Consider the following 115,343-nt stretch of genomic DNA (forward strand, 5'->3'; position numbering starts at 1 on the left):
ACGGATAGGAGTGTAGCCTAGTTTTTCAATAAGGTAATCGGAATTTTTTTCGAATATCTCCAGTTGTTTCAAAGTGAATTCTTTTTCTTCAGGCATATCAGAAGATGATAAATGACTGAACATACTCTGAACCTTTACATTTTTGTGGCTTAAAGTTTCGCTTAACTGATCCAGCTCAAAATCTTTAAAACCAAGACGGTGCATTCCCGTTTCCAGCTTGATATGGATCGGGTATTTTTTATCATATCCGGATTTCTGAACGGCTTCATAAAATAATTCCAAAACTCTGAAACTGTAAATTTCCGGCTCCAGGTTATATTCTATAATCGTCTGATAACTGTGCTGCTCGGGATTCATCACAATAATAGGAGTGGTGATCCCTTTTTTACGAAGTTCTACCCCTTCATCTGCATAGGCTACCCCAAGATAATCTATATGATGATGCTGAAGAAATTCTGATACTTCAAAGCTTCCCAGCCCGTAAGCGTTGGCTTTCACCATTGCCATCATTTTAGTTCCCGGTTTCAGCAATGATTTATGATAGTTGATATTGTGAAGAATTGCATTAAGGTTTACTTCCAATACCGTATCATGCTTTCTGAGTTCAAGAATATCTTTCAGTTTTTCGATCTCAAATTTTCTGGCTCCTTTGAGCAGAATAATCTGATTTTCTATTTCAGTAAGATGTTTGCTTTCAATGAGCTCTTTAGTATCAATAAAAGTATATGTTTTAGTTTTAAATAATTCACTAAAGTTTGATATTTCATCACCAATTAAGAAGACAGAGTCAAAATTTTGCTCATTCACCAGTTCAGAAACTTCTTCATATAATTCTTTGGCGTTGGAGTTTACTCCTACAATATCTGTTAAGACCAGTGATTTTTTAGATTTGTTGTATTCATTCAAAAACTGCAGGGCAGTCTTCAAAGAGTCGAGGTCAAGATTAAAAGAATCGTTGATGACAATATTGCCCTTAACTCCTTCAATCGCTTCAAGCCTCATTTCAACGGCTTTTAAAAGGTTGATTTTTTCAACGATCTTTTTATTTTCGATATTCAGTTCCTTGAGTACCGAGATAAGCGCCATAGCATTGGTTAATGTCGCTTCGTCTCTCTGATGAACCGGAAAACTGATTTCTTCACCCAAATATTCAACAATGATGTTTTCATCTTTGGAAATATTGTTTTTGATGAAAACCTGATTCTCTTTTTTAAAACCGTAAGAAATTAATTTTTTATCAGAGTAGGATTTTTTAATTTTTTGATCAACCAAAAAATTATCTCCATTATAAATGATCACTTCAGAATTTTTGAAAAGAATAATTTTTTCATTAATCAATTCTTCCTCGGAAGAAAAGTTGGCCGCGTGAGCAGTTCCGATATGCGTGAGCAGTCCGATCTGAGGGTGGAAAATATTTTCAAGTTTTTCCATTTCATGCGGTTTTGAAATTCCTACCTCAAAAATCCCAAGCTGATGGGAACTGTTGATCTGAAGAAGAGACAAAGGAAGACCAATCTGGGAATTAAAACTTTTAGGGCTTTTTACCGTAGGAAACTCGTTCCATAAGCACTGATATAACCATTCTTTTAAAATAGTCTTACCATTACTTCCTGTAATTCCGATCGATTGTAAATGAGAATTTTCGAAATGATACTTTGCTAATTTTTGAAGAAACTCTACGGAATTTTCAACAATGATCCAGGTTATATTGTCAAACTCCGGATAGTAATGTTCAGAAATAATGACATTGATACCCCTGTCCATTGCAGATTCAATAAATTTTTCACCGGAATTTTTGTGAGTATTGATCGCAATGAAAGCTGAATTCTTGATAGAATAAATAATCCTGCTGTCGTATGCTATATTTTTGATCAATAAACTTCCGTCACCAATGACCTGTGAACTGGTGATCTCTGCAATGTGTTGTACTGTATAATTCATTGGTACCCTTTCTGCTTTTTTTAGCGAATTGGCAAAAAGGTAAAATAGTAAAAGGGCTGAGATTTATGACATCATCCGGTTTTTCCTTTTTAAATATTTTACAGTGTAGCTTTTTCGCTTTTCATTTTATATTATTGAATATATTTTACGGTTTATAGCAAACAGTTTTACAATTTAGTGATTTCGTCGTCTGCTTTATCCGATTATTTTCTTTTTGAAAGTACTTCGTCAATAAAAACACGGCGGCTTACTGCTTCATAACTTTCTGTTTCTCCCAGTTCCACCAGATTATCTCCCTGTGAAGTTCTCATCGAGTAGTTGGCAAGATTACCGGTTCTCTTACAAATAGCATGCACTTTTGTAACATACTCTGCAGTCGCCATCAAATTGGGCATTGGTCCAAATGGACGACCCAAAAAATCCATATCCAATCCTGCAATAACTACTCTGATACCACTATTGGCAAGCTGGTTGGCAACATCAACAATGCTTTCATCAAAAAACTGAGCTTCATCAATGGCTACTACATCACAATTGGAAGCCAGCAGAAGAATTTCATTGGGGTTTTCTACTGCTGTACTGCGGATTTTATTCTGATTATGAGATACTACATCCTCTTCAGAATACCGTACATCCATTTTTGGTTTAAAAATTTCCACATTCTGTCCTGCCATTTCCGCTCTTCGCAATCTGCGGATAAGTTCCTCGGTTTTACCGGAAAACATAGAGCCACAAATCACTTCCATCCAACCACTTTGTTTGGAATGATTAATTGTATTTTCTAAAAACATTTGTTAAATTAGCCGTATATTTTTAACATCAAAAGTAAGCAATTTTAATAAGAATCTTATTATGCAGAATATCCAAGATTTAAAGGAAAAGATTTTTTTTGAATCCATGAATATCATTGATAATCTGGACAAAATAAGCAATATAGACGAATTACTTTCCAAGCAAGATCTTGTAGATGAGCTTGCTAACAGGATTTCTTTTTTGAAACTGCTGGAAAAAAATATTGAATACTTCGTAGCAGACAATCCGGAGCAGAATCCGGACCATCATTATGTCTCTTTTGTTTCAGGAGAAACAGATCATCATGATACCGGAAACGAAGTGACGGAGGAGGAAGCAATTTTCAATAATGAACTGAACGAAATTGATGAAAATGAAGTTTTTTCAGACGAACCTGATGAAGAAGCTGTTTTCAACAATCAGCTGAATGAAATTGTTGAAAATGAATTCCATGAAAATATTGTAAGCTTTGTAGAAGAAAACAAGGAAGAAAAATTACCGGAAAATATTCAGGAAGAGACTCCAGAATATGAACCCCTTGAAGAAGAGGCTGTTTTTAATAATCAGCTGAATGAAATTGATGAAAATGAAATTTCAGAGGAACAGAGAGCAGTTTTGAGCTTTGTAGATGAAGATAAAATTCTTGCAGATTCTACACCGGATTCGGATGAAGATCTTAACGAAGATCTGTTTTATAATGAAGTCACAGAGGAAGAAGCTGTTTTCACTAATCAGCTCAATGAAATAGAAGAACAGGAAGATGAAATTATTGTGACGAAATCTGAAAAAGAAACGGATTCTGTTGTAGTAAATGATGTAAAATCTTCTGTAACGGAAACAATTCCGAGCATTTTTGATACAGAAACGCTGGATGATGAAATACTGATTGAAGAAAACGAAGAACAATTTGTGGCTTCAAACATTTCCATAGAGCAGGGGGAAATGGCTACAGAAACTTCCAATGTGGAAAATATTCTGAGTGAGATCAAAAATGACCACTCTGAAGAACCTGCAAAAGAAGAAAGTATTCTGGCTGAAGTATATGATCGCAGAAAGATTGTCGAAATCGACAAGCCTGTTACTGAAAAAACAGATAAACATCGTTCCGATGAAAGCTTCGAAAATTTAGAAGAATACCATCGGGAGAAAAAAATAAAATTAGCCAATATCAAAGGAATGAAGGCTGTTCAGTCACTTTTTGATGACGACCACCTGGAACTTTCCAAGGAAGAAAAAACAGCTCCTGTTGTTAAAGAAGATACAGGAAGTATTCTGAAATCCAATATTCCAACCCAATTCATGGAAGCAGACAAGCTGAAACCTGAATTTAAACTGGATCTGAATGACAGACTTGCCTTTACAAAGATGCTTTTTGAGGGAAGCCAGGCAGATCTGAACGATACTGTTTATCAGCTGAATCAATTCAGAACACTGGAAGAAGCCAAAGAATACCTTAGTGATCTGTACTATGACAGAAAATGGAATAAGGTGGATGAATATGCACAGAGACTTTGGATATTGGTGGAAAACAAATTCTTATAATTTTGAGCGGAATCCTATATTTTGTTCCCACACCCGTTGGGAATCTGGAAGATATGACATTCAGGGCAGTAAATGTTCTGAAAGAAGTAGATTATATTTTATGTGAAGACACCAGAACTTCAGGAATACTTTTAAAACATTTTGAGATCTCCAAGCCTTTAAAGTCCTATCATTTACACAATGAGCATCAGGCAACGGAGAAAGTGATTACAGATCTTAAAAATGGTGAGAATATCGCTATTATTACCGATGCGGGAACACCTGGTATTTCAGATCCCGGATATTTGCTGGCCAAAGCAGGAGCAGATAATAATATTGACATGATTTGCCTTCCCGGAGCTACGGCGCTCATTCCGGCACTTGTGGTTTCGGGGCTTCCTAATAATGAATTTCTATTCGCAGGATTTCTGCCGCAGAAAAAAGGAAGACAAACCAAACTGAAGCAGCTTGCAGAAGAAAAAAAGACCATCGTTTTGTACGAGAGCCCTCATAAGATTAATACCACTCTGGAACAGATCAAAGAATTCTTCGGAGAAGAAACCAAGGTAAGCTTAAGCCGTGAGATTTCTAAGAAATTTGAAGAAACTAAAAGAGGGACAATCAATGAATTAATTGAGTTCTCCAAGAGTAAAACTTTAAAAGGAGAGATCGTTCTTATTGTCAATAATTCTATTTAATTTTCTTTGAAAAAATTAGTTTTTGTATTGTTTTCTGTAGTCTGTACAGCACAGACTAACCAATATATGAAGGTGATCCTGTCGAAAAAAACAGGGAAGGAGATCAGTTCTTATTCGGAAGGATATGGAACATTCTATGATACTGGTTACAAGAAACAGGGAATTGTAGATTCTTTAGGAACGGTTACATTTGAATCCCCTTACAAAGGAGGTATTCTGCATGTCTTTAAAAACCGGTTTATTCTATATTCTGAGGAAGGAAATAGCAGAAAATCAGCTGTTATTGACGAAAAAGGAACAGAACTTATTCCTCTCAACGATCAGGAATTTAATACCCCATGGTGGAGTGAAGATTGTATCATCTCATCAAAACAGAATTCAGAAGCTGTTTATGATTTTAACGGAAAGGAAATCATTCCTTATGCTGAAAAGATTCGTTTTTCAGGGAACAACAGACTCTTGGTTTTAAAAGATAAAAAATGGTTTCTGTACGACCTTAAAGGAAAGCAACTCAGCAATCGCGAATTTAAAGAAAACTATAGCTTGTATGAGGGTAGAGCATTGATCATCAATGAAGACAATGAAAAAGAAATCATTGGAAATAACGGAGAGACTCTGCATAAATTTTCAAAACAAGTGGTAAATATCAATGCCTATCCTTATCTGGTTACCCAAAATAAGGCTACAGGAAAATATGGTTTGATTGATGCTGATGGAAAAACAATTGCTGAAGAAATCTATAATGATATCACCCCGGAATACTTTGGTAAAAAAGAGTATATCTACCTTACAAAAAACGGAAAGACAACAGTTTTCAGCAAAAAAGACAAGAAGCTGTATGTGCAGACTTTTAAATATCTAAATCCTTTATTGAATAATTATTTTGGTGTCTACAATGATAAGGTAAAGAAATCAGGAATTATAGATCTGGAAGGAAATGTTATTCTTCCACTGGAATATGATTTCATCAGAAGTTTTACCATTTCTGGGAAAGACTTTATTTACCTTAAAAAAGGAAATGAAGAGAAGTTTCTCGATAAAGATCTTAAAAATATTGTGGGTGACGGTGTCCGGATCTTAGGTTTTTATCCTGATAATCTTATTGTTGGAAAAGATAATCGTTACTACAGATTTTCAGTGAAAGATCAGTCATTATCTGAGTTGAAAAATATCAGCCAGATAAAAAATGAAGATGTTGACTATTTTAATCCTCTCAATCAATATTCAAAACCTTTGGTCTGCAGAAACACAGACAACTTTTATGGAGTCCTGGATGGGAAGGGAACAGAAATTGTACCGTTTGTATACGAAGATATTATAACATTCGGAAATGCTGAAAACGAAATTGTCGTTAAAAAAGAAGGAAAATTTGGAGTTTCCAATTTTCAGAATGAGCCTTTGAAAGACATTATTTATGATAAATACTTTTGGCAGAAAGAGGTATTAAGACTGGATAAGAGTAAAAAAACAGACTTTATTTATTTCACCAGATTCAGAAATAATTTTGGTCAACTTTAATGAAAATCCTGATAATCATCAAAAAAATAGTAGTATTTTGACAATTTAAATGGGTTGAATAACATTTTATAATATCTTTGCAAACCGTTTAATTCCGGAAAGGAATTGTAGAAACATGAAGAGGCAGCTGTCACAAGCTGAACGAGTTATAAAAAGAAAATAATTGTCAATAGATATGAAAATATTAGAAGGAAAGGTAGCACTAATTACCGGAGCTACAAGAGGAATCGGTAAAGGTATCGCTGAAATGTTTGCTCAGCAAGGGGCAAAAGTAGCATTTACCTACGCCGGCTCTGTAGACAAAGCAAAAGAATTAGAAGCAGCTTTAAGTTCTGTAACCCAAATCAAGGGATATCAGTCTGACGCATCAGATTATGATGCAGCTCAGAAATTGGTGGAGGAAGTAATGGCAGAGTTCGGGCAGATTGATATTTTGGTAAACAATGCAGGGATTACAAAAGATAACCTGTTATTGAGAATGTCCAAAGAAGATTGGGATAAAGTAATCAAAGTAAATTTAGATTCAGTTTTCAACCTTACAAAAGCGGTAATCAAGCCGATGATGAAGGCAAGATCAGGATCTATCATCAATATGACTTCTGTAGTAGGTGTGAAGGGTAATGCCGGACAGGCCAACTATGCAGCTTCTAAAGCCGGGGTGATCGGATTTACAAAATCTGTAGCACTGGAGTTAGGATCAAGAAATATCAGATGTAATGCAATTGCACCTGGATTTATCGAAACGGAAATGACTGCTGTTCTGGATGAAAAAACAGTTCAGGGATGGAGAGAAGAAATTCCAATGAAGAGAGGAGGACAGCCTGCAGATATCGCCAATGCATGTGTATTCTTAGGCAGCGAAATGTCGGCATACATTACCGGACAGACATTAAACGTTGACGGCGGAATGTTAACATAAAAAATGAAAAGACCACAGAATATAGTATTATTCTTGTCCGTTTTACTAATCATCGGTCTGGCATACATTAGTCTCTTTAATGTATACCAGACCGATGATTATTTTTGTTCCTATGCCACCAGAAAACTTGGGCTGTTACAATGTTTTACGGATACCTATACAACATGGGGCGGAAGGTATTTTGGATATTCTATAAATATGTTTAATCCTGTCTTTTATGACAGTAAAAATATTGTTCCGAAAATCTATCCTGTTTTTTTAATGCTCTCCTTTATTGGAGTTTCCGCAGTAAACTTGAAAGAATATTTCAATTATTCTTTCAAAGAGTCTATTAAGAAAGGCTTCCTTTTGTTTTTCTTTTATACCATGCTTCTGGTAAGTCTGCCTGAGCATTACTTCTGGATTACAGGTTCCAATATCTATTTCGTTCCTGTCATTTTAGCGGGTATTTTACTCTATTTTATTAAAAAAAATAAAGATAAAGGAGAGAATATCTGGTTTTCTCTTTCTCTACTACTTATTATACTGCTGATGGGTTCCAATGAAATTCTAGCATTGATTGTATGGGGAATTCTGTTGGTGACTTATTATCAGAAACGCAATAAGAAAAATCTGACATTGATATTGACTGCAAGCGTCTTTTTATTGGTAAGTTTTCTTGCACCTGGGAACTTCAACAGAATGGGGGAAAGCGAACAAGGAATTATAAAATGGGTAAAAAGAATAGGCCTTTTTGGAGCTAATACACTCTATGTTGCTGCCAAAGTTCTATTATTACTCCCATTATTTATGATGGTTTTTGAAGAAGAACTCAAAAAGATAATGAGTCAGATAACCTTTAAAAAAGCTGTTTTATTCTGGGTGGTTTCATTGGTTCCTTTACTATTTACAGGGTATATTCTAACCTCCATTGCAAGGCAATTTGAAAGTATTATCTTCTATTTTCTAATCACTTTATCTCTGATCGTCTTTTTTAAATTTGAAAAAATTAAAAAGTTCTGGTGGATTTCCCTTTTCATTATTTTCCTTCCTGAGCCCAAAGTTTTCCCAGAGAAATATTCTTATTTTAACATTGATCTTAATGGTGAAAATATAGTTATGGAGCTTCTGACTACAGATCTTAAGGAATATGAAAGAGAGATGAATGAAAGAGTTGATATAATTAAAAACTCTTCTCAGGATTCTGTGGTGGTAGATAAAATAAAAGAAATTCCAAGAATTTTACATATGGATGAAATGGCTTCTGTAAAAGAGGAAAAAACCTATGTAAATGATCAGCTTGAAAAATATTTCAATAAAAAATACATCAGAACAAAAGAATAAATAAAGGCTTTAGATAATCAATCTAAAGCCTTTTGTTGTATTTTTAGTCCTTAAAAACCTGGTTTTCCTGTTCCTGAACCCTGATAAAAGTAGTTCTTTTGGAAAGTTCTTTAAGCTTTGAGGCACCTACGTAAGTACAAGTAGATCGTACACCTCCCAAAATATCCTTTACCGTTTCTGAAACAGGCCCCTTATAAGCCACTTTTACTGTTTTTCCTTCAGAAGCACGATATTCTGCCACACCTCCGGAATGTTTATCCATGGCTGTTTTAGAACTCATTCCATAAAAAAGGCGGTATTTTTTACCGTTTTCTTCAATCATTTCGCCACCACTTTCATCATGCCCGGCAAACATTCCGCCCAGCATTACGAAATCTGCACCGCCGCCGAAAGCTTTTGCTACATCACCGGGAACTTTGCATCCGCCGTCAGCAATGATATGCCCTCCCAAACCGTGAGCAGCATCTGCACACTCAATAATCGCAGAAAGTTGAGGATATCCCACTCCTGTTTTTACTCTGGTCGTACACACAGATCCAGGTCCAATACCTACTTTTATGATATCTGCACCTACCAGAAGAAGTTCTTCTACCATTTCTCCGGTAACCACATTTCCTGCTATAATAATTTTATCCGGGAAATTGGCTCTTGCTTTCTTCACAAATTCAACGAAATGCTCAGAATAACCATTGGCTACATCTATACAGAGAAACCCAATTTTTGGGTGCTTATCGAGGATCTGTTTTATTTTCTCTTCATCAGCTTTTCCGGTTCCGGTACTCAGTGCAATATACTGATGAATACTTTCAGGCTGGCTGTTGAGAAACTTGCTCCATTCCTCAGGAGTATAATGCTTATGAACCGCGGTAATAATTTTCTCCTTGGCCAGTTCCACTGCCATTTCAAAAGTTCCTACCGTATCCATATTGGCTGCAATTACAGGGACTCCTGTCCATCTTTTCCTGGTATGTTTAAAGGTAAATTCTCTCAGTAAATCAACTTCCGAACGGGATTTCAAAGTAGAACGCTTAGGGCGGAACATTACATCCTTGAACCCCAGTTTTATGTCATATTCTATACGCATTTTGTAATTATTTGTCAGAATAAAGGTAGTGAATAATATGAAATAGTGTATTTTTGAAACAATGGATTTTCCTGTAACATTTCATATTTTCGGCAAAACAATCCTTGCGCATCCGCTTTTTGAGGCTGCCGGAATGTTTTTGGGCATGAGATATTATTTTTATCTGAAACGTAAGTCTAAGGAAAAACTTTCCTTCAATACTTCTGCGGCAGTTTTAATTGGTGCTACTGCCGGAGCTTTGATAGGTTCCAAGCTGATCGGTAATCTTGAAAATCCTTATGCATTATTTGAAAATTTTTCCTTCAGAAAGGTCTGGTCAAACAATACTATTGTAGGAGGACTGGCTTTTGGTTTATTGGGAGTAGAGCTGGCAAAAAAGATTGTACATCATAAAGAAAGTACGGGAGATCTTATTGTTTTTCCCCTGATATTGGCCATGATTATAGGCAGAATAGGATGTTTTCTTACAGGGGTTTATGAAGAAACGTATGGTATTCCTACTGATTCTGTTTTTGGAATGTATTTGGGGGACCAATATCTCAGACATCCTGTTGCCTTGTATGAAATAGCCTTTTTACTTCTTCTGTGGATGGGATTAAAATATATTCAGAATCGTAAAAAATACCCTTCCGGTTTTATTTTTCAGCTGTTTATGCTCAGCTATTTTACATTCAGATTCCTTTTGGATTTTATAAAACCAAGAATAGAAATCATTGGAAATATAGGTACAATTCAAATGGTGTGTATCTGTGTAATTATTTACTACATTTATAAAATCAAAAATACCGGATCTTTATATTTAAAATATTCAAGATGAAAACATTAACTATTTTAGAAGGCAATCTCAATCTGGCTGGGGTAGTGATAATGATTATTGGTGCAATTATTTTGGCTGCACTGGTTTTTTCCCTCATAGTCGCTTTTATTACAAAACTTATTTATGAAAGGAAAGGAGACCAAAAATTCACCAGAAAACAATTTATTCAGACCATGCTGATCTCTCTTCTGATCTGTGGATTAATCAGCGGTTATATTTGCGGAGGACTTTAAAAAAATTGCTATGCCAGTAAGAAATTATACCTATTACGATTATACAATCAGCCTTTGCCCGGAATGTCTTAAAAGGGTAGGAGCCAAAATCATTATTGAGGACGAAACTGTTTTTATGACTAAAAGATGTCCGGATCATGGATTTTTTAAAACAAAAATAGCTTCCGACGTACAGTATTATAAAAATATAAGAAACTATAATAAGGCCTCTGAAATGCCCTTTCATTTCGGAACCGATGTGGAATATGGATGTCCTTATGATTGTGGATTATGTGTAGACCATGAACAGCACAGCTGTCTTTCTATCGTAGAAGTTACAGACCGTTGTAATCTGACCTGTCCAACCTGCTATGCAATGTCCTCACCCCACTATGGAAGTCACAGAAGCCTGGAAGAAATTGAGGCTATGTTTGATGTTATTGTAAAAAATGAAGGGGAACCAGACGTGGTGCAGATCAGTGGAGGAGAACCTACAATCCATCCGGAATTTTTCAAAATTATGGATATTGCCAAATCAAAACCGATCAAACATCTGATGCTGAACACCAACGGAATTAGAATAGCCAATGATCCGGGATTTGCTGAACGATTGGCGACCTATGCTCCCGAGTTTGAAATTTACCTTCAGTTTGATTCATTTAAACCTGAAGTCCTGGAAGATTTCAGAGGGAAGGATCTTACCGCGGTCAGAATGAAAGCATTGGAAAAACTCAATGAGCTTAACCTTTCTACGACACTGGTTATTGTTCTTCAAAAAGATAAAAATATTGATGAAATTGGAAAAATTATAGAATTTGCCCTAAAACAGAAGTGCGTAAGAGGAATTACCTTTCAGCCGGTTGAAATTGCCGGAAGAAACCGGGAAGATTCTGCTCATGAAAAAATTACCTTAACTGAAGTAAGACAGGAAATTATCAATCAGTTTCCGTTATTAAATTCTGATGATATTATTCCCGTTCCATGTAATCCGGATGCTCTTGCTATGGGGTATATCTTGAAACTGCAGGGCGAAACAATTCCTTTAACCCGGTATATCAATCCTGCAGATCTTCTGAATAATGAATCAAGGAATACCATTGTTTATGAACAGGATAAAGGATTGCATATGCAGCTGCTGGATATTTTCAGCACCGGAATTTCCGTAGATAAAGTTCAGCCTAAAGTCAATCAGTTACTGTGCTGCCTGCCGGATGTTTGTGCTCCGGATCTCGATTATGATAACCTTTTCAGAATAATTATCATGAACTTTATGGATGCTCATGATTTTGATGTAAGAGCGGTGAAGAAGTCGTGCGTACATATTGTCAATAAAGACCTGAAGCTAATACCTTTTGAAACCATGAACCTCTTTTACAGAGATGAAAAAAAGGCTTATCTGGAAGAACTCAGGAAAGAAGATAAAGTTTTATTTTAGCCATATAAAAAGCAAAGCGTGAAATGAAATTTCACGCTTTTATTATTTTCTTGTTATTTTACTTCTTTTACATCTTCAAAAGTCATCACTTCTTCCAATGTTTTCATGTATTCATAAGCTGTAAGGTCAAACTTTACCGGAACAATAGAAATATATCCATTGGCCAATGCTGTTTCATCAGCATCTTCAGAATCATCCATATTGTTGAAATAACCTGTCAGCCAGTAATATTTTTTACCATGAGGATTTACTCTCTCATCAAAGCTTTCTTCCCATTTGGCATTGGCCTGTTTACAGACTTTTACTCCTTTAATCTCTTCCGCCGGAAGTTTAGGAATATTTACGTTCAGTACAACTCCTTTTGGCATTGGGTTTTCCAATGTTCTTCTTACAATATTCTGAATAAATTCTTTAGCCTGAGTGAAATCTGCTTCCCAGCTGAAATCCAGTAATGAGAATCCAATGGCAGGAATTCCTTCTACACCTGCTTCTACTGCAGCCGACATGGTCCCTGAATAGATTACATTGATAGAAGAATTTGCCCCGTGATTGATTCCTGAAACCACAATATCGGGTCTTCTGGTCAGGATTTTATCAAGAGCCATTTTTACACAGTCAACAGGAGTTCCGCTACAGGAAAAATCTGTCTGCGGGCCATCCAGAGTAACTTCTTCGTAGCTTAGGGTAGAATTAATGGTAATAGCGTGGCCTTTTCCACTTTGAGGAGAATTGGGGGCAACAACCACTACTTCTCCGATTTCATTCATAAAATTTACAAGATTTCTGATACCAGGAGCTGTAATTCCGTCGTCATTAGTCACCAGAATAAGTGGTCTTTCCATAAATTATCTTTAATTTTTTATTTAAACAGAGTGAGTTTGTTCATTTTCAGAATTGAACAAATAGATTTTCAACACATCAAATGTAGGTAAAAATCAGACGCCATAAAATACCAGATTGGGATTGGCTGTTGTGAAATAGAAATAAAATCCTTCTGCTTTTGCTTCAGAGATTGAAAGATCAATGCACCGATAAAGAAAAATGCCAGAAGCAGAATATCTGACTAAAATGAAGGAATTTTAATATGAATTTTAGTTCATCAAACTCAGAATTTTACAGGTGCCTCCCATGAAAATCTCTTGTTATCCTGTGAAGAACACCTGTAAAGCCTGATAATTTTAATGTTAAGTGGTCGTACAAAATAATAAACTAGTCGAGAGGTTTTCTACCGGAAATGATATTATAAAGAATAACAATAATAGCAATAACCAGTAAAACGTGAATTAAATAACCTGTGCTCATTCCGGGAACGACTCCTAGCATTCCCAATAGCCAAACAACGATGCAGATGACTGCTACTAACCATAATAAACTTTTCATGACTTAATATTTTGAATTTGTATGGTTAATTCTCTGCATATTTTATGCCTTTATGGCTAAAAATTGATTTTTGTGGTATGTGTTTTCTGTTTTTAGATTAAAAATTAAAAATTTAGGTGTGTTTGAAAAAAAGGATTGATCTGTATCACTTTATAACGAAACTGTCTGATAATAGGAAATGGCTCATACTGTCCTGATTATTTGTAAATCTCTTTAAATAAAAATGATCAAAACTGTCGATATTTGTAAATAAGGTATTAAATTTGATCATTTGTAACAGTACCAAACTTACTGCTACTAATTACTATACTTATTTTAAAAAAATTAATAAATAAAGACAGTTTATGTGGAAAAATTTCAAACTGAATAAATTTTTACTCCTTATTCCATTAACCAGTCTAATGTTTTGTTTCAACTCGCCACAGAATGACGATGAAAAGATGCAGACAATAATGGTGAGCGTAAAAAACACACTTTCTTATCTGCATTATAGCCCGAAATCTATCAATGATGCCTATTCGAAGGACGTTTATAAGCATTATTTCGAATTGGTAGATCCAGCGAAAAGATATTTTCTGCAATCTGATATGGATGAATTCAGCAAGCATGAAACAAAGCTTGATGACTATATCGGACAAGGTGATCTTACATTCTATAAGCTTACCATTGACAGACTTTACCAGAGAGTGGATGAGATTGATAAAATCACACAGGATATCTTCAGCAAGCCCATCAATCTTCAGGAAGATGAAACGCTTACTCTTGAACCCAAACTAAAAAAAGTACCTGCCAACAAACAGGAACAGTATAATGAGTGGAAAAAATTCATCAAATACAACATCCTCCAGGAAGTTGAGTCGATGAACAGCAAGGAAGAAGCTCAGAAAGAAAAGAAAGACTCTGTTCAGAAATACAAACTGAAAGATACGATCAAGTTTAAGCCACTTACTCAGGACGAGAAGATCAAAAAAGCGACTGATGAGGTAAAAGACCTTGTAAAAGATACTTTCACGAGATTCAAAAAGAGAAAGAAAATGGATTGGTTTACCGTGTATATGAATGCGTATACTGAAGTATTTGATCCGCACACCAACTATTATTCTCCAAAAGATAAAGAAGATTTTGATACCCAGTTCACCGGAAAAGTAATTGGTATCGGAGCCCTGATCCAGGAGAAAAAAGGAAACCTTTACTTAGGAGCGCTTACCATTGGTGCACCGGCATGGAAATCCAAGCAGCTTTCAGAAGGAGATAAAATCCTGAAAGTAAGATCAAAGCCGAAAGAAGATGCTGTAAATGTGGTAGGAATGCTTTCTGATGAAGCGGTAAGACTGATCAGAGGTGAAAAAGGAACTCCGGTAACCTTAACTGTTCAGAAAAAAGATGGTTCCATTAAAGATGTAACCATGATCCGTGAAGAAGTTGCTATCGAAGATACATTTGCAAGAAGTATTGTAGTGAATGCTCCAAATGGTAAGAAATACGGTTTCATCAACCTGCCAAGCTTTAATGCTGATTTTGAAAACGCCAAAGGAAGAAATGCTTCTGATGATATCAAAAATGAAATCATTAAGCTTAAAGAACAGAACATTCAGGGAATCATTCTTGACCTTAGAAATAATGGTGGAGGTTCTTTAACTGAAGTAGGCGATATTATGGGACTTTTCATGGAAGCTGGTCCTTATGTTCAGGTAAAAGACGGAAACGGAAAAATACAGACACTTAAGAACAAAAATGAAACTCCAATCTGGACAGGTCCGTTGGTTATCATGCAAAACGAACTTTCGGCTTCAGCTTCAGAAATTCTTGCAGGAGTAATGCAGGATTATGGTAGAGCGATGATTATCGGATCTCCACAATCTTTCGGAAAAGGAACTGTTCAGACTTTTGTGGATTTGAACAGATTCCTGAATACAGAAGATGATTTCGGATCTTTAAAACTGACGATCCAGAAATTCTACAGAATTACCGGAGAATCTACCCAGAGAAAAGGAATTGTTTCTGATATCCAGATGAAAGACTTCTTTACGTATGCTGAAGTAGGAGAGCGATATGATGATTATGCATTGGCGTGGGATAAAATTCCACCTACAAAATTCCAGAAACTGAACTATTTCAATATCCAGGCTCTGGAGAAGGCAAGTGCAGACAGAATGGCTAAAAACAGCAATTACCAGTTGCTATTAGAATCTGCTCAGTGGAGAGAAAAACTGGATAAAGAAGAAAATATCACATTGAATATTACAAAATTCAATGAGCTGATGAAGAACAGAAAATCTCAGATTGAAAAGTTCAAGGCTTTGACAAAATTTGAAAACGGTCTTCAGTTCATCATGTATCCAAGTGAAATTGAAAGAGAGAAAAAAGATGAAGCTTTCAAGAAAAAATCTGAAATGTGGATCAAGAATCTGAAAAAAGATCTTTACCTGCAGGAAGCAATGAATATTGTATCAGATATGGGAGCTAAATCCTAAACATAAAAAAACCGCTAATTATAAAGATTAGCGGTTTTTTTATTGAATAAAGTAGATTACTTAATTTCTACACATCCCACTCTTCCTCCTGCATTTCCGGTAGGCTGAGTATGGAAATCATCTGCAGCAGCGTGTACAATAAGACCTTTTCCGATAATGTTCTTAGACTCGTCTGTACAGCCCAGACACCATTTGTCTGTCTTGAAAGTCAATGTCGCCGTTCCGTTCTGATCAGCAACCAGGTTTCCTATATCTCCCATATGGAAATGTTCGGCACCCCATTTACCATGATCATTCTTCGAAGGATTCCAGTGGCCGCCAGTAGAAGTTCCGTCTGCAGCTGAGCAGTCTCCTTTTTCATGAATGTGTACGGCATGGATTCCAGGAGTAAGGTTGGTGATGTCAAGCTTCATTGTTACTTCATTTCCATTTTGAGTAAACTTCGCTGTTCCTCCTGTCTGTGTTCCGCTTTTGGCATTTACAGAATAGGTTTTTGTGGTTCCGCATGAAACGGCAAAAACTGCAAATCCCGCCAATAATGCTAATGTTTGTACTTTCATTTGTTAAATGATTTATAGTGATTTTACGATAAATTTAAAAAAGATTTTCCAAAGCGCTTTATGATCTCACTCTTTTTTAAAAAACAGGTTTAAATAATTACTGGCATAAAGCATCTTTTAACTTTAAATTCCAAAATCTTGAGATGAATAATATGTTGTTTAAAAAGAGATGAAAAAAAGCTTTATTTTAGTCGTTAAAAAGTCATTTTAATCAAGCGTTCATAGCTGGAAACCAATAGAAAATGATCATTCTTTATACATTCATTAGCGAAGAAAAACATCAGTCACGTTTAGACCGATACCTGCCTGCTTTTTCTCAGGAGGTTAATCAGAATATCCTGCGATACAGAAGATGGCAGGATGTGCAGCTTTCTTTACTGGGAAAGGTGCTTTTACAATATGGATTAAAGACTTATTATAACATTTCTGAGCCAGAAATAGGAACTCTTCCAAACAAAAAACCTTATTTGAAAGGATGTCAGCTTCATTTTAATATATCGCACTCTAAGGACCTTGTTGTTTGTGCTTTTGCAGAATATCCTTTGGGAATAGATGTGGAATTTAATGATCCTAAGACAAATTATCAGGATTTTGAATTTCAGATGACTGTTAATGAGTTTCAGGAAATTGAGAACTTTGGTGATAAAATGAAAGCCTTTTTTACCTTTTGGACGAGAAAAGAAGCGGTAATAAAAGCCCATGGAGCAGGAATGATGTTACCTTTGGATTCTTTTGAAATCTTGCATAATGAGTGTATTATTGAAGAGGAAAAATTTTTTACCAAAGAGATTTTTATCCATGAAGATTATCACGGTTATATCGCCTCTTCAGATCAAAAAATTAAGGATGTGAACCCTCTTATTAAATACTTTCAAGAGGAAGTTTGAACGTGAAAATAGAAGGATTTTCTGATAATAGCAATAAAAGACAACATAATTCCGCTCCGGAAAAATATCTTTGTGAACTAACAATTTTGAAGTGGAAGAATATAAAAAACGGATTGTAAAAACAATTCAATATATTGATAACCATATTGATACAGATCTTTCTCTGGAAAAAGTTTCAGAGGTAAGTGCCTATTCACCGTTTCATTTTCACAGAATTTTCAAGCTGGTTACAGGAGAAACCCTTCAGAACTATATCATCAGAAAGAAAATAGAGAAAAGTGCTCTTCATCTGGCGGTTCATAAAAATATGGAGATCAAGGAGATCTATTGGGATCTTGGTTTCTCCAATCATTCAGTTTTCTGTAAAACATTCAAAAAATATTACGGTCTCGCACCCACTGAGTTTCGCAGATCGGCTCCGGAAAAATTTCACAGGATTTTACAAATACAAAGCAAGAACGGACAAGTTGAGACGGTTTTCAGCCAATACATTTGCAATATTGAAAACCTGTTAAACTGGACTAAAATGAATTTGAAAATCGAAATAAAAGAAATGCCGGAAATGAATCTGGCATCCATTATGAGCCTTGGAATGGCCAACGTAGAACCTTCTTTTAATATCCTGATAGACTGGGCAAAAAAGAAAAACCTGTTTCCGCGGGAAAATCTTAAAATGATTTCTGTATATCACGACAGCTGTAAAATAACACCTCTCGATAAAGTAAGGATTCACGCCTGTATGCTTTTGGATGAAAAACTGCAGCAACAGGAGGGAGAAGTATTTTCAGAAACGGTAGAAGGCGGAAAGTACATTGTAGGAAGCGGAGAGGTGACATTGGATGATTTTGAACAATGCTGGGTTTCTCTGTTCTTATGGATGAACGAAAACAACTACGCCATGAGAAGAACCTTTCCTTATGAAATCTATCACTCCAATTTTAAAGAACATCCGGATGGGAAGATGATCGTGGATTTTTGCATTCCGGTTCATTAATTACCATTCGGGAGCAAAAGAATGCCTTTCAGTAATAATTTTTTTACAGAAAGGTATTTCTCATGCTATTTTTGATTCCAGAAAACAATAAAAATGAAAACACAAGGACAAAACATACTGTTTCTGATTCTTCTTATCACTTCCATTATGGGATATTCCCAGGTGAAAATATCGGGGAAAGTATCCTTTAAAAACAAAGGAGTCGCCGAAGTAAATGTAACGCTCAAAGACACCTATGATGGGGCTACAACAGATGCTCAGGGTAATTTTACCTTTGAAACTTCAGAAAAAGGAGCTCATACAATTACTTTTACCCACCCGAAATATGAAAATGTAGAAAGATCAGTTTCTATTGAAAATCAAGATATATCTTTGAATATTGATCTTAAAGAACAGATCAGTGAGATTGATGCAGTAGTAGTTTCTGCAGGATCTATTGAAGCCAGTGATAAAAAAAGAGCAACAGCATTACTCACTCCCATTGATATTTATACAACGGCAGGAGCAGACGGACAGATTTCTTCAGCATTGACTTATCTTCCGGGAGTACAGAAAGTAGGAGGAACAGAAGGTTTATTCATCCGTGGAGGTACCGGAACGGAATCTAAAATCTTTATGGACGGAAGTCTTATCAATAATTATTTTTCTAATTCTGTTCCGGGAATAGCGGGGAGAGATCAGTTCAATACTTCACTTTTTAAAGGAAATGTTTTCTCAAGTGGTGGCTATTCTGCATTGTACGGGCAGGCTCTTTCGGGAGCATTGATGCTGGAAAGTGTAGATCTTCCGGAAGAAACCTCCTATAACTTTGGGATTTCACCCATTTTTCTGAGTGCAGGATTTCAAAAGTTAGGAGATAATAAAAACTATTCCTATGGTGCTACAGCAGGATATTCTCTTTTAAGTCTGATGCAGAAGGTCTTAAATTTTAATACAGACTTTGTAGAAGCTCCCCAAGGTCTTAACGGAGATCTGAATTTCAGATTTAAAACAAAATCAGGAGGCTTTTTCAAATATTACGGAATGTTCAATTCCAATAAAATGGGCGTGAGATCAGAAAGTCTTAAACCCGGATCTGATTTCAGTCTGGTAAATCTTAACGGTAAAAATACATTTCACAACCTTTCTTTTAAACAAAAATTCGGAAAATATCTGCTTAATGTGGGCGGTTCTTATTCCTACAATAGATCGGATCTTCATTTTTCAACAGAAACCAATGATATTGAATCCAACAGAAGCCAGCTTCTCACTGACGGAAACTATGTGAACTTCAAAGCAGTTCTTGAAAGAAAGATCAACAGAATCAGTGCTGTAAGAGGAGGAATTGAACTGAATAATACGGATGAAAACCTGAATTTTGAAGCTGTGCAGAAACATTATAAAGACCTGATCTCTTCTGCTTTCGTGGAAACAGATCTTGGCTTCAGCAATGCATTGTCAGCAAAAATAGGGGTGAGAGCAGAGCATTCTTCTTTTTTAGGAAAGGATAATATTGCGCCTCGTTTTGCGATTGCCTACCGTCTTGCAAAAGACTGGACCACTTCATTAGCTTACGGACTTTTTTATCAGAATCCGGAAAGTAAATACATCAATGGACCTGCCAATCTTGGCTTCCAGAAATCCCAGCATTATATTTTCCAGGTTCAGAGAGCTTCAGAGGGCAGAACTTTACGTTTTGAGGCATTTTACAAGAAATATGACCAGTTGATTAAGACGTTCAATATTACCCAGGACAAAGAGCAAAATCAGCAGATTCAGACCGCTTTAAACAATGATGGATACGGATATGCAAAAGGACTGGAGTTTTTCTGGAGAGATAATAAAAAGACATTTGAAAATATCGATTACTGGATCAGCTACTCTTATCTGGATTCAAAAAGAGATTTCCTGAATTATCCGGTAAGCCTGCAGCCGAGTTTTGCAGCAGAACATACCCTTTCAGCAGTCGCAAAAAGATTTATTCCTGAATGGAAGCTTGGGGTCAATTTATCATATACTTACGCAAAAGGACGGCCTTATTATGACATTGCCTCCACATTTAAAGATGGAAAAGCTGTAAATTTTATCAGGAATGAAGGAACACTTAAGGATTACAACGCATTGAATTTCAGCGTCAATTATCTTCCGAATATTGGTAAAAAAGATGCAAAAGCTTTTCCGGTATTTGTATTGAGTATTAGCAATATTTTAGGATCAAAGAATATTTATGGCTATAATTTTTCAGCCAATGGCTCCAGAAGCTCTGCAATTGTTCCGCCTGTCAATACTTTTGTTTTCATAGGAGCGTTTATAAGCTTTGGAGTAGACAAAACAGATGATGCCATCAATAATAATTTATAAAAAACATATCTTAGAACAAACATAACTCACTTTTAAAATTTGATATCATGAAAAAATACCTTTTAAGTTTTGCTTTAGCTTTTGTGAGCTTAACAGCTTTTGCACAGGCAGATTATGACAAAATAATGTCTGAAAAAATAGCCAGAATTGAAACCTGCAAAACCTCAGAAGATTTCCAGGCTCTTGCAAATGATTTCCAGAGAATAGGAAGTAAAGAAAGTACAAAATGGCTTCCGGCTTACTATGCCGCATTTTCTTATATCCAAAAAGGAAGAACCCTGATGAGAGACGGAAAAATGCAGGAACTGGATGGTATTGCAGATCAGGCAGAGAAAAGTCTTTCATTGGCTCAGAACCTTGCAGGAGCAGATAATGCGGAAATTCATCTGTTGAAAAAAATGTCTTATTCTCTCAGAATGATGGTAAATCCTGCCCAGCGTTATATGACAGATGGAGCAAGAGCTGCTGAGGAACTTAATATTGCAGAAAAATTAGACCCGGCAAACCCAAGAATTGCGCTTATCAAAGCAGAAGATGTCTATTTTACTCCCGAACAGTACGGAGGAAGCAAAACCAAAGGATTGGAAATGTTTAAAGATGCTCAGGCAAAGTTTAAAGCCTACAAACCCAAAACAGTTTTGGACCCTAACTGGGGAAAAGGAGAAGCAGACTATTTCTTAAGCTTACCGGCAGAAAAAACAAAATAGCTTTTTCTATATTTCAAATTAATCAACCTTCATTCGTGAAGGTTTTTTTATACCATTCGGAAAGAAAAATCAGCCCTTCGGTAACAATTAATTTTTGATACCTTTAATAAAAACTAATTTTGAGTCAAGAAAACAGATCATGAAACGGAAAAACTTTATCGTACTATTCTGGGTATCGCTTGCAGTCTCCATGTTTTTCTTTTTTGTCTTTACAGAAGAGAAGAATCTTGAAAACTTTTTATATACCCTGCTTATCTCTTTTATTTATTCTTTTGTATTGGGAGGAGGAAACGGAATGCTGAACAGTTTTCTGAATAAAAAAATTCCATGGTCGGAAGCTACAACGAAAAGAGCGGTTATCAGTATTATTTCAATTATTGTCGCCAATTTTGTACTGGTCTATTTCTGCAATTATGTCAATTTTGTACTTATTCAAAAAGCAGCTACTACAGAAGAGTTTTTCCTTGGAAAATATAATTTCCTCAATTGGTTTACCATCAATATAGCATTGTTGATATCCGCTTTCCTTCATGCCAGAAGTTTCATGGAAGAGCTGAAGAAAACTTCCCGAAAAGAAGTGGTGGAACAGAAGCTTATCGCCAAATCTGCAAATGCCCAGTTTGAAAGTTTAAAGAACCAGCTGGATCCACATTTCCTTTTCAACTCATTGAATGTTTTAAGCTCGTTGATTGATGAAAATCCTCGTCAGGCACAAAAGTTTACTGCTTCAATGTCAAAGATTTACCGATATGTACTTGAACAAAAAGATAAAGAACTGGTAACAGTAGAAGACGAGATAGAATTTGCAAAAACCTATTGTGAACTTTTGAAAACAAGATTTGAAGACAGTGTGGATTTTACCTTTGATGTTGCTAAAGGGGATTATCAGAAATATGTAGTTCCACTGGCTTTGCAGCTCTTGTTGGAAAATTGTATCAAACACAATTTTGCCACATCATCAAAACCTCTGATCATCAGAATTTTTTCAGACGGAAATACGCTCTGCATTGAAAATAATCTTCAGGTAAGAGAGCAGATCAAAGAAAGCTCAGGAATTGGTCTGGCCAATATTGTACAGCGTTATTCCCTTATTACAGAGCGAAATGTCTTCATCGAAAAATCTGAAGATCATTTTAAAGTAAAACTTCCAATGCTCGTGGCTAAACCACAAGTTTCCATATCAAAACCTGAAGATGATTCTGCAGCTTACCAACGGGCACAAAAAAGAGTAAAAGAGATTAAGAGTTTTTATATGAACCTTATTTCTTACTGTACGGTAAGTGCCTTTTTAATCTTTATTAATCTTTTTACGAGCAGCAGAAATCATTGGTTCTGGTTTCCTGTACTGGGATGGGGAATAGGCGTTGCTTCTCATGCATTTCAGGTGTTTGGAGTAGGTGAATCCTGGCAGGAAAAGAAGATTCGTGAAATTATGAACAAACAAAAAAAATAGAACCATGAGAACATTTGACGAAAACAATATTGAATATCAACAAGCAAGAAGACAGGTAGAAAGACTGCGTGGGTTTTACGGACATGTATTCGCTTATATAGCAGTAAATGCTCTGATTGTTGTCTATAATTGTATGCACCTGAAACCTGGTGAAAGTTATTTTCAGTTCAAAAACTTTTTCACAGCAACTTTTTGGGGAATAGGGCTTGCAGCACATGCAGTTACCGTTTTTCTGCCTCGTGTTAATTTTATCAAGAAATGGGAAGATAAGAAGATCAAAGAACTGATGGATAAACAAAAAGAGCATTAGAGAAACTATCTTTTTAAAAATACTTTTAATCTTAATTTTATTGAAAATGAATGCTTTATCAACTTTGTTTTATATTTCAATGGCAGCCTGGTTTCTCACGGAATTCCTTTACAAAAACATGTTGAAATCTGGCAAAGAAGATCAAAAAAACAAGGATAAATCCACTCTGAATATTTTATGGATGGCCATTCCTTTTTCTATTGTTAGTGCAATATTCATGTCTTATAATTTTCATTTTCCAATGGCTGATGGCGTCTGGATACTTTATCTGGGCGAGCTTTTTATTCTTGTTGGTATCATTGTCAGATACATCATCATCAGATCTTTGGGAAAATATTTTACAGTAGATGTAACCATCAGACAAGATCATAAAATCAAAAAAGAAGGATTTTATAAATATCTGAGACATCCTTCCTATGCTTTTTCCCTGTTAACTTCTTTTGGCCTCGGTTTGTATCTCAATAACTGGCTTTCATTAGTCTTTGCTTTTGTTCCTCCGTTTTTAGCCTTTGCCTACAGAATAAAAATTGAAGAACAGACGCTGATAGAGCAGTTCGGGGATGAATATATTGAATACAGAAAAAGCACCAAAAAATTGATCCCTTTTATCTATTAATGAGAGGTTTTTACAGTTCAGACAGCATAATCTACCATTCGGTCACATAAAATTGATTCATGGCACTTTCGTGAGCTACCTTTGATTCAAGAAAAAACAAATCAACCTTTAAAACAAATCATTATGGAAATTTTACCTGACAAAGAAACAATTGCTTACAGAAAAGCTTCAAGAAGAGTGAAAGACCTTAAAGAATTTTATGGAAACCTTACCTCGTACTGTATCGTTATTCCTTTTTTAGCAATACTGAACATTGTAACTGCTCCCGGATATTTATGGTTTCTATGGCCTGCACTGGGATGGGGAGTAGGAATTGCATTTCATGCCATAAGCGTATTCGGAATTGGTAAAAGCTGGGAAGAAAGAAAAATCAGAGAACTGATGGAGAAGGATGAAAAACAGAAAATAAAAACACTTTAAACAATAACTTAAAAACTTATAATATCATGGATTACGATACTGCCCACACAAGAACCAACAATATCAGAAAATTCTATAAAAGCCTTTTTATATTTGCCTTATTTGCCGTTCTAATCATTCCTGATGATATTTTTGGAGAAAAGATGATTAGCTTTCATTGGTTTGACCGATATATCATCCTTGGAATCTGGGGATTTATTATTCTGGTAAAAGCTGCAAAACTATTTCTCTTTGATTCCGAATGGGAAAAAGATATGATTGAAAAAGAACTCAGAAAAGAGAAAAAAACGATACACTATTAAAATCTGTCCACTTTTATATAAATTTATTTCCTAAAATCTGAAAACTAAAACTTAAACTCAATGATCAAAACTGTTATTATAGAAGATGAAAAACCTGCTTCAAGGAAATTAGAAAGAATGCTGAATAACTTTCCTGATATAGAGATCGTTGCTAAAATAGAATCGGTGGAAGAAGGTGTTGCCTGGTTTTCTGAAAACGAACATCCGCAGCTGATCTTTTCAGATATTGTTTTAGGGGATGGATTGTCTTTTGATATCTTTGAAAAAGTACCTACAAAAGGTTTCATTATCTATACAACAGCCTTTGACCAATATACGCTGAAAGCTTTTAAACTGAACAGCATTGATTATCTTTTAAAACCCATTCTTGATGAAGACCTGGAAGGAGCAGTGGAGAAATTTAAATCATTTATTCCAGCCAATGACACTAATGGTTCTCAGGATATCAAACAGTTAATCCGAAAAGAAAAGTCTACGCTTTCCAGAGTTCTGGTGAAAATAGGATACAACCTTAAGATTATACAGACTCATGAAATAAGCTGTTTTTTCAGTGAGAATAAAATCGTTTATCTTCAGACGGAAGACCGTACCTATCCATCAGATTTTACACTTGATGAGCTGGAAGATGTACTCGATGAGAAAAAGTTTTTCCGGGTGAACAGGCAATTTATTATCAGTTCGGATTATATCAAAAATATCCATACTTCGCCTTACTATAAAGTGGACCTTGAGTTTCAGCCTGAAGAAGAAATAACGGTCAGCAGAGACCGTGTGAAAGATTTTAAAGACTGGCTGGTCAGTTGATAAAGATTAACTTAAAAACAAACACCATGGATCTTATTCTATTTATTTTTAAACTATTTCTCTCTATATTTTATCCCTGAAAAATTAATCATCAGGCATTATAGAAATCACTGGCAGATTGTACAAACTGGTGGAATGCGTCGGTAACTTCTTTTGAATGCTTGTGGGTAAGCGGAAATGGAACCATATGGGAATATTCAAACGGGAAATCTTTGATTTCAATATCTACATTGATGTTCCTGTAGCCACCCTGCAGCGTATTGAGTGCTTCTATCGGAGGAGCAACACTGTCTTTCTCTAATACATAAGCCTTGATCTGAGATTGGATTTCCTGAATTCTTTCTTCTCTTTCCTTCTGGAAATAATTGTAGCGGAGCATTTTTTTGAACCAGCTTTCCTGTGGATGCAATGCTTCATTCTGATAATGTTTCAGACGTGAATCTGACTTAAAATCAGAGCTCAGCAATTCCGTAAAAACAGACTGCATTTTAACTGTTGCCTGAGTATCCATGATGTATTTGGATATCGGAAACATCCTGTCAATCGTCATTCCACCACAAAAGCAAAACACTTTTGATCGGGTAAAATAATGTTGAGGATCTGCCATTTTGATAATTAAAGCAAGAAATGATCCTATAGAATACCCAAATAAATCCAGATCTGCTTCTGGAGAAATACCCTTTATTTTACCCTTTTTAATATCTTTTACCACTTCTGTAATATCAGAATAGGTCTGTAGCCCGGACCAGAATATTCTTTGCGGATGCGCTTCCAGTCTGGAACTTATCGCAGCATTTACATAGGAATAATTCATGTTTTCCGGATACTTTTTTTTCCTGAAATTAACCACTTCCATCATGTGACGGCGGTCACTCCAGATAGGTTCTGCTCGATCCATATGAAACGCAATAGGGAACAGTATGATGGCCTTTTGTGTTTTTTGGGCCAATTCATACGCCCATGGCAGGTATTTATCCCATTTCTTTTCATTCAGTCCATGGAAAAAAAACAAAACTCCTTCGGCTGTTTCTATATCTGCCCGCTTCAGGATATGATATTCAAATCTTTTATTGCATTCAATATCAAAATCTTTGATGTCTACAGCAGGTTGGTTGTACAAGAGATAACCATTTTTGTTGATTGCGAGGGTTTGCTGATGTTTGTTGCACTGTTGTTTCTCTGAGCCATAAAGCAGATCACATACCTTGGATTCAAAAGGAATTGATTCAATGCTTACATTCAGTTCCTGAAGTTCTGCCCTGTCTTTTCCGGAATCAAAATGATTTTTCAAAACTTCATACAATTCATAATATTCCATAGCAAGACGATTGAAGGGTTTATATTTAGAACCATCAAGTTAGAGAATTATTGCGGTAATGAATTGATTTTTAAGGTTTAAATATATTCCAGGCATAAGAGAAATACAATAAACCCCGAAATAGTCTTATTCCGGGGCCATGATATAGAGATTGATGATGATGTTTATTGTTGAATTATTTTTTGTCCGATAATCTTTATTTTTTTTAACTATCTGTAATCTATTCTGTTAGATTCGGTGTCTTCAAGTTGTTTGACAATTGATTCAGGTATTTCGTCACTGTCAATGGGAAAACTGATGGAATCAGAAATGAAGTTTTTTCTGTCCGTTTTTCTGAAGATTTCAAATAAAGCAATCGGCTCCTGATTGAAACTAATGCAGGTGCTTATAAAGTGGATTTCGTGGAGTTTATAGTCCGGGTTCTTAAGTTTTTCTTTAATATCCTTTATCCTTGAAATGAAATGTCTCTGACGAATAAAAGTATTGCTGTTCATGATGATGAAAACATAATCAGAATAGGCGGTTACTTTTCCAAAGTATTTGTGATGATCACCACCGCTTCTTTCAATAAAATATTCTCCTGTGGTTTCCGACTTATAAATTTCCATGGCAGAACGCCATATGCGGTCTTCTTTTGCCATCAAAGGATTATCGGGCAGATTTCTGTTATAAGAATACCAGCACCCTACTAAACGGTCTAAAAGAGCGGTATTCATATTGGTATTATTAATATCAATCCTTAGATCATTAAAATTGAATGCTTCCGTATTTGAATTTATGAAATCTAGAGATCTTAAAAGACAAATCAATTCGCTTGCTTACGAAAGGGTTTTGGAACATAAAAAATCTTCTCCGGAAACTATTCACAGTGTTTTAAAAGATCCTTATATTTTTGAGTTTCTTGGATTAAAAGCTGATGAACAATTTGGAATATCCCAAAACTTTGACAATTAAACTCAGTTTAGCAAGGTTGGGTCTGCTTAAAACCGCATTCTCGTTCTGTTTGAATTTTTTCAGTTTATTGATGATCAGATGCTCATACAGATAATTTGTTCCCAGAATATCAGGTTCTTTTTTGATCTCTTTTTCTGAATGATCATTGATAATCAGTTCATTTAGTTCAGCGCTTATATAAGACCATTCGGTTTTGGTCACATCTTCCCAATGGTTTTTCTTTAAAAATTGCCGGCTTAAGAAATTCATCAGTTTCTCAAGATGCAGGATATCTTCCTTTTTCATGGTGTTTATTTATAAGACTAATTTATGATTTTTATCAAACTAAAAAAGATTTTTGAAAGACTTTTATATTGTATAATCCATTGATATTTGAGTAGAAAAACAAAAATCAAAACAATGGAAACAAAAATGCTATTACAAGATGAGTCTCTTTGGAACAGGATACAGGCATTCTCGCTGGATGCTCCAGGAGTTGATTTCCCTTTTTCAAAAAAACTGGCTAAAGAAGAACGCTGGAGTCTTGATTTCGCAAGAAAAGCAATTGAAGAATATAAAAAGTTCGTGTATCTCTGCTGTATTCTTCCCCACGGAGCTTCTCCCAGTAACATCGTTGACAAGGTTTGGCATATGCATCTGATTTATACGCAGAATTATTGGGAGGAATTCTGTCCCCATATCTTAAAAAGACCGCTTCATCATCATCCTTCCGAAGGAGGCTCTGCGGAAAAAGAAAGACATCAGAACTGGTTTGAAGATACTTTAACAAGTTATCGGCAGATATTCCGGCAGGAAGCACCAGAAGAAATCTGGAGAGAGAGTAAGAAAAAGTCAAAAGTACAGTCTTGGCTTAGAAAAATGGCCTTCTTTGCTCCCATATTTGTGTTACTGCTTTTATTTTCGTGTACAGAAGGAGATAACTTTTCAGGGTTAATGGTTACTGGAGTTGTATTCGGGATTATTTTCATTCTGGGAACTATCGTTTCAATCATAGGAGATCAGGTGGTTTCTGACCCTAACAGAAAAGATAAGCAAAATAATGATGGAGGAAGTTGTGGTGGCTCAAGCTGCAGTGGAGGAGGTGGTTGTGGAGGTGGCTGCGGTGGTTGCGGTGGATGTGGAGGCTGTGGTGGATAATAAAACTCATCATTATGAAAAAACTCATCATTCATTCAGTTCCGGTTGTGATAGGCTTTATATGGCTTATGACAGTCCATTTGACATTTAATCCGGTTATTCTTAAAGGACCTGACTTTTTGAAGTTCTATGTCATTCTGGTTCTAGGATTTTACGCTTCGTTTTTTATGCTAAATTCTTTGAAAGAAACCATTTCGGGAACGACATTTTATTTCGCAGGATTTATTTTCTTGTTGGGAATTATCAAGCTTATCAGAGGTGTCATATTGGGAAAACCTGTTGGATTTCTTGTTGTGATATTAATAGCAGAAGGTATTGTTACATTGGTTTTTATCTCAGGTTATGTAAATGAAAAGATAAAATAAAATTTATTATTAAAAACAAACCCGAAACAAAAATGTTCCGGGCTTTATTATGTGTTGTTGATATTAAATATCTTTCTTTTCTTCTTTTGCGGGCTGATAGCCATATTTTCGAACCATAACGGAAGTCAGGACTACCAAAATAAGACTGATCGCGATATTGGAGTTTTCCGGATGTACAATGGCCTGATAAAGATTATAACCGAAAATAGAGGATACAACTGCAATCAGAATATTGTTTACATAAGCATACTGGTTTTTTGTAGATGTTTTCATAGTAGTATTTTTTATTGTTATTTACTCCGTAAGTATGATAACTTAAAAAACGTTACAGAAAAATTTCAAAAAAATATTTTCTTAAAAAAAACAATCTCAATCACCCGAATCCCGTACCCGAAACTCTTACGAAATCACACCACTGCCGATCAGCTCCTCATCAATATACCATGAAGCAAACTGTCCTTCAGCAATAGCAGACTGAAGTTCATCAAATTCAATATAAAAAGCATTTTCAAACTGATACAGGGTTGCTTTCTGCAAAGGCTGTCTGTATCTGAATCTGGCCATTACTTCCATAGATCCTCCGTTTTGAAGTCTCAAATCTTCACGTACCCAGTGCAGTTCAGAATTATCAATTTTCAGAGCTTTTTTATGAAGTCCCGGGAAATGGCTTCCTTCTCCTACGAAAAGAATGTTGTTTTCCATATCTCTGGAGATGATAAAACAGCTTTCTTTGTGTCCGCCTATACCAAGGCCTTTACTTTGTCCGATCGTGAAAAACTGGGCACCCTGATGTTTCCCGATTACTTTTCCGTCAGATTTTTTATAATTGATTTTTCGTGATAAAAATTCAAGTTCCTCTTCTTTGGAGGAAAATTCAGGTTTTTCTTCTGAAAATAAAGGAGAATCTTTGAAAATTTCTACAATTTCCCCTTCATTAGGTTTTAATTGCTGTTGTAAAAACTGGGGAAGACTTACTTTTCCGATAAAACATAATCCCTGAGAATCTTTTTTATCTGCCGTTACCAGTCCGATTTCTTTTGCAATTTCTCTTACCTGAGGCTTTGTAAGTTCTCCAATTGGGAATAACGCTTTTGAAAGCTGTTCCTGACTTAGCTGGCAAAGGAAGTAAGACTGATCCTTATTATTGTCTTTTCCTGCAAGAAGGTGGAAAATTTCTTTACCGTTTTCATCAAAAGTAGAATTTACCCTTGCATAATGTCCTGTTGCTACCTTATCGGCACCCAAAGACATTGCGGTCTTCATAAAAACATCAAATTTTACTTCTCTGTTACATAATACATCAGGGTTGGGAGTTCTGCCTTTTTCATATTCGGCAAACATATAGTCAACGATACGTTCCTTGTAAAGTTCACTCATGTCTATCACCTGGAAAGGAATTCCAAGCTTTTGTGCCACCATAAGGGCATCATTACTGTCCTCAATCCAGGGACACTCATCTTCTAATGTTACGGAAGCATCGTTCCAGTTTCTCATAAATAAAGCCACTACTTCATGGCCTTGTTGCTGCAGCAAATAAGCTGTAACACTAGAATCTACACCTCCGGAGAGGCCTACTACTACTTTCATTGTATTCAATTTTACGAAACTCTTAACGGGAGTTCTTAGTTTGATGTGGCAAAAATACAATTAAAAAATTCGTAAAAAAACCATAATTTTAAACATTGATAAAAACGATAGAGCTATATGTCATCTTTTTATCAACCTCTGCAAATGGAAACAGATGAGAATATAATTGTAAGACCAAAAATATAACATATGAAAAAGTTTATTATTTCTATGATGCTGATATCTTCAGGATCAGTTTTTTCCCAAATTTCAGTAGGAGCACCCGTACAGGAAAACAGCAAGTGGACTTTTGGAGGAGGCATTGGATTAGGATTTGGAAGTAACAGCGCTTTTAATCTATCTGCATCGCCAAGAGTAGGTTACAGATTTACTAATGATTTTGAAGGCGGTGTGGTAGGAAGTGTTTCGTGGCAGACTTCTGATTATTATAAATCTACCATGTTTGGTGTAGGTCCTTTTGTCAACTATTATTTTGCCAGATCATTTTACGTGGGAGCCAACTATCAGCATTATTTTGTTGATTACAAGGATAAATATTACGATTATAAATACAATACGGAAGAGAATGCATTATACCTTGGAGGAGGATATATGCAGTGGATCGGAAACAATTCCTTCATGCAGCTGGGTTTAATGTATAACGTGCTTTGGAAACAGAATTCCAGTGTGTTTTCCAGCGGTCTGATCCCGAACATTGGTTTTGTAGTAGGACTTTAATATTTGATTTATCAATAAGAAAGGGCTTAGCCTGTTTAATCAGAAACCAAAATAGTCAAAATCTATAAAAACAAAAAACCCTGGGAAAGTTCCCGGGGTTTTTCTATTTGAAAATTATTTATTTAATTAAGATTGAGATGACTTTTCAGCTGATTTCTTAGCCTTCTGTGTTTTCCCGATCAGTCCGTCTTTTGCCTCGTTAAGGTCAAGAACTACGGTTTCTCCCTCATTCAATTGCTTGTTTACCAGCATTTCTGCCAATAAGTCTTCAATATACTTCTGGATGGCACGTTTCAATGGTCTTGCTCCGAAATCTTTATCCCATCCTTTTTCAGAAATAAAGTCTTTTGCTTCTTCAGTAAGATCTACTTTATATCCTAATTTTTCAAGTCTGCCATAAAGTTTGTTCAGTTCAATATCAATGATTTTCTTGATATCATCCTGTACAAGGGAGTTGAAGATCACAATATCATCAATTCTGTTTAAGAATTCCGGTGCAAATGCTTTTTTAAGGGCATTTTCAATCGTACTTCTTGCTCTCGAATCCGAAGTGGTTTTCTTCGCAGAAGTTCCAAATCCTACACCGTCTCCAAAGTCTTTAAGATCTCTTGTTCCAATGTTTGAAGTCAGAATAATGATGGTATTTCTAAAATCAATTTTTCTTCCTAAACTGTCTGTAACGTGTCCTTCATCCAAAATCTGCAACAGAATATTGAATACATCCGGGTGAGCTTTTTCAATCTCATCCAAAAGAACTACTGCATAAGGTTTTCTTCTTACAGCTTCCGTTAACTGACCACCTTCTTCGTATCCTACATATCCCGGAGGCGCACCTACTAGTCTTGAAACAGCGAATTTCTCCATGTATTCACTCATGTCAATTCTGATCAGAGATTCATCGGATTCGAATAGCTCTCTTGCCATTACTTTTGCCAATTCGGTTTTACCAACCCCGGTTGTTCCAAGGAAAATAAAGGTACCGATAGGGCGGTTAGGATCTTTAAGACCTGCTCTGTTTCTTTGAATAGCTTTAACAACTTTCTTCACAGCATCTTCCTGACCGATTACTTTTCCGTTCAGTTTCTCATCCATTTGGGCAAGTTTGTCAAGCTCGTTCTTACCAACTTTCGTCACAGGAACTCCGCTCATCATAGAAACCACTTCCGCTACATTTTCTTCTGTTACGGTTTCTTTTTTCTCTTTTACATCTTTATCCCATTTTTCCTGAGCCGAGTTAAGTTCCATCTGAAGACGTTCCTCCTCATCTTTCAGCTTTCTTGCTTCAAGGTAATCCTGAGCTTTTACAGCCTTCTGTTTCAGTTCTTTGATATCTTCGATTTTCTTTTCAAAATCAATGATTTCTGTAGGAACTTTCATGTTTTTGATATAAACACGTGATCCGGCTTCGTCCATCGCATCAATCGCTTTGTCCGGTAAGAAACGGTCTGTAATATATCTCGATGTCAGATTGACACAAGCCAGAATCGCTTCCGGAGTATAGATTACATTATGATGTTCCTCATATTTATCTTTGATCTGATTCAAGATCTGTACGGTTTCATCAATAGAAGTAGGTTCCACCATTACTTTCTGGAATCTTCTTTCTAAAGCTCCGTCTTTTTCAATATACTGACGGTATTCATCCAGGGTAGTTGCCCCGATGCATTGAATTTCACCTCTTGCCAAAGCCGGTTTGAACATATTGGAAGCATCTAAACTTCCTGTAGAACTTCCAGCTCCTACAATCGTATGAAGCTCATCAATAAATAGGATGACATCTCTGTTTTTCTCCAGCTCTGTCATGATGGCCTTCATTCTTTCCTCAAACTGACCACGGTATTTAGTTCCGGCAACTAAACTTGCCAGATCTAAAGTGATCACACGTTTTCCGTAAAGAACTCTCGACACTTTTTTCTGTTGAATTCTTAGTGCTAACCCTTCAGCAATGGCAGATTTACCAACTCCAGGCTCCCCGATAAGAAGAGGGTTGTTTTTCTTTCTACGTGATAAAATCTGAGAAACTCTCTCAATTTCTTTTTCACGGCCAATCACCGGGTCCAGTTTTCCATCCCTTGCCAAAGAAGTAAGGTCTCTACCAAAGTTATCCAATGTAGGTGTTTTACTTTTTGCAGAACCTAGATTTCCTGTAGGCTTTCTCATTTGCTCAAATTCTTCTCTCTCATCATCATCATCGTAAGCACTCATCTGAGGAGACTGTCCTGAATTTTTAAGCATAGTCTGGTATTCTCTTGAAACTCCTTCGTAGTCGATGTCATAAGCTCCCAGAATATTTGAAGTAGGATCTTCATATTTATAAAGAATACCTAAAAGCAGGTGAACGGTATTAATTTCATTGCTTTTATACTGTCGGCATTCTAACTCTGCACGTTTAATAGCATGGTCTGCCATCTTAGTGAAAGAAATATTGGTAACCTCTTCAGAAATAGGATTAAGACTTGCTGTATTTAAAGTTTCAATTTTTCTTCTGATTTGTGTTAAATCCGCATTAAGGTTTTGAAGGATTTCTTTTGCAGAGTTTTCCGTTTTTATAATACCTAAAAGTAGATGTTCTGTATTAAGAAATTCACTTTTGAGCCTTTTAGCTTCGCTTTTGCTTTGTTTGAACACCTGGCTCAAACCTTGTGAAAACTTATAATCCATAATATATCTCATTAGAACAAAGGCAACATTACCTTTTATTCATTATCTAAATTACAAATATTTTACCAAAAATCAATTAATGACTTTATGGCAGAAAAAAATTTATTATCTTATTGAAAATGATTAAGTTTGTAACCTTAAATTTTCCCCATGAATTCTGAACTTACCACTTACATTGGCTATTCTGCTTCTCTTTTTATCGTATTGAGTTTCATACTGAAAGATGTAAAAAAAATCAGAGTGGTTAACATGATTGGCTGTATTTGTTTTGTCATTTATGGTATCTTTAATGGAATGCTTTGGCCGGTTATCATACCAAACGGGCTTATTTGTTTCATTCAAATCTATTATTTAATACTAGACAAGAAAGATTGATGAGGAAAAAAATTATTACTTCTGCTTTTAGTAATCTGTATACTGACCAACGGATAGAGAAGGTGTGCAAAACCCTTTTTGATAACGGGTATTCCATAGATCTGATTGGTAACGACTGGGAAGGAAATGAAAAAATGGAACGTCCTTATCCCTTTTCCAGAATAGGATTGAAGTCTAAAAGCCTGAAGACCGCTTATTTTGAATTCAACTGGAAATTATACAAAGAACTGAAGAAAAAAGCGGACAAATATACGATTCTCCATGCCAATGACATTGATGCACTTCTGCCAAATTATCTCATTGCCAGAAAACTGAATATTCCGTTAGTCTTTGACAGTCATGAAATTTTCACGGAAATGCCATCGGTTCAAAACAGGTTTTCTCAGAAGTTCTGGAGAGTACTTGAAAGAAAGCTGGTGCCTCATATGGAGCTGATGATGACAGAAAGTGAAAGCTATGCCGAATGGTTTCATGAACAGTATAATGTCAATCCGGTAGTGGTTAGAAATATTCCGAGAAAAATTCTTTCAGCACCGGAAATTCCTGAAAATCATCCAAAAATCATTCTGTATCAGGGAGCGATTAATCAGTCGAGGGGAATTGAAAAAATGATTGTGGCCATGCATCATATTAAAGATGCTGTTCTGAAAATTGCAGGTGACGGCCCGAAGAAAAAAGAATACGAAGAACTTGTTATTCAGGAGAAACTTCAGGATAAAGTCTTTTTTCTGGGTAAGCTGAAACCGGAAAATCTCAGGGAAATAACAAAAACCGCTGATGCAGGGTTCAGTCTCGAAGAAAATAATGGAGTAAGCTACTATTATTCACTTCCTAATAAGGTTTGTGACTATATCCAATCGAGAGTACCGCTTGTGATGATTAATTTTCCGGAAATGCAAAAGATAAAAAATCAATTTAATGTAGGAGAAGTTATTCCGGATCATCAGCCTGAAACCATTGAAAAAGCAATCAATCTTGTTCTTCAGAGAGGAAGACAGTATTATCAGAGCGAATTAAATAAGGCAGCAGATGTATTTTGCTGGGAGAATGAAGAGACAAAAATCCTCCAACTTTTTGAAAAAGCATCCTGTAAATAATTTTTACAAAATTGGTTATCTTTGCAAAAGAAATTTGATTTAAAATGACCATTAAAGAAAAACAGCAGGAAATAATAGATGAATTCGCTTTTCTTGAAGATTGGGAGCAAAAGTATGAGTACATCATTGATCTTGGAAAAGAACTGAAAGGCTTGGCTGAAGATAAGAAAACAGAAGAAAATCTGATTAAAGGCTGCCAGAGCAAAGTTTGGATTGATGCTGAATTTAAAGACGGGAAACTTTTCTTTAATGCAGATTCTGATGGTATTCTACCAAAAGGGATCGTTTCTCTTTTAGTAAGTATTTACAGTGGACATTCCACTCAGGAAATCCTGGATTCTGATTTTGATTTTATCGGAGAAATAGGACTACAGGAATTTCTTTCACCTTCCAGAGCTAACGGGCTTATGGCGATGACAAAGCAGATCAAGTTTTATGCAGTTGCTTACCAACTGAAATCATAACCGTGACCAGAATTTTAGCATATCGTTTTTCCGCATTCGGAGATGTTGCGATGACCGTACCTGTTTTCAGAGAATTTCTGGAGCAGAACCCCGGTGTGGAAATTATTATGGTCTCCAGGAAAAATTTTGAGGCGTTGTTTGCTGGAATTTCCAATGTAACTTTTAAGGGGATTGATCTGGATGACTACAAAGGTCTTTTTGGATTGAGAAAACTAAGTAATGAACTGATTCGTGAGTTTAATCCTGATTGTATTGCCAACCTCCATGATGTAATCCGAACCAAAGTTTTAGACAGAATATATAGAAGAAAGGGACTTAAGGTCTTTAAGATTAATAAAGGTAAAGAGGAAAAAGAACATCTTACGGATGTCTGGAATCTGGAAAAGATACAGCTGAAAAAAACAGTGGAACGTTACGCTGACGTTTTTCGTGAAATGGGATTCAAAGTTGAACTTTCTCATCAATTAAGACCGGTTTCAGAACAAAAATCTGGAATTGGATTTGCTCCTTTTGCCCAGCATAAAGGAAAAATGCTCCCTTTGGAAAAATCCTATGAGTTGGTAAGAATTTTGGCTCAGAAACATACTGTATATTTCTTTGGAGGAGGTAAAAAAGAAACGGAAACTCTCGAAAAATGGGCAGAAGAGATTCCTAATACAAAAAACCTTGCCGGAACATTAAATCTTACGGAAGAACTCAATTATATTGCCGGACTGGAACTGATGATATCTATGGATTCTGCCAATATGCACCTTGCAAGTCTTGTAGGAACGCGATGTGTTTCTATTTGGGGAGCTACTCATCCTTATGCCGGCTTTTTAGGATTCGGGCAAAGTGAAGAAGATGTTGTTCAGGTGAAAGACCTGAGTTGCAGACCATGTTCTGTTTTTGGAGATAAAGAATGTTATAGAGGTGACTGGGCCTGTCTTGAAGAATTTAATATCCAGAAAGTGGTGGAAAGGGTTAATTTTTAAAAATTAGCTTTACTATTTCGTCTGCTTTAGCTTTATCGGAGTGACTTGCTTCTAAAATATTCTTTCTTTTTTCAGTGTCATGATAGTCCTTTTCTGCTGAGGTGACAATTTGTTGACGAATTTCATTCATATCAGATCCAAAAAGACATACACTCTTCAATAGAGGATCATCTGTAATGTTTCTGTTGATAATGACAAAACGGCTGTTGTAAAGCGTATTAAAAAGTTTCACCTTTGTTCCGGAATTCTGGTAAGAAATCAAAATATTGGCATGAGCATCTTCCAGAAGGCGGTAAAGGTTCTCCGTGGTTTGAATAGGAGTGAGGCTGATGTTTTCAACTGTGGAAATCTTTCTTTTAATATCCTCACTGGCACGATCTGAGGCTACAACAAGCTGATATTGTGGAAGGGTTTTAAATAAGTCAATTGTTTCATTCAATGCTCTTTTATTGTCTGCAGTGGTGAGATCTCCATGAAATAGAAAATACTTTCCTTTTTGATCCAATTCCTTTACCGATTCATTACCGTGAAAGATATGAATCAGGTGTGCATTTTCCGAATAAGTTTGTACTTCATTATATTCCTTTTCAGATAAGCAGAATACAGCTTCAAATTTCTTTAAAAGTTTTTTCTGATATCCGGAATACTTCACAGATTCAATTTTGTAAATAATCTTTTTAAATGGGTTCTTCTCAGACACAGAGAGGCCTTTATAATACTCTGATTCGTTATTGTGATGACGGAGGTAGAGTTGGTGTCTGTTATCCTTCAAAAACCGTATAATATGGGTTGTTTGCAAGCCTTCGAACAAGATAGGAGCTTTGTGCTTCTCCAGATTTTTAAGTAGGGTTTCAGAATCTCTGATGGCAGCAGCGAAAGGTGTTCCGGAAAAATAGAGAAGTGGATTCTTTTTCTTTTGATAAAAAAACACATTTTCTGTCATCTCTTTGACTTCCGGATCAATCTTATGAGGGATTTGATCTACAAAACAATGTAGGTGAATTTTTATTCCCAGATCAGATAATGCCTTAACTTTATAATACACATCAATAATTCCACCATAGGAAGGAGGGTAGGGATAATTGAATGATATGAGATGAAGTTTATTCACAGCAAGCGAAATTCAAGTGAAGGCAAAGGTAGATAAATATAAGGAAAAGTGGAGGAGAAGCTTTATAAATTGCTTAGGGATAAAATAAAAAAATCTCCCAGAAATCTGAGAGATTTTTTGTGGGTCCTGAGGGATTCGAACCCCCGACCCTCTGGGTGTAAACCAGATGCTCTGAACCAACTGAGCTAAGAACCCGAATTTTTTTGAAAGGTTTCGTTTCCTTTTCTGTGGGTCCTGAGGGATTCGAACCCCCGACCCTCTGGGTGTAAACCAGATGCTCTGAACCAACTGAGCTAAGAACCCTCTAGACTTGTTCTCTTGTTTAGAGTGGTGCAAATATACGACTTATTCTTTAATCTCCAAATTTTTTTCTAAAAAATCTCCCACTACAAAGTTGCTTCCGCCGATAAAAATCATTTCTTCTTTTGTACATCGTTCTTTTGCAGAGAGATACGCTTCCTGCACGGAATCAAAAATTTTATAAAAAATTTTCGCCTCCTGGAGCAGATTTTCGTAATCTTCGGGATGTCTTCCCCTGTTGATGGATGGTTTTGCAAAATAGAACTCAGAATTTTCAGGAAGTAAATTCATTACATCATCTATTTTTTTGTCATTCACAAACCCCAAAATAACATGCTTGTGTCTGTTAATTGAATTTAATTGTGAAAAAACATACTCCAGACCTGCCTGATTGTGACCCGTGTCACAAATCGTAAGTGGATGTTGTGAAAACTCGAACCAACGGCCAATAAATCCTGTATTTTGGTGAACATGGAGAAGTCCTTTTTCCAATGCTTCATCAGAAATATTTACTTTAAGCTTTCTTAATTCTTCTACAGCGGCCAATACAATTCTGATATTTTTCTTCTGGTAATTCCCTTTGAGATCAGATTCAAGGTTGGTATTTATAAGAGTAGCATCTATAAACGGAGCATTTTCTTTCGTTGCTTTATCCTGAATGATATTTCTAACGGCTTCATTCTCGTCACCGGAAATAATCGGGATATATTGTTTAATAATTCCGGCCTTCTCTGATGCAATTTCTTCGATGGTATCTCCAAGAATATTCTGATGATCCAGCTGAACATTAGTAATAGCCGAAATCAACGGTTTGATAATATTTGTTGAATCCAGTCTTCCTCCCAATCCTACTTCAATAATGGCAAAATCTACCTGCTGCTGATAAAAATATTCAAAAGCCATGATGGTCGTAAACTCGAAGAAAGAGGGACGGATGTCTTCCGGAATCGTTTTCAGTTTTTGAATAAAATCAAAGACAAATTCTTTATTACAGTTTTTTCCATTCACCTTTATGCGCTCTGTGAAGTCTATAAGGTGTGGAGAATTGTATAATCCTGTTTTATAACCGGCTTCCTGAAGAACCGATGCCAGCATATTGCTTGAAGAACCTTTTCCATTGGTACCGCCAATGTGAATACATTTTATTTTATCCTGAGGATTTCCAAAGAAAGCACAAAGCTTTGTAATGTTATCAAGCCCAGGTTTATAAGCCTTCTGTCCATCTATCTGATAGTTGGGCATCTGTACGAAAAGCCAGTCGATAGCTTCCTGATATTGTTCATTTGTCATGGTGCAAAATTCCCAAAAGTTTTTTTAAAATAAAATATAATTTTTCAATCTGTAACTTTTTTATATTTAATTCGTCTAATATTGAAAAATCTTAATATGAAATCGCTGTGATTTACATGGTATAGTACTTATGAAGATAACACGATTCCATATGACCATTAAAAACAAATAAACATATACAATATGAAAAAAGTTTGGATCATCGTTTTTGGATTAGGTTATCTGGGTTTAAGCGCTCAGAAGAAATGGTCCTTAAAAGAATGTGTAAGCTATGCAGTGGAGCATAATCTTCAGGTTATCCAAAATCAGTATAACAAACAAAACCAGGAATATAATCTTAAAGCAGCCCAAAAAGAATATTTACCATCTGTATCGGGGAGTATGACGAATGGGGTAAGTTTCGGGCAAGGCTCATTAGGAGCAGGAAGCTTTAGAAACGATAGATTCAATAACAGTATTGGTCTGGGTGCTGATATTTTGCTCTATAATAATGGAAGGTTAGAGAAAAATGTAAGAAAAGCCCAGTTTGATGTAGAAGCAAGCCAATACGACATTGAAACCATTAAAAATGATATTTCCCTTCAGATCGCTCAGCAATATCTGACTACTTTGTTGAATAAAGAGATTGTTAAAATCTCTCAGAGTGCCGTGGATAATGCGCAGAAACAGTTTGACAGAGCTAAAATCACAACTCAGGTTGGAACAACAGCCCAGACGGTTCTGGCAGAGGCTGAAGCTGCATTGGCAAGAGAAAAACAAAACCTTAAAACTGCAGAAGTAAACGTTGGACGTGCTTTGTTTGCCATCGTTCAGCTTTTACAGCTTTCAGATTATAAAGGTTTTGATGTGGAAGATGTAAATATTCCTGAAAAGCTTGATTTACAACTTACTACCGCGGATGAAGTGCTTACCACTGCGTATGAGATACAGCCTCAGATAAAAGCAGCGGAAAGCCGTATAAGATCTGCCGAAGCACAAACGGAAGTAAGCAAAACAGCATACTGGCCTACATTAACAGCGAGCGCTGGTCTTAATACTTTCTATAACAGACAATTTGATCCTATGCCAGGTACTGTACAGGGAACTTTTTTTGAACAATATAAAGATCAGTTCGGACAAAACGTGGGGCTATCACTGAATATTCCTATTTTCAATAAAGGGAAAACAAAACTTCAGGTAGAACAGTCTAAAATAAATGAAAGTTTAGCCAAGAATTCCTTGGAACAACAGAAACAGACGGTAAGACAAAACGTACAGAAAGCTCAGTTTGATGCTGATGCCAATTATGAAACCTATCTGGCTGCAGTGGAAGCTGAAAAAAGCTCAAAACTGGCTCTTGATTTTGCCGATAAAAGTTATGCTGCCGGAAGAACCACTATCTACGACGTTAATGTGGCGAGAAATAATTATGCAAATGCACAAGGATCAGTAGCGCAAGCAAAATATAATTATCTTTTTAGTCTTAAACTATTGAATTTCTATGCAGGAATTCCATTAAGTTTGTAAAATGCCAATTCAATCATTAGAAAAATACTTACCTCAAAATACACTTAGATATTTAAGAGTCTGGTTTGCAGATTACTATATACATATAAAAGTAACAAGAAACAGAAATTCAAAGCTGGGAGATTATAGAAAACTTCCGGATAATTCTCATGAAATTACGGTAAATTCTACCCTTACCCCACAGCTTTTTTTCTTTGTACTCACTCATGAGCTTGCTCATCTGATTGCTTTCGAAAAATATGGGCGAAGAATCTCTCCCCACGGTAATGAATGGAAAGAAACTTTCAGAAATATGCTTCTGGAAAGCCTTGAAATTTATGATGAAGAACTCAAACCTATCATTATAAAATTTTCAAAATCGCCAAAAGCCAATTTCATGGCAAGCCCTGATCTGGTAAGGTATTTCCATACTGAAAAACAGGATGATACTCTTCTATTTATCGAGGAACTTAAAAAGGGAGAATTTTTTATCTATCGCAACGAAAAGTATTTATTAGAAGGTCTGGTTAAAAAAAACTATCTTTGTAAGAACCTGGCTACTGGAAGGAAGTATTCTTTCAAGCCTTTAGCGAGGGTAGAAAAATGTAGCTAAGAATGTTAAAATCAGATAGATACTGCGTTATAATGGCCGGGGGAATCGGGAGTCGGTTCTGGCCTATGAGCACGCAGAAATTTCCAAAACAGTTTCAGGATATTTTAGGAACCGGACGCACAATGATTCAGCAGACCTATGACCGAATCAGCAAGGTAATTCCTAAAGAGCAGATATTCGTGATTACGAATAAAGAATATGTTCCTGTTTCCCATCAGCAGCTTCCGGAAATTCCTGAAGAGAATATTGTGGGTGAGCCGTTGATGAAGAATACAGCAGCTTGTAATCTGTATATGGCTAACAAAATTGCTGAGATCAATCCGGATGCAACAATGATTGTATTGCCGGCAGATCATCTGATCCTTAAAGAGGACGTATTTCTGGAAAAAGTAGAGCTGGCATTTGAGGTGGCTTCACAGCATGATTATCTGGTAACATTAGGAATAACTCCAACAAGACCCGACACCGGTTATGGCTATATTCAGTTTGTAGAGAAAAAAGGATCAGAGTATTTTAAAGTAAAAACATTCACAGAAAAACCTATTCTTGAAATTGCCCAAAGCTTTTTGGAAAGTGGTGATTTCCTTTGGAATGCAGGAATTTTTGTATGGAATGTGAAAAGTATTCACCATGCTTTTGATCTCTATCTTCCTGAGATGATGCAGCATTTTATGGCTTGTGAGTATAACTCCGAAAAAGAAAACAGCTGTATTGAAACCATTTATCCGAAGGTTCAGAAAATCTCCATTGATAACGGGATTTTAGAAAAGGCAAAGAATGTTTACGTGATTCCTTCAGATTTAGGATGGAGTGATCTAGGTACATGGACTTCCGTCTATGAAAATACAGAAAAAGATAAAAACGGAAACGCTGTAAAACTGAAACATTTACTTTCTTATAATTCAAAAGGGAATATCATCCGCTTAAAGAATAATAACAAGGCAGTGATTATTGACGGCCTTGAAAACTACATTGTTGTAGATACAGATAAAGCGCTTCTTATCTGCCCAAGGGATAATGATCAGCTCATTAAAGATTATGTTCTTGACTTAAAAAACTTTAAAAAGGGCGAGAAGTTTATGTAATATTTGGTATATTTTCTGCTGATTTTTAAATTATGATTAAAACTGCAACCCGATTTACAATTCTTACATTTTCACTTTTGGGAGTCTTAGGATTTGCTCAGGAGAAGAAAAAGTTTTCAAGCATTCCTGCTATTTTACAGCAGATCAACCCTGGTAATAGGGTGGATTCATGGGTGTTGGTGTACAACAGCTATGGGAAAGGTCAGGAAATAAAGATTTCGGGTAAGGTAAATTATACTCCTCAATTCTCAGGATTCAATCTTTTCCCTAGTGAAGACAGCTTTTATTATATCGCTTATTCGGAAGGAGGTAAAGTAAATTACGTTACGGATGTCGAAGGATTGAAGAAGTTTGTAGATAGAATTGATAATGCTCAGGAAGCAGCTGTTGTATTAGCCGCTGACGGATATATGATAGATGAGGAGTTTAAGGACCTTGCGGGTAATTATCATGAAGATAAGTCGAATTACTATCTGGACCTTGGAAAGCTCACCTCAAAGGAATGTCCATACCAGAAAACTCATTATACAGTAACACTCAATAAATCTACAGGTGCTGTAAACAATGTTAAAGACAATGGAACTTATATTGAGCTTTACAATAAAAAATGTGCTAATAACCCGAGACTTTTAAAAATCGAAAAAAAAGAAGAACCAAAGAAAGATGAGCCCAAAAAAACACCCAAGCGCAAATAATACCTATGAGACTGAACGATTGATCCTTCGCCCTATGTCCCGTGAAGACAAAGATTTTGTCTTTGAACTTTATAACAGGCCAAAATTCATTCAACATATTGGCAACCGCAATGTAAATTCCATTGAAGATGCTGAAAATTACATCTTAAACAGATTTGCCCCACAGATTGAAAGGCTGGGATTTGGAAATTATATTTTAATAACCAAAGATGGAAATGAAAAAGTAGGTGCGGTAGGAATCTTCGAAAGGGAAGGACTTGATATTGTGGATATCGGATATTCTCTGTTGGAAGAGTTCGAAGGTAAGGGCTATGCTTTTGAGGCAGCTCAGAAGGTTAAATCGATCGGAATGGATGATTTCGGATTAACAAAAATATCAGCCATTATTTCAAAGGATAATATTTCTTCCCAAAAGCTGATTGAAAAATTAGGTTTGAGGTTTAAAAAACACGTCATACTTCCAGGCGAAACCGACGAACTCAACTATTACGAAACCGAATAATAAATCTATAAAAAAATATTTTCACAAATAGCACAATAATGTATCTGGGTTATTTGTGAAAATATTTGTGATATCTGTGTTTTAAGAAAGTTATCCCTCCAGAATCTGTTCAGCAGCAGTCTTTGAAGTTACTTTTTCAATCACTCTTGTACAAATACCATTTTCATCGAAAATAAAAGTGGTTCTTACAATTCCCATATAGGTTTTTCCAAACGTTTTTTTCTCCTGCCATACCCCGAATTTTTCAATGATATTACGGTTTTCATCTGCAATAAGATCATAAGGAAAAGCAAACTTGCTGTGGAAATTCTTTTGCTTTTTTACAGAGTCACCGCTTATTCCCAATAATTGAAATCCTGCTTTTTTAAGCTTAGTATAATTATCACTCAGGTTGCAGGCTTCCACTGTACAGGTTGGTGTATTCGCTTGCGGATAGAAGAAAACGACCAGTTTTTTTCCAATTAATTTTGATGAGGTTACTGTTTCTCCGTCTTGATTGAATCCTTCAAATTCAGGTAATTTATCTCCAACTTTCAGCATAATGATTTAATTTTGTTCAAATTTAAGGCATACATGACAAAAAAACAAAGAGCTGAGCTCGTTCAGATAGAACTGGAAAAATTATATCCCACTACACCTATTCCGTTAGATCACACTGATCCCTATACATTGATGGTTGCCGTAGCGCTTTCTGCACAAACTACAGATAAAAAAGTAAATCAGGTTACTCCCGAACTTTTTGCGGTAGCAGGAACACCGCAAAGAATGGCTAAGCTGGAAGAATTTGAAATCAAAGAACTAATCAAAGAAATAGGATTATCTAATACGAAAGCCAAAAACCTGAAGAAAATGGCCGAACTTCTGTTAGAAAGACATAATGGTATTGTTCCCCAGACTTATGAAGAATTGGAAGCTCTTCCGGGCGTAGGGCACAAAACGGCATCAGTAGTAATGAGTCAGGGTTTCGGATTTCCTGCTTTTCCTGTGGATACCCATATTCACCGTCTGATGACGCAGTGGAAACTTACTTCCGGAAAAAATGTGGTGGAAACAGAACGTGACGCCAAAAAATTATTCCCTGAAGAAGTATGGAATAAACTTCACCTTCAGATTATTTTCTATGGAAGAGAATATTCTCCGGCAAGAGGAAAAGGAGAGAAGGATTTTATTACGAAAATGATGTTTGAAAAATAATTCAATTATTTTAGCGCCATGTCCGCTAAGATTCTATAAAAACCACGCTGGGATAGCTCGTGAAGACACTTCGTTTAGCAAAAGCAATATTGCCCTGACTGAGTGAAAGATCTATGCGAACTGATAGAAAACGCAACAATTACTTTGTGGTCGCTAAATAAACCATGTCAAGGTTCTGAACCTTGACATGGTTTAAAAACATCATGTGAGATAAAGGACATGATTTAATATTCCAACAACCTTCTGTGGTAATTAATCTGTCCCAAATGATAATCCAGATGAGCAATCAGATGAATCAGGAAGTAATCTGTAGTCATTTTATTTTCAAAAACAACCAGTGGGTATTCTTTTTTCAGGTCGTCTTCTGATAATTGAGAAAGAGTAGAATCTATCATTGTTGTAGTTGCCTCTATTTTTTCAATAAGTTCAGCTCTTGGAACATCTTTTAATGAAAACTCCAGGTCACGCTGTCTTACATATCCTGTGTTTCCAAGGTGCGTTCCTATAAAATGGTTGAGGTTTCCAACCAGATGAAGAACCAGGTTGCCCGCAGAATTGGCTATGTTTTTATCAACTTTCCAAAGATTTTCTTCGTTTTGATAGGCTTCTAGCTCTGTTTTTAATTTATTTAAATCTCTGTTGTAAAGAGATTTGAGGCTTTCTGTGATCATATCAATTTTTATTGTATTATGGTTTTAAAATATCCTTTAAAGTGTTTATCAACCAAACTGTCAATACTGCATTTATAATCTATAAAGCCATAAATGCTATCATTTTTGGTGAATTGTTTACTATTTAGAATCAGTTTCTGACTAAAAACTTTAGATTTTATGAATTTTTCCTCGCCTTTTAAGGTTTTTGGATCAATATCCTTGATGTAAAAGTGGTTTTTAAACACCTTAATCAAAATTCCGTTTCCAAAATATCCGTTATTGTTATTCAGTTTGATGGTAAGAGTATCATTCTGATACTGAGCTTTGCATTTATAATCATCGAATAAAAATGTTCCTTTACGAAAGCCATCTGAGTAACTTGCAGCCTGAACAATATGTGCTGTCCTTGTTTTACTTTCAACAATTTCACTGTTATAAAGCTTCAGTTCCGGATATTTGGAAAGAAGGAGAATAGTATCATTGCCAGGTAAGCTCTTGTCAACCGTAAAATTTTCAAAATTGTGCTTCTTTTGACAACTCAATAACACCAATAAAATACCGGTAAAAAATAAAAATAGTCTCATAAAAGAAACTATTTTTGTTTTTTAGCCCAAAGCTCCATTTTTCTGTTCAGAACATCCAAAGGAAGACATCCCTGGCTTAATACTTCATCATGGAAGCTTGCCAGCTTGAATTTGTTCCCAAGTTCTTTCTGATACTTTTCTCTCAGCTCACGGATTCTTAAGGATCCTATTTTGTAGCCTAAAGCCTGTCCCGGCATTGCCATATATCTTTCTACTTCTGCAGTGGCAGATCCCTCGTCGTAAGAAATATTGCTTAAGAAGTATTTGATAGCCTCTTCACGTGACATTTTTCCTGTATGAAGCCCTGTATCTACTACCAGTCTTACAGCTCTCAGCATCTGATCACTCAGGTAACCCATTTTTTGATAAGGATCTGTGTATAACCCAAATTCAGGTCCTAATGTCTCACAATAATGGGCCCACCCTTCACCATAAGCTCCTAACCATCCGAATCTCATAAATTTAGGAAGCTTTGTGTTCTCCTGTTGCAAAGAAACCTGATAATGATGCCCTGGGATGGCTTCATGAAGGAAAAGAGATTCCATTCCTGAAGTAACATTGAATTTAGTAGGGTCAGGAAGCGGAACATAGAATATACCTGCTCTTTTTCCATCCGGAGTTCCCGGCATATATTCTGCGCTGGCACTTGCCTCTCTGAATTTCTCCGTCTGTCTGATTTCAAACTTCGTTTTTGGCGTTACATTAAACATTGTTTTCAGCTTCGGAGTGATTTTAGTTAAGATCCCGTTGAATGCATTTAAAACCTCTTTAGATGTTTTATAAGGCATTGCCTTTGGATCCGTTTTTACAAAAGTGATAAACTCTTCAAGAGTGCCCGTAAAACCTACCTGTTGTTTTACTTTTTCCATTTCTGCACGAAGCATAGCTACCTGCTGAAGTCCGATCTTATTAATTTCTTCAGGAGATTTCTTAGTGGTTGTCCAGCTTTTTACATAATAGTTGTAGATCTCATTTCCGTTAGGAAGACTGTTGTATCCGTCTGTATCCCTTGCTTTCGGAAGGTACTCTTTTTCTAAAAATGTTCCCATTTTAATATAAGCCGGAATGATCTTTTTGGTAATAGCATCTTTATAAAGTGCTGAAAATTTTTCTTTCTGAGCCTGAGAGAAGCTTTTCGGAAAATTTCTTATCGGACCATAGAAAATATTCTTTTCCATGTCAGAAGTGGTAATTTCCTCTGCTTTCATCTGAGGAATCATTTTGATAACCAGTTTTTTAGGTAATACTATCTTATTGTTGATTCCCTCACGGAAGTTGTCTGCCGCTGCATTCATCCACTCCGGGAATTTTTCCATTCTTTTCAGCCAGTCGCTATAGTCTTTTTCTGTTTTAAAAGGTTGATTACCCTGCCCGCTTCCATACAATGGGAACGTTAACGGAAGTCCTCCAAATTGAGTAAAAGGAATATATTCCGGATGATAGGCGTAGGCCTCAGTTTTATCTTTTAAAGTATAATCCAAAACATCATAGACCACTTTGTCTTCGTCAGAAAGGGTTTTATAATCTACATGTTCCAGTTGTTTTTGCACAGAATTGTAGAAAGCAATTTCTCCTGAGATAAAATCTTTATCAATATTGATAGGAAGCTGATCATTATATCTTGTATCTCCTTGTGCGGTAGCATCTAAAGGATATAGTTTAAGATACTGCTCATAATAGTTGGAAGCGATAGAATCCAGATTGCTGGGAGTCACTTTTGTAAGGGGAGAATCCGATTTTTTGCAGGAAGTAAGCCCAATCACCAACCCTAATCCTAGAATACTTTTTGATAAAATGTTTTTCATTTTCAGAATCTTTATGAAAACAAAAATAAGTATTATTGGGAGATTCAGACTTATTGTTTGCATTGATTTTAAAAAATTATTTTCAAAATCCTTTCAACTTTGAATCAATTTTTTATCTTTGTCTAAAACGTTTAACAATCATATTATTACAGCTCTTTTTTAAGAAAAAATGAAAGGGATTTTAAAAATTTACCATCCGGACGAAACGCTAAAATACAATATCAGAAATACTTATTGTAAGGCAGTTTACAGCAACCAGCAACATTTTTTAGAGGTTGAAGTGATTACGGATGACAGTTTGGATCACGTGGATGATGATTCATTACAGTACAACTTTCCGCAGCTTTCACTTGAAGTTTTTGATTTTCCTATTGAATCGGCGGAAATAGAAGGAAAAACCATCATCATCAATGACTCTGATGAAGAAACCTATACAGAAGTAGACCTTTTCGATGACGAAGATGCCTACATCTATGATAATGAGCTTCTTTTTGAAAAAAATGAAGAAGGGGAGCTTCAGGTCATCTGGAAAGGGACCATTGATGATTTCTATACCGGATCAGATACACCGATCCCCTTTAGATTAAAATGCGAATTTAAGCAAGATGAAATTGAGGTAGGAGAAGACTAACATAGGCTTCTATCTTTTTCGTACCAGATTTCTTTTCAAAATTTTTTTTTGGAAAGAAATTTGCTATTTGTAAAATTGTAACAAAATTTAAGTTGTTTTTAAGCAATTTTTAAGAGTTCAATTCATAATATTCTCCTACATTTGTCGTTGAAATTTAATAAAATTTACATTTAATGCTGTTAACGGAACTTTCTCAGATTTTATTTGCACAAATCGCTACCCCTGCAGTTGCTGCAGACAACTTAGAGTTCTCATTCTGGAAAATTATGTTCCATGGAGGAGCTTTCGCTAAAATAGTGATGGTCACTGTATTACTATTGGGAGTGTTTTCTCTATACCTGTTTTTCGAAAGATTTTTCTTTATCAAAAGGCTTACATCAAAAACAGATTCCAACTTCATGAACAATATCGAAGACTTCATCAAGGCAGGAAAAATAGAGGCGGCAGCAGATTACTGCAAAACCCAGAACTCTCCGGAAGGAAGAATTTTAGAAAAAGGAATTTCAAGATTAGGACGTCCTGTTTCTGATATTGTAAGTGCTATGGAATCTCAGGCACAGGTAGAGGTTGCCAATATGGAAAAAAACCTGAACCTTTTGGCTGTAGTACCAAGTATTGCACCCATGTTGGGACTTTTAGGTACGGTAATCGGGATGATTATTGCTTTCTTTAATCTTTCCCACGCAACAGGATCATTCTCGCCGAAAACACTTTCAGAGGGGATCTATACCGCTTTAGGGCAGACCGCTGTAGGTTTGGCTGTAGCAATTCCTGCTAACTTCTGTTATAATATTCTATTGACAAGGATTGATAAATTTGTCCTGAAAGCTCAGAATATGTCAGGAGAATTTTTAGACCTTATCAACAAACCTTTATAAATCTTTCTTACGATGAAAATTCAAAGAAGAAATAAAGCAAATCCGGAATTCAGTTTAGCAGCGATGACAGACGTTATCCTGTTGATGCTGATTTTCTTTATGATCACTTCTTCAGCTGCCAATCAAAGCGCTATTGATGTGAATCTGCCGAAAGCCGGAGCAGTTGACGATAATATTCCCAATCCTTTAACGGTAAGCATCAAACCGGACGGCTCGTTCTTTGTAGATGATAATCCTGCCAATAAAGGAGAACTGGAGCAAATTATTGTAGATAAATTAGCCAGCCAGACCAATAAATCATTTACGATCAGAGCTGATGAAAACACATTGCATAAAGATGTTGTTTTTGTGATGGAAATTGCTGAGAAACATAAATTTAATATTGCTATTGCAACCGTTAAAGACAAATAACATATCCGGATTTCCGGAAAGAATTACGTTTTAAGATGAAAAGCTATACAGCAAACAGAAACGAAGAAAATAAAGACAGAGTAAAGAGCGCACTGCTTTCTATTCTGATCTGGGCTGCTATTCTGCTTTTTGTTTTTCTATATAAATTAAAACCTGAACTGGATAAAGATCCTGAAGTGGTTACTACTATGCTGGTTAATTTTGGTGATAACAGAAATGGAAAGGGGATTGAAGAACCAGCTGAACAGCCTGGAAGTCTTGCCGCTGCAACGGAAGAAGTTACACCAGAGCCCGCAGAAACTCCGGTTCCGGAAACAAAAACAGTTATAAAGCCAGAACCAGTTCCTACTCCCGAACCAAAGAAAACAGAGGTTAAGGAAAAAGTTATTACAGGAAATAATTCAAAAGCTACTGTTCCTAAAAAAGAGGAATCCAAAAAAGCTGAGAAAAAAGAAGCTACGAGTACAAGTGCTTCAAAAAATACTAAAAAATCTGGAGCGGCCACTGCCAATTCAAAAACAGGAAATGGTGACGGAAAAGGAACCGCAGCCATAGGCAACCTGATTAAAGGAAGAGGAACTAAAGCCGGAAGCCAGGGAACTGGTGATGGTATCGGAAACGCGGGAGATCCTTTAGGCGGTGATGGAAACGGAGACAGTAAAGTAGGAATCGACAGAAAATTAGTCGGTTATATTCCGGGAACAATGGGAAGAGGAGGAGCACAGCCTTCTCACAGCTGTACAGCAAGTGGATCAATTACTATTGCTTATACGGTAGATAAAGCAGGGAATGTAGTATCCGCAAGAAGAGCCGGCGGGATTTCAGATCCTTGTGTCTCATCCACGTCTGTGGCCTGGGTTAAGAAATATGTAAAAGCAGAGAAAGCCAATACTTCTTCCACCGGAACTTATAAAATTACATTCTAAAAATACAAAAGCACTTTATTCAAGTGCTTTTTTCAATTCATTTATTCTGTTGATAATGGGTAGTGCAAAAATACCACTGGTCTGAAGATAAAGCTCGTAGAATGTCTTGGCTTTATCCTGAAAATCTTTGTTCTGATCATGTCTGCTGTTGAAATAAAATAGATTTCCCAGCATTTCATAATAATCTTTGTGATCTCTTTCCTGTCTTTCATTCACAATCGCGATCATTTCTTCCTTGGTTTTAGAAGCAACCTCTGTGAAGCTCATCTTAAAAATGTCTCTCATCAACGTATCAAAATCCAGTTCTTTCTGCATTAAGCTTTCTTCAGGTTTGTCGAGAATCAATTTTTCTAATGCCTGAGTTAATTGGCGGATGAGTCTTAAGGTGAATTCTTTATCTGTGATCATAATGGATTTAAAGTTTTAAGTTTAATGTTTAAAGTTAATAGCATCTGCTCAACCTGCAGATTTCATTAAGCAAAGAATAAGTAAGCTAATGCAATGGCAGTGATAACGCCGACTAAATCGGCCAGAAGCATGGCAATTACCGTGTATCTTGTATTCTTAACGGCTACGGCACCAAAATATACTGCAATTACATAGAACGTCGTATCTGAGCTTCCCTGAAGTACTGCCGCTAATTTTCCCTGGAAGCTATCTGCTCCAAATGTGGCCATCGTATCCACCATCATTCCTCTGGCTCCTGAACCGGATAAAGGTTTGATCAATGCAGTTGGAAGTCCATCCACAAATCTCGGATCCATATTGGCAACGTTGGCTACCCATTTCATCCCGTCAATAATCACATCAAATACACCGGAAGTTCTTAGTAATGAAATCGCAATCAGCATTCCAACCAGATAAGGAATAATTTTAACACAGGTGGTGAAGCCTTCTTTTGCGCCTTCAATAAAGGCATCAAAAACGTTAATTTTTTTATAAACAGCTCCCAATACAATCGCAAGGAAGATAAACAGAATTAAACCATTGCTTAATACTTTACTGAAGTCATCCAGTTCATCCTTACTCAATTGTACAAGGTATACTACCAATAAAGCAATAATTGCTGAAATTCCTCCTACATAAGCTATTACCACCGGACGAAGAAGATTGATTTTCTGGTATAAAGAAACAATAATCATCGCAGCTAAAGTTGCCGCAAAAGTGGCGATCATGCAAGGAAGGAAAATATCTGTAGGGGTCTTTGATCCCATAGAGGCTCTGATGGCAATAATCGAGACCGGGATCAATGTCATTCCTCCGGCATGAAGACACAGAAACATAATCTGCGAATTGCTGGCAGTATCTTTATTGGGATTTAAAGTCTGGAGACTTTCCATCGCTTTTAATCCAAAAGGAGTGGCAGCATTATCCAATCCCAGAAGATTGGCACTGAAATTCATTAGCATATGTCCGAATGCAGGATGGTTTTTAGGAATTTCCGGAAATAATTTTGAAAAAAATGGCTGAATCAAACGGCTTAGAAGGTTAATTCCTCCTGCTTTTTCAGCAATACTCATGAATCCCATAAACAAGGTCATGATTCCGATAAGACCAAGACAGATCTTTACGGCAGTTTCAGAGGTTCCGATAACTCCATCGGCTTCCTGAACGCGATAAACATTTACATTTTGTTTTAAAGAATCTGTTTTATAGTGAATTCTGCTGTCTGCAAAATCATTTTTTTTCATCAGGCTGTCTCTGACAATAGGAGATAGGCTGTTCATAGGTTGAGATGCAATCTTTACTGTATCACCTCCTTTTCCCACCACCATATCATTGAAAATGGTTTTGTAGTTACCTGACGAAACATATTTTATACTGGCAATGGCAATGGCAATGATAATGAAAGCCGACCAAATTCTGCTGAGAACCATCTGATTGATTTAATTGTTTAAACTTATCGAAAATACTTCAAACCACAAAAATAACTAAAGTCTTTTGTAATTCCGGTGTGAAAGAAAACTAATGATGGTCTCTAATTTTAAAGCTTATTGTTAACGCATTGTTCACAAAGTTCCTAAATAATGGGGAAAATGATTTTTCTCGTTCGCAAAGGCGTTAGCACTAAGCAAAGAGAATTTAAGTTAAAGAGCATTGCTGAATGAAATGCCCTTGCGAACAAAAAATATGCTTTAAGTTTTTAGATTTTCCTTACGCTCTCTAGCGTTTAAAACTAAAATGATTTACTCTTCCAGATAAACAAGATGTCCTTCAAAATCATCATCAAGATTCTTCAGAATTTTGGCTTCATCCATTTTTTTGATCAAAGCATCTACAAAGAAGCTTTTTTCAAAGAACTGGCGATGAATTCCGGGTAAAATTTCCATAAAATAATCCATTCCGATTTTGTTGTTATGGAGATCCATTTTGGTTTCCAAAGGCTCATTAGGGAAGAGTTCTTCATGCATATCTGTGATTCTTTTACAAAAATCCAGCGCTTTTTTAGGGGAAGAGATCTTGCAGCAGTACATCATAATGAAGCAGCACCACAGCGCGTGTCTGAAAGCATTTCCAATTCCATTGTTGGAGGCCGTTGCAGGAAATTTTTTCTGTGCAATGGTAAACGCTTTTACTGTTGCATAAAAACTCAGTAAAGCGAAAAGAGGATGAGGAAGGACAAGTGATAAAAGACGGATAATCTTTTTAAAACTCATGCTTCGGATGGTATTGAAAAATATCTTAAAAGTCCTCATAAATAAAAATCTCTCCCTAATTAGAGAGAGATTGTATTGTTTTTGTTACAGATACTATGCTTTTACAGCTAATAAATTAACTGTCTTGGCAACAGTATCCTGAATTTCAGTTCTTTTTACGATGAAATCTACAAATCCTTTTTCCTGTAAGAATTCTGATGTCTGGAATCCTTCCGGTAAGTCTCTACCGATTGTTTCACGAATTACTCTTGGTCCTGCGAAACCAATCAGTGCTCCCGGTTCTGCCATAATAATATCAGCGGTCATTGCGAAAGAAGCAGTGATTCCTCCGAATGTAGGGTCGCAAAGGTAAGCGATGTATAAAAGTCCAGCTTCAGAAAGCTGAGCTAATTTAGCCTGAACTTTTGCCAGCTGCATCAAAGAGTAAGTAGCCTCCTGCATTCTTGCTCCTCCGGACTGACAGATAATCATATACGGAAGTTTGTGTGCAATACAGTAATCTACTGCTCTTCTGATCTTTTCTCCCATTACAGAACCCAAAGATCCACCAATGAAAGCAAAATCCATACAAGAAACTACCATTTCAGTTCCTTTTACAGTTCCTACAGCGTTTCTGATAGAATCTGTAAGCTTTGTTTTAGCTTTTACTTCTTTCAAACGGTCTTTGTAAGGCTTTGTATCTTTGAAGTTTAAGATATCAATACTTTCAACATTGGCATCCAGTTCGGTAAATTTACCACCGTCAAAAAGGATGTCAAAAAATTCTGCACTTCCTATTCTTACATGAAATCCGTCTTCAGGAGAAACATAGTTATTTCTCTTTAGTTCATCATGTTCCACTACTTTTCCGGATGGAGTCTGATGCCAAAGGCCTTTGGGAACGTCTTTTTTCTCATCAGTAGAAGTGGTAATGTTTTTTGCTTTTCTTTTAAACCAGTCGAATGCCATTTTTGCTTGTATTAATGTATAAATGTAAAATGTACCAATGTAAATGCATTCCTATGAATACTTTTTACATTGGTACAAATGTACAGTTCTTATTTTAAAGTATCTACGTTATTTAAATCTTCAAATGCTTTTACCAATCTTGCAGAGAATGTGTCCTCACCTTTTCTTACCCAAACTCTTGGGTCATAGAATTTTTTGTTAGGTTTTTCTTCTCCTTCAGGGTTTCCGATCTGAGCTCTTAAATAATCAATATTGTTGATCATATAATCTCTGATGCCTTCTGTGTATGCAAACTGAAGGTCAGTATCGATGTTCATTTTGATAACTCCGTAGTCGATAGCCTCTCTGATCTCCTCTAAAGTAGATCCTGAACCTCCGTGGAATACAAAGTTGATAGGTTTTGCAGCTGTTCCGAATTTTTCCTGAACATATTTCTGAGAATTGTCAAGGATTTTCGGCGTAAGAACTACGTTACCTGGCTTGTAAACTCCGTGAACGTTACCGAAAGCAGCCGCGATTGTGAAGTTATCAGAAATAGCTTTTAATTTTTCATAAGTATAAGCTACGTCTTCAGGCTGAGTATATAATTTTGAGTTATCAACGTCTGAGTTGTCAACACCATCTTCTTCACCTCCTGTTACCCCGATTTCTACTTCAAGAGTCATCTGAAGCTTAGCCATTCTTTCGAAATATTTAGAAGAAATTTCAAGGTTTTCTTCTAAAGACTCTTCAGAAAGGTCTAACATGTGAGAAGAGTAAAGAGATTTTCCTGTCTGCTTGAAGAATTCTTCGTTAGCATCCATCAATCCGTCGATCCAAGGAAGTAATTTCTTTGCACAGTGGTCTGTGTGTAGAATTACCGTTGCTCCGTAAGCTTCTGCAAGAGTGTGAATATGTTTTGCTCCAGCAATTGCTCCTAAGATTGCAGACTTTTGTCCGTCATTGCTTAATCCTTTCCCTGCATTGAAAGCAGCTCCTCCATTTGAAAACTGAATAATTACAGGAGCGTTTAATTTCGCTGCAGTTTCCATTGTAGCGTTTACGTTGCTTGATCCAATTACGTTTACTGCAGGTAATGCAAATTTGTTTTCTTTAGCATACTGAAAGATATCAGTAACTAACTGACCTGTGGCAACTCCTGCCGGAAAAATTCTGCTCATGTTTTACTTTTTATTATAAATTTATTAGGTGTTTTAATTTCGTGTAAAGGTAATCATTTTTAAGAAATTACTAGTTTCTTTTATCTCTGCCCCAAAGGAGCTTCTGACGGATGGTTTCATAGAAACTCAAACTGTTGGGCTGCACCAGAAGAAGCTGGAATTTTGCCTTTTTAATGATGATTTCCTTGTCGGTTTCAATATGTATCAGTCGGGAATCTAAGGAAAGAGAGTATTGCGGTACGCGGCTTTCCACCCTGAATTTTATTTCTACTTTATCATTCACAACCAGCGGCCTCACATTCAGATTGTGAGGAGCAATTGGAGTAATGACAAAATTTTCGTTATTGGGAGAAATGATAGGGCCTCCGCAGCTCAGAGAGTAGGCGGTAGAACCTGTAGGTGTTGAAATGATCACGCCGTCACCCCAGAATACATTCAAAAATTCGTCATTGATATAAGAGTCAACGGTAATCATGGAGGTGGTTTCTTTTCGGGAAACGGTAACGTCGTTTAATGCGTAAGGAAAAACTCCCTCCAGTTTTGGAGAAACCACTTCAATTACAGAACGGCGGCTTGTTTTTACATTTCCTTTTAAGATGGAATCCAGTTCCTTAAAGGCTTCTTCTTTCGTGAAAAAAGCTAAAAATCCAAGCCTTCCTGTATTCACTCCAACCACCGGAATTTCAAGATCTTCAATAAATGTCAGAGAGTTGACAATGGTTCCGTCTCCACCAAAAGTGAAAAACAGATCCACTTCTTTATCCAGAAGATCCTGTTTGGAATTGAAAGTTTCGAATATTTTTGAAAACTGAAGTGCTTCAGCCATTTCATCATACAGAACAGATTTTACACCTCTTGCTTCAAGTTCAGAGATAAACTTGCTTAAATATAAAAAAGTATCAAGATCTTTTTTCTGAGAATATATGGCTGCCTTCATGTTATATTTCTATGAATTTTTGTAAAAAACCATAACGGTCTTTAAACAGATCGGTTTTCTCATCAGAATAATATTTTTCAACGATTCTGTAGTCATACCGGTCAAAAGTAGCGTCTATCGAGGCCAGATTTTCATTGCTGATCTTTATGGTGACCTGAACTACCTCTTCAGACATAAAGCTTATAAACCCTCCGTAAAATTTCGAATTGTTGCTTTCCACAATGTTGGTAATTTCCGTCATAGAATATTTTCTGGCCGGAGTTTCTACGGTAAGAATAGCTCCTGTTTCTGAAAATAAAGGATAACGGGAAAGGTCCTGAAAAACATCTTCACAGGTAATATACCCCAGATATTTTTCATTTTTATTAATCACCGGAATCACATTGGAGCTGAAAGTATAAAACAGGCGGATACTGTCCATGACATTGTTGTCCTCCAGAATTGCAAACCGTTCAATCTGGTGTTCCAGATCCTTCAGTGTTCCTCCATCTTCTTCATACAGGAAGTCCATGGCAATGGCTCCGAAGAAGTGATGAGATTTTTTGATGAAAACATGAGAATATCCGAAGTCTTCCAACAGGTTTCTGGCCGACTCTATGGAGTCAGACAGGCTAAAACATGGAAAGTCTTTTGAGATATAGTCCTTGATAAACATTGTGCTAATTTATAAAAAATTAAACGAAACTTTTTCTGAAAACCTTACTTTTTTTAAGATGAAACAAAAAAAATGCCGTCAAAATTTGTTTGTAAAAAAAAATAAAGTACCTTTGTCGCCTTTCATTTTTACTTTTTATTAGATTTATTTCAAACTGCACTGTCTACTAAGGACATATGCAGTTTTTTTATTTTAATGCTTTTGCAAATTCCCACATCACAATTCCGGCGCACACACTTACATTAAGAGAATGCTTGGTTCCAAGTTGTGGAATTTCTAAAAATACGTCAATATTCGGAAGTACTTCATCGCTGATTCCTTCTACTTCGTTTCCTAAAATTAAGGCATATTTTTTTGATCTGTCGATGGTGAAATCCGTAAGAAGTTGACTGTCGGTAGTCTGCTCGATCCCGATGATTTCGTATCCTTTGCTTTTCAGATCAGCAATCGCGTTGTTGGTATCTGCGTCATGAGACCAGTCTACACTTTCCGTTGCTCCCAATGCCGCTTTATGAATCTCTCGGTGAGGTGGCTGCGGGGTGATTCCGCAAAGGATTATTTTTTCAATTAAGAAGGCATCTGCCGTTCTGAAGGCTGCACCTACATTGTGCATACTTCTGATATTATCTAAAATGATGACCAACGGAATTTTTTCAACCTTCTTAAATGTTTCTACATCTATTCTGTTAAGTTCTTCCAGTTTTAGTTTCTGTACCAATTGTATTATTTTGTTGAGATTAATTTTCCGTCTTTATAGACCTCTGTTTTTTCTATGCTTCCGTCTTCACGGTAATGAACTCTGTTGCCGTTTCTTTTATCGTTGGCAAGTTCAGTTTCACGCTGTAATTTTCCAGATGGATAAAAGACTTTCCATTTTCCGGTAGCCAGCCCGTTGTCATACTGGCCAATATCTTTTATTGATTTTCCATCTTCATGAAAGGTCTTGCTTTCTCCCTGTAATTTATTGAATTTGTAATTGGAAATTTCAGTTATTTTACCTGCAGGAGAATAAAAAGTAGCGGTAAGGCTGTTATCATAAATATTCTTCTCCCCATTTCTGAAAACTTCCTTGGAAGTAAGAACTCCATTTTTATCAAAATACGACCATTCTTTTACTTTGTATCCTTTTTTATATTCTCCTTTCGACTGCACTTTTCCGTTATCATAATAAAAAACAGCATCGCCATCCAGTTTCCCTTTTTTCCATTCCACAGTATTTTTTACCTGGCCATTGTCATAAAATTCTTTACAGGTTCCTTCCTGTAATCCGTCTTTATATCCACAAGGTTTCTGTGCCGTGATCAGGACAGCAGTGGAAAAAAACAATAGAAACATGTACTTCATAGCTATTTTTAATTCAAAAATAGTAAAATACTTATATTTGACTCAAAAATATACTATGAAAAAATTATTCACATTATTCATATTAATATGGGGATTTATTTACCTGAGTGCACAAAATACTTATTATCCTCAAGCTTTTTTTGATAAAAAGCTCGCAAGAGACATGCTTGGATTTGGAAACTCTACCATTGAAGGAGTGGCTTCTACCAAACAAAAAAACAACTGGGGAATCAAACCGTTACTTGGAGAAAAGCATTATGCTCCCAAAGGTACGGTTGTTATGCTTTTTCCTGTTACTCCTTATTTCCAGGAATTTTATGACATGAGAAGAAAATATGAAAATAAAAAGACCACCGTATATATGTCAGAAGAGGCTTTTAAATACAGAGTGGAAGCTTTAACCGATGACCATGGGAGATTTAAATTTGAAAAACTCAAACCCGGGAAATATTATCTTGAAACCATTGTCAACTTTACTGCAACGGCAAGTTATCAGCAGCAGACAGGAACCTCAGATGCTTATAACGGCTATGGAGCTTATCTGTATTCCACTCCTATATACAGTACCTTTTTCTACGGATATTCTGCTGCCAACAGGGAAAGCAAATTTGTAGAGATAAAACAGGATGGCGAACTTAAAGAAATCAAGCTTTAAAAGCTTGATTTTTTATTTTCTGATCATAATCTGCTGTACATTTTTCTCAATGTTCTGGGCTAAGGTTTCCATAGGAATATCATTTTCATCGTTATTGAACGGATCTTCAATTTCTTCTGCAATAAGTTCAAGGCTCATCAATACATAATACACAAAAACAGTAAGCGGAATCATAAAAAGCCCTATTGTAATAACGTAAGCAATAGGAAGCGCAAAAACATACAGAATAATAAATTTCTTGATGAAAGAAGAATAGGAATAAGGAATCGGTGTGTTTTTGATTCTTTCACAACCTCCACATACATCCAGAAAGCCGGAAAGCTGGGTATCTAAATACAGCATTTCAACTTCAGAAACTTTTCCTTCTTTTTTTAATTGATTCAGTTTATGGCTTAATAGAATAACAATTTCACTTGGTCCATGGTTTTTCAACGAATTTTCAATTTCAGAATAATCTTCATCCAAAGCCAGCCTTGTAGATTCCTTGGAAAGGTGTTTGGCTAAAAAGTGCGGGAAATATTTTAAATATCTAGCAATCTGCTCAGCATCCTGGCGGTTATCGCCAAGAATCGTATTGATTTTTATGGCAAAGTTTCTGGTATCATTCACCAGTTTTCCCCAAAGTTTTCGACCTTCCCACCATCTGTCATAGGCAGTATTCGTTCTGAAAACCAGCAAAAGTGAAAGCACAAAACCCAGCAGAGAATGAATCATGCCTACATTACTCACTCCTGATTTTGTGGTAAGGTGCAGATATTCAACTTCCAGATACTGAATTCCCCAGGAATATAATCCTACAAGAATCATACTCGGGAAAAGAATTTTTAAAGTATCACTTTTGTGTAAACTGAAAAGGATTTTAATGAAATGTTTGGTATTATAGACTCTCATAAACTCGCTTATTACTACAAATATAATTTTTTCATCTGAGCTCTGCTAATTAAGTAAGGAAGTCTGAAGACGGAAGTGAGAAGTTATGGAAGCCAAAGAAGAAGTTTGAGTTTTCCATAAAAAATCTTTTAAGCAATGATGTATAAAGGTTTGCAGACAAATATTAACTTCCGGCATCGATCTTCCAGCTTCCAGCCTTTTTAATCTTAATTTTCTCACGTTTCAAAAAAACACTATTTTTAGTTCGCATTAAATACAAAATACATGATCCTCGAAAACGTAGATATTGTAAATGATATCAGTAAAGAAGATTTTCAGAAAAATTATTTTAAAAAGCAAAAACCTCTTTTGATTAAGAATTTTGCCAGCCGGTGGGAGGCTTTTGACAAATGGAATCTTGCCTATATCAAAGAAAAGGCAGGAGATCAGGAAGTTCCCTTATATGATAACAAACCGGCTGATGCCGCCAAAAGTTCTGATGCTCCGGTTACCCGTATGAAAATGAAGGACTATATTGACACCATCAAAAGCAAGCCTTCTGATCTGCGAATTTTTTTCTATATCATTACAGACAGGCTTCCTGAGCTGCTGAAAAACTTTACTTACCCTGATCTTGGAATAAAATTTTTTAAAAGACTGCCCACATTATTCTTCGGTGGAAGTGAGGCCCATGTTTTAATGCATTATGATGTGGATCTGGGTGATTTTATGCATATCCATTTCGAAGGAAAGAAAAGGATTTTATTATTTGATCAGAAGCAGTCGCGCTTTTTATATAAAGTTCCTTTATCCGTTCATACCATTTACGAGGTTGATTATGAAAATCCGGATTATGAGAAGTTTCCGGCGCTGAAATATGCCAAAGGATACGAAATCTTCATGGAGCATGGTGATGCCCTTTTTATTCCCGGGGCATTCTGGCACTTCAACAGATATCTGGAACCAGGTTTTTCTCTTTCACTGAGAGCTCTTCCCAATAAACCCAATGTCTTTGCCAGTATGCTCTATCATGTTTTCATTATGAGGTACACGGATAAACTAATGCGTAAGCTTTTCAAAGCCAAATGGGTGAATTATAAGCAGAAATGGGCCTACAAGAAAAGTTCCGAGGCTTTGGAAAAGCATCTTTCTAAATGATAAGAATTAGAGTTTAGATAATTTTAACGCATTGAACGCTAGTTTAATGCTTATCTGTTTATAAAGGTTCGCAAAGGCATTTCATTCAGCGAGAAAAGCAATTCAATTGCTAAATGAAAGCCTGTGCGAACGAAAATAAGAAGCATCAATATCAATTTTCTTTGCTTCCTAGCGTTAAATTTTTGAACTTATTTATTGATAAGCCCGAAGATGGTTGCATCTACGAATTTCCCTTTTTCAAAGAAATAATCTTTCAACGTCCCTTCTTTGCTGAAATTTAAAGAAGTCAACAGTCTTTCAGAAGAAATATTGGAAGGATCTATGAAAGCATCTACACGGTGAAGCCTCATTGTTTCAAATCCGTAGGTTAAAATAGGAAGAATGGCTTCTTTCATATAGGATTGCTGCCAGAATTTGGGATTGAGTTCATAGCCGATTTCTGCTCTGAAATGTTCCCTGTACCAGTTGTGATAGCCGCAGGTTCCAATAACTTTTGCGGTGGATTTCAGTTCCAGAGCCCATCTGAAGCCTTTTCCCTTTTCGAATTCACTGTTAAAATGCTGGATGATGCGACGGGAGTCGTCTTCCGTCTTGAAGGTATCCAGATCATAATATTCCATAACTTCATCCAGAGAAAAGTATTCAAAAAGATCTTGGGTATCATTAAAAGTAAGCTGACGCAAAATAAGCCTTTCAGTCTCTAAAACAGGAAATTCCATGAATAATGTGATTTGATGGCTGAAAAATACGATTAATTACTGATAAAGAAAAGTATAGAAGATTAACCCCTAAACAATTCTCTTACCCTGAATTTATTTTTTTAAATTTGGGGCTCATTTTTTACTATGGCAAAAACGAAGAAGGAAACTCCATTAATGACTCAGTACAATACCATCAAGGGTAAATATCCGGATGCGCTATTGCTTTTCAGGGTAGGGGACTTTTATGAAACTTTTGGGCAGGATGCTGTGAAAACATCCCAGATCTTAGGAATTGTCCTTACCAAAAGAAATAATGGAGAAGGCAGTGTAGAACTTGCAGGATTTCCACACCATTCAATAGACTCTTATCTTCCAAAACTGGTAAGAGCGGGAATGAGAGTTGCGATCTGTGATCAGCTGGAAGATCCGAAAATGGTGAAAGGAATTGTAAAACGTGGTGTTACTGAACTGGTTACACCTGGTGTTACTTTCAATGACCAGGTTTTGAATTCCAAAAAGAACAACTTCCTTCTTTCATTACACAAGGAAAAAGAGAAGTACGGAATTGCTTTAGTGGATATTTCCACAGGAGAGTTTCTGGTAAGCGAAGGAAACCTGGAAAAGCTTTTACACATTGTAAATACCTTTGATCCGAGTGAGATTATTTTCCAGAGAAGTACACAGATTCCAGAACAGATCAAAAATAAAAATGCCTTTAAGCTTGAAGACTGGGCTTTTCAATATAATTTTGCCTACGAAAAATTAACAAATCACTTTAAAACCAATTCATTAAAAGGTTTTGGAGTGGAAGGTCTTCCGCTGGCCATTACAGCAGCAGGAGCTATTTTTGCTTATCTTGTAGAAGATACCCATCATAATCTGCTGGCTCATATTACGAAACTGCAGATCATTCCGCAGGAAGATTATCTGATGATGGATAATTTTACCCTGAGAAACCTTGAAATTGTTTATCCAAGCAATCCACAGGGAAAATCTCTGCTTGATATCATTGATAAAACATCTACTCCGATGGGAGGAAGATTGTTGAGAAGAAGAATTATTCTTCCTTTAAAATCTGTGGATGAGATCATGAGAAGACTATCTCTGATTGATTTCTTAAATGAAAACGATGCACTGAAATATGAAATCTGCCAGCTTCTGAAATCCATTTCTGATCTTGACCGGTTGATGGGAAAACTGGCTGCAGAAAAAATTTCACCTAAAGAACTGGGATATTTACGTCAGAGTTTAATTAATATTCATAAAATCAAAGCTTTATTGCATCCTCATGCAGCTGTTTTGGAGTGGTTAGAGCCTTTATTTGATCTGGAAGAACTGATTAAATTTTTGCAAAATCACCTTAATGAAGAACTGCCGGTAAGTATTGCGAAAGGAAATATCATTAAAGAAGGAGTTTCAGAAGAGCTTGACAGACTGAGAAATCTTCAGAGTAAAGGACGCGGTTTCCTGGATGAAATGTGTCAGAGGGAAATTGAAAGAACTGGGATTACCAGCCTTAAAATTGATTTTAACAACGTTTTCGGATATTATATTGAAGTCCGAAATACCCATAAAGATAAAGTTCCGGATGACTGGGTAAGAAAGCAAACCTTAGTGAATGCTGAAAGATACATTACCGAAGAGCTGAAAGAATACGAAAACCAAATCCTTGGCGCCGAAGAAAAAATAGGTGTTCTGGAAACATCCCTGTACAGAAATGTATGTGGGGAAACAATGGTTTATATTGATCAGATCCAAGGGAATTCCAATATCATTGCCCAGCTTGATGTGGCAGCGGGATTGTCTGAACTTGCTGTATCTGAGAGTTATACAAAGCCCGTTTTGAATGACGGTTATGCTATCGATTTAAAAGAAGCAAGACACCCGATCATTGAAAATGCACTTCCGTTAGGAGAAAAATACATCCCGAATGATATCTTCCTGGATAAGGATTCGCAGCAGATTATTATGGTAACAGGGCCTAACATGGCCGGTAAATCGGCAATTCTGCGTCAGACAGCGATTGTATGTCTTCTGGCACAGATTGGAAGTTTTGTGCCTGCAAAACATGCGGAGATCGGGATGCTGGATAAAATCTTTACAAGAGTAGGAGCTACCGATAATATTTCTGCCGGAGAATCTACTTTCATGGTAGAGATGAACGAGGCAGCCAATATTCTGAACAATATTTCAGAACGAAGCCTGATTTTACTGGACGAAATCGGTCGTGGAACTTCAACATATGACGGAGTTTCCATTGCATGGGCTATTGCAGAATATCTTCATCAGCACCCAACGCAGGCAAAAACTTTATTTGCAACGCATTATCATGAGTTGAACGAAATGACCGTGAATTTTGAAAGAGTGAAAAATTTCCATGTTTCTATCCAGGAAAACAAAGGGAATATTATTTTCCTGAGAAAGCTTGTTCCGGGCGGTAGTGAGCACAGTTTCGGTATTCACGTGGCAAAACTGGCCGGAATGCCTGTCAAAGTGGTCAACAGAGCGAATGAGATTCTTAAAACCCTTGAAGCAAGCAGAACGCAGGGAAGTGGAAGTACTTCTGAAAGTATCAAAAGAGTGACAGAAGAAAATATGCAGCTTTCTTTCTTCCAATTGGATGATCCTGTTCTTGAGAATATCCGGGAAGAACTGACGAAAATAGATATCAATACTTTAACACCTATTGAAGCTTTAATGAAGCTGAATGCGATAAAAAAAATGATTGGAGGGTAATCCAATCATTTTTTTACAGTTGTTTTGTGTTAGCAGCAGAATCCATCCTGCATCCCGGGAACACCATATCGTTCTTCTCCGGTATGAGGATCTGTACAGCTGATTACTCTTGGGCATACTGGCCTGTTTGCTCCGCCGCTGATTTCTTTCAGCTCAATTTTACTCAATTTTCTTTTCTGATTTTTTAAATTTTTCATAATAATTTTAATTTGGTAAAAGCTAATTTACAAGTTATTTTATTATGTTCAAAATATTGTGAGTCAAATTGTTAACTTTTCAAATCGAAAATCTATTTTATAAAAAAAGATTGAGGGCTACCTCAATCCTTATTGATCTAACAAAGTGTATGTGATCCTAACAGCAATAGCCATTTTTGTCACCAGCACCTAGCTGCCATTCTTCAAATTCGCCTCTGCGGCAGAATCCATCCCAGCATACTCTGCCACTTCCTGTAATTTCTTTTAACTCACTTTTTGTCAGTTTTCTTTTTTTGAATGTTTGATTTTTTCATGATGATTTGATTTTGGTTATTGTTTTTAGTGTATTGGATTAGCAGCAAAATCCGGTGCTGTCTAAAGGTCCTATGGTATATTCATCATCTGTTCCTCTTACCCTGCAAAGACCTTCCCAGCATATCCCTGGTCCATTTCCTCCTGTAATGTTTTTCAATGCCTTTTTAGTCAGTTTTTTCTGATTGTTTGATTTTTTCATGGTATTTTTAGTTTGATTCAAATCAAATATATAAAAATCATCTATATAATTCTAATGCTTGTGAAAAAATTAACATATCTGCAAAAAAAAGAGCCTTGTCGGCTCTCTTTATTATAAATGATTGTATTCATAGGTAATCAATTCACTATTCGTTACCCCCGCTCCTGTCTTATTATAGTATGTTTTGACATTTTTTGTTGGGTATCCGCTGTTATTATATTCGTAAGTGGATTTAAAGATTGTCCACTCAGCACTTCCTGCTCCATCGTTATAATTAAGAACATAATTATAACTTAGTATATTGTGTGCAGACCCGCTTTCATCTTCGGTATCAATAATTTTTAAAAAACCTGTTATATTCTTGAAAGGTACATTCTTGGTATCATATACAATAGGCTGTAAAGCACCTGTTCCACTATAAAAACCTCCTGTATTATTAGGTACGGATGCTGTTTCTGTCCAGCTGCTAAGCGAACCATCAGCATTTAATGTTGCGGTTTTGCTGCCTGTTCTTATAGACGAAGATCCGGTAAAGTTTGCCGTATAGGTAATTTTTACACTATTACCTGAAAGATAATTATAATTGGTTTCCACTGTAGAAACCTTTCCGGAAGAAAGGGAAGTTTCACTATATACTTTTTTGCTCAATCTGCTGCTTCCATCATAAGTATATGTCGTTTTATAGCTTGTGCTTGAACCCGTTGTTACCTGCTGGGTAATCAAATCTCCCGAATAGCTGAAAAGAGTAACTTCACCAGTGCTGATGTTTTTAATCTGGGAAATTTTTGAACCATTGTAGGTAAACGTTGATGTATCTCCGTCAGCAACCATTTTGGTTACTAAAACCGGGCTATTATCATTATTATTACCGTTGTTGTTAGATGATGTATCATCATCGCTGCTGCTTGTACATGATGCCAAAAAGAAAACTGGCAATAGTAAATAAAATTTTTTCATGATTTTGATTTAACGATGTAAAAATATCAAAAAAATGAATTAATGGCCAAATAAATAGGATTTTTTAAAAAAAATGATCAATTGTATGAATTTTATTTTTGTATATTGTTGGATTGTAGTTGTTTGTGTCTTGATAATGAAAAATATAATAAAAATATTAACCCTGTTTTTATTCTGTACGGTTTTTAAAGCTCAGCAGACAGAGGTTTCTGTAGTAAAATATGAAGATATCGAGAAGAGAATTCAGCAGGAAAAAGATAAATTGCTTGTGGTCAACTTCTGGTCTACAACCTGTGGTCCATGCGTAAAAGAACTTCCTCATTTTATGGAGGTAAATACTAAATATGCAGATAATGAGAAGTATAAGATGATTCTGGTCTCGTTGGACAGACTGGCGGATCAAGAAAGAGTCTTGAAATTTATTAAAAATAAAAATCTGACTGCTGAAGTACTTTTGTTAGATGATATTAAAAGGATGAACACCTGGATTCCAAGATTTGAAAAAGACTGGGATGGAAGTATTCCGGTAACATTATTCTACAAAAACGGATCAAAAATCCATTTCAATGACGGTGAGATGAGCAAAGAAGATCTGGAAAAAACAATTAAAGAAAATCTACAATAAATAATTAAATTATGAAAAATCTGAAAATTGTAATGACTGCATTCATCGTTGGGCTAGGATTACTAAGTTTTACAGCGAAAGATGATGATAAAAATATAAGACAGAAAGAGAATATTTTATTTGTAAAAGGCTATGAAGTAGGGGACGAAGCTACCGATTTTAAGCTTAAAAATATCGACGGGAAAATGGTTTCCCTAAGTGATTTTAAAAGCGCAAAGGGATTCATAGTAGTATTTACTTGTAATCACTGTCCTTATGCTAAAAAATATGAGGACAGAATCATTGAACTGGATAAAAAATATAAAACTCAAGGCTATCCGGTCATTGCCATTAATCCTAATGATCCCAACGTACAGCCCGAAGATGGCTATCAGCAGATGATCGAAAGAGCAAAGCAGAAAGGATTTACTTTTCCTTATCTTGTAGATGAAGGGCAGAAAATTTATCCTCAATACGGTGCTACAAAGACTCCGCATGTTTTTGTGCTGAAAAAAGAAAACGGAAAGAACATCGTAAAATACATTGGTGCTATCGACAACAATTATGATAATCCGAATGATGTCTCAGAATACTATGCTCAGGATGCCGTAAATGCTCTGATTAAAGGAGAACCTGTAAAAATGACTAAAACAGTAGCCATCGGATGTACAATCAAAGTAAAGAAATAATATATTTGTCTTTATAAAATGATAAGATCGGTGTTCTTAGAATGCCGATTTTTTATGCCTTAAACTCAATTTGAAATGAAATTCCAGTTCAGCCTGAAGTATCTGCTTCTCACCGTATTTATTTTTCTTGCAGAAGTGTTGATTGCCACCAAACTAAGTGATATTTTCTTTGTGAGAGCTTATCTTGGGGATGTAATTGTGGTTATGCTTCTTTACACGTTTGTAAAAAGTTTCGTAAAAGTAAATGATCAGAAACTGATTATGGGAATTCTTATTTTTTCATGGATGGTAGAATTTGCACAGTATTTCAATATTGCAGAAAAACTAGGCTTCCGTCCTGGAAGCCTGATGTATATTGTCATTGGAAATTCTTTCTCATGGATAGATAATCTTTGCTATGCTGTAGGCTGTCTGTTGCTCTATATTTTCGTAAAGATCACAAACCGTGATGGTTTAACTCCTACTCCTACTCCCTAATCCCAGCCATCTAAAAACCTTCTCTATCTTCCAAAACTGTCATATTTATCTTCCGCATATTTGGTAAAACGGTTCAGTAAAGCCACATTTTCCTTTTCCATAGGCGAAAGATCATTATCTACATTGCTCGAAACAGGAATATACCAGTCTGTTTGCTCAAAGAAATTTCTGTAAGTTTCTTTTTTGAAGGAATAGCCATGTCTTGCAAATACTGAATTTTTGATGATCTCAAGATCCAGTTTTCTTAAGTTTTTAAGATCCTTTTCTGTCAGTTTCTGCTTGGAAGCATTCAGTTTGAAAATGGCTTCAGATGCGATACGGTTTTTAGAGGTTTTATAGCTTTCTGTTTTTCCGGTTTCTTCATCGGTGTATTTTTCAGTAAATTCTTTTGGATTTGACCAGTCTACAAGGTCAGAATCCTTATCCAGCATAAAATTCGGGTTATAGACAAACTCTTTTTTAATAAGTTTAAGCGTTTTTGAAGGTGCTTTAACCATTGTTTTATCAAAAGCATTCCACTTTCCGGTTAAGCTGTCTCCCTTTAATTTTACTTCAAATCTTCCGTCTGTTTTGTCATTGCCCGGTTCATCAAGCACAAAAGACGTTGTAGCCTCATTGAAAACACCTCTGAACGGGTGCTGATTCCCATTCATGATACTTTGTCCGTAAACACTGTCTTTGGTGATCCTGTTGATCTTTAAAGAAATTCTTTTGTAGTTACTGACATCATATTCTGAGCCATCTGTCTGATCAACCACCTTTTCCATTCCGGCAAATTCGCCGGTATAAATTCCGTAATATTCCTGGTGAACTTCAGGGACTACCGCAGAATCCTTCTTTGCAGCCAGAGAATCTTTTCCTGATTCAGTAATCTTTCCTTCTTTTTTGCAGCTTAACATAGCAACTGTAAGCAGGGAAATCAGTGTGTAATTTACAATTTTCATAGATGTTTTTTTGTGATTAAATATTCAATAATAAGGATGTTGGGAATCCAGCCCAGCCATGCAATGATCTGATAGACATCCATAGGATTGGGATGAAATAAATATACAATAATTACCTTCCACATTCTCAGGGTAATAGCAGATAAAGTAAAAGCAAAGCTACGCCACATCCATTGTTTGTGTTCTTTAAACCTTTTCTGTCTTGCCAGCTGATAGGCTTTCAATGTTGAAAACCACCATAAAAAGCCTAAAATAATAAAGGAAATCTTTGAAAAAAGGCCTCCGTTGGCAAAAATTCCCATATAAATTCCTGAAGGCGCTGCAAAAATCAGGATGAGAAAAGTATATAGTTTTCCCATATTCCTGTGGAAATTATTGACGCCAAAATTCCTTCTGAGTAGAGCCAGAAAACCTGAAAAAAGCACAAAGATGCTCGTATAAACATGGGTATAGAAAAAATAAAGATATTCCGGTCTTTCCGATACTTCTGTCTGTTTAATCATCAGAAAGCTGACTTCAGGATTAAAAGGAATATATTCTAAGGTGATTTTCAGCATCAGCCAAAAGAAATATGCAAATCCAAGAACTAAAAGGATTTTAAAGAAAACTGCAGTATTTCTTTTGGCGGATAACATTGTCCGTTATTCAAAGTTTATATTAAGAGGAAAAGTATAATAGCTGCGGACAATTATGCCATTAGATTTTGCTGGTTTCCATTGGGCTTTCAAAGACTTTAAAGCTCTTTCTGTTTCTTTATTGAAATCGGCATTATCTCCGGTTACTATGATGTCATCTATTTTACCTTCAACATTAACTGTAAACTTTGCCCTCGCAGTGATTATACCTTTCCCTTTTATTTTTCTCGTCCTTATTTTGTCAGCAATATCTTTTCGAAGTGCCATCAGTCCTCCGGGATATTCTGCAGATTTTATGTCTTTTGACAAAACAGGCTCTTCAGACTGATCTTTAGCTGGTAAAATTTCAGTTTCCTTTACCTGAGAAAATGCGAGCCCAAATCCAAGGCACAACGCGAAGGTTACTATTTTTTTCATGGTTTATTTTGTATTCAGATTATTTATTTTCAAAGAAATCAATGACTAATTCATTGAATAATTCCGGTTTTTCTTCGGGAACATAATGATTGGCATTGGGGATAATGGCTAATTGTCCTTTGGGGATAGATTCTGCGATTTTTACCGTATGTTCTGTTTTTATAAGATCATTATCACCAGCAATGATTAATGATGGACACTGAATTTTATTCAGGTCTTCATACTTCCATTGAGGGTACTTCAAATCCAGATTCAGAAGATCAATAAAGATGTCATTTTTATGGTCTTTGTTCTCTTTAGTAAGGCTTACAAGCATTTCTTTCATGGATTTTAAATCATGATCTTTGACTCCTTCCGGAAAAATATTGGCTCCTGAACAGGCAATTTTGTCTACCATTTCCGGATATTTCATGGCCATAGACAGTGCGAGAATTCCTCCGTCACTCCAGCCTAGAATTTTTGTTTTTTTGATGTTCAGCTTTTCTAAAAACTGCTTAATATCCTCTGTCTGAATATCGAAGGTAAGTTCCTTCGTTTTGTCATAAGTAGATCTTCCTCTTTCACGGCAATCTATAATGATCACTTTATATTTTTTAGCAAAGGTGTCTTTTTGGTTCATAAAGGCACTGATAGATTGGCCATTACCATGAAGCATAAGAACCGGCTCACCTTCTCCATAGGTTTCATAATATAATTTGATGCCGTTAACATCCATAAATTTTCCTTCCGGCATTGTTCCGATAATACCACGACCTTTAATCAACAAAGATTTGTTACCACTGAATGGTTGATAATCCGAAGTTTCAATGGTAAAATGCTTTACGTGCTTTATTTTCTGAGAATGGATTCCTTCAAACCAGCCACCTGATGTAATATCTTTCTCAAAACCTGAATTTTCCAAAGGGATTTCAATCCACTTTTTTGACTTTCCATCATTGACTTCCAGCTTAAAATCGTCAAAATAAAAATCCCCGTTGTTTTGAGCAAATGCTCCGATAGTCATGGTCTTCGCAGATGGATTGATGGTTCCTTTTATTTCGTAGGTTTTCCATTCACGGGTTACCTGGATTCCATAATATTGATTTTCAAAGAAACTGGTAGACTCATCTTTATTATTTATTCTGCACCATAACCCACAATTGGAGCCATTATCCTCATTCTCTTTTCTGATTTTTGCCGTTATACGGAAGTTCCAATTCTGTTTATGCTCTATATTGACAGCTTGTGTGAATGATGTCCAGTCAGAGACGATTGTTTTTTCCTGGCTGTGTCCTAAAAAGAACCATAGTAAAAGAAAGAAACCGAAATTTTTTTTCATGTATTTAGTTTTTATTAAAAGTAATCATTTTTTACAAGCTGTTAAGATCCTGTGCAATCAGCCATCCTTCACTCCAGCATGCCTGGAAATTGAATCCTCCGGTCACGGCGTCAATATTCAGAACTTCTCCGGCAATATAGAAATTAGGAAGTAATTTGGAAGACATGTTTTTAAAGTTAATTTCCTTTAAATCAACACCTCCAGCTGTTACAAACTCATCTTTGAAAGTAGATTTTCCGGTCACCTGAAACTTTTTTCGGCAAAGGTTTTCTAGGATTTTCTGCATCTCTTTTCCGGAAATATTAGCCACCTGTTTGTTGAGATCGACCTTTGAAATTTCTAAGATTTTCTGCCAGAATCTGTTGGTAATATCAAAGATCTTTGATTGTCCGATGGTTTTTTTAGGGTTGCTTTGCTTGAAATTATGGAATACTTCTTCTGCTTCATCCATTTCTATGGAAATGAAATTCACTTCAATTTCAAAGTTGTATTTAAGTTTTGCCAGACTGATGGCTTCCCACGCAGATATTTTCAGAACAGCAGGTCCGGAAAGTCCCCAGTGCGTAATAAGCAAAGGCCCGCTTTCTTCCGTTTTAAGTTTAGGAATAGAAATTCCGGCATTTTCAAAGCTTGTTCCAGGAAGGTCTTTCAGCAATTCATCTTTAATATTGAAGGTGAAAAGGGAAGGCACAAGGTCTACAATCTTATGCCCCAGATTTTCGACAATTTTCAATGATTTTGGAGAACTTCCGGTCGTATAAACGATATAATCTGCTTCAAAATCTCCAGAATTGGTCTTTACAATATATTTTTCGTCCTGTTTTTCAATCTCTTTTACCGTACATTTTGTCTGCACCGTGACATTTTTCTTTTGAGTTTCATTCAGAAAAGTATTGATGATGGTCTGGGAAGAGTTGCTTTCAGGAAAAGTTCTGTTATCATTTTCAATTTTTAAAGGAACATTACGCTGGTCAAACCATTCCATTGTATCACCAGGCTGAAATTTAGTAAATACACTTAGTAATTCCTTGTTTCCACGGGGATAAAACTGCACCAGTTCTCTTGGATCAAAGCATGCGTGAGTAACATTGCAGCGTCCGCCTCCGGAAATTTTAACTTTCTGAAGGACATCTGAGTTCTGTTCTAAAATTGTAATTGTATATTTCTTTTCGTCAAGATTAGATGCGCAGAAAAAGCCTGCAGCACCGCCTCCGATAATAATGATCTGTTTCATGTATGGGTAATCCTATGCGGAAGATTATTTTTTCAAAAGTACAATTTTTATAAACCATCTTATTTGAGTATTTTTGAAGATTATAATTTTAATTATATCAAAAACGATTTTCATATGATTTTCTACCATAAATTTGAAGTAAGATGGAGCGACCTTGATGCCAATAAGCACCTGGCCAATTCATCATATGTGCAATATTGTGCACAGGCCAGAATGGCTTTTATGACTAAAGAGAAAATGGGGGTTACCCAGCTGAGCAGATGGGGAATCGGCCCGGTGATCCTGCATGAAAGATATTCTTTCTTCAAAGAGATCTATGCAGATCAGACGGTAATCGTAAGTGTGGAAATAGACGGATGTGCAGAAGACTCTTCCATCTATCGTTTCGTACACAAATTCTATACACCGGACGGAATGCACTGTGCTACGGCAGAAGCTACAGGCGTATGGATTGATATGATGCTTAGAAAAATGACCACTCCGCCGGATGATGTAGTGGAAGCAATGAATAAATATAAAACCGCGGACACTGTTGTATTATCGAAAGAAGATTTCAAAAAGTTTCCTTTCCACCCACACAATATTGACCCGGCTGAAATTAATATATAAATGATGAATGATGGTTGATACAGAATGAAAATCTGTATTCAGGAATATCAATTATCATTTATCAACCATCACTTATAAAAAGAAATTTATGTTTGAAGATAAATCACAGGAGCTGACGCCCATTTCAAAATTAGGAGAATTTGGTCTTATTAAACATTTGACAGAGTATTTTCCGTTATCCAATGAATCTTCAGAGCTTGGAGTAGGAGATGATGCAGCAGTTATTAATCCTGATAACAAAAAAGTAGTTCTTACAACAGATGTATTGGCGGAGGGTGTACACTTTAATTTAGGATATGTTCCCTTAAAGCATTTAGGCTATAAAGCGGTAGTGGTAAACCTGAGCGATATTGCAGCAATGAATGCAACACCTACACAGATATTGGTTTCCCTTGCGGTGTCCAATCGTTTTCCAGTGGAAGCATTAGAAGAAATCTATTCAGGAATTCAGGCAGCATGTGGAAGATATAAGGTTGACCTTATCGGAGGAGATACAACAAGTTCTAATTCGGGTCTTGTAATGAGTATTACCGCTGTAGGAATTGAAAATGAAGAAAACATCGTAAAAAGAAGTGGTGCAAAACCAAATGATCTTCTTGTTGTAACAGGAGATTTAGGTGGAGCCTATATGGGCTTACAGATTCTGGAAAGAGAACATGCTGTGTACCTTGCTAATCCGAATATGCAGCCAGAAATGGAGGGCTATGATTATATCCTTGAAAGACAGCTGAAGCCTGAAGCAAGAACAGACGTTAAAAAGATTCTGGAAGAACTGGATATTAAACCAACTTCTATGATTGATATTTCAGATGGTCTGGCTTCCGAAATCCTTCACCTTTCAGATCAATCCAATGTTGGATTCAGATTGTACGAGGAAAAAATTCCGTTAGACAATCTTACGATCTCTACAGCAGATGAAATGAACTTAAATCCTGTAATGACAGCTTTAAGTGGTGGTGAAGATTATGAATTGCTATTCACAATTTCATCTGGAGACTTTGATAAAATTAAAAATCACCCTGACTTTACCATTATTGGGCATGCCGTAGAAAAAGAAGAAGGAAACTTTATGGTAGCCAGAGGATCAAACCAATTGGTTGCTCTGACCGCTCAGGGATGGGATGCTTTTTTAAGCCAATAAAATCGAAAAATTATATTTAATTTTAAATATTGTAAGAAAACCGTAGTATTTTTTGCTGCGGTTTTCGCTTTCTCTGATTAAATACATTAGCAATGAATTCATCTGAAAAAAATATTCCTGTTCATAATCTGATGTCTGAAGAATTTCAGGTCAACACTTTAGAAAATGGACATCCGGAGAACTTCGAGGATATTCATCGGCATAATTTTTTTGAGATTATCTGGTTCAAAGAAGTACATACAGATAGCCGTCTTGAACTGGATTTTGAAAGCTATACCGTAAAAAATAATCAGCTCTGTATTATCGTTCCCGGTCAGGTTTTTAATATGAAACTCCGTGATGAAAAAGGTTATGTGCTGGCCATAAGCAAAGAAATTTTCAAAGAAGCCTGTGATACGGAAGTGGTCTTGGCCAACGGAGCAAGACCTTTCTTTTTGGATGCAGAAAGCAGTGAAACCGGAAATATGCTTATTTCAATGATTAAAAGAGAATATCTGGGATCCGGGCGTGTTGAAATTTTAAAAGCTTATCTGAGAGCCTTCTGCCTGATCATTACAGATCAGATTACGATGCAGAATACTGCTGAAGATGAAAAACCGAGGATTCAGCAACTTGCAGCCTTGATAGAAGAGTATTATATCACAGAGAAAAATACAGACTTTTATGCTGAACAGCTCAAAATAAGTGCCCATCACCTCAATGACATTGTCCGGCTTTCAAGAGGAACGACAGTGAAAAAAATGATTGCGCAGAGACTTATTCTGGAAGCCAAAAGAGAGCTTAGTTTTGGCGCTTTAACGGTAAAGGAGATTGCTTTTAAACTAGGTTTTAGCGATGCTTCTTACTTTTCCCGGTTTTTTAAAAAGCATACCCGGCAGAATCCGGAAGGATTCAGGCCTGGAAAAGGTTAATCCTCAGAATGTTCCTTTGTTTTTTATTTTAAATAAATAATCCGGGGGTAATCAGATAGGGTAATCCTCAGTTTGTGCTATCCTTCCTTCAGTTCTTTTATTGAAAAACGATACTTTTTACAGCAATTTTGCAGCTGAAAAAATCGCCTGAGAAGGCTTATTGTTATTTATGAAGAAGAATTTGAACATCGTAGTGTTTATTCTCGCACTACTCAACACGTTAGAGTCGTTAAGTATAGACCTTTATCTTCCCGCTTTCCCAAATATGGCGAAGATTTTTAATACCGATATCGGACACATTCAGGTATCCATTTCTGTGTTTTTTGCCGGATTTGCTTTCGGGCAGCTGTTATGGGGACCTTTATCAGACAAAAAAGGAAGAAAACCCATGTTGTATTGCGGACTTTTGCTTTTTATCATAGGAGCTACAGCTATCTACTTTACCTCCGATATTTATGTATTATGGGGCATGCGTTTCCTACAGGCATTCGGAGGAAGTGCCGGAATTGTTATCGGAAGGGCAATTATTATTGATCTCTATGATAAGCATAAGGCTGTCACTATCTTTTCACAGCAGTCGCAGATCAGTGGTATTGCCCCGATTGTAGCTCCGTTACTGGGAAGTGTATTCCTTAAATTCTGGGGATGGAACAGTTCTTTTGCCTTTTTATGCATCATGGGGCTGATTACCTTTTTCATGGTCTACAAGTATGTGCCGGAAACCAATACCAGAATTCATCTTTCCGATGATGAGATGTTGAATGAAAAAGGACTAAAAGATCAGCTGAAAATGATCATTTCCAACAGGGACTTTATCAACAGCACCCTGGTAGGAAGTATTGCCTTTGCTTCTTTGATTATTTATATCTCCAATGCACCGTTTTTATTCATGGAGATCCATGGATTTTCGAGTGGTACATTTAGCTTTATATTTGCTTTTAACTCACTGGCATTGATAACAGCCGCTTATATTACGCCTAAACTGATCAAAAGAATAAGCAATTCAACACTTTTATTTGCTGCTACAATTGTTTTGTTGGTGGTATGTACCCTTCATATTCTGATTGCAGCTGAAAATCTTTCTGTAGCCTTAGAAATTGCTATGTTGTATCTGTCATTACTGGCTATTGGTATTTTGTTTCCTATTACATCAGCTCATGCTTTGTCTCCATTCAAAGAAGGCAGAGGAACAGCTGCGGCACTGCTTGGTTTTATGCAGTTGATGGTAACTTTCTTACTATCAGGTTTGATAGGATTCTTAGAAGCAGATTCTATCATTCCTATGGTGGTAACACGTTCAGCAATGGCATTGATTGCAGTGTGGTACGGATACCGGATTTTTAAAACTCAAAAAAGAGAAAGCTTAAACACCAGTTCTAATCCGGAAATTGATCCTGTTATTTAATCCGGTTGTCATACAATCCGGGCACTTAATCAAGTAATTTTTGTAAAAAATAGTCAAAGGGTTCTCTTTGCATAAAATTTAAATATGAAAAGAACCCTTTCGACAGCTTTATGCTGTATATTGCCATTAGGATATGGGGTAAGTGCACAGTCCGGGCTTTCCGCAGAGCTTAAAACCGAATATATTCCTGCATCCAATTACATCCGTCCGGAAGATAGTACAAAGACCAGTTCTAAAAGTGATTTTAAAAGAGTCGATCTGAATCTAAGTATTCCGTTATCTGTAAAAAAAGATACTGACGGGAAGGTAAGGTCGTGGTCTATGCTATTAAGTGGCTCTTATGCAAAGATGACGCATAAAAATTACGAAACTCAGTTGTTTCCTGATCAGATGCTGAATGCACAGGCCGGAATACAGCATATGAGACCTTTAGGTAAAAAGTGGAGTATGATGATGACGGCATCGGTAGGAGTATATACCGACCTTGAGAAAATAGATTTCGATGATGTACTTGGACAGGGTGGAATTTTATTTATCAGACATTTTAATCCTAACCTTTCATTGGGAGCCGGTCCGGTGCTTACTACTGCTTTTGGTGTTCCTATGATTTTGCCCTGGATTTATTTCGATTGGAAAACAAACGGAAAAGTTAAGTTTAAGATCAATTTCCCGGAAGGGATGGAAGCCGGATATCTTTTTTCAGATAAATTTACTTTAAAGGCTGTTGTAGAACTGAATGGAATGACTGCCGAAAGAAATATAAACGGAAAATCGATGTTGCTAGGATATCAGCAGATCACTGCAGGACTCAGACCGGAATTAAAAATTAACGACCGGCTTACTTTGCGCCTCACCGGCGGAACTGCCATATTGAGGAGCTTCAGCGAAAATGACCGCAAAATCAGCAGTATTTTCAGAGACAAGAAGATAGCAGATCCCAGATTTTCAAGCACATTTTATGCAGCATTATCACTACGCTGGAATCTCCCATAAAAAATGCCGGAAGCCTGGAGTTATTAAATTCCCTGCTTCCGGCTTCTTTCTTCTATTTACTGATTAATTTCTTATAAACAACCTGATTAAGCAGTTCTTCCTTTCGGATACGGGATATCGGAAGCTCAATTTTATTAATGAAAAGACGTCCTCCCGAAATCATATCAATATGGGTAATATTGATGAGGTAGGATTTATGAATCCTGAAAAAATGATCTGAAGGAAGAGATTCTTCAATAGCTTTCATGGTCTGATGAATAATCAGTGATTTATCTTTAAAATGAAGCTTGGTGTAGTTTTGCATACTTTCAATGTAAAGAATGTCTACCCAAGAAATTTTAATGAAAGTATCAGATTGCCTTACATACAGAAAAGGATCATCCAGCGAAGTATTTTTTTTCCGCTTTTCACTGATGATAAATTGCTGCTGAGCCTTATTTACCGCCTGATAAAACCGGTTGAAGGCAATGGGTTTTAACAGATAATCTACCACCTGAAGACGAAATCCTTCCAGCGCATATTCAGAATAAGCAGTAGTGAGAATACATAAAGGAGGATTCTCAAGCTGTTCCAGAAATTCAAGGCCCGTAAGATAAGGCATGTTGATATCCAGGAAGAGAAGGTCTATTTCACTCTCCTTTACCTTTGCGTCGGCTTCCAATGCTGTTGCGCATGTTCCTTCAACCGATACAAAATCAATCTGACCGGCCAGTTCTTTAAGATGGAATCTAGCGAGAGGCTCATCATCAATAATAAGGCATTTCATTTTAGGAATATTAGAGCTCATAACTGTCAGATAGTGTTAGTATTAATGTTATTCTAAAGATGTGATTATCGGATTCTATATTCAGATCATGGGCGTCCGGATATTGTAATTTCAACCGTTTTTTTACATTTTGAAGACCAATTCCACCCGTTCCGTCTTTCTTTTTATAGGTTGCCATATCCGAATAAGAATTTTCGACATAAAAATAAAGACTGTTATTCTTTTCTTTGCAGGAGATTTTCACATAACCTTTATGTCCCGGTAGCCTGCAAACGTATTTAAATGCATTTTCTATGAAAGGAACCAAAAGTAAAGGAGCAATAGAAGCTTTTCTGTTATTGATCTGCCATTGGGCTTTTACGTCCAGCTCATTTCCCCACCTCAGTTTTTCTACCTCAACAAGGTTTTGGAGATACTCAATCTCTTTATCCAAAGGTACCAGTGGCTGATTGCAATGGTACAGCTGATACCGGAGAATATCCGAAAATTTCATAAGCAAAAAATCAGCAAGCTGGGTGTCCGTTTTCATCAGAATATGAATATGATTCAGGATATTAAATACCACATGAGGATTGATCTGGTCCTGTAAAAGCTTGAGCTGGTTTTCCAGATGCGCCTGCTGAAGGAGAATATGATCCCGCTCTATTCTTCCGTGTTCATTATAAAATTTTACACCACACGCTGCTCCGTTGATAAGAAATGAGGCAGGCAGAGACATATAAAACCCCTTCCACAAAAAAGGTAGCTGATCTGTGAAGTTTTCAGGAAGCTGATCTTTGGGCTCCACTTCAAGATACGTGAATATAACGGAGAAAACCAAACTAAGCATGAAAATAACCATTACCAGCTGTATCAGGAACAGTTTCATTTTCTTTTCCCGAAGTGCTTTCGGAAGAAGCTTATTGGTTAAAAAGTGAGTAAATGTAAACGAAAATGCCGCAATGATCGCAGCCTGGGTCATCGCAAGATAACTTTCTGTTGTACTCTGGAAATTAAACCACAATACAATCGCTAATACAAGCCAGAAAATAAAAGTAAATATGTATTCTTTTACAATAAAAGATTTTGTCATGGAATTGGAAATAGGTTGATAAAAAAATTAGAAACTGCAGGGAAAACAGTTTCTAATGGTAAAGATAATTTAAGTTTCTTAGAACAGGAAATAACCTATTCCAAGGGAAAAACTGTGGGGTTTGGACTTAAACTCTTTACTGATGCTCGTAAGACCCGTCTCATATCTCAGATCTACCGTGAAGTTCTTATAATCTAATCCTACACCTCCTGTAACGCCAATATTGGATTTGTCAAACTTTTTAAACCCTTCCTGAATGGCCTGAGAGGCAGATACTTTATTGTTGAAAGCATAGCTGTAAACACCTCCGGCAAATACTCTCACATTAAAGTCATCTGCTTTAATCAGTTTATATCCTACTACCACAGGAATATCTATAGCGTTCCATGAAAGTTTTGAAGAGCTTCCGTCTTGGGATTGGTATGATGTTTTTCTTTTGTTGAACAGAGCTTCTCCCTGCACATACAGTTTTCCGATATCCATTCTTGTCATTACACCTGCCTGATAACCGAATCCGTATTTCCCTTCTAAAGAAGATTCCGTGGAGGTTTTTGTAAAGTTTGCCCCTCCCTTTACCCCAATGTGAAAAGCCGGAGTCTGTTGTGCTTTAGTTTCCATGCTGCAAAAAATGCATAATAGCAATGCAGTTAAAGCGAAAAATTGCTGCTTCATAATTTAATTATTGTTAAAAATCTGATGCAAAACAACAACTATGGCGGATGAAATTAAATTTTATTTGATGAATGGCAGAGATGCTTTGATAAGGATCTTTTTTAAGGTGAAAAATAAAACCGGAAGCAGAAATACTTCCGGTTTTTATTAGTTGATTTTAATAAGGCTGTTCCTCACAAATAGAAGGAGGAGTACATCCACCTCCGCCAGGATTTCCACCGCCACCTACTGCAATGCATTGTCCCGGATTTCCGTCTTCATACATTTCACAGGCGTATCCCCATGCGCATTGACAGTCGTCCTGACAATTGTAAGAGTTGCCTCCCATATGACAGCCATCTATGCCGCTGCCCAGAATTGCAGATAAGTCTTTTCTCAAAAGTTTTTTCATTGTTTTCATGATAATTGGTATTAAATGTTATTGTTGACAATTGTACATCCTTGTAAATATAATAAAATTGTCTTAATGTGTTGTAAATGAATTTTATGTGGAGCTTTTATATAAAGAAAAGCCACTCTGAAAGTGGCTTTTTATGATGAATAAGAAAAAGAGTATTTAGAAATTAAATTCCTTCTGGTACAGTATACGTTCTTTTTGGAAAAGAGGAATGGTTCCTTCATATCGTAAAGGAGCAATTCCAAAGCCGTAGAACATATCCGCCTGGATTTTACCTTTTACTGTAATCACTCCTTTTCTTGCAGGAACAAGTGTTAATCCTAAAGATGAAAGGGCAGAGGCTCTTCCTTTCAACCCTGAGTTAGCAATAGGAATGGTAAGGAACATTAATCCTACAGCTCCTTTTGCTTCTAAACCACCTTCAGCAGATAAATTTCCCTCTGCAAGAGTAATAGCAGATTCTGATTTCTTTTGAAGATTAATGTTAATCTCCGGAGTTTTGCTTACTAAAAAGTTAGCATTTCCTTCAAGATCCAAAAGCTTTGCCTGTACTTTTCCTGTAGCCTGTACTCCCACAAAAGGTCCGGCAGATAGGGTAGGGCTTAAGATCAGTCCTGTAGGTCCCAAAACAATAGGAACGATAGGAATATTTAGATAGTCTGTAGTACTTGCGGTGTAGCCCAGGCTTCCTACAATAGTTGCCGTACTCTGAAGTTTGATATCATCCATGATGAGGTTGACATAGAAGTTAGACAAATGTCCCCATGAGAATGTGATATTATAATCAATCTTTGGTGTAAATCCTCCTTGTACATTTACACTGGATGTTCCGGCTGAAGTTAGAGGAAAGGAATACGTTTTATTAAAATTATAACGGTTGAAAGTAATTAATTTCTGATTTTGAAGGTTTTTAGCTTCAATAGAATGTATTCTTTGATTGATCTGCTCAGAAACCATCCCTTCTACAGGAATATAATTCACCATTCTTCCATCAATATTGACGGGAGCTTTACCGGATGGATCATACACACCGCTCAGGGTTCCGCTGTAGATAAATTCTTCAAGCTTCGCACTGGAAGTCTGTACTGTAAATTGGTTGTTCAATTTTGAGACAGAACTTACTTTTGAAAGAATGGTGTTCACTTGATCTCCTTCTATTTTAGTCCCTACAATAACTGTTCCCACGGAGATGCTATCCGTTTGCGGTGTCATACGGCTAAATGTAATTTCTCCTTCATTGTGAGTTGAAATGGCATTTACTGATTCATCATTCAGAATAATAACATTCTTCTGTAAAGTGAGATTTCCCAAAGTCTTCATTGGGGTAGACTCTGCAGGTTTTTCAACAGGAGCATCCGCCGGATCATCCTGAGAACAAGACGTTAAAAGAAACAAACAGAAAAAAGAAAATAGAAAGGAAAAGTAAAAATTTCTGTTGATTTTAAAGTGGTTGGATTTCATTTTCATATAAAGTGATTTTAAGGTTTAATCAAAATTAAGTGAATTATTTAAAACTTACAAAAGAATTGTGTTAAATTAATATCAACAACATAATGATCTTTGATTATGTTTTTATTATATGAAAAATAAAAACCCGCTATCATCATAGCGGGTTCTATATATTATTTTTTAAAGGACATTGTTAAAGGAACGGAAACATTTGAAGAGACCGGTTTCCCTTTGTCTTCTGCAGGTTTCCACTTGCCCTTATCTTTAATCCGGTAAAAAGCGGCTTCAATGAATGCGTTTACATCTTCATTGTTTCCTTTTACATTGGGATCAAGAGCATTCCCTTTGGAATCTACAACAAAACTTATCGTTGCCTTGTAGGTTTCCGAAGAAAAGTTAAGAAAATCAAGATTTACAGCTTCATATAAAAGTTTTTGAAAAGCGGTTTTTCCTTTATCGTATTCTGCTTCCTTACTCACTTTTGTTTTTACAGGAGGATCTGCGTTGATCATTTTCTGATCCTCAAGAGAAGCTTTATCCAAAGCGGTCTTGTAAGCTGTTATTTTATCCTCTGTCAAAAGCCATTCTTTCTTGGTTCTTAAATCATTAGGCTTAGGATATTTATTATACAGAGCCGTTTTCTTTCTTTCATAGCGTGAGTCTGCCCTCTGAAATTCAGAAACCTGGGCACTGCTGAAAATAAAAGTGAAAATGAATGCTGATGCTAAGACCTTTTTCATGATTATTAAGCTTTTACAATATTAATAATGACTTCAGTTGCTTTTTCCATGCTCTCCAAAGCTACATATTCGTAGGGTCCGTGGAAGTTGATTCCTCCTGCAAAGATATTCGGGCAGGGAAGTCCCATATAAGAAAGCTGAGCACCGTCTGTACCTCCTCTGATCGCTTTGATCTTAGGTTCTATACCTGCTTCAGTCATTGCTTTTGCAGCGAGGTCTACAATGTGCATTTTACCTTCAAACTGCTGTTTCATGTTTCTGTACTGCTCTTTAATCTCTACTTCAGCAGTTCCTTCCCCATGTTTTTGATTGAATTCAGCTACTTTTTCTTCCATGAATTTCTTTCTGGCTTCAAATTTATCTGCATCATGATCACGGATAATATATTGAAGTTTAGCCTCTGAAATATCAGCCGTAATATCCATTAAGTGATAGAACCCGTCAAAGCCTTTTGTTGTGGCAGGTGTTTCATTAGCAGGAAGCATTTGAGCAAATTCAGCCGCTAATAGAGCAGCATTGATCATTTTTCCGTAAGCATAACCGGGGTGAACACTTAATCCGTGGATTTTCACCACGGCTCCGGCCGCGTTAAAGTTCTCATATTCAAGTTCTCCAACTTCTCCGCCATCCATTGTATAAGCCCATTCTGCACCAAATTTAGCAACATCAAACTTATGAGCTCCTCTTCCGATTTCTTCGTCAGGAGTAAAGCCAATAGCAATTCTTCCATGTTTGATTTCCGGATGCGCGATAAGATATTCAGCAGCTGTTACAATCTCTGCACAGCCTGCTTTATCATCAGCACCAAGAAGCGTATTTCCGTCAGTAGTAATTAATGTCTGACCAACATATTTTTTTAAGCTTTCAAATCTTGAAGGAGATAGTGTGAATCCTGTTGCCTGGTTCAAAAGAAGATCGTTTCCATCATAGTTTTCCCAAACCTGAGGTTTTACATTTTCTCCGCTGAAATCAGGTGAAGTATCATAATGTGAAATAAATCCGATGGTAGGTCTGTCATCATTTTCGAGGTTAGAAGGAACATAGCCCATAATATAACCATTGCTGTCTATAGAAACATCTTCCAGACCGATGGTCTTAAGTTCTTCAGTAATATAGTTGGCAATATCCCACTGACGTTCAGTAGAAGGTGTAGTTTCACTTTCTGCATCACTGGTTGAATATATTTTTACATAGCTAAGAAAACGGTTCAGTAATTTTTCTTTCCACAAAGGGTTGAATTCTATTGTACTCATCAGATATCATAAATTTTAACAAAGTTAGCAAATTTGATGCTGAGAATACGTTATTTGCGATTTAATATCAATTATTGAAATTATGAATCAGATATAAATCTTTGAAAATCAAAATAGTGTTAGCTTTGTATATATAGTGTACCAAGTAGTTTAGTTTTATTATATTTGAGAAAATCAAAAAGTAAAAATGTTTCTTACCGAATGTCCTAGAGATGCAATGCAGGGATGGGGAGAATTTATCCCTACCGATAAAAAAATAGATTATATCAACTCCTTGATGGATGTTGGCTTTGATGTATTGGACTGCCTGAGTTTTGTTTCTCCTAAAGCGATTCCGCAGATGGCTGACTCTGATGAGGTGGCAAAAAATATCGACAAATCACGTTCCAAGACCAAAGTTTCTGCTATTATTGGTAATTACAGAGGAGCCGAAAAAGCATTAAAACACGAGTCAGTAGATATTCTGGGCTTTCCGTTCTCTATTTCTGAAACTTTTCAGCACAGAAATACGAATAAAAGTCAGGAAGAAGCTTTCGATGAAATCATTAAGATGCTTGAGCTGGTAAAAAGTGAAGGGAAACAGCTTAATATCTATTTCTCGATGGCTTTTGGAAATCCATATGGCGAAATGTGGAAGTGGGAGGATGTTGACCAATGGGCACAAAAGTTTTCGGACATCGGAGTAAAAGATATTTTATTATCAGATACTACCGGAGTGGCAACTCCTGAAACGATTGCTCTTTTGTTTGAAAAAATACCTTCAAAATATCCTGAAATTAATTTCGGGGGACACTTTCATAACCGTTATGAAGATTCTTATTCAAAATTAAAAGCGGCTTACGATCAAGGCTGCCGAAGATTTGATAGTGCCATCAAAGGAATCGGAGGATGTCCAATGGCTAAAGATGATCTTGTGGGAAATATGCCTACAGAACAGGTGATCAATTTTATGAGTGTGGAAAAAGCTGAACATAAGCTGAACCTTCTGAACTTTGAAAGTTCTTATAACAAGGCGAAGGATATTTTTCATTTTTAAGAAGAATAAATTTCTCGCAGATTCTGCAGATCCCACAGATAGAAAAGAAGATCTGCTTAATCAGTAGAATCTGCGAGAAAACTATCAATAGGAGCGGGCTTTAGCCCGCTTTACTATATTAAAATACATATGGCTTTAGCCAAAACATAATTAAATTAACCCAAAAATCAACAAAATGACTCCAATAATTTCGTCATCTGAACTCAAAAATATCCCTGCTGAAAATCTTATTATTCTTGATGCTAGAACCGGAAAAGATGTAAAGCAAAATTATCTTGAAAAACATATTCGCGGAGCAAGGTTCATTGATCTGGATAAAGATCTGGCTGAAATAGGAGAAAATGTAGCTTTCGGAGGCAGACATCCGCTTCCTTCCGTAGAAAAATTTGCAAAAACACTTTCAGATCTTGGGATTTCAGAGGGCGCTCATATTGTTGTGTATGATGATAAGAATTCTTCGAATGCAGCAGCAAGAGCATGGTGGATGCTGAGATCTTTCGGGTTGGAAAAAGTTCAGGTTCTTGATGGCGGAATGCAGGCAGCGGAAAAAGCAGGATTAGAATTTTCTTCCAGGGAAGAGAAATTTGATAAAGCAGCTTTAATTAAAAAAAATCACTGGAGTCTTCCGGTTTCGAGTCTGGAAGTAGTTGAAAATGAATTAACAAATGATTCTTCTACAGTTATTGATGTAAGAGATGCTTATCGTTATAAAGGAGAATCTGAGCCTATTGATTTGGTCGCCGGTCATATTCCGGGAGCGATTAATATTCCTTTTTCTGAAAACCTTGATGAAAGCGGAAATTTTCTGAGTCCGGAAATCTTAAAAGAAAAATACAGCAAGTTATTACAAGATAAGCCTGATCGTCTGATCATTCATTGTGGGTCAGGAGTTACTGCGTGTCATACAATTTTAGCCCTGGATTATGCAGGATTTCCCATTCCGGATCTGTATGTAGGTTCATGGAGTGAATGGAGCAGGAGAGAAGGCAAGGAAATCGCAAAAGATATTTAAAAATAAAAACCCCGAAAATACTTCTTCGGGGTTTTATATTTGTTAAGAGTGATTAAAGCATTCCCAGCTCAAACTTCGCCTCTTCGCTCATCATATCCTTATTCCAGCTCGGTTCGAAAGTAAGCTCTAAATCTACACTGTTTACATGCTCTACTTCAGCCACTTTATCTTTTACCTCCTGAGGAAGTGTTTCTGCAACCGGACAGTTGGGAGTAGTAAGTGTCATGATAATTTTTACGTCTGCATCATCGGAGATCTGGACATCGTAAATCAGCCCTAATTCGTAAATATCTACCGGAATTTCAGGGTCATATACGGTTTTTAATACACCAATGATTTCCTCACCAATGTCAGCAATTTGATCGTCTGTAAATTTCATTTTTTAATCTAGATTGATATTCCTTTTCAACAAATCTTCCTGACGCATGCGCCGGAAAATATTTGCCAAAGTTAAGACATCTTTTTCACAATAGTCAACAATTCTCTGCAAGTCTTTTTCTATGTAGTAAATTGATGAAACCATTGAGCCGTCAATATCATCTTTCGGAGTAGGAATACCAAAGACATGCGCCAGTAGTTCCAGCGATACAAAACTCTTATAGTCTCCGAATTTCCAAAGCTCCATTGTATCTATGTGGGGAACCTCCCATGGTTTTTTTCCAAACATCTGGAACGGTGCCGGTGGCTGCATTCCATTGATTAGATATCTTCTGGCAATCCAAGGAAAATCAAATTCTTTTCCGTTATGTGCACAGAGAATCACATTGTAAAGCCTTGGACTGTTGAAGATTTCTCCAAATTCCTGAAGCATTTTCTTTTCATCATGTCCGGAAAAGCTTTTTATTTTTAAGGTTTCATTCTTTTCAACCATTCCGATGGTGATGCAGATAATTTTTCCAAACTCGGCCATAATACCGGCCCTGTCATAAAACTCTTCTGCAGTCACATCTTCTTTTCTCTGGAATTTTGTTTTTTTATCCCACAGATATTGCTCTGTTTCGGATAAGTCGTTCCAGGAGCCTGCCTGTGGAACAGTCTCAATGTCAAGGAATAAAACTCTTTCTAACGGTATGTTCTGTATCATATGTGTTTTTGTTGGGTATCTATCCTACCTGCATTCCATTTTTTGTAGGTAACGAAGGGGTTAAAAGAGTAACATCGTTTTTGTCCTCTCCATATAATCCTAACACAAGACATTCGCTGAAGAAATTGGCAATCTGTTTTTTAGGAAAATTGACAACCGCTAAAATCTGTTTTCCTACAAGTTCTTCTTTTTCATAAAGAGAGGTAATTTGTGCAGATGATTTTCTGATTCCCAAGTCTCCAAAATCTATTTCCAGCTGATACGATGGATTTCTTGCTTTTTCAAAATCATTCACAGAAATTATCGTTCCGCATCTGATGTCTATTTTTTCAAAATCTGCCCAGGTGATCTCTGGTTTTACTGTCATGGTAATTCGTTTATTAAATGTTCTACTTCTGTTTTCTGTTCTGCATATTTTTGCTGCAATACTGAGCCTTCACCCATTCTTTTGTAGTATTCCAATGCTTTTCCTCCAAAGAATTTTTTATGAAAATCCGAAACTTCCGGGATCTGCGGGAAAACTTTGTGAAAAAGCATTTCATAATACGCCTGAAATTCTCTTTCGTTTTTGTCTTCAATAACTTGTCCGGGTGCTTTTTGTCTTACATGAAGCATTTCGTGGGCAACCATATTCAGAACAAGGTTCAGGTCAAAATCAAATAAATTTCGTGGGATCATTACGGTTTGGGGTCCTCCCAGGTCTCCTTCTGCCGTAAGAAGCATTGAAGTAGGAGATAGCTCTTCCCTGAAACCAAATCCCGCAAAGTTCTCATGTTCCAGCTCAAAAGAATGGATCAGATACTTGGCAGCATCCAGAATCTGGTTGTGTTCTTTATAAGCCTCAAGGTGTAAGTTGATCTGCTCGAAATTCATCTGAAGTATGTTTTAAACAAATGTATTAAAATATTGAGAATACTGCCTAAATCAGTCCGATATTTTAATCTGCATAAAAAAGTCCACCCCGAAAGGCAGACTTTGATTTAAACTAAAAAAATAAATTAAGGATGTTCATTTCTCGCTCTGATGACCAGATTGACTAAATCCGAGCCGCCACTTGCAAAATTATCGCTTGGATTATGCGCGCTTTGAGTAGCTACAGCATACGGAGAACCATCCCAATATCCCCAGAAAGGGCCTCCGCTTTGTCCAGGCCATATATCAGCTTTATGGCTCATGCTCTCGTTGTCATCAGCACTCCAGAAATCTCCATCCAGTGCGATACCTGTCTGGTAGGTAGGTCTTTGCGTTCCTGTAAGATCTCCCGGATAGCCTGCGTGAGTCCAGTAAGCACCTCCGTCCCATGAATCGGAATAGGATTTTGAACCTAACCAGCCTGTGCTGTTTCCGATTGGTCTGTCCAATACAATCACAACATAATCGTATTGAATTTCTGTAGAATCAATAGAAGGTCCTGCAACTTTATACTTGTAATACGTTAAAGTACCCCAGGCAGTTCCGTAAGGAGCGCTTCCGTTGTAATACATTGGGGTGAATTTCAGCCATCCTGTTGTATTATTAGGCTGCCAGTCTACAATGTGAGAGCAGGTAAGAAGGTGTCTCGGTCCGATCATCACACCGCTTCCAGAACCCAGAGAACTTTCTACTCTGCCGACACATCTCCATGGATAAGCTGTAGAATTGTATACTTTTCTCTGATCGACTCCAAAGATGGTTCTTGCATTTTCAGGAGTCAGGAAAGAATCTCTGTCAATGAATTTGGGTTTACGGTCTCTTTTCGGTTCAAGTTTTGGATTGTATTCAAAATCAGCATGGGTAGGGTAGAAATGGTCAGTTTCCAGAGCTCGGTTTTCTGCTGTTTTTTCATCCATCGGCATTCCTATTGTTTTCATTCCTTTAGGAAAAGTTCTTCCGTTAATGGTTTCCATAGCCGGAGCCAGCTTAAATAATTTTTCAATTACTTCTGGTTTTTCAGTTGATTTTGCTTTGACAGCTCTAAGTCTTGACACTTCTTCAGCGGTCATTGGATTGTTGTTTTCGGTTTTAGACATGATTATTATTTTTAATCTGGTATATTCCTACTCTTTTGATGGCTTTTCGGATTCCGCCGGTAATGGTTATTAGTTAAGTGAATATTTTTTGTGAAAATTCTGCAGTGATACTTTCTGTCTGGTTGATCTGGGCAGCTCCCATAGCCGCTAAGGCAATGGCAACCTGTTTATCAAGAGTTTTTCTTACAATATTACCGTTGGTAGCACGTAATATTTTACAGAAATGATACGTAAAATAGCCTCGTATCTGTCCGCTGATATTTCCTTCCATGGATACCTGATTGTCTTTTGCTGCAGCCCATAACGTATGATTCATTCCGGCAACAGGCACAAGCGCTTTAGTGAGAACGGTTGATTTTTTTGAACTTTTAGAAGTCTCCATTTCACTGGCGTAAGTGAGATAAAACTCATCCTCAAGCATTGGAGGGATATAGCGGGCTGTTTCGTTGAGAAGATCAGCTTCCAGCCCCAGATCCATCTTTCGGGTTCCCGTTCCCGAGTAACAGCAGTCGAAGATAACTTCCATATTTACTCCGGCTTTTAGCTTGCTGAGAACAGTTTTAAAATCATCATCCCGAATGACACCGTTATTGGCGTAATCATGCGGACAAATAGCTTCGTCCAAACCATCCAGTTCAAGATCCGATCCGATATTGGCCACTCTGGTTCCGTGTCCTGAATAATAAAAAACGAGAGAGTCTCCTTTTACGCTTGTGCTGATCATGGATTTCAGATAGTTCAATATATTCGCTCTTGTAGCATTCTGATTTGTCAGGATTTTAATCTTTGCGGGACTAAAACCACAGATCACCAATGTATTTGCCATGTCTCTAGCGTCATTTACACAGCCATTAAGATCCGGACCTCCGTATCCGATGGGTGCATAATCATTAATACCTACGATAAGTGCTTTTTTCATTGTATTAGTTTTGAAAATATTCCCTACTCTGTTTCGGCTTTTCGGGGGCTGCCTTTCTGTGTTTTTTCTATGACAAAATTCCATCATTCTTAAGGACAAAAACAGAGGAGAAAACCGCGTTTTGAAAAAGGAAAAACACCTTTTTTATTTGTGTATGAGTGGGTTATGAAACAAAAATCCGGCAGCTTGAAAAGCTGCCGGATTTTTCAATAGAATGTAAAGATGTTTATTTTTTCAGGGAATAAATAGGATTAAAAATTAAGTCAGCACAAATCATGTTTCAAGGCAAAAAGTACCAGACCCGCTCTGTTTTTTATATCCAGTTTCACAAAAACCGAATCTCTGTAGCCATCAATGGTTTTGGGACTCAGGCACATTTTATCTGCTATTTCCTTGTATGTGAGTTCACTGCAGGCCCATTTGATAAACTCTTTTTCCCGGTCTCTAAGATCAGAAAGCAGAGAGGCATTTTTCGCCTCCTCTGTTTTTACTTTCAATAACTTTTGGGCTACAAAATCAGTATAAAAGCTGCCTTTCTCAAATACCGTTTCAATGGCCTGGAAAAGAATGGAAGGCTGCATATCTTTCAGCAGATAGCCTTTAGCGCCGGCCTTTAACATTTTAATTAATATTCTTTCATCATCATCCATGGTAAGGGCAATGACTTTAATATCGGGATAATGCTCTGTAAGCCATTCTGTAGTTTCTATACCATTTTTATAAGGCATATTAACATCCATCAGAACTACAGCAGGTAATTCTGAAGCCTTTTCCACATCAGCAATAAATTCTTCTCCGTTGGGATGATTCATAATGACCCGATATTGAGTGTTTTCTGTGATCATATTCTCCAGTGCTTTGGAGATTAAGGTATGATCATCAACGATCGCTATGGGAATTGTTTTCATAATAAATTTTTATGATAGGTTATCAAAGTTTGTGTTCCTTTATTCAGTTCTGATTGTATAGACAGTTCAGCATGAATCAGCTTGGCTCTCAGTTCCATGTTTTTCAATCCTGAGCCATCCTGAATACTGCTTGTATCAAAGCCTCTTCCGTTGTCGGAGATACTGATGTGTAGTTTATCACAGTCATCTTCCATGTGTATGGAAACATTTTTGGCTTTGGAATGTTTCAGAATATTATTGATACTTTCCTGGATAATTCTGAAAAGGATCAGTCCGTGTTTAGGCGAAATATCAATATCCTGTTTTTGAGTAATAAATTCTATTTTCAATAATTTTAGTTTTTTGATCCTTTTCACTTCTCTTTCAATGGATTCTGCCAGTCCGAAATGAATGATCTGTTCAGTAATCAATGTTTTAGACAGGTTTCTGATATCCTGTATACATTCTCCCAATAATTCATTGAGTTCGATGAGATCTTCTTTTTCTGTATTTTGGAGTTTGGTAATCAATTGGTTCTGGCGTAAGCGGACTACGGATAGTTTTTGACCCAGATCATCATGTAATTCCTGCCCGATATAATTCAGAGTCTGTTCTTTCATTTCTACCTGGGAAGTCGCCAGTTCCTTTTCAAACCGAAGATCTTTTTCCTTCTGCTCAATCAGCAGAGTTGTTTTTTTCCTGATAAAAACCGCATAAATGAAGACCATTGTCAAAACAACGATGAATAAAGTAATCGTAAAGATGATGACCAGATTATTCTCTTCCATATCTGCAAAGCTTTTATCTTATCTTTCCTGTTTGTTCCAGATTAAACCTAATATCAGTATCCCGTTACTGATCAGATTCAGCATAAATAAAATGAAGAAATAAATCGTCTCCGAAACAGTAGTCCTGAAAAAAAGTATCGGAATGCTTCCAATAAAAAATATCATTAAAGATACTGATATCCAGAAAGGTAAATAGTTTTTGATTTCCAATACTTTATCAGAATTAAAGGTTTGGTACAGGAACAAAATGATTGAAAACAGCAACAGGAGAATATCTGCATAGAGCATATTAAAAGAAAAATGATGAAGCAGATCATCTTCTGTATAAAACATCACAACAATATTGAGGACAAAAAGAATCAGGATGATGGTCTGTATCTTTTTGAGCATCGGAACATACAGTAATTGGTAATAATACAATAAATACAAAAAAAATACAATCATTAAAAAACCAATTACATAGAAGATGTCCGTAGGCAGATTGGTCAGCTTGAAATAGAAATAACAGGAAATATCAATCAGGGAAAACAACAGATATCCTATAATAAAAAATAAATTCTCCTTTCCGGTTTTTCTGTATTTTATGACCATTAGAATCATCACTACAATGGAAATGGCCATCGATATCTGTTTCCCTGTTTCAATATTCCAGTTCATAATGCTGTGTTTTTTAAGGCATTGTTTCCGATAACGTTTTTGGTGGCGGTGCCAGATTGGTCATGTTCATAGATTCTATTGAAGTAACGTCTGTGTTTTCTTCGGTAGTGGCTGATCTGGCCATGGCCTTCTCTCTTTCTCTTTTTTGGGCGGTAGGTACTAAAAATATAGTTTGGTAACCTGCATATTCAGGTTTTGCCATTCTGTTTTTAGGGTGGTTCATTGGATATTTTCCCATGTAGATCCTGATTCCCGGATTTTTTAATTTTTGTTTTCTGGCATTTTCTTTTACATATTTAATATAGCCTTCCATATCTTCAAGCGAAAACCAGTACCATCGCGAATCGGGTTCGCCGTTTCTGTACTTCATGAGAATTTCATGATTGGTTCTGGTGTATTCATCAAAAAGAACGCGCCCTTCACGGTAGCTGATCAGTTTCTTTTTATAACTGTTGCTTACAGGTTCTTTAGGAGGTTCGGTGCAGCTAAGCAGACAAAGAGCCAGAATAAGAGCTGCACAAAGCAGAGGTGAAATCTTAGTAAAAAAGGAAGTTTTCATTTTTATGGTTTTAATTTTATGGAACAAAATTAGCGAACGGCACAACTATAAAAAAGGGTGAAAACACTGTTTTTATCCTTTACTAAATTTACGACTTTTTGATATTCAGTTGAATAGGAATTACGAGGTTTGTTTTTTTAATTAAAAATATCCAATGGTATTCCTTCAATAATAAAATTAAAACCATGATGAACATTCATGGCTTTGCAGGAAAGGTTTACCTTTTTTATCCTCTCTTTTTCAATCTGGTTTTCACCCCAAATTCTGAGATAATCAATAAAAGGAATGAGCTCGGCGCCGGTTTCCGTTAGAGAATATTCTACCTTAGGAGGAACTTCGTGATACACTTCTCTATGGATAAGCCCGTCATCTTCCAGCTCCCGGACAGTCTGGGTAAGCATTTTAGGGGTAATATCAGAAAGGGTTTTACGAAGTTCGCCATACCGCATAACTGTCTTCAGATGAAGATACCATAAAATACGGCCTTTGTACTTTCCTCCAATCCGTTTAAAGGCATAGTCAACAGGACAGGATGGCTCATTGGTAACTTTTTTTATTTTTAACATTTTTTCAATGGTTTGATAATCAGTATTAGTATGTTTTTAGTATGTAGATTACTAAAAAGTACATACTTGCTGCAAAGATATGATGAGACTACATTTGTCCGATAATTAAAATCAAAAAAAATGAAAGCTGTTATTGTAAACGAAGCAGGAGGCGTTGAAAATCTTCAATTTACGGAAATAGATAAGCCTGTCATAGGAAATGATGAAGTATTGGTAAAAGTAGTATCGGTAAGCATTAATCCTGTAGATGTAAAGTCCAGAGCATATGAAGGAGTTCTGAACTGGATTTTTGAAGAAAAGAGGCCCGTTATTTTAGGATGGGATATCTCGGGAGAAGTCGTAGAAACCGGGAAAAGTGTAACTGATTTTAAACCGGGAGATGAGGTCTTCGGAATGGTCAATTTTTTTGGAAAAGGAAATGCCTATGCAGAATATGTGGCTGCTCCGGCTGCTCATCTGGCATTAAAGCCTCAAAATATTACCCATCAGCAGGCTGCCGCGGCCTCAATGGCTGCTTCAACGGCATATCAGGCCTTAGTGGATGTTGCCGGAATTAAAAAAGGAAGCAAGGTTCTGGTCCATGCCGCTTCAGGTGGTGTCGGCCATTTTGCTGTTCAGATGGCGAAGCATTTCGGAGCGTATGTTATCGGCATATCATCCGGTAAAAATAAAGAATTTGTTTTGTCGCTTGGGGCTGATGAACATATTGATTATACAACGGAAAACTTTTATGAAAAGGTGCAGGATGCAGATATCATCATTGATACCCTTCAGGGAAAAGCTTTGTCGGATTCGGTAGATATTGTAAAAGAGAATGGTATTATTATAACACTTCCGACGCCTGAGATTCCTGAGGATATTGCATTGAGAGCCAGGCAGAAAAAGGTGAATATTGAGTTTATGATGGTACAGTCTAAAAAAGAAACTGCAGAAGCAATTTCGGGCTTATTGAAGCAGGAAGCATTGAAACCATTTGTTTATAAAACTTTCCCGTTTGAAGACATAGCACTGGCACACCTGGAGGTTGAGACCAGCCGCGTTGCAGGAAAAGTAATAGTAAACCTCTGAAATAAAAACAGGACCGGAAATCTATTCCCGGTCCTGTTAAACAAGATTAAGTGTAAAATTTAGCCTTTGCAGGCAAAAAGGATAATTCAAATGTGAACAGATTTTTATTGATTCTTAATCTATGTTTAAGGGAATTGATAGTAATGGTAATTTATTCTTATAGGCCATTATGGCTGTTTTGCTTCGATGGAAAAGAGATTCTACAAGATTGTATTTATAAGGAATCATGGTTAAAAGGTCCGGACTGGTCAGTTTTATTTCCTCCTCAATCGCTTTGATGACTTCAATGGACTGAATCATTTTAAAGCTGTACTTAATATCATCCAGATCGTACCCGGAATTCAGGTCAATATCATGAATAACCTCAGCAAAATCTTCTAATCTTTCACTTACATTGAATACCTCAATCTCAGCATTGAATTCATTAATAAAGTGGTAAATATCATTCATGGCAGACCAGGTCATACTTTTATGCGTATCATAAGCAAAAAGAATTTTCCTGATTCCTGTATATTCTACATGAGCGGGAACAATGAGTATCGGTTTTTTAATTCTGTGTATAGCTCTTGTTACACTGTTTCCCAAAAGCTTCTGTTCCAGAGTTTTTTCAGCCATTCCCATCACAATAAAATCACAATCGTGAATCTGCATACAGTTTTCAAGCTCTTCAATAAAATTGCCGGAAGCCAGATGATGCTGGGTTTCAACAGTATATAATCTTTTAAGTTCCGCTGCCTTATCCTCCATTTTTTTCTGATTTTTAAGCGTTTGAGTGTAGAAAAAATCAGCAGAAACCTGTGCATTCAGGGCATGGATGGAAACGGATTGAAGATTGAAAAGCACAATCCTGTATTTGTTTTCTTTAGCCATAGATGCTGCATAATGTGTTGCATTTTCAGCTTCGTGGGAAAAATCTGTGCAGACAATTATTGTTTTCATTGTACCGGATTTAATACCACAAAACTATGATAGACAGCTATTCCCTCATTATAAAAATACTGTGATGTTGCATAAAATGATGATGAAATGTCTTTTTCAGGTGATGAACCGTCACATCCATTTTAACTCTGCTATTTTACGTTTCAGGTATTGTTTTGGCGGTCTCGTCCAAAATAGAAGATATTCATATAAAATCTATTTCTATATTTACATTCATAAAGTCCCGGATATGAACAGGATTTCTGCCATCAGGAAAAAAATAGTACGGAATAAGAAGATTCTTTCCACCATGAAAAGAAGGCTAGTGATCTGGGCGTTAGCAGTGGTCACTTTCTGTGTTTTTTCCTACCTTATTGATCCCTTTGATCCCGTTTGGAAAGGCTATCTTGATGCTCCGTTAAAAATGATTCTGGAAGATGCCACATGGATTATCTTTTTTTCAATCATTATCTCGGAGGTAAGTATATTTATAGACCGGACGCTCAATAAGTGGCTTCCCTGGAGAAACAGGACTGTAAAGCGATTATTCATCCAATGTTTGCTTCAGATCGTGGGAAGTGTTTTGATTGTGATTATTATCAATGCAATCGTGGATGGTACTTCAGTAACATTACCTGAAATGGATTCCCGCAAAGAATATACACTTCTTGGACAATGGATCGCTACTAATATTGTCATATCGTTGATTATCAGTGCTTTTAATACTGTTGATTATTTATTGGAAAACTGGAAAAAAACAGCAGTAGAAGCTGCCCAGCACAAACTGAGGGCCTCAAAACACAAGCAGGCTGCAATGGCGGCAGAGCTTCAGGCGCTTAAGCTTCAGATAGACCCGCATTTTATTTTCAATAACTTAAGTGTGTTGTCAGAACTCATCCTCGAAGATCAGCAGTTGGGGTATGAGTATTCCGAGAAATTTGCGAGAGTATACAGATACTTATTGGTCAATTCCAAAAAAGACATTATCGCCGTAGAAGAGGAACTCAAATTTTTAGAGTCCTATATCTTTCTGATTGAAAAAAGAATAGGTGAAGGCGTTATATTCAAAATAGATATTCAGGAAGAGTACAGATCGAGATTTACCCTTCCGCTGTCTTTACAGTTGCTGGTTGAAAATGCTATCAAGCATAATCAGACATCCAAAGTAAACCCTCTGGAAATTCACGTTTATACAAACCCTGAAGGAGAGCTGGTAGTCTCCAACACATTTCTGCCTTTAATCAACAAACCGGATTCCTCAGGAGTAGGGCTTACCAATATCGTTGCACGATATGAAATCTTAGGATATCCTAAACCTGTAATTGAAAAAACTGAAGATAAATTTATTGTAAAACTCCCATTGATATGAAGATTAATAAAGTTTTAATTGTTGAAGACGAAAGACCGAATGCTGACAGATTAAAAAGACTGTTGTTAAAGTTAAGACCGCATATCGAAATTCTTTCTGTGGAAGACTCGATCACCTCAACAGTACACTGGCTGGAAAATAATGTTGTCCCGGATGTCATTATGATGGATGTACGCCTTGCAGATGGTCTCAGCTTTGAAATATTTAACAAACATGAAGTTAAGAGTGCCGTCATATTTACCACAGCATATGATGAATATGCAGTACAGGCATTCAAATACAACAGTGTAGATTATCTTCTGAAACCTGTTGAAGAAGAAGAACTGGATGCTGCTTTAAAACGCTATGAAACCTTTATGGAAGCCGTCCCGGTAGTAGGAACAGCCATTGAAGGACTGTTGAATTATATCCAGCCAAAAGACTATAGAAAACGTTTTCTGATCGCCCACAGAGACGGATATAAAACCGTGCTGGCAGAAGATATCCTTTACTTTTATACCGAATTGGGAATCAGCAAAGCCATGCTGAATACGGGAGTGGTAGAAAATGTTCCCCAAACCCTGGAAGAACTTGAAAAACAATTGGATCCTAAATTCTTTTTCCGTGCCAACAGACAATTTATCATTCATATCAATTCCGTTAAGCAGATTTTAAATCATTTTAATGGGAAACTGAAGCTGGAACTAAGGAAACAGCCTGATATGGAGGTTATTGTGAGCCGGGAAAAAGCTTCCGTTTTCAAATCCTGGATGGATTATTAATCCTGGAAAAATACAGACAAGACTGCTTCTATAAAAGCAGTCTTTTTTTGCTTCACTTATATCGTCCACAAATTTGTATTTGACAATTTTACTTATATTTTCATCCGAAATATTCTTTTTTATCACATTTATAAACGAAAATAGCTGCTTTCCCTTCATTTTTCCTATCATACGTTTCATCTGCGATTAATGACACTTCACCCAACTTCTGAATGAATATCACTGTAAGATGAAGTTATTTTGCTCCTGTAAAATTTAAAAACCAATGTTATGAATTACAGAAAAGGATATCTGGTACTTTCACTTACAGCTGCAGCGATATTGTACTCATGCGGTTCCGGGAACGGCCAGGAAAATACTCAGCAGATGCAGCAGGCATTGCCTACAGATTTTATCCAGGTAAAGTCCGGAGATGCTGACGTGTCTACAGGATATCCCGGAAGCATAGAAGGACAGGATAATGTAGATATTAAAGCACAGGTAACAGGATATCTGGAGGCAGTATATATCAAAGAAGGACAGTATGTAAGCAAAGGACAGACCCTTTTCAGAATAAATCCATCTGTGTACAATGAGCAGGTCAATACCAATGAAGCAGCCTTGAAATCAGCGCTGGCGGCACAGGAAACAGCAAGACTTGAAGTGGAGAAACTGAAACCTCTTGTAGAAGGAAAAGTAGTTTCCGATATGCAGCTGAAAACCGCTCAGGCGAGTTATAAAGCGGCATCAGCACAGGTTGCACAGGCACAGTCATCATTGGGATCCTCAAAGATTAACGCCAATTTTACGTATATCAAAGCGCCAGTGAGCGGATACATAGGCAGAATTCCGAACAGAGTAGGAAATCTTATCAGCCCGTCTGATCCATCACCACTAACCACGCTTTCAAGCATCAACAGTGTGAATGTATACTTTTCAATGAACGAAGCTGATTTTATTGCACACAGCAAGGCTGCGGCATCAGGAAATACAGCAGAAAATGTAGAGCTTATCCTGGCAGACGGTTCCACTTATTCTCTTAAAGGAAAACTGGAAAATGCAAGCGGAAATTTCGACAGAAATACCGGAAGTATTCAGATGAAAGCTGTTTTCCAGAATCCGGATAAATTATTAAGAGCCGGAGGAACAGCCAGAGTGATGATTCATAATGCCCTTAATGGTGTGATTAAACTTCCGAAAACCTCTGTAAAAGATATTCAGGACAGATTCTTTGTTTATAAACTGAATGGTAAGGATAAAGTGAAAATGACACAGATTACCGTTTCAGGAAGTACATCCCAGGATTACTTTATCAAAGAAGGCGTGAATGCAGGAGATAAGATTGCCATTAACAGAATTGATGCTCTTACAGACGGAGCACAGGTGGTGGCACACACTGTTCCTTTGAAATAGTTGTATAACCTTTCTTAGAAAATTCAAAAATGTTAAAAAAGATAATAGACCGTCCTGTACTGGCGACGGTAATATCCCTTATCATTGTTATTTTAGGGATCATAGGATTAAACCAGCTGGCGGTGACCAGATTCCCGGATATTTCTCCACCCACGATTACCGTTTCAGGATCATATCCCGGAGGAAACAGTGAAACCGTGATTCGTTCTGTGGTAACACCGCTGGAAGAGCAGATCAATGGAGTGGAAGATATGGAATACATGAAATCCACAGCAAGTAATGATGGTACATTCTCGATATCCATTATATTCAAACAGGGAGTGAATGCTGATCAGGCAGCCGTAAACGTGCAAAACAGAGTACAGCAGGCCACCCCGATACTACCGCAGGAAGTAGTGAGAATGGGATTGACCACCTCCAAGCAGCAGAACAGTATGGTATTGATTTTCAATATTTATACGGAAGATAATAAACAATATGATGAAACTTTCCTTCAGAACTATGCGAATATCAACCTTATTCCACAGGTTAAAAGAGTAAAAGGGGTTGGGCAGGCCATGGTTTTCGGGCTTAAGGATTATTCCATGAGAATATGGCTGAACCCTCAGAAAATGTCATCTTACGGACTTGAACCGGCAGATGTTTCCAGAGCGATCGCAGACCACAGTTTGGAATCTGCTCCGGGAAAACTTGGGGAGGAATCTGATGCAGCCTTAGAATATGTAATCCGCTATAAAGGAAAAAAGAACAAGCCGGAACAATATGAAAATATTATTGTTAAAAATGCAGGAAGCCAGGTTATTAGGTTAAAAGATGTTGCCCGTGTAGAATTCGGAGCCATTTCAAATACCGGAGATAACCTTTCCAATGGGAAAAATGCAGTGACTGTAGCGATTATGCAGACTACAGGATCCAACGCGAATCATATTGAAATAGGAGTGAATAAAGCTCTTGACCAATTATCAAAATCATTCCCTCCTGGTATCAAATACACGAAGGTAATGAGTACCAAAGAAAGATTGGATGAAGCTACAGGACAGGTGAAATCTACCCTGATAGAGGCATTTATCCTCGTATTTATAGTGGTGTTTATATTCCTGCAGGATTTCAGATCTACGATTATTCCGGCAGTGGCGGTTCCGGTGGCGATTATCGGTACCTTCTTCTTCCTTCTGGTCTTGGGATTTACCATCAATGTACTGACGCTTTTTGCTCTTGTACTGGCCATCGGGATTGTAGTAGATGACGCCATTGTAGTGGTAGAAGCTGTTCACAGTAATATGGAAGGAACAAACCTTTCAGGAAGAGAAGCTACTCACAAAGCAATGAGTGAGATTACAGGAGCGGTTATCTCTATTACATTGGTGATGTCGGCCGTATTTATTCCCATCGGATTTATGTCCGGTTCTGCAGGATTATTCTATAAGCAGTTTGCCTATACATTGGCCATAGCGATCATTATTTCAGCAGTTAACGCATTGACTTTAACTCCTGCTTTATGTGCCGTGTTTTTGAAAAACAATCACTCGGGAGAAGGTAAAAAACCAAAAGGATTCGGGCAGAGGTTTGCTGTGGCATTCAATGCTGGATTCAATAATATGACCAACCGTTATGCAAAAGGAGTACGCTTTTTAATAGGGAGAAAATGGATTGCAGGAGGATTAATCGTAGTTGTTATCGGGGTTGCAGGCTGGCTGATGTCAAGTACGCCAAAAAGTTTTGTACCAATGGAAGATGACGGATTCTTCATGTACACTTTAAGCATGCCTCCCGGGACAGCATTGACCAAAACGACAGAGGTTTCCAACAAGATCAATGATATCTTAAAAGGAGTGGAAGCGGTGCAGGAAAATACTTCCATTACCGGATACAACCTTCTTAGTAACAGTGCAGGGCCGGCTTATGCAATGGGATTTGTTAAACTGAAGCCTAAAAAAGAAAGAGGTGAAGTTCAGGATATCCAGGAAGTGGTAGACATGGCAAGTGCAAAATTGGGAGTGATCAAAGAAGGAAGTGTAATGACCTTCAGAATGCCTCCTGTAGAAGGTTACGGAATGACGAATGATGCCGAAATTGTACTTCAGGACCGTATGGGAAGAGATCCTCAGGTTCTTAAGGCCAAAGCAGATGAACTGATCGGTCAGTTGATGCAGGTTCCGGAAGTAGCATTTGCCTACACGATGTTCAGGGCAGATTATCCTCAGATGGAACTTGAAGTAAATGAAGATAAAGCAAAGCAGCTGGGAGTAAGCATTTCCAATCTGTTGGGAACTGTTCAGACCTATTTCTCAGGAGATCAGTCTCAGAATTTTTCAAGATTCGGGAAGTTCTATAGAGTGAATATTAAAGCAGATGGTGTTTTCCGAATGGACGAGCAGGCCTTCAACGATATTTTCGTAAAGAATGAAAAAGGAGATATGGTTCCGGTGAATACACTGATTACTTTGAAAAAAGTCTACGGTCCGGAATCCGTTCAGCGATATAACCTTTACAATTCATTAAACATCAACGTGTCTCCAAAACCAGGCGTAAGTAATGGAGAATTGATGGATAAACTGGAACAGACTTTAAGCAAGCTACCATCCGACTACAGCTACGAGTGGACAGGATTAAGTTTGGAAGAGAAATCAGCAGGAAATCAAACGATTGCCATTTTTGGACTGTGCTTGCTTTTTGTGTACCTGCTACTGGCAGCTCAATATGAAAGTTATATTCTTCCTCTGGCGGTAATGCTTTCCATCCCAACAGGAATTGTAGGAGCATTCTTAGGAATAAAAGCCATCGGGCTGGATAATAATATTTATGTACAGGTGGGACTCATCATGCTTATCGGGCTTCTGGCCAAAAACGCGATCCTTATTGTAGAATTTGCCATACAAAGGCGTAAGGCAGGTCTTTCGATTCTGGACTCCGCACTGGAAGGTGCAAAGGCGAGGTTACGTCCTATTATCATGACTTCATTAGCCTTTATTGTGGGAATGGTTCCACTGATGATTTCTTCAGGAGGAATGGCATCAGGAAACAAATCCATCAGTACAAGTGCGGCCATGGGAATGCTAAGTGGAGTGGTTTTAGGAGTTTTCGTCATTCCTGTACTCTACATGTTCTTTCAGTATCTGGATGAGAAATTCTCTACCAAAAAGAAGTATACTACAACAGAAAATCAATTGACAAATGAGCATATTTAATATAAAGAATTTCCTTATTTCAGGCGCAATGGCATCACTACTGATGTCTTGTGCCGTAGGGAAAAAATATACAAGAACAGACCTTCAGATTCCCGAGACCTACAAAGAATCCATGCAGGTGACAGGAGATACAGTAATTCTTCCCTGGAAGACATTCTTCAAAGATCCAAAATTGATAGGCCTAATAGATAAAGCCCTTTCAAGAAATAATGAAGTGAATGTCGCTTTGAAAAATATAGAACAGCTGGATCTGATTTATAAACAAGCTAAACTGGGTCTGATGCCAACATTAGATCTTACAGCAGGTGCCAACAGAAGCTGGGCTTCTACCAATACGCTTAACGGCTCTCTGAATGAACAGTTTGTTGGTACAAAATACATGGATGATTTCAGTGCCGCACTGAGACTTTCATGGGAAGTAGACATCTGGGGAAAAGCGAAAATGCAGAAAGAATCCGCGGCGGCAGAATATTTTGGACAAAAAGAAAATTTAAATGCCATCAAAAGCAGAATCGTCGTTCAGGTAGCTCAGGCTTATTATAATCTGATCAGTCTAGATGAACAGCTGAAAATAGCCGAACAGAATATTGAGTTGAGTGACAATACCCTTAAAATGATGAATCTTCAGTTTGCGGCAGGACAAATTAATTCATTGGCGGTTCAGCAATCGGAAGCACAGAAGAAAACCGCTGAGCTGCTGATTCCTTTGGCAAAACAGAATATTTCTATTCAGGAAAATGCACTGAGTATTCTTTGTGGAGAATATCCGGACAAAGTAGAAAGAGAAGGAAATCTGAAAACAATGATTCCTGAAAATAAGCTGTCAGAAGGATTACCCGCACAACTGCTGAGCCGAAGACCAGATCTGAAGATGGCAGAGTTTAACGTTATCAGTTTAAATTCCAAAACCGGATTGGCAAAAGCTGCTATGTATCCAAGTATCAGTCTGAGCCCACAGATAGGAGTAAATTCCAATAAATTCAGCTCATGGTTTGATATTCCCGGATCTATTACCAAAGCAATTGCGGCCAATCTTGCTGCCCCTATTTTTCAGAAAAAACAACTGAAAACATCTTATGAAACTGCTTTAATTGAACAGGAAAAAGCAGCCATCAATTTTAAACAATCTGTAATGACTGCGGTGGGAGAAGTTTCCGATGCTATGGCAAAGTCTAAAGGTTCTTCAGAAAGATTACAGCTTTTAGAACAGAGAACAGCTATTCTGGACAAAGGAATCAATGATGCATTGAAGTTATATAAAAGTGGGATGGCTACCTATCTGGAAGTGATCACTGCTCAGAACAATAAACTTCAGAATGATCTGGAAGCCATCAATGTGACCCTTGAAAAATTAAATGCTGAGGTAGATCTTTACAGAGCACTTGGAGGCGGAGTACAATAAAATACAACTGGTAAATAATAAAAAGGAAGCTATGTCATGTAGTTTCCTTTTTGCTGTTTATAAAAGATAAATAGAGCTTTGTTTTTATAACAGGTACGGAATTTGCAATGAGATGATGAAATTTTATATTCACAAAATCAATTGGTTATAATTTTTTTTATTCTTTTTTTAGAAAAGGATGCAAGATTTTCAGAAAACATGATTTATATAGATGAGTACTCGAAAATAATTAATGTTTAACGAAAATGTAATGCAATGAAAAAATTGACAGTACCCCGATTTTTTATAACAGTTTTAATGGTTTTGGTAGGATTTACCCTATACTCATGTAATGATAATGAAGGACCGGATATTCCGCCTGTAAAAATAGAAAACTTACCAGGTAACTATAAAGGAAAACTGATTATTGTACAGGGAAATATCAAAAGAGAAGGCGTAAAAGAATTCAAAGTAAAGAAAGATACGATCTCATTTGCAGAATTTCCGATAAGTGAAATTGTAAAGACTGTGGTGAAAGATCCTGTGAAAGCAGAAAATGCCATAAAAACACTGGGAAAAGTGAAATATGATGTTAAATATGCTGCAGTAATCAATACCGCGAATAATGTGATAGAGCTTACTTTGACCCCTAAAACAATGGAACTTCAGATTCCTGTAGACGGAGTGAATAAAAAGACAGTGGTAGAATTCGTTTCTAAGCAGAAAGGATATTATGTAGGGTTAGACCAAACGCTTAGATATGCTCTTACAGCAGAAAAAATTACAGTAGATGGTACAGTGGTTACTCCTTATGAGGTGATTGATTATAATTTTCCATTCTGTATAAAAAATTAATTAATAGATAGTATCATCAATGGATTGCGCCTTATTAAAAAGATGCAATCTATTTTTGCTTGACAGTTTTATAATATCCCGGCGGATACGGAGGCAGCAGCATTATATGGAAGAAAGTAAAGAACAGATTTTGGTAAAGCACCTTCTGAAAAAGGAGGAAGCTGCCTGGAAAGAGCTTTTTGGAGCTTATTCCAGAAATCTGTCCTATGTATGTTCTCGTTATCTGGCAGAAAAAGAAGATGTTCATGATGTCCTCCAAAACAGTTTTATTAAAATGTTCCGTTCGATAGAATCTTTTGAGTACAGAGGAAATGGTTCTTTAAAAGCCTGGATGACCCGTATCACAGTCAATGAATCCTTGAAGCATATTAAGCAGAAAGGAGACTTTAAATCTGCCATAGAAGTAGATGATCTTCCAGATATTCCTAATGAAGAAGAACCGGATTTTGAAGAAATTCCCCGTGATGATATTATGATGATGATCAGAGCTCTTCCTGAAGGGTACAGAACTGTTTTTAACTTGTTTGTATTTGAGAAAAAAAGCCATAAAGAGATTGCCGGGCTGCTGGGGATTGCAGAGAATTCTTCTGCATCACAGTTTCACAGGGCAAAAGGACTGCTTACTCAGAAAATAAAAGAATTTAAAATGTCAAAAAAAGCACAATATGAATAACGAATGGCTAAATAATCTGCGAAGCAGAATGGATGACCATGAAGAGGACGTTCCGGAAGGATTGTGGAATGACATTAAAGATGAATTATTTTCCGGAGAAGAAAATAACAGTATTCCCGGATTTATTCCTGAGGTTCATGAAGGTGAAGCAATCAAAGAAAAGAGAACAAATACAGGAAACAGATCCATATTTTATCGCGTAGGAGGGATTGCAGCGGCCATTGCATTATTGTTTTTGCTGACCAGAATACTGCCCCAGAATGATACCGGAAAAACGCTGTCTCAGAAACCGGCAGATATGAAAGGAGAAAAGGGGAAAAATTATATAAAAACTATAGAAACTGAGAATCTTTCAGGCAGTAAAGTAAAATCAAAAACAGATGTTTTTTTATCTGAAAATATATTGAACACCGGTGCTTCGGAGAAAACATTGACACCAAGATATGCTGATAATGGAGCAGAAAATCAGGCTGGAAGCCATCAGAAGATCCAGGATGTCTTCAAGCTTCCGACAGCATCTGAGTCTTTTCAGCAGGAAAGTAAGATCGCTCAGAAAACATCAGTTATTGATGATACAGTGAAAGAAACTGTAAAAGAACAGGCTTCTGATGAGGTTCTTTTTAATCAGGAAAAAGTAAAAGAAGTCTATGCTGAAAATACACAGCGTAAAGCCACGAGATCCAGAGATAAAAAATCATGGATGTTAGGTATGCTTACAGGAAATATGGGTTCCAATTCTGCAGAACAGCAGTTTCCGGGCTATGCTTCAATCACTGGAAAAGCGATGAATATAGATCAGGTATGGTCTACAGCCGAATATCATGATGATCCTCTGACGGCCATATTACTGGCCAATCAAAGTCAGCCGGTAGAAGCGAGAATCAGACATAAAGTACCGGTGACATTCGGGCTTTCTGTTTACTATAATTTGGGGAAAAGATGGGGAATAGGAACAGGACTGAATTATACCAAGCTTTCTTCTGAGCTGCATTCCGGAAGTGACAATAATTATATTAAAGGAGATCAGACAGTTCATTATATAGGAGTTCCTGTTCAGGTTAATTATAATGTCATTCAAAAAGGAAAATTTACAGGATATATTACAGCTGGAGCGTTGGTAGAAAAACCAATAGCGGGCAGTATTACAACAACTTATGTTGTCGATGATCAAATTAAGGAGTCCTCAAAAGAACGTGTGGAGCCTAAACCTTTGCAGTTTTCTGTCAATACAGCAGTAGGGCTTCAGTTGAAACTTATTGATAAAGTCGGAATTTATGCAGAGCCGGGAATAGGGTACCATTTTAAAGAAGAAAGTGCTCCTAATACCATTTATAAGGAAAAGCCTTTTCAATTTAATATGAAATTCGGAATACGAGTACTGCTGGATTAAGGCAGACCATTTTTACAACACCAAACTTAATAATCTATATATATGAAAAATATATGAAAACAAAACTAATTTTTTTAGCGGTTGTACTATTTAGTATTCTGAATATTAAAGCACAATGTACACCCACAATTACCAGCGCGAGACTTGGGCAAAAGTATCCGGGAACGATTTTATTCTGTAGTACGGAAGATGAAATTCTTTCCACTACACAGACGTACACAACGTATCAGTGGTACAAACAGGAATGGACCTGGCAGACACCTAATAACAATCCATGGGTAGCTATTCCGGGAGCAACATCTCAGCAGCTAACCATTAGTGGTAACGATCAGTTGAATTATTTTAAAGTAGTGGTTTCTGAGGGCGACTGTACAGCAGAGAGTCCTACCGCATTTGCAGATGGGTTTGTATATGGTCTGCCGGCAATGATGACTACTTATACACCGGGCACCTATGAAGAAAATATGGGCACCGTGAAGGTCTGCAATGGAGCTTCTGTACAGTTTGACAATATATTTCCTTTAGTATATGGCAAACATACCTGGTTCAAATGTGTACCAGGGAGCAATCCGCCGGTAGCAGGAGATCCTTGTATTATTGCAGGTGTAGTAGGAGACACCTACGTTGCAACCAACTCAGGGAAATACGGATTTTATGCCTGTACTGAATATTGTCCGGATCAATGTGAGATGTTAGACCCGTTTGCATTTGTTGAGGTGACTTTCGGAGATTGGGAATTCTGCAGCAATCTGGGAACTGGAGAGACAAAAATTAAAGATAATAATCTGAGAATTTATCCTAATCCTACCGCGCAGCACCTTTATATCGGGAAAGAATCGGATAAAGTCTATAAGGAAGTTATCATCATTGATATGTCCGGAAAACTTGTCCTGAAGAAAGTAGATCACAGATATAACCAGGCGATTGATGTAAGCAGTCTGGTACCAGGAAATTATATCATTGTGTCTAAAAGCACAGATGGAACAGAATATAAAAATAGATTGATAAAAAAATAATAGGATTATACAATCTGAAGAGGTTAAAAATTGATTGTGGGAAGGAAGAATGGATGTCAGAGGGGGATGTTCCTTGTATTGAAGAAGAACTAAAGTGATTTATTTTAATACTTTACGCTCATAGATACATTTTCATCCTTGTTAATCTAATGACGGTCATAATTACCCCCAAAGGAGCTTTCTCTTTCCGGCATCCGGCTTCCTGACTCACACTAATTTTTTCCGGTATTCAGACCAATAATCTTTTTCGTTAGTTTTTAATAATGGTTGAGTCGGTACAAATTTTTTTGTACCGGTTTTTTTATTCTATGAAGAGATAAATTCCTTTGCTGTGAGCTTTGTCTGAAAAATTTTCTATTCAGAAATACATTGATTTTTTTGTAAATAACATCAACCCACAGAAAAATTCACAAAAATAATTTCATAAAAAAAGATATAAATGATAAATATTGTAACTTTGTTTGGTTGAAAACTTATAACAAACATATCGGCCGCATCCTTATCCTGTGTCTGGTGCTTTTCTTAGTACCGAACTTAAGCTTTGCGTGCACAAAAAAAGATATAAAAAAGGATCAAACTTTAGGTTATAAGTGTCAAACTAGTAGTTTATCAGATAAATTCTGCTGTAAAACTGGTTTTTGTAAAAAAGATAAAGACCATAATGATTGCAATGGCAAATGTAAACACAATTCCTGCCGATGCGGAACTGTCATCTCATTAACAGGACTTCCTGTTATGGACGGTCTGAAAATCAAAAATCATTTCATTGAAGAAACGAAACTTAAATTTAGTTTCAGTCAAACCTATTATTCTTCAGGGTTTTCTTCTATCTGGCAACCTCCCAAAATAGGATAATTATCTGGCTGTACAGCCAGAAATAGGTCTTGTCGAAGGCAAACTTTTGTTTTCGGACACACGGTCGTATTCCAATTATCAATTTTAAAAATCAAAAAATGAAATCATTATCAAAAATATTGATGGTAATCATTGTATTACTATCATATACTATAAGCTTTGCACAGATTAAAAATGCAAAGACAGAGACAGTAAAAATATATGGCAACTGTGAAATGTGTAAAGCCAATATCGAAAAAGCCGGGAATCTAAAGAATATCTCATCCGTAGAGTGGAATGAAGATACAAAAATGGCTACCCTGAATTATGATGCCCAAAAAACAAATCAGGAAGAAATACTTAAGCGTATTGCTTTAGCGGGTTATGACAGTGAAAAGTTCTTAGCTCCGGACGATGTTTACAGTAAGCTGCCGGGCTGCTGCCAGTACAAAAGAGAATTAAAACCTGCCAACATGAATAAAGATCAGGGAATGAATATGAATAACGAACACGCTAATCATGATCACAGCAAAATGACCCAGGCTAACAACTCTGAAAATAAAAACGAATTTCAGCTTAAAGCAGTTTTTGACAATTATTTTTCTTTAAAAGATGCACTGGTAAATACTGATGCAGGGACTTCATCGGCAAGGGCAGCCTCTTTGGTAAAAGCGATTCGGAATGTTGAAATGGGTAAGCTTTCCAATGAAGAACATACTGTTTGGATGAAAGTTTTAAAAGAACTGACAGCACAGGCAGAAAAGATAGCAACTACTAAAGACATCGAAAAGCAGAGAGGTACTTTTGCGCTTCTGTCTGAAAATATCTATGCCCTTACCAAAGTTTCAAAACATAGCGAAACAGTGTATTACCAGCATTGCCCAATGTTTAATAATGGAAAGGGAGCGAATTGGCTTAGCAAAGAAGAATCCATCAAAAATCCATTTTACGGTTCTAAAATGCTTACCTGCGGGAGTGTTCAGGAAACCATCAACCATCAATAATAAAAAACTTTAATAAGTAAATATCAATACAATGAAACATATAATAGTATCAATCATCATATTAACAGCCGTAATCTCCTGCAAACAGTCTCCAAATAAAAACAATGAGGTAAAAATACAGGACAGTACATCTATATCTGAGACAAAGACATCACCATCACATGATTCAGCTGTTTCTGCTGAACCAGTAATTGCTCATGATCAGAAAACTGAAACGGTTAAAACAGAGACTCAACCCCAAAACTTCAGCATTGAGCCTATTGTTAAAGATTATTTAGCCCTTAAAAATGCACTTGTTGCAGACAATGACAAGGGAGCAGCCAATGCAGGAAAAAAATTACTGTCGACCCTCAAGAATGTGGATGTGAAAAGTATTCCTTCCAGTAAACAAAAAGAGTATCAAGAAATAGCAGACAACATAAAGGAGAATGCAGAACATATTGGTGATAATGCAGGGAAAATTGATCATCAGCGTGAGCATCTGGCTTCTTTAAGTAAAGATGTTTCGGATCTTATCGCCTTATTTGGTAGTTCACAAAAACTGTATCAGGATCATTGCCCAATGTATAATGACGGTAAAGGAGCAGTATGGATCAGTGAAACCAAAGACATTAAAAATCCTTACTATGGAAATCAGATGTTAAACTGTGGTTCTGTGAAAAAAGAGTTCTGAGAATGAAACAAATACTGAAAAGAATTTTGGTATTTGTTCTGTTTCTTTTTATTGCAATACAAATGTATCAGCCCGCCTTTAATATAGATAAAGGCAAGGCTGCTACAAAAGATTTTATAAGAGTATATAAAATGCCGGCTGAAGTACAAACTCTGTTTCGGAATTCCTGTTATGACTGTCACAGTAACAATACCGATTATGTGTGGTACGATTACATACAGCCTGTAAGATCAGTTGTAGAAAGCCACATTAAAGAGGCGAAAAATGACCTGAATTTCAATGAATGGGAAACCTATTCCAACCGAAAACAGGAAAGATTGCTGAATTCAATAAAAGAACAGATTGTAAACAGGCAAATGCCATTGTCGTCTTACACTCTGATGCACAGAAAAGCAAAACTGAGTGATGACGAAATTAAAACAATGACCGAATGGTTAAAAGAGCAGAGCAAAGTTTATGAATAAAAATAATACAATGAATATACCTCAGAATATCGCCATAAGATTACTTCAGGCAGTTTTGATTTTCTTCTGCTGGCAAGGTGTTTTGGCACAGAAAGTAGTACGATATGAGCTATATGTAAAAGATACCCTGGTCAGCTACGCCGGGAAAGAAAAAAGAGCCATCGCTGTTAACGGACAGATACCAATGCCTACTCTTACCTTTACAGAAGGAGATACCGCAGAAATTGTAGTCCACAATCAGCTGAAAGAGAGTACATCACTGCATTGGCATGGCGTATTTTTACCCAATAAAGAAGACGGTGTACCATGGCTGACGCAAAAACCTATAAAGCCTGGAGCTACCTATACCTATCGTTTCCCGATTATTCAACACGGAACACACTGGTATCATTCCCATTCCGGACTTCAGGAACAGATTGGAATGTATGGAAGCTTCGTCATGAAAAAAAGAGAGGATGACAAAACTTTCAGAAAAGGAATTGATGACCTGCCGACAGTTCCTATTATCCTAAGTGAATGGACGAACCTGAATCCTGATAATATCAACAGAATGCTTCACAATGCCAACGACTGGGCGGCCATTAAAAAAAATGCCACACAGTCTTACGTGGAAGCCATTAAAGAAGGTCATTTTAAAACAAAACTGACCAATGAGTGGAAACGCATGCTGGCCATGGATGTAAGTGATGTATATTATGATAAAGTATTAATCAATGGAAATAACAGTACTGATTTAACAACCGTTGATGGGCAAAAGCTAAAAGCAGGAGATAAAGTACGTTTAAGGATCTCAAACGGAGGAGCCTCTTCCTATTTCTGGTTACGTTATGCAGGAGGTAAAATTACCGTTGTGGCCAATGATGGTAATGATGTGGAACCGATAGAAGTAGACAGACTGATTATTGCTGTTTCTGAAACCTATGATATCGTAGTAACCATTCCTCAGGATGGCGTTTCCTATGAATTTTTAGCTACCACAGAAGACAGAACCCAATCTGCAAGTTACTTTGTAGGTAATGGCATCAAACAGCTTATTTCTCCTCTTCCCAAACTTAAATACTTTGAAGGAATGAAAATGATGAATGACATGATGAAAATGAACGGAGATCTTAATGATATGGGAATGAAAATGAGCCTTAACCAAATGGATATGAATGTGGTGATGTACCCTGAGATTACAGGTGATGGAAAGCATAAACAGGATCACAGCCAACACAATATGAATGCAGATCAGGAAATGAATATGGATAGTAACAGATATAATGCCAATGCTCTAGGACATATTAAAACCCTGAATTATGCCATGTTGCAATCTCCTTATAACACAGAACTTCCTAAAGATGCTCCGGTAAAGGAATTAAAATTTACCCTCACCGGAAATATGAACCGCTATGTGTGGAGCATGGATAATAAAATCTTATCTGAAACCGATAAAATCCCTGTAAAAAAAGGAGAAATATTAAGAATTACCATTTATAATAATTCCATGATGAGGCATCCGATGCATTTACATGGTTTTGATTTCAGGGTAATTAATGGCAAAGGAGAAAAGTCTCCCCTGAAAAATGTACTGGATGTGATGCCAATGGAAACCGATACAATTGAATTTCAGGCTAATGAAGAAGGCGACTGGTTCTTCCACTGCCATATCCTTTATCATATGATGGCAGGAATGAACAGGGTTTTTGCAGTAGATGATTATAAAAACCCTTATTTACCGGACAAAAAAGAAGCCTATAACATGCTTCAGAGAGAAAGCAACATGCCTCATTTTATGATTCAGAATGACTTTGCAACCAATGGAAATGACGGGGATGCAATGCTTCAGACCGCAAGATGGAACCTCTCTGCAGAATGGCGTTTAGGATATAATGATATGCACGGATATGAGGTGGAAACGCATTTGGGAAGATACATCGGGAAGATGCAGTGGTTTATGCCGTTTGTAGGATTTGACTTCCGCTATAGAAAAATGGGAATAGATGAACAGGAGAAAAATATCTTCGGGCAAAAGAACGAAAAAGATACCCGAAGAGCAATCAGTTTAGGTTTCGTGTATACCCTTCCGATGCTGATCAACTTTCAGGCTGAAGTATATCATGACGGTATCATTCGTTTACAGCTGATGAGAGAAGATATTCCAATATCAAAACGTTTGAGAGGAGGCTTCATGGTCAATACCGACAAAGAATACATGACCGAATTGAAGTATATTCTTAATAAAAATGTAAGTATTCGTGCCCACTATGACAGTGATATGGGATGGGGAGCAGGAATTTCTTTAGCTTACTAAATGATAATTAAGAAGAATATACTCACATTATTCTGATACAAGAGGAGGCTGGCTGTCTCTTATGTTTGCAAAGTCAAATGTAGGAGACAGCTCTTCTTTCTTTTGGATCTATAGGAAGAATATGCCTTAGTGATATGTTTTGCTCTCCACATGGCTTCTTCATGCAGATAAAATTTAGTATATAGTTTCATAGTCTTTTTCAATACCAAATTTTAGTATTGTTTCTTCATTGTAAATATTCATTTTTGAGTAAAATTTGTTCAGGATGAAGGAATTCTTTATGTATTTCTTTATCTATAACCTTGATAATTGATCCGGATATATTACATTAACATACTTGTTAAACAAAAAATCCACTGTGCTGGAATACTTTAGCGGATTTTATTCCCTTTTCTCTTTCTATGATAATTTTTAAGTGGAATTTTCCTTTCGTAAAACCAAAAATATTAAGCTTTTCATATAGAGAACTTTTATAACTCTTGAAAAAAGAAATGATTAATTTCTGTTGTATGTAAGGGGAAGCTATCTGAGCCACATGAAAATCTTAATAGTTTTTGAAGAGCCTCTCTCAATGCCCTTTTGTTGAAATCTTTTTAGATATCCTTATTCCTATAGAAAATCATTAATGTAACATTCAGATTTTCAAAATACTATATTGTTTATTTTTACTTCAAAAACACATCATGCTGATCAAAATTTATGGAAGTGCCATTCATGGAGTGGCTGCACAGACCATTACTATTGAAGTGAATGTAGATACCGGAGGAATAGGATACCATCTCGTTGGGCTTCCTGATAACGCTATTAAGGAAAGCAGCTATAGAATTTCTGCAGCCCTGAAAAATGTCGGATTTAAAATTCCTGGAAAGAAAATTACCATTAATATGGCGCCTGCAGATCTTAGAAAAGAAGGTTCTGCTTACGATCTCAGTATTGCTATTGGTATTTTAACTGCTTCCGATCAAATACTGGCAGAGAACGTTAAAGATTATATTATTATGGGAGAGCTGTCACTGGACGGAAGTTTACAACCTATCAAAGGCGTTTTACCCATTGCAATTCAAGCCAGAGAAGAAGGCTTTAAAGGAATCATCCTTCCCAAACAAAATGCCAGAGAAGCAGCCATTGTCAACGATCTTGAAGTATACGGAGTTGAAAATATCAGAGAGGTTATTGATTTTTTTAATGAAGGAAAAGCGCTCGAAAAAGTTACATTGGATACCAGAAAAGAATTTCATGAAAAAATCAATGATTTCCCTTTCGATTTCTCCGAAGTTAAAGGTCAGGAAACCGCCAAAAGGGCGATGGAAGTGGCAGCAGCAGGCGGACACAATATTATTCTGATCGGACCGCCCGGAAGCGGAAAGACAATGCTGGCCAAAAGGGTTCCCAGTATTTTGCCTCCATTGACATTGAAAGAAGCTTTGGAAACAACAAAAATTCACTCTGTAGCCGGGAAAATAGGAACAGAAACATCATTGATGACTGTTCGGCCCTTCAGATCTCCACATCATACTATTTCAGATGTTGCTCTGGTAGGAGGGGGAAGTTATCCACAACCAGGAGAAATCTCTCTTGCTCATAACGGAGTTTTGTTTCTGGACGAAATGCCCGAATTTAAGAGAACAGTGCTGGAAGTCATGAGACAGCCTTTGGAAGATCGTGAAGTAACGATTTCAAGAGCCAGATTTACTGTAAACTATCCGGCAAGTTTTATGCTGGTAGCTTCTATGAACCCCAGTCCAAGCGGATTCTTTCCCGATGATCCTAATAATACTTCATCTGTTTACGAAATGCAGCGGTACATGAGTAAACTTTCCGGGCCGCTTTTAGATAGGATAGACATTCATATTGAAGTTCAAAAGGTAGAATTTGAGCAGCTTTCCGAGAAAAGAAAAGGAGAGAAGAGCAAAGATATCAGAGAGCGGGTTTTGAAAGCAAGAGATATTCAGAATAAAAGATATCAAAACCTCAATATCAGCAGTAATGCTCAAATAGGACCTAAGGAAATTG

Annotated in this window: 119 protein-coding genes, 2 tRNA genes and 1 pseudogene (2 of these 122 only partly in view); 64 read left to right on the forward strand and 58 right to left on the reverse strand. The window is 36.7% G+C overall.

Features of this window, described 5'->3' with window-relative positions:
* Window positions 1-1,941, reverse strand: the 5' portion of a protein-coding gene (locus PZ898_RS15040) for a bifunctional UDP-N-acetylmuramoyl-tripeptide:D-alanyl-D-alanine ligase/alanine racemase (protein WP_277693658.1). 507 nt of this gene lie to the left of the window's left edge; the window shows 1,941 of its 2,448 coding nt (coding positions 1-1,941); it begins with the start codon at window positions 1,939-1,941; its stop codon lies off the left edge, out of view.
* 203 nt (window positions 1,942-2,144) lie between these two features.
* Window positions 2,145-2,732: a thymidine kinase gene (locus tag PZ898_RS15045; RefSeq protein WP_062672824.1), complete on the reverse strand. Its 588-nt coding sequence runs from the start codon at window positions 2,730-2,732 to the stop codon at window positions 2,145-2,147.
* A 61-nt stretch (window positions 2,733-2,793) separates the two neighbouring features.
* On the opposite strand from PZ898_RS15045, the gene PZ898_RS15050 reads away from it, so the two are divergent.
* The 5 genes from PZ898_RS15050 to PZ898_RS15070 all read left to right on the forward strand — a co-directional run bounded on the left by PZ898_RS15050 (window position 2,794) and on the right by PZ898_RS15070 (window position 8,712).
* Window positions 2,794-4,275 carry a hypothetical protein gene (locus PZ898_RS15050; RefSeq protein WP_277693659.1) on the forward strand — a complete coding sequence of 494 codons (1,482 nt, stop codon included), beginning with the start codon at window positions 2,794-2,796 and terminating at the stop codon, window positions 4,273-4,275.
* Between the two features lie 2 nt (window positions 4,276-4,277).
* Window positions 4,278-4,952 (forward strand): 16S rRNA (cytidine(1402)-2'-O)-methyltransferase, encoded by a 675-nt coding sequence (rsmI, locus tag PZ898_RS15055; RefSeq protein ID WP_277693660.1) that lies wholly within the window; start codon window positions 4,278-4,280, stop codon window positions 4,950-4,952.
* A 6-nt stretch (window positions 4,953-4,958) separates the two neighbouring features.
* A complete protein-coding gene (locus PZ898_RS15060) occupies window positions 4,959-6,470 on the forward strand; it encodes a WG repeat-containing protein (protein ID WP_277693661.1) in 1,512 nt (503 codons plus the stop codon).
* A 175-nt stretch (window positions 6,471-6,645) separates the two neighbouring features.
* Window positions 6,646-7,389: a 3-oxoacyl-[acyl-carrier-protein] reductase gene (gene fabG, locus PZ898_RS15065; protein WP_041461954.1), complete on the forward strand. Its 744-nt coding sequence runs from the start codon at window positions 6,646-6,648 to the stop codon at window positions 7,387-7,389.
* A 3-nt stretch (window positions 7,390-7,392) separates the two neighbouring features.
* A complete protein-coding gene (locus tag PZ898_RS15070; protein ID WP_277693662.1) occupies window positions 7,393-8,712 on the forward strand; it encodes a hypothetical protein in 1,320 nt (439 codons plus the stop codon).
* A 43-nt stretch (window positions 8,713-8,755) separates the two neighbouring features.
* Here PZ898_RS15070 and PZ898_RS15075 read toward each other — a convergent pair whose 3' ends face one another.
* The gene (locus PZ898_RS15075) at window positions 8,756-9,796 is read right to left on the reverse strand and encodes a GMP reductase (protein ID WP_277693663.1); all 1,041 of its coding nucleotides are present in this window, start codon (window positions 9,794-9,796) and stop codon (window positions 8,756-8,758) included.
* A 61-nt stretch (window positions 9,797-9,857) separates the two neighbouring features.
* On the opposite strand from PZ898_RS15075, the gene PZ898_RS15080 reads away from it, so the two are divergent.
* From PZ898_RS15080 to PZ898_RS15090, 3 genes are read left to right on the forward strand one after another with little or no spacing between them, the layout of a single operon-like run.
* A complete protein-coding gene (locus PZ898_RS15080) occupies window positions 9,858-10,613 on the forward strand; it encodes a prolipoprotein diacylglyceryl transferase family protein (RefSeq protein ID WP_062672837.1) in 756 nt (251 codons plus the stop codon).
* A complete protein-coding gene (locus PZ898_RS15085; RefSeq protein ID WP_062672838.1) occupies window positions 10,610-10,846 on the forward strand; it encodes a hypothetical protein in 237 nt (78 codons plus the stop codon). The genes PZ898_RS15080 and PZ898_RS15085 overlap by 4 nt, the downstream gene beginning before the upstream one ends.
* Window positions 10,847-10,856: 10 nt before the next feature.
* Entirely contained in the window at window positions 10,857-12,260 is a 1,404-nt protein-coding gene (locus tag PZ898_RS15090) for a radical SAM protein (RefSeq protein ID WP_120232327.1), read from the forward strand.
* Window positions 12,261-12,313: 53 nt separating this feature from the next.
* On the opposite strand, the gene surE is transcribed toward PZ898_RS15090, so the two are convergent.
* The gene (surE, locus tag PZ898_RS15095; protein WP_062672842.1) at window positions 12,314-13,102 is read right to left on the reverse strand and encodes a 5'/3'-nucleotidase SurE; all 789 of its coding nucleotides are present in this window, start codon (window positions 13,100-13,102) and stop codon (window positions 12,314-12,316) included.
* 367 nt (window positions 13,103-13,469) lie between these two features.
* Window positions 13,470-13,640, reverse strand: a complete 171-nt coding sequence (locus tag PZ898_RS15100) for a lmo0937 family membrane protein (protein ID WP_110008970.1) — start codon at window positions 13,638-13,640, stop codon at window positions 13,470-13,472.
* 344 nt (window positions 13,641-13,984) lie between these two features.
* On the opposite strand from PZ898_RS15100, the gene PZ898_RS15105 reads away from it, so the two are divergent.
* The gene (locus PZ898_RS15105) at window positions 13,985-16,114 is read left to right on the forward strand and encodes a carboxy terminal-processing peptidase (RefSeq protein ID WP_120232329.1); all 2,130 of its coding nucleotides are present in this window, start codon (window positions 13,985-13,987) and stop codon (window positions 16,112-16,114) included.
* A 56-nt stretch (window positions 16,115-16,170) separates the two neighbouring features.
* On the opposite strand, the gene PZ898_RS15110 is transcribed toward PZ898_RS15105, so the two are convergent.
* Complete coding sequence (locus PZ898_RS15110; RefSeq protein ID WP_062672846.1) at window positions 16,171-16,674, reverse strand: superoxide dismutase family protein; 504 nt, start codon at window positions 16,672-16,674, stop codon at window positions 16,171-16,173.
* Window positions 16,675-16,916: 242 nt separating this feature from the next.
* Here PZ898_RS15110 and PZ898_RS15115 point away from each other — a divergent pair, with 242 nt between their 5' ends.
* The 10 genes from PZ898_RS15115 to PZ898_RS15160 all read left to right on the forward strand — a co-directional run bounded on the left by PZ898_RS15115 (window position 16,917) and on the right by PZ898_RS15160 (window position 25,507).
* Window positions 16,917-17,561 carry a 4'-phosphopantetheinyl transferase superfamily protein gene (locus PZ898_RS15115; protein WP_277693664.1) on the forward strand — a complete coding sequence of 215 codons (645 nt, stop codon included), beginning with the start codon at window positions 16,917-16,919 and terminating at the stop codon, window positions 17,559-17,561.
* A gap of 91 nt (window positions 17,562-17,652) precedes the next feature.
* A complete protein-coding gene (locus PZ898_RS15120) occupies window positions 17,653-18,555 on the forward strand; it encodes an AraC family transcriptional regulator (RefSeq protein ID WP_277693665.1) in 903 nt (300 codons plus the stop codon).
* 93 nt (window positions 18,556-18,648) lie between these two features.
* A complete protein-coding gene (locus tag PZ898_RS15125; RefSeq protein WP_277693666.1) occupies window positions 18,649-20,895 on the forward strand; it encodes a TonB-dependent receptor in 2,247 nt (748 codons plus the stop codon).
* Window positions 20,896-20,942: 47 nt separating this feature from the next.
* Entirely contained in the window at window positions 20,943-21,602 is a 660-nt protein-coding gene (locus tag PZ898_RS15130) for a hypothetical protein (RefSeq protein ID WP_277693667.1), read from the forward strand.
* Window positions 21,603-21,741: 139 nt separating this feature from the next.
* On the forward strand, window positions 21,742-23,055 hold the full coding sequence (locus tag PZ898_RS15135) for a 2TM domain-containing protein (protein ID WP_277693668.1): 1,314 nt from the start codon (window positions 21,742-21,744) through the stop codon (window positions 23,053-23,055).
* A gap of 4 nt (window positions 23,056-23,059) precedes the next feature.
* Entirely contained in the window at window positions 23,060-23,365 is a 306-nt protein-coding gene (locus tag PZ898_RS15140; protein ID WP_123278714.1) for a 2TM domain-containing protein, read from the forward strand.
* Between the two features lie 46 nt (window positions 23,366-23,411).
* Window positions 23,412-23,981, forward strand: coding sequence for an isoprenylcysteine carboxylmethyltransferase family protein (locus tag PZ898_RS15145; RefSeq protein WP_277693669.1), 570 nt, complete (start codon window positions 23,412-23,414; stop codon window positions 23,979-23,981).
* A gap of 123 nt (window positions 23,982-24,104) precedes the next feature.
* The gene (locus PZ898_RS15150; protein WP_120232336.1) at window positions 24,105-24,401 is read left to right on the forward strand and encodes a 2TM domain-containing protein; all 297 of its coding nucleotides are present in this window, start codon (window positions 24,105-24,107) and stop codon (window positions 24,399-24,401) included.
* A gap of 26 nt (window positions 24,402-24,427) precedes the next feature.
* The gene (locus PZ898_RS15155; RefSeq protein ID WP_216443587.1) at window positions 24,428-24,703 is read left to right on the forward strand and encodes a 2TM domain-containing protein; all 276 of its coding nucleotides are present in this window, start codon (window positions 24,428-24,430) and stop codon (window positions 24,701-24,703) included.
* A 60-nt stretch (window positions 24,704-24,763) separates the two neighbouring features.
* Window positions 24,764-25,507, forward strand: coding sequence for a LytTR family DNA-binding domain-containing protein (locus tag PZ898_RS15160; protein WP_120232338.1), 744 nt, complete (start codon window positions 24,764-24,766; stop codon window positions 25,505-25,507).
* A 91-nt stretch (window positions 25,508-25,598) separates the two neighbouring features.
* Here the strand turns inward: PZ898_RS15160 and PZ898_RS15165 are convergent, their stop codons facing one another.
* The 3 genes from PZ898_RS15165 to PZ898_RS15175 form a co-directional block, all read right to left on the reverse strand.
* Window positions 25,599-26,825: a DUF6051 family protein gene (locus PZ898_RS15165; RefSeq protein WP_277693670.1), complete on the reverse strand. Its 1,227-nt coding sequence runs from the start codon at window positions 26,823-26,825 to the stop codon at window positions 25,599-25,601.
* 209 nt (window positions 26,826-27,034) lie between these two features.
* Window positions 27,035-27,541 (reverse strand): hypothetical protein, encoded by a 507-nt coding sequence (locus PZ898_RS15170; protein WP_277693671.1) that lies wholly within the window; start codon window positions 27,539-27,541, stop codon window positions 27,035-27,037.
* A gap of 190 nt (window positions 27,542-27,731) precedes the next feature.
* Entirely contained in the window at window positions 27,732-28,064 is a 333-nt protein-coding gene (locus PZ898_RS15175; protein ID WP_277693672.1) for a hypothetical protein, read from the reverse strand.
* Between the two features lie 114 nt (window positions 28,065-28,178).
* Between PZ898_RS15175 and PZ898_RS15180 the strand changes: the two genes are divergently transcribed.
* The gene (locus tag PZ898_RS15180) at window positions 28,179-28,916 is read left to right on the forward strand and encodes a hypothetical protein (protein WP_277693673.1); all 738 of its coding nucleotides are present in this window, start codon (window positions 28,179-28,181) and stop codon (window positions 28,914-28,916) included.
* 14 nt (window positions 28,917-28,930) lie between these two features.
* Window positions 28,931-29,281 (forward strand): hypothetical protein, encoded by a 351-nt coding sequence (locus tag PZ898_RS15185; RefSeq protein ID WP_123278709.1) that lies wholly within the window; start codon window positions 28,931-28,933, stop codon window positions 29,279-29,281.
* Window positions 29,282-29,344: 63 nt separating this feature from the next.
* On the opposite strand, the gene PZ898_RS15190 is transcribed toward PZ898_RS15185, so the two are convergent.
* Together PZ898_RS15190 and mnmA are read right to left on the reverse strand one after the other, a co-directional pair.
* A complete protein-coding gene (locus PZ898_RS15190) occupies window positions 29,345-29,554 on the reverse strand; it encodes a hypothetical protein (RefSeq protein ID WP_062672875.1) in 210 nt (69 codons plus the stop codon).
* A 126-nt stretch (window positions 29,555-29,680) separates the two neighbouring features.
* A complete protein-coding gene (mnmA, locus tag PZ898_RS15195) occupies window positions 29,681-30,868 on the reverse strand; it encodes a tRNA 2-thiouridine(34) synthase MnmA (RefSeq protein WP_277693674.1) in 1,188 nt (395 codons plus the stop codon).
* 189 nt (window positions 30,869-31,057) lie between these two features.
* Between mnmA and PZ898_RS15200 the strand changes: the two genes are divergently transcribed.
* A complete protein-coding gene (locus PZ898_RS15200) occupies window positions 31,058-31,585 on the forward strand; it encodes a hypothetical protein (RefSeq protein WP_277693675.1) in 528 nt (175 codons plus the stop codon).
* Window positions 31,586-31,711: 126 nt separating this feature from the next.
* On the opposite strand, the gene PZ898_RS15205 is transcribed toward PZ898_RS15200, so the two are convergent.
* Window positions 31,712-34,246: an ATP-dependent Clp protease ATP-binding subunit gene (locus tag PZ898_RS15205; protein WP_062673756.1), complete on the reverse strand. Its 2,535-nt coding sequence runs from the start codon at window positions 34,244-34,246 to the stop codon at window positions 31,712-31,714.
* A 150-nt stretch (window positions 34,247-34,396) separates the two neighbouring features.
* Between PZ898_RS15205 and PZ898_RS15210 the strand changes: the two genes are divergently transcribed.
* Genes PZ898_RS15210 through PZ898_RS15225 form a run of 4 tightly spaced genes read left to right on the forward strand, consistent with a single transcriptional unit; the run spans window position 34,397 to window position 37,156 of the window.
* The gene (locus tag PZ898_RS15210) at window positions 34,397-34,621 is read left to right on the forward strand and encodes a hypothetical protein (protein WP_062672881.1); all 225 of its coding nucleotides are present in this window, start codon (window positions 34,397-34,399) and stop codon (window positions 34,619-34,621) included.
* The gene (locus PZ898_RS15215; RefSeq protein ID WP_277693676.1) at window positions 34,621-35,718 is read left to right on the forward strand and encodes a glycosyltransferase; all 1,098 of its coding nucleotides are present in this window, start codon (window positions 34,621-34,623) and stop codon (window positions 35,716-35,718) included. The genes PZ898_RS15210 and PZ898_RS15215 overlap by 1 nt, the downstream gene beginning before the upstream one ends.
* 44 nt (window positions 35,719-35,762) lie before the next feature.
* Complete coding sequence (locus PZ898_RS15220) at window positions 35,763-36,182, forward strand: SufE family protein (RefSeq protein ID WP_062672886.1); 420 nt, start codon at window positions 35,763-35,765, stop codon at window positions 36,180-36,182.
* A gap of 2 nt (window positions 36,183-36,184) precedes the next feature.
* On the forward strand, window positions 36,185-37,156 hold the full coding sequence (locus PZ898_RS15225) for a glycosyltransferase family 9 protein (RefSeq protein WP_277693677.1): 972 nt from the start codon (window positions 36,185-36,187) through the stop codon (window positions 37,154-37,156).
* Here the strand turns inward: PZ898_RS15225 and PZ898_RS15230 are convergent.
* From PZ898_RS15230 to PZ898_RS15245, 4 genes are all read right to left on the reverse strand, one after another.
* Window positions 37,146-38,267 (reverse strand): hypothetical protein, encoded by a 1,122-nt coding sequence (locus PZ898_RS15230; protein WP_277693678.1) that lies wholly within the window; start codon window positions 38,265-38,267, stop codon window positions 37,146-37,148. The two genes, PZ898_RS15225 and PZ898_RS15230, sit on opposite strands and share 11 nt — an antisense overlap.
* 120 nt (window positions 38,268-38,387) lie before the next feature.
* Window positions 38,388-38,462, reverse strand: a tRNA-Val gene (locus PZ898_RS15235).
* Between the two features lie 33 nt (window positions 38,463-38,495).
* A tRNA-Val gene (locus tag PZ898_RS15240) sits at window positions 38,496-38,570 on the reverse strand.
* 42 nt (window positions 38,571-38,612) lie between these two features.
* Window positions 38,613-39,857, reverse strand: coding sequence for a folylpolyglutamate synthase/dihydrofolate synthase family protein (locus PZ898_RS15245; protein ID WP_062672890.1), 1,245 nt, complete (start codon window positions 39,855-39,857; stop codon window positions 38,613-38,615).
* A 183-nt stretch (window positions 39,858-40,040) separates the two neighbouring features.
* Between PZ898_RS15245 and PZ898_RS15250 the strand changes: the two genes are divergently transcribed.
* The 5 genes from PZ898_RS15250 to PZ898_RS15270 are packed head-to-tail and all read left to right on the forward strand — an operon-like array spanning window position 40,041 to window position 44,237.
* Complete coding sequence (locus tag PZ898_RS15250) at window positions 40,041-41,363, forward strand: TolC family protein (protein WP_062672892.1); 1,323 nt, start codon at window positions 40,041-40,043, stop codon at window positions 41,361-41,363.
* Between the two features lies 1 nt (window position 41,364).
* On the forward strand, window positions 41,365-41,955 hold the full coding sequence (locus tag PZ898_RS15255; RefSeq protein ID WP_062672894.1) for a SprT-like domain-containing protein: 591 nt from the start codon (window positions 41,365-41,367) through the stop codon (window positions 41,953-41,955).
* A 2-nt stretch (window positions 41,956-41,957) separates the two neighbouring features.
* A complete protein-coding gene (locus PZ898_RS15260) occupies window positions 41,958-43,040 on the forward strand; it encodes a mannose-1-phosphate guanylyltransferase (protein WP_228432360.1) in 1,083 nt (360 codons plus the stop codon).
* 32 nt (window positions 43,041-43,072) lie between these two features.
* Entirely contained in the window at window positions 43,073-43,735 is a 663-nt protein-coding gene (locus tag PZ898_RS15265) for a hypothetical protein (RefSeq protein WP_277693679.1), read from the forward strand.
* Window positions 43,704-44,237 carry a GNAT family N-acetyltransferase gene (locus tag PZ898_RS15270; protein ID WP_277693680.1) on the forward strand — a complete coding sequence of 178 codons (534 nt, stop codon included), beginning with the start codon at window positions 43,704-43,706 and terminating at the stop codon, window positions 44,235-44,237. The genes PZ898_RS15265 and PZ898_RS15270 overlap by 32 nt, the downstream gene beginning before the upstream one ends.
* A gap of 90 nt (window positions 44,238-44,327) precedes the next feature.
* On the opposite strand, the gene bcp is transcribed toward PZ898_RS15270, so the two are convergent.
* The gene (bcp, locus tag PZ898_RS15275) at window positions 44,328-44,777 is read right to left on the reverse strand and encodes a thioredoxin-dependent thiol peroxidase (RefSeq protein WP_120232349.1); all 450 of its coding nucleotides are present in this window, start codon (window positions 44,775-44,777) and stop codon (window positions 44,328-44,330) included.
* Window positions 44,778-44,810: 33 nt separating this feature from the next.
* Between bcp and nth the strand changes: the two genes are divergently transcribed.
* Entirely contained in the window at window positions 44,811-45,431 is a 621-nt protein-coding gene (gene nth, locus PZ898_RS15280) for an endonuclease III (protein WP_062672899.1), read from the forward strand.
* A gap of 224 nt (window positions 45,432-45,655) precedes the next feature.
* Here nth and PZ898_RS15285 read toward each other — a convergent pair whose 3' ends face one another.
* The 3 genes from PZ898_RS15285 to PZ898_RS15295 are packed head-to-tail and all read right to left on the reverse strand — an operon-like array spanning window position 45,656 to window position 48,473.
* Entirely contained in the window at window positions 45,656-46,102 is a 447-nt protein-coding gene (locus PZ898_RS15285) for a DinB family protein (RefSeq protein WP_174525194.1), read from the reverse strand.
* Between the two features lie 8 nt (window positions 46,103-46,110).
* On the reverse strand, window positions 46,111-46,668 hold the full coding sequence (locus PZ898_RS15290) for a hypothetical protein (RefSeq protein WP_277693681.1): 558 nt from the start codon (window positions 46,666-46,668) through the stop codon (window positions 46,111-46,113).
* 8 nt (window positions 46,669-46,676) lie between these two features.
* On the reverse strand, window positions 46,677-48,473 hold the full coding sequence (locus PZ898_RS15295) for a DUF885 domain-containing protein (protein WP_062672901.1): 1,797 nt from the start codon (window positions 48,471-48,473) through the stop codon (window positions 46,677-46,679).
* A gap of 169 nt (window positions 48,474-48,642) precedes the next feature.
* Between PZ898_RS15295 and PZ898_RS15300 the strand changes: the two genes are divergently transcribed.
* The 4 genes from PZ898_RS15300 to PZ898_RS15315 all read left to right on the forward strand — a co-directional run bounded on the left by PZ898_RS15300 (window position 48,643) and on the right by PZ898_RS15315 (window position 51,319).
* A complete protein-coding gene (locus PZ898_RS15300; protein ID WP_062672903.1) occupies window positions 48,643-49,104 on the forward strand; it encodes a hypothetical protein in 462 nt (153 codons plus the stop codon).
* A 173-nt stretch (window positions 49,105-49,277) separates the two neighbouring features.
* The gene (locus tag PZ898_RS15305) at window positions 49,278-49,982 is read left to right on the forward strand and encodes a MotA/TolQ/ExbB proton channel family protein (RefSeq protein ID WP_047426580.1); all 705 of its coding nucleotides are present in this window, start codon (window positions 49,278-49,280) and stop codon (window positions 49,980-49,982) included.
* 12 nt (window positions 49,983-49,994) lie between these two features.
* Window positions 49,995-50,393 (forward strand): biopolymer transporter ExbD, encoded by a 399-nt coding sequence (locus tag PZ898_RS15310; RefSeq protein WP_062672905.1) that lies wholly within the window; start codon window positions 49,995-49,997, stop codon window positions 50,391-50,393.
* Window positions 50,394-50,428: 35 nt separating this feature from the next.
* Window positions 50,429-51,319 (forward strand): ferric siderophore ABC transporter substrate-binding protein, encoded by an 891-nt coding sequence (locus PZ898_RS15315; protein ID WP_216443577.1) that lies wholly within the window; start codon window positions 50,429-50,431, stop codon window positions 51,317-51,319.
* A gap of 15 nt (window positions 51,320-51,334) precedes the next feature.
* Here PZ898_RS15315 and PZ898_RS15320 read toward each other — a convergent pair whose 3' ends face one another.
* The 9 genes from PZ898_RS15320 to PZ898_RS15360 all read right to left on the reverse strand — a co-directional run bounded on the left by PZ898_RS15320 (window position 51,335) and on the right by PZ898_RS15360 (window position 59,020).
* Window positions 51,335-51,727: a hypothetical protein gene (locus PZ898_RS15320; RefSeq protein WP_062672909.1), complete on the reverse strand. Its 393-nt coding sequence runs from the start codon at window positions 51,725-51,727 to the stop codon at window positions 51,335-51,337.
* Between the two features lie 65 nt (window positions 51,728-51,792).
* Window positions 51,793-53,196 (reverse strand): spore maturation protein, encoded by a 1,404-nt coding sequence (locus PZ898_RS15325; RefSeq protein WP_277693682.1) that lies wholly within the window; start codon window positions 53,194-53,196, stop codon window positions 51,793-51,795.
* Between the two features lie 309 nt (window positions 53,197-53,505).
* Window positions 53,506-54,015: a hypothetical protein gene (locus PZ898_RS15330; RefSeq protein ID WP_123278701.1), complete on the reverse strand. Its 510-nt coding sequence runs from the start codon at window positions 54,013-54,015 to the stop codon at window positions 53,506-53,508.
* 54 nt (window positions 54,016-54,069) lie between these two features.
* Window positions 54,070-54,924 carry an acetyl-CoA carboxylase, carboxyltransferase subunit beta gene (accD, locus tag PZ898_RS15335; RefSeq protein WP_002982142.1) on the reverse strand — a complete coding sequence of 285 codons (855 nt, stop codon included), beginning with the start codon at window positions 54,922-54,924 and terminating at the stop codon, window positions 54,070-54,072.
* An 89-nt stretch (window positions 54,925-55,013) separates the two neighbouring features.
* On the reverse strand, window positions 55,014-56,084 hold the full coding sequence (gene fbaA / locus PZ898_RS15340) for a class II fructose-bisphosphate aldolase (protein ID WP_277693683.1): 1,071 nt from the start codon (window positions 56,082-56,084) through the stop codon (window positions 55,014-55,016).
* A 70-nt stretch (window positions 56,085-56,154) separates the two neighbouring features.
* Window positions 56,155-57,021: an NAD kinase gene (locus PZ898_RS15345; RefSeq protein WP_062672914.1), complete on the reverse strand. Its 867-nt coding sequence runs from the start codon at window positions 57,019-57,021 to the stop codon at window positions 56,155-56,157.
* A 1-nt stretch (window position 57,022) separates the two neighbouring features.
* The gene (locus PZ898_RS15350; protein ID WP_123278700.1) at window positions 57,023-57,676 is read right to left on the reverse strand and encodes a CBS domain-containing protein; all 654 of its coding nucleotides are present in this window, start codon (window positions 57,674-57,676) and stop codon (window positions 57,023-57,025) included.
* 187 nt (window positions 57,677-57,863) lie between these two features.
* The gene (locus tag PZ898_RS15355) at window positions 57,864-58,394 is read right to left on the reverse strand and encodes an RNA methyltransferase (RefSeq protein WP_277693684.1); all 531 of its coding nucleotides are present in this window, start codon (window positions 58,392-58,394) and stop codon (window positions 57,864-57,866) included.
* Window positions 58,395-58,399: 5 nt separating this feature from the next.
* Window positions 58,400-59,020 carry a toxin-antitoxin system YwqK family antitoxin gene (locus PZ898_RS15360; RefSeq protein ID WP_277693685.1) on the reverse strand — a complete coding sequence of 207 codons (621 nt, stop codon included), beginning with the start codon at window positions 59,018-59,020 and terminating at the stop codon, window positions 58,400-58,402.
* A gap of 55 nt (window positions 59,021-59,075) precedes the next feature.
* Between PZ898_RS15360 and PZ898_RS15365 the strand changes: the two genes are divergently transcribed.
* A complete protein-coding gene (locus tag PZ898_RS15365; RefSeq protein WP_228432358.1) occupies window positions 59,076-59,675 on the forward strand; it encodes a hypothetical protein in 600 nt (199 codons plus the stop codon).
* Window positions 59,676-59,687: 12 nt separating this feature from the next.
* On the opposite strand, the gene PZ898_RS15370 is transcribed toward PZ898_RS15365, so the two are convergent.
* Complete coding sequence (locus PZ898_RS15370) at window positions 59,688-60,566, reverse strand: bestrophin family ion channel (RefSeq protein WP_062672924.1); 879 nt, start codon at window positions 60,564-60,566, stop codon at window positions 59,688-59,690.
* A gap of 264 nt (window positions 60,567-60,830) precedes the next feature.
* Between PZ898_RS15370 and PZ898_RS15375 the strand changes: the two genes are divergently transcribed.
* Window positions 60,831-61,703, forward strand: coding sequence for a cupin-like domain-containing protein (locus tag PZ898_RS15375; RefSeq protein WP_277693686.1), 873 nt, complete (start codon window positions 60,831-60,833; stop codon window positions 61,701-61,703).
* Between the two features lie 188 nt (window positions 61,704-61,891).
* Here PZ898_RS15375 and PZ898_RS15380 read toward each other — a convergent pair whose 3' ends face one another.
* Window positions 61,892-62,422 carry a GNAT family protein gene (locus PZ898_RS15380; protein ID WP_062672929.1) on the reverse strand — a complete coding sequence of 177 codons (531 nt, stop codon included), beginning with the start codon at window positions 62,420-62,422 and terminating at the stop codon, window positions 61,892-61,894.
* A gap of 126 nt (window positions 62,423-62,548) precedes the next feature.
* Here PZ898_RS15380 and mutS point away from each other — a divergent pair, with 126 nt between their 5' ends.
* Window positions 62,549-65,140, forward strand: a complete 2,592-nt coding sequence (mutS, locus tag PZ898_RS15385; RefSeq protein WP_062672931.1) for a DNA mismatch repair protein MutS — start codon at window positions 62,549-62,551, stop codon at window positions 65,138-65,140.
* A gap of 29 nt (window positions 65,141-65,169) precedes the next feature.
* Here the strand turns inward: mutS and PZ898_RS15390 are convergent, their stop codons facing one another.
* From PZ898_RS15390 to PZ898_RS15400, 3 genes are all read right to left on the reverse strand, one after another.
* Entirely contained in the window at window positions 65,170-65,337 is a 168-nt protein-coding gene (locus PZ898_RS15390) for a hypothetical protein (RefSeq protein ID WP_157885766.1), read from the reverse strand.
* Window positions 65,338-65,689: 352 nt separating this feature from the next.
* The gene (locus PZ898_RS15395) at window positions 65,690-65,851 is read right to left on the reverse strand and encodes a bacteriocin (protein WP_117753098.1); all 162 of its coding nucleotides are present in this window, start codon (window positions 65,849-65,851) and stop codon (window positions 65,690-65,692) included.
* 111 nt (window positions 65,852-65,962) lie between these two features.
* Window positions 65,963-66,808, reverse strand: a complete 846-nt coding sequence (locus tag PZ898_RS15400) for a hypothetical protein (RefSeq protein ID WP_062672933.1) — start codon at window positions 66,806-66,808, stop codon at window positions 65,963-65,965.
* 136 nt (window positions 66,809-66,944) lie between these two features.
* On the opposite strand from PZ898_RS15400, the gene PZ898_RS15405 reads away from it, so the two are divergent.
* From PZ898_RS15405 to PZ898_RS15415, 3 genes are all read left to right on the forward strand, one after another.
* Window positions 66,945-67,433 (forward strand): TlpA disulfide reductase family protein, encoded by a 489-nt coding sequence (locus tag PZ898_RS15405; RefSeq protein WP_277693687.1) that lies wholly within the window; start codon window positions 66,945-66,947, stop codon window positions 67,431-67,433.
* Window positions 67,434-67,444: 11 nt separating this feature from the next.
* A complete protein-coding gene (locus PZ898_RS15410) occupies window positions 67,445-68,101 on the forward strand; it encodes a thioredoxin family protein (protein WP_062672937.1) in 657 nt (218 codons plus the stop codon).
* Between the two features lie 75 nt (window positions 68,102-68,176).
* The gene (locus PZ898_RS15415; protein WP_277693688.1) at window positions 68,177-68,578 is read left to right on the forward strand and encodes a DUF2809 domain-containing protein; all 402 of its coding nucleotides are present in this window, start codon (window positions 68,177-68,179) and stop codon (window positions 68,576-68,578) included.
* Window positions 68,579-68,601: 23 nt separating this feature from the next.
* On the opposite strand, the gene PZ898_RS15420 is transcribed toward PZ898_RS15415, so the two are convergent.
* The 5 genes from PZ898_RS15420 to PZ898_RS15440 are packed head-to-tail and all read right to left on the reverse strand — an operon-like array spanning window position 68,602 to window position 73,126.
* Window positions 68,602-69,522, reverse strand: coding sequence for a YARHG domain-containing protein (locus tag PZ898_RS15420; RefSeq protein WP_277693689.1), 921 nt, complete (start codon window positions 69,520-69,522; stop codon window positions 68,602-68,604).
* Window positions 69,519-70,157, reverse strand: a complete 639-nt coding sequence (locus PZ898_RS15425) for a DUF2306 domain-containing protein (RefSeq protein ID WP_123278692.1) — start codon at window positions 70,155-70,157, stop codon at window positions 69,519-69,521. Before PZ898_RS15425 ends, PZ898_RS15420 begins: the two co-directional genes overlap by 4 nt.
* 6 nt (window positions 70,158-70,163) lie before the next feature.
* Complete coding sequence (locus PZ898_RS15430) at window positions 70,164-70,574, reverse strand: hypothetical protein (protein WP_277693690.1); 411 nt, start codon at window positions 70,572-70,574, stop codon at window positions 70,164-70,166.
* Window positions 70,575-70,593: 19 nt separating this feature from the next.
* Window positions 70,594-71,892: an alpha/beta hydrolase gene (locus PZ898_RS15435; protein ID WP_216443568.1), complete on the reverse strand. Its 1,299-nt coding sequence runs from the start codon at window positions 71,890-71,892 to the stop codon at window positions 70,594-70,596.
* Between the two features lie 31 nt (window positions 71,893-71,923).
* Window positions 71,924-73,126, reverse strand: coding sequence for an NAD(P)/FAD-dependent oxidoreductase (locus tag PZ898_RS15440; RefSeq protein WP_277693691.1), 1,203 nt, complete (start codon window positions 73,124-73,126; stop codon window positions 71,924-71,926).
* 114 nt (window positions 73,127-73,240) lie between these two features.
* On the opposite strand from PZ898_RS15440, the gene PZ898_RS15445 reads away from it, so the two are divergent.
* From PZ898_RS15445 to PZ898_RS15465, 5 genes are all read left to right on the forward strand, one after another.
* Window positions 73,241-73,735: an acyl-CoA thioesterase gene (locus tag PZ898_RS15445; protein ID WP_062673764.1), complete on the forward strand. Its 495-nt coding sequence runs from the start codon at window positions 73,241-73,243 to the stop codon at window positions 73,733-73,735.
* A gap of 88 nt (window positions 73,736-73,823) precedes the next feature.
* Window positions 73,824-74,876 carry a thiamine-phosphate kinase gene (gene thiL / locus PZ898_RS15450; RefSeq protein ID WP_062672952.1) on the forward strand — a complete coding sequence of 351 codons (1,053 nt, stop codon included), beginning with the start codon at window positions 73,824-73,826 and terminating at the stop codon, window positions 74,874-74,876.
* Between the two features lie 92 nt (window positions 74,877-74,968).
* Window positions 74,969-75,787, forward strand: coding sequence for a helix-turn-helix domain-containing protein (locus PZ898_RS15455; protein ID WP_062672954.1), 819 nt, complete (start codon window positions 74,969-74,971; stop codon window positions 75,785-75,787).
* A 169-nt stretch (window positions 75,788-75,956) separates the two neighbouring features.
* The gene (locus tag PZ898_RS15460) at window positions 75,957-77,192 is read left to right on the forward strand and encodes a multidrug effflux MFS transporter (protein ID WP_277693692.1); all 1,236 of its coding nucleotides are present in this window, start codon (window positions 75,957-75,959) and stop codon (window positions 77,190-77,192) included.
* An 84-nt stretch (window positions 77,193-77,276) separates the two neighbouring features.
* Window positions 77,277-78,185 (forward strand): DUF6268 family outer membrane beta-barrel protein, encoded by a 909-nt coding sequence (locus PZ898_RS15465; RefSeq protein WP_062672958.1) that lies wholly within the window; start codon window positions 77,277-77,279, stop codon window positions 78,183-78,185.
* Between the two features lie 52 nt (window positions 78,186-78,237).
* Here PZ898_RS15465 and PZ898_RS15470 read toward each other — a convergent pair whose 3' ends face one another.
* The 7 genes from PZ898_RS15470 to pepT form a co-directional block, all read right to left on the reverse strand.
* Entirely contained in the window at window positions 78,238-78,972 is a 735-nt protein-coding gene (locus tag PZ898_RS15470) for a LytTR family DNA-binding domain-containing protein (protein ID WP_277693693.1), read from the reverse strand.
* On the reverse strand, window positions 78,962-80,023 hold the full coding sequence (locus PZ898_RS15475) for a histidine kinase (RefSeq protein ID WP_277693694.1): 1,062 nt from the start codon (window positions 80,021-80,023) through the stop codon (window positions 78,962-78,964). The genes PZ898_RS15470 and PZ898_RS15475 overlap by 11 nt, the downstream gene beginning before the upstream one ends.
* Window positions 80,024-80,101: 78 nt before the next feature.
* Window positions 80,102-80,695 carry a porin family protein gene (locus tag PZ898_RS15480; RefSeq protein ID WP_120232370.1) on the reverse strand — a complete coding sequence of 198 codons (594 nt, stop codon included), beginning with the start codon at window positions 80,693-80,695 and terminating at the stop codon, window positions 80,102-80,104.
* Window positions 80,696-80,852: 157 nt separating this feature from the next.
* Complete coding sequence (locus tag PZ898_RS15485; RefSeq protein WP_047426682.1) at window positions 80,853-81,095, reverse strand: hypothetical protein; 243 nt, start codon at window positions 81,093-81,095, stop codon at window positions 80,853-80,855.
* 156 nt (window positions 81,096-81,251) lie between these two features.
* Window positions 81,252-82,559, reverse strand: coding sequence for a hypothetical protein (locus PZ898_RS15490; RefSeq protein WP_277693695.1), 1,308 nt, complete (start codon window positions 82,557-82,559; stop codon window positions 81,252-81,254).
* 155 nt (window positions 82,560-82,714) lie between these two features.
* A complete protein-coding gene (locus PZ898_RS15495) occupies window positions 82,715-83,281 on the reverse strand; it encodes a hypothetical protein (protein ID WP_277693696.1) in 567 nt (188 codons plus the stop codon).
* 5 nt (window positions 83,282-83,286) lie between these two features.
* The gene (pepT, locus tag PZ898_RS15500; RefSeq protein WP_277693697.1) at window positions 83,287-84,534 is read right to left on the reverse strand and encodes a peptidase T; all 1,248 of its coding nucleotides are present in this window, start codon (window positions 84,532-84,534) and stop codon (window positions 83,287-83,289) included.
* A gap of 187 nt (window positions 84,535-84,721) precedes the next feature.
* Here pepT and PZ898_RS15505 point away from each other — a divergent pair, with 187 nt between their 5' ends.
* Window positions 84,722-85,570 (forward strand): hydroxymethylglutaryl-CoA lyase, encoded by an 849-nt coding sequence (locus tag PZ898_RS15505; RefSeq protein ID WP_062672973.1) that lies wholly within the window; start codon window positions 84,722-84,724, stop codon window positions 85,568-85,570.
* A 175-nt stretch (window positions 85,571-85,745) separates the two neighbouring features.
* Complete coding sequence (locus PZ898_RS15510) at window positions 85,746-86,582, forward strand: sulfurtransferase (protein WP_277693698.1); 837 nt, start codon at window positions 85,746-85,748, stop codon at window positions 86,580-86,582.
* Between the two features lie 52 nt (window positions 86,583-86,634).
* Here the strand turns inward: PZ898_RS15510 and PZ898_RS15515 are convergent, their stop codons facing one another.
* From PZ898_RS15515 to PZ898_RS15565, 11 genes and pseudogenes are all read right to left on the reverse strand, one after another.
* A complete protein-coding gene (locus PZ898_RS15515; RefSeq protein WP_047422116.1) occupies window positions 86,635-86,961 on the reverse strand; it encodes an SUF system Fe-S cluster assembly protein in 327 nt (108 codons plus the stop codon).
* A gap of 3 nt (window positions 86,962-86,964) precedes the next feature.
* Complete coding sequence (locus PZ898_RS15520) at window positions 86,965-87,666, reverse strand: 3'-5' exonuclease (protein WP_277693699.1); 702 nt, start codon at window positions 87,664-87,666, stop codon at window positions 86,965-86,967.
* Window positions 87,667-87,685: 19 nt separating this feature from the next.
* On the reverse strand, window positions 87,686-88,033 hold the full coding sequence (locus PZ898_RS15525; RefSeq protein WP_277693700.1) for a tRNA-binding protein: 348 nt from the start codon (window positions 88,031-88,033) through the stop codon (window positions 87,686-87,688).
* A complete protein-coding gene (locus PZ898_RS15530) occupies window positions 88,030-88,539 on the reverse strand; it encodes a hypothetical protein (RefSeq protein WP_277693701.1) in 510 nt (169 codons plus the stop codon). The genes PZ898_RS15525 and PZ898_RS15530 overlap by 4 nt, the downstream gene beginning before the upstream one ends.
* 125 nt (window positions 88,540-88,664) lie before the next feature.
* Entirely contained in the window at window positions 88,665-89,675 is a 1,011-nt protein-coding gene (locus PZ898_RS15535) for a trypsin-like peptidase domain-containing protein (protein WP_277693702.1), read from the reverse strand.
* Between the two features lie 73 nt (window positions 89,676-89,748).
* Window positions 89,749-90,594: a caspase family protein gene (locus PZ898_RS15540; RefSeq protein WP_277693703.1), complete on the reverse strand. Its 846-nt coding sequence runs from the start codon at window positions 90,592-90,594 to the stop codon at window positions 89,749-89,751.
* 263 nt (window positions 90,595-90,857) lie between these two features.
* Window positions 90,858-91,502, reverse strand: coding sequence for a response regulator transcription factor (locus PZ898_RS15545; protein ID WP_277693704.1), 645 nt, complete (start codon window positions 91,500-91,502; stop codon window positions 90,858-90,860).
* Window positions 91,499-92,269, reverse strand: a complete 771-nt coding sequence (locus PZ898_RS15550; protein WP_123278672.1) for a sensor histidine kinase — start codon at window positions 92,267-92,269, stop codon at window positions 91,499-91,501. Before PZ898_RS15550 ends, PZ898_RS15545 begins: the two co-directional genes overlap by 4 nt.
* Window positions 92,270-92,287: 18 nt before the next feature.
* Window positions 92,288-92,926: a hypothetical protein gene (locus PZ898_RS15555; protein ID WP_123278671.1), complete on the reverse strand. Its 639-nt coding sequence runs from the start codon at window positions 92,924-92,926 to the stop codon at window positions 92,288-92,290.
* 13 nt (window positions 92,927-92,939) lie between these two features.
* On the reverse strand, window positions 92,940-93,485 hold the full coding sequence (locus tag PZ898_RS15560) for a hypothetical protein (protein WP_277693705.1): 546 nt from the start codon (window positions 93,483-93,485) through the stop codon (window positions 92,940-92,942).
* Window positions 93,486-93,709: 224 nt separating this feature from the next.
* Window positions 93,710-94,051, reverse strand: a pseudogene (locus PZ898_RS15565) (helix-turn-helix domain-containing protein); the annotation flags it as partial.
* Window positions 94,052-94,171: 120 nt separating this feature from the next.
* Here PZ898_RS15565 and PZ898_RS15570 point away from each other — a divergent pair.
* On the forward strand, window positions 94,172-95,119 hold the full coding sequence (locus PZ898_RS15570) for an NADP-dependent oxidoreductase (RefSeq protein WP_277693706.1): 948 nt from the start codon (window positions 94,172-94,174) through the stop codon (window positions 95,117-95,119).
* Window positions 95,120-95,233: 114 nt separating this feature from the next.
* Here the strand turns inward: PZ898_RS15570 and PZ898_RS15575 are convergent, their stop codons facing one another.
* Entirely contained in the window at window positions 95,234-96,058 is an 825-nt protein-coding gene (locus tag PZ898_RS15575; protein ID WP_277693707.1) for a universal stress protein, read from the reverse strand.
* Between PZ898_RS15575 and PZ898_RS15580 the strand changes: the two genes are divergently transcribed.
* From PZ898_RS15580 to PZ898_RS15645, 14 genes are all read left to right on the forward strand, one after another.
* Window positions 96,036-97,406 (forward strand): sensor histidine kinase, encoded by a 1,371-nt coding sequence (locus PZ898_RS15580; RefSeq protein ID WP_277693708.1) that lies wholly within the window; start codon window positions 96,036-96,038, stop codon window positions 97,404-97,406. The two genes, PZ898_RS15575 and PZ898_RS15580, sit on opposite strands and share 23 nt — an antisense overlap.
* Window positions 97,403-98,167 carry a LytTR family DNA-binding domain-containing protein gene (locus PZ898_RS15585; RefSeq protein WP_216443543.1) on the forward strand — a complete coding sequence of 255 codons (765 nt, stop codon included), beginning with the start codon at window positions 97,403-97,405 and terminating at the stop codon, window positions 98,165-98,167. Before PZ898_RS15580 ends, PZ898_RS15585 begins: the two co-directional genes overlap by 4 nt.
* A gap of 270 nt (window positions 98,168-98,437) precedes the next feature.
* Entirely contained in the window at window positions 98,438-99,559 is a 1,122-nt protein-coding gene (locus PZ898_RS15590; protein ID WP_216443542.1) for an efflux RND transporter periplasmic adaptor subunit, read from the forward strand.
* Window positions 99,560-99,588: 29 nt separating this feature from the next.
* Complete coding sequence (locus PZ898_RS15595; protein ID WP_277693709.1) at window positions 99,589-102,747, forward strand: efflux RND transporter permease subunit; 3,159 nt, start codon at window positions 99,589-99,591, stop codon at window positions 102,745-102,747.
* Window positions 102,734-104,149: a TolC family protein gene (locus PZ898_RS15600; RefSeq protein ID WP_062673016.1), complete on the forward strand. Its 1,416-nt coding sequence runs from the start codon at window positions 102,734-102,736 to the stop codon at window positions 104,147-104,149. Before PZ898_RS15595 ends, PZ898_RS15600 begins: the two co-directional genes overlap by 14 nt.
* A gap of 255 nt (window positions 104,150-104,404) precedes the next feature.
* Window positions 104,405-104,983 carry a DUF4840 domain-containing protein gene (locus tag PZ898_RS15605; RefSeq protein ID WP_277693710.1) on the forward strand — a complete coding sequence of 193 codons (579 nt, stop codon included), beginning with the start codon at window positions 104,405-104,407 and terminating at the stop codon, window positions 104,981-104,983.
* A gap of 106 nt (window positions 104,984-105,089) precedes the next feature.
* Complete coding sequence (locus PZ898_RS15610) at window positions 105,090-105,656, forward strand: RNA polymerase sigma factor (RefSeq protein WP_062673020.1); 567 nt, start codon at window positions 105,090-105,092, stop codon at window positions 105,654-105,656.
* Complete coding sequence (locus PZ898_RS15615; protein WP_277693711.1) at window positions 105,649-107,046, forward strand: outer membrane beta-barrel protein; 1,398 nt, start codon at window positions 105,649-105,651, stop codon at window positions 107,044-107,046. Before PZ898_RS15610 ends, PZ898_RS15615 begins: the two co-directional genes overlap by 8 nt.
* Before the next feature lie 53 nt (window positions 107,047-107,099).
* Window positions 107,100-108,062 (forward strand): T9SS type A sorting domain-containing protein, encoded by a 963-nt coding sequence (locus tag PZ898_RS15620; RefSeq protein ID WP_123278662.1) that lies wholly within the window; start codon window positions 107,100-107,102, stop codon window positions 108,060-108,062.
* Window positions 108,063-109,015: 953 nt separating this feature from the next.
* Entirely contained in the window at window positions 109,016-109,900 is an 885-nt protein-coding gene (locus tag PZ898_RS15625; protein ID WP_062673027.1) for a DUF3347 domain-containing protein, read from the forward strand.
* Window positions 109,901-109,931: 31 nt separating this feature from the next.
* Complete coding sequence (locus PZ898_RS15630) at window positions 109,932-110,573, forward strand: DUF3347 domain-containing protein (RefSeq protein WP_277693712.1); 642 nt, start codon at window positions 109,932-109,934, stop codon at window positions 110,571-110,573.
* A gap of 2 nt (window positions 110,574-110,575) precedes the next feature.
* Complete coding sequence (locus PZ898_RS15635) at window positions 110,576-111,037, forward strand: heme-binding domain-containing protein (RefSeq protein WP_123278659.1); 462 nt, start codon at window positions 110,576-110,578, stop codon at window positions 111,035-111,037.
* Window positions 111,038-111,047: 10 nt separating this feature from the next.
* Window positions 111,048-113,330 (forward strand): multicopper oxidase domain-containing protein, encoded by a 2,283-nt coding sequence (locus PZ898_RS15640; protein WP_277693713.1) that lies wholly within the window; start codon window positions 111,048-111,050, stop codon window positions 113,328-113,330.
* Between the two features lie 683 nt (window positions 113,331-114,013).
* Window positions 114,014-115,343: the 5' portion of a YifB family Mg chelatase-like AAA ATPase gene (locus PZ898_RS15645; RefSeq protein ID WP_277693714.1), read on the forward strand. Its footprint extends 206 nt past the window's final position; only the first 1,330 of its 1,536 coding nucleotides appear in the window; the start codon lies at window positions 114,014-114,016; the stop codon falls past the right edge of the window.

Origin of the sequence: Chryseobacterium sp. WX (assembly GCF_029542485.1) — a bacterium.
Taxonomy (GTDB): domain Bacteria; phylum Bacteroidota; class Bacteroidia; order Flavobacteriales; family Weeksellaceae; genus Chryseobacterium; species Chryseobacterium cucumeris.

Bases quoted from the DNA above. Each gene is read 5' to 3' on its own strand.
- PZ898_RS15045 (WP_062672824.1), bottom strand. From the start codon at position 2,732: ATGTTTTTAGAAAATACAATTAATCATTCCAAACAAAGTGGTTGGATG.
- PZ898_RS15050 (WP_277693659.1), top strand. From the start codon at position 2,794: ATGCAGAATATCCAAGATTTAAAGGAAAAGATTTTTTTTGAATCCATG.
- fabG (WP_041461954.1), top strand. From the start codon at position 6,646: ATGAAAATATTAGAAGGAAAGGTAGCACTAATTACCGGAGCTACAAGA.
- PZ898_RS15070 (WP_277693662.1), top strand. From the start codon at position 7,393: ATGAAAAGACCACAGAATATAGTATTATTCTTGTCCGTTTTACTAATC.
- PZ898_RS15075 (WP_277693663.1), bottom strand. From the start codon at position 9,796: ATGCGTATAGAATATGACATAAAACTGGGGTTCAAGGATGTAATGTTC.
- PZ898_RS15080 (WP_062672837.1), top strand. From the start codon at position 9,858: ATGGATTTTCCTGTAACATTTCATATTTTCGGCAAAACAATCCTTGCG.
- PZ898_RS15085 (WP_062672838.1), top strand. From the start codon at position 10,610: ATGAAAACATTAACTATTTTAGAAGGCAATCTCAATCTGGCTGGGGTA.
- PZ898_RS15090 (WP_120232327.1), top strand. From the start codon at position 10,857: ATGCCAGTAAGAAATTATACCTATTACGATTATACAATCAGCCTTTGC.
- surE (WP_062672842.1), bottom strand. From the start codon at position 13,102: ATGGAAAGACCACTTATTCTGGTGACTAATGACGACGGAATTACAGCT.
- PZ898_RS15100 (WP_110008970.1), bottom strand. From the start codon at position 13,640: ATGAAAAGTTTATTATGGTTAGTAGCAGTCATCTGCATCGTTGTTTGG.
- PZ898_RS15105 (WP_120232329.1), top strand. From the start codon at position 13,985: ATGTGGAAAAATTTCAAACTGAATAAATTTTTACTCCTTATTCCATTA.
- PZ898_RS15110 (WP_062672846.1), bottom strand. From the start codon at position 16,674: ATGAAAGTACAAACATTAGCATTATTGGCGGGATTTGCAGTTTTTGCC.
- PZ898_RS15115 (WP_277693664.1), top strand. From the start codon at position 16,917: ATGATCATTCTTTATACATTCATTAGCGAAGAAAAACATCAGTCACGT.
- PZ898_RS15125 (WP_277693666.1), top strand. From the start codon at position 18,649: ATGAAAACACAAGGACAAAACATACTGTTTCTGATTCTTCTTATCACT.
- PZ898_RS15130 (WP_277693667.1), top strand. From the start codon at position 20,943: ATGAAAAAATACCTTTTAAGTTTTGCTTTAGCTTTTGTGAGCTTAACA.
- PZ898_RS15135 (WP_277693668.1), top strand. From the start codon at position 21,742: ATGAAACGGAAAAACTTTATCGTACTATTCTGGGTATCGCTTGCAGTC.
- PZ898_RS15140 (WP_123278714.1), top strand. From the start codon at position 23,060: ATGAGAACATTTGACGAAAACAATATTGAATATCAACAAGCAAGAAGA.
- PZ898_RS15145 (WP_277693669.1), top strand. From the start codon at position 23,412: ATGAATGCTTTATCAACTTTGTTTTATATTTCAATGGCAGCCTGGTTT.
- PZ898_RS15150 (WP_120232336.1), top strand. From the start codon at position 24,105: ATGGAAATTTTACCTGACAAAGAAACAATTGCTTACAGAAAAGCTTCA.
- PZ898_RS15155 (WP_216443587.1), top strand. From the start codon at position 24,428: ATGGATTACGATACTGCCCACACAAGAACCAACAATATCAGAAAATTC.
- PZ898_RS15160 (WP_120232338.1), top strand. From the start codon at position 24,764: ATGATCAAAACTGTTATTATAGAAGATGAAAAACCTGCTTCAAGGAAA.
- PZ898_RS15165 (WP_277693670.1), bottom strand. From the start codon at position 26,825: ATGGAATATTATGAATTGTATGAAGTTTTGAAAAATCATTTTGATTCC.
- PZ898_RS15170 (WP_277693671.1), bottom strand. From the start codon at position 27,541: ATGAATACCGCTCTTTTAGACCGTTTAGTAGGGTGCTGGTATTCTTAT.
- PZ898_RS15175 (WP_277693672.1), bottom strand. From the start codon at position 28,064: ATGAAAAAGGAAGATATCCTGCATCTTGAGAAACTGATGAATTTCTTA.
- PZ898_RS15180 (WP_277693673.1), top strand. From the start codon at position 28,179: ATGGAAACAAAAATGCTATTACAAGATGAGTCTCTTTGGAACAGGATA.
- PZ898_RS15185 (WP_123278709.1), top strand. From the start codon at position 28,931: ATGAAAAAACTCATCATTCATTCAGTTCCGGTTGTGATAGGCTTTATA.
- PZ898_RS15190 (WP_062672875.1), bottom strand. From the start codon at position 29,554: ATGAAAACATCTACAAAAAACCAGTATGCTTATGTAAACAATATTCTG.
- mnmA (WP_277693674.1), bottom strand. From the start codon at position 30,868: ATGAAAGTAGTAGTAGGCCTCTCCGGAGGTGTAGATTCTAGTGTTACA.
- PZ898_RS15200 (WP_277693675.1), top strand. From the start codon at position 31,058: ATGAAAAAGTTTATTATTTCTATGATGCTGATATCTTCAGGATCAGTT.
- PZ898_RS15205 (WP_062673756.1), bottom strand. From the start codon at position 34,246: ATGGATTATAAGTTTTCACAAGGTTTGAGCCAGGTGTTCAAACAAAGC.
- PZ898_RS15210 (WP_062672881.1), top strand. From the start codon at position 34,397: ATGAATTCTGAACTTACCACTTACATTGGCTATTCTGCTTCTCTTTTT.
- PZ898_RS15215 (WP_277693676.1), top strand. From the start codon at position 34,621: ATGAGGAAAAAAATTATTACTTCTGCTTTTAGTAATCTGTATACTGAC.
- PZ898_RS15220 (WP_062672886.1), top strand. From the start codon at position 35,763: ATGACCATTAAAGAAAAACAGCAGGAAATAATAGATGAATTCGCTTTT.
- PZ898_RS15245 (WP_062672890.1), bottom strand. From the start codon at position 39,857: ATGACAAATGAACAATATCAGGAAGCTATCGACTGGCTTTTCGTACAG.
- PZ898_RS15250 (WP_062672892.1), top strand. From the start codon at position 40,041: ATGAAAAAAGTTTGGATCATCGTTTTTGGATTAGGTTATCTGGGTTTA.
- PZ898_RS15255 (WP_062672894.1), top strand. From the start codon at position 41,365: ATGCCAATTCAATCATTAGAAAAATACTTACCTCAAAATACACTTAGA.
- PZ898_RS15260 (WP_228432360.1), top strand. From the start codon at position 41,958: ATGTTAAAATCAGATAGATACTGCGTTATAATGGCCGGGGGAATCGGG.
- PZ898_RS15265 (WP_277693679.1), top strand. From the start codon at position 43,073: ATGATTAAAACTGCAACCCGATTTACAATTCTTACATTTTCACTTTTG.
- PZ898_RS15270 (WP_277693680.1), top strand. From the start codon at position 43,704: ATGAGCCCAAAAAAACACCCAAGCGCAAATAATACCTATGAGACTGAA.
- bcp (WP_120232349.1), bottom strand. From the start codon at position 44,777: ATGCTGAAAGTTGGAGATAAATTACCTGAATTTGAAGGATTCAATCAA.
- nth (WP_062672899.1), top strand. From the start codon at position 44,811: ATGACAAAAAAACAAAGAGCTGAGCTCGTTCAGATAGAACTGGAAAAA.
- PZ898_RS15285 (WP_174525194.1), bottom strand. From the start codon at position 46,102: ATGATCACAGAAAGCCTCAAATCTCTTTACAACAGAGATTTAAATAAA.
- PZ898_RS15290 (WP_277693681.1), bottom strand. From the start codon at position 46,668: ATGAGACTATTTTTATTTTTTACCGGTATTTTATTGGTGTTATTGAGT.
- PZ898_RS15295 (WP_062672901.1), bottom strand. From the start codon at position 48,473: ATGAAAAACATTTTATCAAAAAGTATTCTAGGATTAGGGTTGGTGATT.
- PZ898_RS15300 (WP_062672903.1), top strand. From the start codon at position 48,643: ATGAAAGGGATTTTAAAAATTTACCATCCGGACGAAACGCTAAAATAC.
- PZ898_RS15305 (WP_047426580.1), top strand. From the start codon at position 49,278: ATGCTGTTAACGGAACTTTCTCAGATTTTATTTGCACAAATCGCTACC.
- PZ898_RS15310 (WP_062672905.1), top strand. From the start codon at position 49,995: ATGAAAATTCAAAGAAGAAATAAAGCAAATCCGGAATTCAGTTTAGCA.
- PZ898_RS15315 (WP_216443577.1), top strand. From the start codon at position 50,429: ATGAAAAGCTATACAGCAAACAGAAACGAAGAAAATAAAGACAGAGTA.
- PZ898_RS15320 (WP_062672909.1), bottom strand. From the start codon at position 51,727: ATGATCACAGATAAAGAATTCACCTTAAGACTCATCCGCCAATTAACT.
- PZ898_RS15325 (WP_277693682.1), bottom strand. From the start codon at position 53,196: ATGGTTCTCAGCAGAATTTGGTCGGCTTTCATTATCATTGCCATTGCC.
- PZ898_RS15330 (WP_123278701.1), bottom strand. From the start codon at position 54,015: ATGAGGACTTTTAAGATATTTTTCAATACCATCCGAAGCATGAGTTTT.
- accD (WP_002982142.1), bottom strand. From the start codon at position 54,924: ATGGCATTCGACTGGTTTAAAAGAAAAGCAAAAAACATTACCACTTCT.
- fbaA (WP_277693683.1), bottom strand. From the start codon at position 56,084: ATGAGCAGAATTTTTCCGGCAGGAGTTGCCACAGGTCAGTTAGTTACT.
- PZ898_RS15345 (WP_062672914.1), bottom strand. From the start codon at position 57,021: ATGAAGGCAGCCATATATTCTCAGAAAAAAGATCTTGATACTTTTTTA.
- PZ898_RS15350 (WP_123278700.1), bottom strand. From the start codon at position 57,676: ATGTTTATCAAGGACTATATCTCAAAAGACTTTCCATGTTTTAGCCTG.
- PZ898_RS15360 (WP_277693685.1), bottom strand. From the start codon at position 59,020: ATGAAGTACATGTTTCTATTGTTTTTTTCCACTGCTGTCCTGATCACG.
- PZ898_RS15365 (WP_228432358.1), top strand. From the start codon at position 59,076: ATGAAAAAATTATTCACATTATTCATATTAATATGGGGATTTATTTAC.
- PZ898_RS15370 (WP_062672924.1), bottom strand. From the start codon at position 60,566: ATGAGAGTCTATAATACCAAACATTTCATTAAAATCCTTTTCAGTTTA.
- PZ898_RS15375 (WP_277693686.1), top strand. From the start codon at position 60,831: ATGATCCTCGAAAACGTAGATATTGTAAATGATATCAGTAAAGAAGAT.
- PZ898_RS15380 (WP_062672929.1), bottom strand. From the start codon at position 62,422: ATGGAATTTCCTGTTTTAGAGACTGAAAGGCTTATTTTGCGTCAGCTT.
- mutS (WP_062672931.1), top strand. From the start codon at position 62,549: ATGGCAAAAACGAAGAAGGAAACTCCATTAATGACTCAGTACAATACC.
- PZ898_RS15390 (WP_157885766.1), bottom strand. From the start codon at position 65,337: ATGAAAAATTTAAAAAATCAGAAAAGAAAATTGAGTAAAATTGAGCTG.
- PZ898_RS15395 (WP_117753098.1), bottom strand. From the start codon at position 65,851: ATGAAAAAATCAAACAATCAGAAAAAACTGACTAAAAAGGCATTGAAA.
- PZ898_RS15400 (WP_062672933.1), bottom strand. From the start codon at position 66,808: ATGAAAAAATTTTATTTACTATTGCCAGTTTTCTTTTTGGCATCATGT.
- PZ898_RS15405 (WP_277693687.1), top strand. From the start codon at position 66,945: ATGAAAAATATAATAAAAATATTAACCCTGTTTTTATTCTGTACGGTT.
- PZ898_RS15410 (WP_062672937.1), top strand. From the start codon at position 67,445: ATGAAAAATCTGAAAATTGTAATGACTGCATTCATCGTTGGGCTAGGA.
- PZ898_RS15415 (WP_277693688.1), top strand. From the start codon at position 68,177: ATGAAATTCCAGTTCAGCCTGAAGTATCTGCTTCTCACCGTATTTATT.
- PZ898_RS15420 (WP_277693689.1), bottom strand. From the start codon at position 69,522: ATGAAAATTGTAAATTACACACTGATTTCCCTGCTTACAGTTGCTATG.
- PZ898_RS15425 (WP_123278692.1), bottom strand. From the start codon at position 70,157: ATGTTATCCGCCAAAAGAAATACTGCAGTTTTCTTTAAAATCCTTTTA.
- PZ898_RS15430 (WP_277693690.1), bottom strand. From the start codon at position 70,574: ATGAAAAAAATAGTAACCTTCGCGTTGTGCCTTGGATTTGGGCTCGCA.
- PZ898_RS15435 (WP_216443568.1), bottom strand. From the start codon at position 71,892: ATGAAAAAAAATTTCGGTTTCTTTCTTTTACTATGGTTCTTTTTAGGA.
- PZ898_RS15440 (WP_277693691.1), bottom strand. From the start codon at position 73,126: ATGAAACAGATCATTATTATCGGAGGCGGTGCTGCAGGCTTTTTCTGC.
- PZ898_RS15445 (WP_062673764.1), top strand. From the start codon at position 73,241: ATGATTTTCTACCATAAATTTGAAGTAAGATGGAGCGACCTTGATGCC.
- thiL (WP_062672952.1), top strand. From the start codon at position 73,824: ATGTTTGAAGATAAATCACAGGAGCTGACGCCCATTTCAAAATTAGGA.
- PZ898_RS15455 (WP_062672954.1), top strand. From the start codon at position 74,969: ATGAATTCATCTGAAAAAAATATTCCTGTTCATAATCTGATGTCTGAA.
- PZ898_RS15460 (WP_277693692.1), top strand. From the start codon at position 75,957: ATGAAGAAGAATTTGAACATCGTAGTGTTTATTCTCGCACTACTCAAC.
- PZ898_RS15465 (WP_062672958.1), top strand. From the start codon at position 77,277: ATGAAAAGAACCCTTTCGACAGCTTTATGCTGTATATTGCCATTAGGA.
- PZ898_RS15470 (WP_277693693.1), bottom strand. From the start codon at position 78,972: ATGAGCTCTAATATTCCTAAAATGAAATGCCTTATTATTGATGATGAG.
- PZ898_RS15475 (WP_277693694.1), bottom strand. From the start codon at position 80,023: ATGACAAAATCTTTTATTGTAAAAGAATACATATTTACTTTTATTTTC.
- PZ898_RS15480 (WP_120232370.1), bottom strand. From the start codon at position 80,695: ATGAAGCAGCAATTTTTCGCTTTAACTGCATTGCTATTATGCATTTTT.
- PZ898_RS15485 (WP_047426682.1), bottom strand. From the start codon at position 81,095: ATGAAAACAATGAAAAAACTTTTGAGAAAAGACTTATCTGCAATTCTG.
- PZ898_RS15490 (WP_277693695.1), bottom strand. From the start codon at position 82,559: ATGAAAATGAAATCCAACCACTTTAAAATCAACAGAAATTTTTACTTT.
- PZ898_RS15495 (WP_277693696.1), bottom strand. From the start codon at position 83,281: ATGAAAAAGGTCTTAGCATCAGCATTCATTTTCACTTTTATTTTCAGC.
- pepT (WP_277693697.1), bottom strand. From the start codon at position 84,534: ATGAGTACAATAGAATTCAACCCTTTGTGGAAAGAAAAATTACTGAAC.
- PZ898_RS15505 (WP_062672973.1), top strand. From the start codon at position 84,722: ATGTTTCTTACCGAATGTCCTAGAGATGCAATGCAGGGATGGGGAGAA.
- PZ898_RS15510 (WP_277693698.1), top strand. From the start codon at position 85,746: ATGACTCCAATAATTTCGTCATCTGAACTCAAAAATATCCCTGCTGAA.
- PZ898_RS15515 (WP_047422116.1), bottom strand. From the start codon at position 86,961: ATGAAATTTACAGACGATCAAATTGCTGACATTGGTGAGGAAATCATT.
- PZ898_RS15520 (WP_277693699.1), bottom strand. From the start codon at position 87,666: ATGATACAGAACATACCGTTAGAAAGAGTTTTATTCCTTGACATTGAG.
- PZ898_RS15525 (WP_277693700.1), bottom strand. From the start codon at position 88,033: ATGACAGTAAAACCAGAGATCACCTGGGCAGATTTTGAAAAAATAGAC.
- PZ898_RS15530 (WP_277693701.1), bottom strand. From the start codon at position 88,539: ATGAATTTCGAGCAGATCAACTTACACCTTGAGGCTTATAAAGAACAC.
- PZ898_RS15535 (WP_277693702.1), bottom strand. From the start codon at position 89,675: ATGTCTAAAACCGAAAACAACAATCCAATGACCGCTGAAGAAGTGTCA.
- PZ898_RS15540 (WP_277693703.1), bottom strand. From the start codon at position 90,594: ATGAAAAAAGCACTTATCGTAGGTATTAATGATTATGCACCCATCGGA.
- PZ898_RS15545 (WP_277693704.1), bottom strand. From the start codon at position 91,502: ATGAAAACAATTCCCATAGCGATCGTTGATGATCATACCTTAATCTCC.
- PZ898_RS15550 (WP_123278672.1), bottom strand. From the start codon at position 92,269: ATGGAAGAGAATAATCTGGTCATCATCTTTACGATTACTTTATTCATC.
- PZ898_RS15555 (WP_123278671.1), bottom strand. From the start codon at position 92,926: ATGAACTGGAATATTGAAACAGGGAAACAGATATCGATGGCCATTTCC.
- PZ898_RS15560 (WP_277693705.1), bottom strand. From the start codon at position 93,485: ATGAAAACTTCCTTTTTTACTAAGATTTCACCTCTGCTTTGTGCAGCT.
- PZ898_RS15570 (WP_277693706.1), top strand. From the start codon at position 94,172: ATGAAAGCTGTTATTGTAAACGAAGCAGGAGGCGTTGAAAATCTTCAA.
- PZ898_RS15575 (WP_277693707.1), bottom strand. From the start codon at position 96,058: ATGAAAACAATAATTGTCTGCACAGATTTTTCCCACGAAGCTGAAAAT.
- PZ898_RS15585 (WP_216443543.1), top strand. From the start codon at position 97,403: ATGAAGATTAATAAAGTTTTAATTGTTGAAGACGAAAGACCGAATGCT.
- PZ898_RS15590 (WP_216443542.1), top strand. From the start codon at position 98,438: ATGAATTACAGAAAAGGATATCTGGTACTTTCACTTACAGCTGCAGCG.
- PZ898_RS15595 (WP_277693709.1), top strand. From the start codon at position 99,589: ATGTTAAAAAAGATAATAGACCGTCCTGTACTGGCGACGGTAATATCC.
- PZ898_RS15600 (WP_062673016.1), top strand. From the start codon at position 102,734: ATGAGCATATTTAATATAAAGAATTTCCTTATTTCAGGCGCAATGGCA.
- PZ898_RS15605 (WP_277693710.1), top strand. From the start codon at position 104,405: ATGAAAAAATTGACAGTACCCCGATTTTTTATAACAGTTTTAATGGTT.
- PZ898_RS15610 (WP_062673020.1), top strand. From the start codon at position 105,090: ATGGAAGAAAGTAAAGAACAGATTTTGGTAAAGCACCTTCTGAAAAAG.
- PZ898_RS15615 (WP_277693711.1), top strand. From the start codon at position 105,649: ATGAATAACGAATGGCTAAATAATCTGCGAAGCAGAATGGATGACCAT.
- PZ898_RS15620 (WP_123278662.1), top strand. From the start codon at position 107,100: ATGAAAACAAAACTAATTTTTTTAGCGGTTGTACTATTTAGTATTCTG.
- PZ898_RS15625 (WP_062673027.1), top strand. From the start codon at position 109,016: ATGAAATCATTATCAAAAATATTGATGGTAATCATTGTATTACTATCA.
- PZ898_RS15630 (WP_277693712.1), top strand. From the start codon at position 109,932: ATGAAACATATAATAGTATCAATCATCATATTAACAGCCGTAATCTCC.
- PZ898_RS15635 (WP_123278659.1), top strand. From the start codon at position 110,576: ATGAAACAAATACTGAAAAGAATTTTGGTATTTGTTCTGTTTCTTTTT.
- PZ898_RS15640 (WP_277693713.1), top strand. From the start codon at position 111,048: ATGAATATACCTCAGAATATCGCCATAAGATTACTTCAGGCAGTTTTG.